The following is a 110,869-nucleotide window of genomic DNA, read 5'->3' as shown; positions in this document are numbered from 1 at the left end:
AGAGAATACCAAGGCGCTTGAGAGAACTCGGGTGAAGGAACTAGGCAAAATGGCACCGTAACTTCGGGAGAAGGTGCGCCGGTGAGGGTGAAGTATTTACTACGTAAGCCCATGCCGGTCGAAGATACCAGGCCGCTGCGACTGTTTATTAAAAACACAGCACTCTGCAAACACGAAAGTGGACGTATAGGGTGTGACGCCTGCCCGGTGCCGGAAGGTTAATTGATGGGGTTAGCGCAAGCGAAGCTCTTGATCGAAGCCCCGGTAAACGGCGGCCGTAACTATAACGGTCCTAAGGTAGCGAAATTCCTTGTCGGGTAAGTTCCGACCTGCACGAATGGCGTAACGATGGCGGCGCTGTCTCCACCCGAGACTCAGTGAAATTGAAATCGCTGTGAAGATGCAGTGTATCCGCGGCTAGACGGAAAGACCCCGTGAACCTTTACTATAGCTTTGCACTGGACTTTGAGCTTGCTTGTGTAGGATAGGTGGGAGGCTTTGAAGTGGGGACGCCAGTTCTCATGGAGCCATCCTTGAAATACCACCCTGGCAACCTTGAGGTTCTAACTCTGGTCCGTTATCCGGATCGAGGACAGTGTATGGTGGGTAGTTTGACTGGGGCGGTCTCCTCCCAAAGAGTAACGGAGGAGTACGAAGGTGCGCTCAGACCGGTCGGAAATCGGTCGTAGAGTATAAAGGCAAAAGCGCGCTTGACTGCGAGACAGACACGTCGAGCAGGTACGAAAGTAGGTCTTAGTGATCCGGTGGTTCTGTATGGAAGGGCCATCGCTCAACGGATAAAAGGTACTCCGGGGATAACAGGCTGATACCGCCCAAGAGTTCATATCGACGGCGGTGTTTGGCACCTCGATGTCGGCTCATCACATCCTGGGGCTGAAGCCGGTCCCAAGGGTATGGCTGTTCGCCATTTAAAGTGGTACGCGAGCTGGGTTTAGAACGTCGTGAGACAGTTCGGTCCCTATCTGCCGTGGACGTTTGAGATTTGAGAGGGGCTGACCTTAGTACGAGAGGACCGGGTTGGACGAACCTCTGGTGTTCCGGTTGTCACGCCAGTGGCATTGCCGGGTAGCTATGTTCGGAAAAGATAACCGCTGAAAGCATCTAAGCGGGAAACTTGCCTCAAGATGAGATCTCACTGGAGCCTTGAGCTCCCTAAAGGGCCGTCGAAGACTACGACGTTGATAGGTTGGGTGTGTAAGCGCTGTGAGGCGTTGAGCTAACCAATACTAATTGCCCGTGAGGCTTGACCATATAACACCCAAACAATCTGCCCTCAAAGCAGAGGGTGTCGATGGTGAAGTCGACAGAAAGCCGAAAGTTTGCAAGAACTACAAATTACGAATCACATACCCAATTCGCTGTAGCGGCTAACCCCGAGACAGCAACAAATTGCTTGACGACCATAGAGCGTTGGAACCACCTGATCCCATCCCGAACTCAGTAGTGAAACGACGCATCGCCGATGGTAGTGTGGTGCTTCACCATGTGAGAGTAGGTCATCGTCAAGCTCCTATACGAAACCCCAGATCGCCTAGCGGTCTGGGGTTTCTTCTTTGTGGCAAAGAAAACAACGAGTGCGTGGGGCGTGTGCTGCGCGCATCGCCAAGGACGACGACAGGTCGGTGCGCACGGCGCACCCTACGGAAATCGTGCAGCAACGAAAAGGCCACCGTCAGGTTCCTTGAGGATCAATCGCCGGGGGAGCGCTGGCGATGGGGTTGGCTACGAAGTATTTGTGCCTGAGGCTTAACGGCCAATCGAATCTTGTCGCCTTGCTTTGACGAATCACAGCTTGTCAGGACGTTGTCATCTGTTCCGATGACATCGATTGATAAGTCCTGATCCTTGCGATCCCACTCAGGCGTAGCGAGCACCAAGGCATTCTCTTATGCGTCAATCGAGTCGTATCACTTTCCGTTCCACCTTCCGCATCAAGATCAGTGACCGTGAGAGCGACACGTTGATCGGTTATGCCGGCGATCTGTCTGAATGCGGGATGAAGTTGCTCGGCGACACGCTCGTCGAACCCGGTAGCGAACTCAAGTTGCGCATACGGATGCGTGACCGTGAAGGAGAAATGCGCCAGGTCGATGTGGACATGGCCTGTCAGTGGTCGCAGGAGAATATCCGTACAGGCTTCTTTGAAGCCGGGCTGTCGTTGCTTGGCGAGTCGTCGCAGTACGTGGAGCTGGTCGAAGGCATGCGCAACAAGCGTAAGACGCAGGCATGAAAAAGGCGCCGATCAGGCGCCTTTGTCAAAAGCTTACGAAAAGCCTCGAGGGATTTAGCCCAGTGTGCCGAGGATATTTACCCCGACCCTGTCGGGGATCTCGTTCTGCGACAGCACGTGCAGGCCAGGGCTGAATACTCGCGCATAGCGCGCCAATAGCGGCCGCAGCTGCGGCATGACGGTGAGGATCGGCGGGTGGCCATCCTTGCGCAGCTTCTCTTTCACCACCGGCATGGTGTTCTGCAGCTGGTTGAGCAAGCTGGGCTCGACCGGAATGTTGTCCAGGCTTACCGGGCCAGCCTGTTGAGCGATGGCCAAGGCATTGAGCAACGTGTTCTCCAGCGCATTTTCGAGGATGAACACGGAGAGCTCCTGGCGCTCCCCGGCGATCATGCCGACGATGCTGCGGCGCAGGGCATAGCGCACATCGGAGGCCAGCAACACCGGATCCTTGGTCGACTCGCCTGCTTCGAGCAGGGTGGTGGCAATGGTCACGATATCCTTCAGCGGTACCTGCTCTTGCAGCAGTTGTCGGTAGACACGGTGCTGTTGGGTGTAGCTGAGCTGGTTCTTCAGGCTTTCCGCCAGCTTCGGTGCCTGTACCTGCAGGCGTTGCATCAGGTGGTCGACGTCATCGTGTTTGAATACGTCAGGCAGGTGTTCGCGAATGACCTTGTTCAGGTGCGTGGCGATGACACTGGCACAGTCGATGACCTGATAGCCGAGGTTGAGCGCGCGCGATTTGTCTTCGGGCTGAATCCACACCACCTGCATGCGATACGCCGGGTCTACACCCAGAATGCCATCGATCTCGCCGTACAGCTCCGGTGAAGGGATGGCCATCATGCGATCGGCATGCAATTCGGCGCCATCGATCTTCTCGCCATTGATATGAATGCTGTACTGCGATGCCTTCAGGCGCAGGCTGTCGCGGATGTGCACTTCTGGCAGGAGAAAGCCCAGGCTCTCCGATAGTGTCTGGCGCACGCCGCGTACGCGTTGGGTCAGGGGGGCGCCGGCAGCTTCGTTGACCAGGCCGACCAGCTTGTAGCCAAGCGATACCGAGAGGCGCTCGACCAGCGGGATGTCTTCCCAGGCCAGGTTCTGCACGCGCTCCTGTTCCATCGCCTTACCCAGCGCCTGTACCTGTTCCAGGCTGGCGGCTTCGTCTGGTGGCGCGTTGCGTGAGACGGCCCACCCGATCAGTGCGGCAAGGGCCGCGAAGCTGGTGAAGGCCAGGTGCGGCATACCCGGTACCAGCGCGAGTACCACCAGGATGCCGGCGACGGTGTAGAGCAGTGAGGGCGAGCCGAGCATCTGCCGGTGCACCTGCTGGGTGATCTCGGCTGACTCGTTGACCCGGGTGACGATGATCGCCGCGGCGGTCGCCAGCAGCAGGGCGGGAATCTGCGCGACCAGGCCGTCGCCGATGGTCAGCAGGGCGTACTGACGGAAGGCATCGCCAGCACTCATGTCGTGAGCGAACACGCCGATGGCGAAGCCGCCGAACATGCTCACCAGCAGGATCAGAATGCCGGCGATGGCATCACCGCGGACGAACTTCGAGGCACCGTCCATCGCACCGTAGAAGTCGGCTTCCTTGGCCACTTCCTGGCGACGCTGCTTGGCTTCCTCGGGGCCGATCAGGCCGGCGTTGAGGTCGGCGTCGATGGCCATCTGCTTGCCGGGCAGGGCGTCCAGGGTAAAGCGTGCACTGACCTCGGAGATGCGCTCGCCACCCTTGGTGATGACGATGAAGTTGACGATCATCAGGATCACGAACACCACTATGCCGACGATGAAGTTGCCGCCGATGACCACTTCACCGAAGGCCTCGATCACCTTGCCTGCGGCCCCGGTGCCGGTATGGCCTTCGAGCAGCACCACGCGGGTCGAGGCGACATTCAGGCACAGGCGCAGCAGGGTGGTGATGAGGATCACCGTGGGAAACAGGGAGAAGTCCAGCGGGCTCTTGGCCGAGATGCTGACCAGCAGGATCAGCACCGCCAGGCTGATGTTGAAGGTGAAGAGGATGTCCAGCACCAACGGCGGCAGCGGCAGGATGACCATCGCCAGTACCGAGAGGATCAGGATCGGGATGCCGATACGACCGCTGCGGAAGGTGGGCGCGAGTTGCTGCAATAGGTTCATGAATCAGCCCCTGTTGGCCAAGCTTTCGGGAATCGGGAGGTTGCTCGCCAGTTGTGGCTTGCTTCTGCGGCCCTGGCGCCAGGCCTTGAGCTGCAGGATGTAGGTCAGCACGTGGGCCACCGCGGTATAGAGCGGTGCCGGTATCTGCTGGTTGACCTGGGTGGTGAAGTAGATGGCGCGAGCCAGTGGCGGTGCTTCCACCACTTCGAGGTCATGCTTGGCTGCCATCTGCTTCATGTACAACGCGGTCTCGTCGACACCTTTGGCCAGCACGAATGGCGCCTGGGCCTTCTTCGGGTCGTACTTCAGCGCCACGGCGAAATGCACCGGGTTGACGATGACCACGTCGGCATTCTTGATCACCTTGCTGATCTGTCGTTGCAGCATCTGCCGCTGCAATTGCTTGATGCGCGCCTTGACCTCGGGGCGGCCTTCCTGGTTCTTGTGCTCTTCCTTGCGCTCCTGCTTGGTCATGCGCATTTTCTTGAGGAAGAAGAAGCGCTGCAGCGGAATGTCGATGAAGGAGAACACCACGAAGATCAGCAGCAGGATCAGGGTGAGGTCGAACATCAGGTTCAGCGCACTGGCGATGGCTTCGAGCACGCTGCTGCGTTGCAGGGCGATCAGATCGGGCAGGGCCGAGCGCACCAGGAAATAGCCGGCGCCGAGCAGTACCACGACCTTGAGGATCGACTTGAGCAGCTCGCTCCAGTTCTGTGCGGAGAAGATGCGCCCGATGCCGGTGATGGGATTGAGCTTGCTCAGCTTGGGGCTGAAGTTCTTCGAGGAGAACACCCAGCCACCGGGAATCAGCGACAGCACTACCACCAGCACCGAGGTCAGCAGCAGTGGTGCCAGCAGCTTGATGAACACCAGCATGTTGTAGCCAAGCAGGGTGTCGAGGTCGTCCAGGCCGATTTCGCTGTGGCCGAACTGAATGTAGGACAGGCGGAAGCTGTCGTTCAGGCCTTCCAGGAACAGCCCGGCGCTGTACTTGAGGATGAACAGCGTGGCGAGCAGCGAAATGGTGGTCGACAGATCCTTCGAGCGCGCGACCTGGCCATCGTCCTTGCTCTTCTTGAGCTTCTGGGCAGAGGCCTCTTCGGTCTTTTCCTGGGCGCTGTTCTGCTCAGACATTCTGGCCCTCCCGCAGGATCACACCGATGCCGTTGAGCAGGTCGCGGGTCAGGCGCAGGTAGCTTTCCGGCAGATCCGGCAGGGTCAGGTAAACGCACAGCAGGCCCATGAGGATGCTGATGGGGAAACCCAGGGAGAACAGGTTCATCGCCGGTGAAATGCGGTTGAGCAGGCCGAAGCAGAACTGCACCAGGGTCAGGCAGAACACCACGGGCAGGGTGACCAGCACGGCGGCGGCCAGTACCCAGGCGAAGGCATGGACGAAGCTTTCCGCGCCGACGTAATGCAGGCCACTGCCGACCGGCCAGAACAGGAAGCTCTGATACAGCACGCTGACGGTGACCAGATGGCCGTCGATGGCGAAGAACATCAGCACCAGCAGGATGAAATACAGCTGGTAGAGAATGGATGACGATGACACGCCGTTCACCGGGTCGTTGTAGCGCGCCATGCTCATGCCCATCTGCGTCGAGATCACCTCGCCGACCAGCATGAAAATGGTGAACACCAACTGCAGGGTGAGCCCCAGCAGTACGCCGAAGGCCACCTGTTCGAGCGCGGTGAGCAGGCCCTTGAGCGACAGTGGATCGATCTCCGGCATGTCCGGCAGGGCTGCACCGAGGGCGATGGTCAGCGCCAGGGCGAGCAGGATGCGCACCCGCACCGACACCGCGCGATGGTTGAACAGTGGCGCCATGCTGAACAGTGCGAGGATGCGACAGAACGGCCACCAGTAGACCTGCAGGCTGGCAAGGTAGCGGGTGGCGTCGAACAGCGGCTCGGGCATAGGGTCAACCCACCAGGTGCCCGGCCTGCCGGAAGGTCTCGATGAACAGGTCGCTGAGCGTGCGCAGAATCCAGTGGCCGGCGAAGATCAGCATGCCCAGGGTGATCAGCAGGCGCGGCAGGAAGCTGAGCATCTGCTCGTTGATCTGCGTGGCGGCCTGGAAGATGCTCACCAGCAAGCCGCCGAGCAGGCTCGGCACCACCAGCACGCAAACGATGATGCCGGTGACGTAGACAGCATGGGCCACCAGCTCGGCGGCGTGTTCGGGCGTGAGCATCGCGAAGGCCTCGCTAATACGGCTGGATACTGGTGGTGAGGGTGCCGACCAGCAGTGTCCAGCCGTCCACCAGCACGAACACCATCAGCTTGAACGGCAGCGAGATCATCATCGGCGACAGCATCATCATGCCCATCGCCATCAGCACGCTGGCCACCACCAGGTCGATCACCAAGAACGGCACGAAGATCATGAAACCGAGCTGGAAGGCGGTCTTCAATTCACTGAGCACGAAGGCAGGCAGCAGCAGGGAGAAGTCCAGCTTGGCCAGATCGTCGGGCAGCTCCTCGCCGGCCAGGGTGACCATGGTCTCCAGCGAGTTCTTGCTGGTCTGCGCGAGCATGAACTGGCTGATGATGCGCTTACCCTCGCCGAGGCCCTGTTCGAGGCTGATCTGATCGGCTTCGAACGGCACGTAGGCCTGGGTGTAGACCTCTTGCCAGACCGGGCGCATCACCAGCAGGGTGAGACACAGGGCAATGCCGATGAGGATCGGGTTGGGTGGGCTCTGCTGCAGGCCGATGGCCTGGCGCAGGATGGCCAGGACGATAATGAAGCGGGTGAAGCAGGTCATCATCATCAACATGGCCGGGAGAAAGCCCAGCAGGGTCATCATCAGCAGAATCTGCAGTTTGACGCTGAGGGTCTGGCCGTCTTCGGTGTCGTTGAAGTTGAACAGGGTGATGTCGCCGCCAGCCGCCTGGGCCAGCAGCGGACAGCACAGCGCCGCCAGCAGCAGGGCCGTGTGCAGCAGACGGCGCAGGGTCATGCGCCGATTCCGCTGAGACCGGTGCCGGACAGCTCGACGATGCGCAGGCCGTAGTTGCCGTTCATCACCACCACCTCGGCCTTGGCGAACAGGGCACCGTTGACCTTCACGTCCAGCGGCTCGCCGGCCAGCTTGTCGAGCACGATCACGCTGCCGGAGTCGACGTCCATCAGCTCCTTGAGGGATATCTCGGTGGAGGCGACTTCCAGGGTGACGTTGACCGGAATCTTGCCGAAGAAGCTCAGATCCTGATGCGGTTGCGCCATGGGCGCTTCGCTGATCACCGACTCGTTCAGCGGTTCATCGCTGGAAAGACCGGCATCGTTGATCAGGCTGTCGAAATCGTTATCGGAAATGGAGCTGCTCATGGGGTCTTCACGCTCTCTAGAGATGTCAGAAACAGGGAGCCTTCTTCTTCGAAGATGACGCCGCGAAACAGCTTCTGCTGGTTGATCTGCACGTCGCAGCGCTCCGTCAGGCGCATGCTGAGGATGTCGCCGGGACGCAGGGCGAGCACCTGCGACAGCGGCATCTGCAGACTGGCGACCACACAGTCCAGGCGCACCGGAAGCTGGCGGATCTGATTCAGCGAACTGCCGACTGGCGCGCTGGGCGGTGGGCTGGTCAGGCGGCTGGTCAGCTCATCGACCAGTTGCGTATCCAGGTAGATGAAGATCGAGGCCTGGCTACCGGTGATGTGACTGGTGAAATGGAATTCGGCCACGTATTCCCAGACCGCCTCGTCATAGGCGTTGTCGTGCGGTTCCAGCTTGCCGAAGGTGCTGCCGGCGAGAATCGAGCGGGCGAACAGCTGAGTGACGTCCACTCCCAGGCGGTTGCGCATGCGCTGTTCTGAGGTGCTGATCGGTGGCGCTTCGTGGTTCGGCAGGCAAGTGCCGCCGTAGTAGCACTCGAGTGCTTCGGTCAGCAGCGAGCGATCCATGGAAAAACCGACCTTGCCGAATGGCGAGCGATAGACGCATTCGGCTTCCTGCTGCACCTGTTCGTGTACATCGACCTTGAGCAACTCGAGATTGATTCGGTAGTTGCGCAGAAAGTAGTCGCTGATGATCCGCGGGTACTTGTTGGAGAGCTCGCGAATGTAGTGCGGAATCTTGTGGTAATGCCGGCCAAGTTTCTGCGGTTTCAACCGGGTCAGACTGTCGGCGGGCACGCCATGATGGACTTTTTTAATGCCAGTCATGTTGTGGGCTGTATTCCTGGTTGTAACTGCACGGGCGCCACAGTGGAGGCGGCGGACGTTGCAGACGACTTGAAAGATGCCGACGGGCCGCTGTGAGAGAAGACGGCCATGGCGCCAAGAAGCATCCCGGCACAGCGCTGCAGGCCAGTGATGACGAGGGGGAGTCTAGGGGGCGAGGGGGCGGGAAATTAAATCAATAGATATCAAATGCTGTTTTTGATAGCGGCTGGCTAGCATTGATAGCAATTAACGCTAAGTAATTCGGCGGAATTCTGTGCGCTTGTTAACGTTCGCGGCGTGATCCATTGCAACTATATGAAGCACGCACTCAGTCACCGCCGTATTGACTGACAAGGGCGGCGGAAAGTTTCAAAAGATTAAGGGGCCGAGTGAAAAAAATCTGTCATCTAGTTGGCAGTTTGGAACTCCGGATCGATTAGGCCAGCTGGCAGATAAAGACAACGGATGATTGACCTTGAAGCATTCAACTCAATCGGTAAGTTACGCCTGCAACGCACTGTTCACTGAGCAGTTCGGGCAGCGCCATATTGTCGTGGTCGGTCAGGCCGATGCGGCCAGCGAGCGCTTGCTCACCGGCGGGCTGCAGCGCCAGGGTTTCCAGGTGCAGCGCTTTGCCAGTTGCCTGGAGCTCGACCCCGCCGTGCTGACCGATGCCAGTCTGGTACTGGTGTTCGTCAGCAGCCTGGCCGGCAACACCCTTTATGCGCAGGTCGGCGCGATTCTGCGTCAGGCCGGCCGCGCGGGTGTGGTGCCAGTGGTGGAGTACGCTGATCAGGAGAAGGCCGCCGCTCTGCTCGAGCTGGGTTGCGTCGATTATCTGCTGGCGCCGTTCAGTGAAGCCCAGCTCAATGCCCTGCTGCGCCGCCAGGAGTCGGCCAGTACCGGCGAGGAAGCCTTCGTGTCCTGCTCGCAGGCAGGGCGTCGCCTGTTGGCCATGGCTCAGCGCGTTGCCATGACCCGTGCGCCGATCCTGATCACTGGTGAAACGGGGACTGGCAAGGAGCTGATGGCGCGCTATATCCATCGTTTTTCCGCCCAGGACGACGCGCCCTTTATCGCGGTGAACTGCGCGGCGATTCCTGAGCAGATGCTCGAGTCCATTCTTTTTGGCCACGAGAAGGGCGCCTTCACCGGTGCCGTCAATGCCCAACCGGGCAAGTTCGAACTGGCCAACGGCGGCACGCTGCTGCTCGATGAAATCGGTGAGTTGCCGCTGGGGCTGCAGGCCAAGCTGTTGCGCGTGCTGCAGGAGCAGTGCGTCGAACGCCTGGGCGGACGCAAGGAGATCGCCCTGGACGTGCGCATCATCGCTGCCACCAACCGCGACCTGCAGCAGGAAGTGGCCGAGGGCCGTTTCCGCGCCGACCTGATGTTCCGTCTCGATGTGCTGCCGCTGCACATCAGCCCGCTGCGCGAGCGCAAGGATGACGTACTGCCGCTGGCACGTCGCTTCATTCGCCAGTACGCCGCGCAGGACGCCCGCCACGAACTGCTCACCGAAGATGCCTGCCGCGCGCTGCTGGCTTACGACTGGCCGGGCAACGTGCGCGAGCTGGAGAACTGCCTGCAACGTGCGCTGATTCTGCGCAACGGCCTGTATATCCAGGCGCAGGATCTGGGCCTGGCGTTGCCACAGGGCGCTCCGGTCGAGGTTGTGCCGCGCTTGCAGCCGCAAGTCCTCGAGGGCGGCAAGGCGGCTCTGCGCGCCAGTGGCAAGTGGGCCGAGTACCAGCACGTGATCGACACCATCCGCCGTTTCGGCGGGCACAAGACCAAGGCAGCCGAGAGCCTGGGGATGACCCCTCGCGCATTGCGCTACCGACTCAACGCCATGCGCGAGCAGGGCGTGCAGATTCCCGTCTAAGAACCGGCCAGGAGCCATAGCGATGAACTCGATCACCCAGGTGCAGCAGGATCTGCTGGGCCGCATGGAACAACTCAAGGGTTTGAGCGACGCGACCGTGATCAAGCCGGCGCAGGCGTTTGCCGCGCAACCTGGCGAGGCCGGTTTCGCCAGCGCGTTCAACGACGTGGTGCGCGCGGTCGATACCCAGCAGCACAGCTCGAGTGCCGCGATGGCTGCGGTGGACAGTGGGCAGAGCGACGACCTGGTAGGCGCGATGATCGAGAGCCAGAAGGCCAGTGTCTCGTTCAGCGCCCTGATGCAGGTGCGTAACAAGCTGGCCTCGGCCTTCGACGACATCATGAAGATGCCGCTGTAAGCGGATCGGGGGCCTGACGCGTGCTGCAGACCATCAAAAGCAAGCTGCCTGAAGGTAGCCTGAAGCTCGATCCACGCATGACCCTGCTCGGCCTGGCGGTATTCGCCGCGCTGCTGGCGGTCGGCGTGGTCTTCTACCTCTGGCGGGATCAGGGCTCTTTCCGTCCATTGTACGGCACCGGCGAGGCTTATCCAGCCGCTGAGGTGATGCAGGTGCTCGACAGTGATGCCATCGCCTATCGCCTGCATCCGCAAAGCGGTCAGGTGCTGGTGCGCGACGATCAGCTTGGCCGCGCGCGCATGTTGCTGGCGGCCAAGGGCGTGCAGGTCAAGGTGCCGGCTGGCTACGAGTTGTTCGACAAGGATGAGCCGTTGGGCACCAGCCAGTTCGTCCAGGATGTGCGCCTCAAGCGCAGCCTGGAGGGCGAGTTGGCGCGCACGGTGATGGCACTCAAAGGCGTCGAGGGCGCCCGCGTGCACCTGGCGCTGCAGGAAAGCAGCTCGTTCGTGGTGGGCAAGCGCGAACCGGGCAAGGCTTCGGTGATGTTGCAACTGGCGCCCGGCTACAAGATGGCGCCGGAGCAGGTCAGCGCCATCGTCAACCTGGTGGCCGGTAGCGTGCCGCAGCTGGATGCGAGCAACGTACAGGTGGTCGACCAGTATGGTGCGTTGCTGTCGCGTGGCCTCGATGCCTGGGGCGGGCCCGCGCAGAACTGGCAGGTGGTCGACGATTATCAGAACAAGGCCGTGGCCAATGCCGAGGCCGTACTGGCGCCGATCCTTGGCGGTGGCAATTACCGCATCAGCGTGTCCGCCGATATCGATTTCAGCCAGAAGGAAGAGACCTTCCAGGCATACGGCGAGAGCCCGCGCCTGCGCAACGAAGTGCTGCGTGACGAGAGCGTGCTCGACCAGCTCGCCCTGGGTGTGCCGGGCTCGCTGGCCAACCGTCCACCTGCGCCGGCTCCCACTGCGCCACCGGCCGACCAGGCCCAGGCAGGCGCTCAGGGGGACAACGCCAACCAGGCGGCGACCTCGCTGCGCAAGGAATCCAACCGTCAGCTGGATTACGACCAGAGCATCACCCACGTCAAACATGCCCCTTTCAGCCTGCGTCAGCAGAGCATCGCCGTGGTACTCAACGCGGCCGTGGCACCGGAAGGCGGTTGGACGCCCGAAGCGCGCGCCGAGATGGAGGCGATGATCAAGAGTGCGGTGGGCTTCAACCAGGCACGTGGTGACCTGCTGACGCTCAGCGTGTTTCCGTTCACCGCCGATGGCCTGACCGAGGCTGGCGGCGATCTGCTGCCCTGGTGGGAAAACCCCAAGGTGCATGACCTGGCCAAGCTCGCTGTGTTCGCCCTGATCAGCCTGCTGCTGCTGTTGATGGTGGTGCGTCCGGCGATCCGCAGCCTGAGCCAGCGTAGTCAGGCGACGCCGCCGCCAGTAGAGGGCGATGCGCAGCTTGCGCTGCACGCCGAGCGTGCTGCCGAGCGCCTGCTGGCGCGGGTTGGGGACGATCACCCGGGGGCCACGGTGCTCGGCGAACTGAGCCCGCTGTCGGAAATCCGCCTACCGGCGCCAGGCTCGGGCCTGGAGCTACAGATCGAACACCTGCAGATGCTGGCCAAGAACGATCCCGAGCGCGTCTCGGAAGTCATCAAGCAATGGATAGGGCGCAATGAACGAGACCTCAACCCAGCCTGACGGCCGTGGCGGCTCCACCGCCAAGGAAATGCGCATGCGTGTGCAGAAGCGCTCGCTGAGCTCGTCCGAGCAGGCGGCCATTCTGATGTTGAGCATGGGCGACGAGATTTCCGCCGGAGTGCTCAAGCACTTCTCGCGCGAGGAAATCGTCTCCATCAGTCAGGCGATGGCGCGTCTGTCCAACGTCAAGCAGCCGATGGTCTCCGACGTCATCGGTCGCTTCTTCGAGGACTACAAGGAGCAGAGCAGCATCAAGGGCGCCTCGCGCGGTTACCTCGACGGCATGCTCAGCAAGGCGTTGGGCGGTGAAATCACCCGCTCGCTGCTCGACAGCATCTATGGCGAGGAAATCCGCGCCAAGATGGCCAAGATGGAATGGCTCGATCCCAAGCAGTTCGCTGCGCTGATCGCCAAGGAGCATGCGCAGATGCAGGCGGTGTTCCTCGCCTTCCTGCCGCCAGGCATGGCCAGCGAAGTGCTCGAGTGCATGCCGGCCGAGCGCCAGGATGAGCTGCTCTATCGCATCGCCAACCTCAGCGAGGTCAACAGCGACGTCATCTCCGAACTGGAGCAGTTGATCGAGCGCAGCCTGGCGGTGCTCAGCACCCAGGGCTCGCAGGTACGCGGGGTGAAGCAGGCGGCGGACATCATGAACCGCTTCAAGGGCGACCGGAACCAGATGTTCGAGCTGCTGCGTGCGCACGACGATCAACTGGTCGAGCGCATCGAAGATGAAATGTACGACTTCTTCATCCTCTCGCGGCAGAACCAGGACGTGCTGCAGAGCCTGCTCGAAGCCATCCCGCTGGAAGAATGGGTGGTCGCCCTCAAGGGGGCTGAGGCCGAGCTGGTGCGCGCTATCCAGAGCGCCATGCCGAAGCGTCAGGCGCAGCAGATGGAGTCGATCAATCGGCGCCAGGGCCCGGTACCGCTGAGCCGCATCGAGCAGGTACGTAAGGACATCATGGCGGTGGTACGCGAGATGTCGGCCAACGGTGAATTGCAGGTACAGCTGTTCCGCGAACAGACGGTGGAATGACATGACGACCAAGCTGCTCAAGGGTGATGCCCGGCAATGGCGCGCCTACCGCTTCCCGCCTCGTAGCATGCCGGCCGGCACGGACTGGAGCGCCGACCCGGCCGGATTGCAGCGGGCCATGGCCGATGGCTTCCAGCAAGGCATCGAGAAGGGCTATCAGGACGGTCTGTTGCAGGGCGAGGAAGCCGGGCGCCAGGCCGGCTTCGACCAGGGCCGTGGCGAAGGTCTGCGCCAGGGCCGCGAGGAAGGCCGCAGCGAAGGACGCCGTGAGTTCGAGCTGGCCGCGCAGCCGTTGCAGCAGATCAGCGAGCGCGTCGAGCAGTACCTTGGCGAGCTGGAGCACAAGCGCCGCCAGGAGCTGCTGGAGCTGGTGAAGAAGGTCTCGCAGCAGGTCATCCGCTGTGAGCTGACGCTGCATCCCACGCAACTGCTGGCGCTGGTCGAGGAGGCGCTGACCAGCATGCCGGGCGAGCCGGATGACGTGCAGGTGCTGCTCAGCCCCGAGGAATACGCACGTATCAAGGCGGTGGCACCGGAGCGCGCCGCCAACTGGAAGTTGGTGGCCGACGAGCGTCTGGCGTTGGGCGAATGCCGGGTGATCACGCCGCAGGCCGAGGCCGATGTCGGTTGCCAGCAGCGTCTCGATGCCTGTATCGACACCCTGGCCGAACACCTGCATCTGACCGAGGCCTGAGCCTGAATGCTGGATTACAAACTCGACGAAGCGCTGCGCTCACTGGATGGCGTGCAACTGGCCAAGGTGGCCGGGCGTCTGGTACGGGTGTCCGGCATGCTCCTGGAAAGCCTTGGCTGCCAGCGCAGCACTGGTCAGCGCTGTCGTGTCGAGCAGGCCGACGGCAGTCTGCTCGACGCCCAGGTCGTCGGTTTCAATCGTGATATCACCTACCTGATGCCATTCAAGAAGCCGGTGGGCCTGGCGGCCGGTTCACGAGTATTTCCCGCCAAGGACGAGGCGGTGCTGCAGATCGACGAGTCCTGGCTGGGGCGGGTGGTCAACGGCCTTGGCGAGCCGCTGGACGAACGCGGCAAGCTGTCCGGCCGCGACCCGCTGCCGGTCGAGCTGCCCACGGTCAACCCGCTCAAGCGCCGCCCGGTCGAGGCGGCGCTGGACGTCGGTGTACGCGCCATCAATGGCCTGCTGACCCTCGGCAAGGGCCAGCGTGTCGGCCTGTTCGCCGGCAGCGGCGTGGGCAAGAGCGTGCTGCTGGGGATGATCACCCGGCAGACCAAGGCCGACGTGGTGGTGGTCGGGCTGATCGGCGAGCGGGGCCGCGAAGTGCAGGAGTTCATCCTTCACTCGCTTGGCGAGGAAGGGCTGCGCAAGGCCGTGGTGGTGGTGGCGCCGGCCAACGAATCGCCGCTGATGCGCCTGAAGGCCACCGAGTTGTGCCACAGCATCGCCGCCTATTTCCGTGACCAGGGCCAGGACGTGCTGCTGCTGGTCGATTCGCTGACCCGCTACGCCATGGCCCAGCGTGAGATCGCCCTGGCGCTGGGCGAGCCGCCGGCCACCAAGGGCTATCCGCCTTCGGTGTTCGGCATGCTGCCGGAGCTGGTGGAGAGTGCTGGTAACGGCGAAAGCGGCAGTGGCAGCCTCAGTGCCATTTACACCGTGCTGGCCGAGGGCGATGACCATCAGGATCCCATCGTCGATTGCGCGCGCGCCATCCTCGACGGTCATATCGTCTTGTCGCGGCGCCTGGCCGATGTCGGCCACTACCCGGCCATCGACATCTCCGCGTCGGTCAGCCGCTGCATGAGCCAGGTCGGCGAAGCCCCACACCTGGCCGCCGGCCGCCAGTTCAAGGAGTTCTACAGCACCTACGAGAAGATCAAGGAGCTGATCCCGCTGGGCGGCTATACACCGGGCATGGACGCCAAGACCGACCGCGCCGTGCAACTGGCGCCCAGCCTCGAACGCTTCCTGCGCCAGGAGGTTGGTGCCAGCGCCGAACTCGGTGCCAGCATCGCCACCCTGCAGAGCATCATCAAATGAAAGAGCAAATAGAAGTCCTCGGCCGCCTGGCCAGCCTGCGTGGCAACCGCGTACAGCAGATGCTCGGCCGGGTCAGCTACCAGCAGAACCTGTGTCAGCGCTATCGCAACAACATCGCCGGGCTCAGCCGCCTGTGCGGTTTCACCGTACCGATGACCACACCGTTGCAGCGCGACAATCAGCAGCGCTACAAGGCCACGCTGTACAAGATGGTCGAATTGCAGCGTCGTGAGCTGGCGCTGGCCGAGGAAAACCTGGCGCGCATTCAGCGCGAGTTGCTCGCGGCGATGCGCAGCGAGAAGGTCATCACCCAGTTTCTCGAAGGCAAGATGGGCGAATGGCAGGAGCTGCTTGCCCGTCAGGAACAGAAGATTCAGGATGGCCTGGCCGCACAGGCCTGGTGGCGAGCGCAGGTGGGCTAGGCGGCTAAAGGAAATGGATACGTAGGGTGCGCCGTGCAAATCGGCAGTTAGGCCAGGCGGCAGGTTTTTTCCGCATGGGATTTAAGTACTGGCCTGGGGCGGTCGCTTATTGGCCATAACACCACGAGTTGGATTCGAATCATGGAAATCAGCAGGCATCTCAAGCCCAGCCTCAACCTGCCCAGCGACGCCCCGGCGCAGGTACAGAGCGCGCGTCCGCAGCCGCATGCCGGTACTGCGCGTAGCGCCGCCAGCGACGAACCGCGTCTGGAGCAACTGCAGTCGACCCTGCGCAGCCTGCCCGAAGTCGACCTGGACAAGGTCGCGACGCTCAAGGCTGCGCTGGCCCGTGGCGAGTTGATCAGCGATCCGCAGGCCCTGGCCGGCAGCATGCTGACCTACCACAGCGGAAGCGATGCGTGACCACGGCACGTGAGCAACAGCTGCTCCAGGTGATCGAGCAGGATTTGCAGCAGGACTGCGCCGGCTACCTGGCACTGCGTGGTTTCATGCAGGAGCTGTATCAGCAGTTGCTACGCCGTGACAGCCAGCAGATCGACCTGCTCAACGAGCAGATCGTGCCCCTGGTCGATCAGGCCCGCGTTCGCGCCGAACGGCGCAGCAAGGTGCTGGCTGCCTTTCAGCTTGGCAGCGGCCACAGCGCCATGGAAAAACTGCTGCAGCGCTTCCCCCAGGCCCAGCGTGATCATCTCCAGCTCACCTGGCAGCAGCTCGGCCAGCTGGCCGGTCAGTGCAAGCGCCTCAACGAGCGCAACGGCAAACTGCTGGCCATGCATCACGAGATTCTCGAGCAATTGCTCGGCGAGCCAGGCTCTGCCCAGCTCTACGCCCCGCAGCCGTACTGACCCGCCGGGTGCCCTGATCCAATCCAGCGGTTGCGCCGTGCTAGACTCGCGCGCTTTCGATCTGTGGTGATTTCTGCCGTGCCCCACGCTGCTCTCGCTCATCCACCCCGCTGGCTGACCTGTGCCCAGTTGCATCCGCAACCGGCTGCCGACGTGCGCGAGTGGTTGTTCAACGAGGATTCGCTGACCCGTCGATTGACCGCGTTGTCCCAGGACGGTTTTTCCGTCACGCCGCTGGTCGAAGGCTGGCAGCGCCTGCGCAGCGACGAGTGCGCCGCGCTCGGTGTCGCCGATGGCAGCCAGGGCTGGGTGCGCGAGGTGTACCTGCGTGGTCATGGCCAGCCCTGGGTATTCGCCCGTAGCGTTGCCGCGCGCAGTGCGTTGGAAGGCTCCGGGTTGAATCTGGCGGAGCTGGGCAGCCGTTCGCTGGGCGAGCTGTTGTTCAGCGACCGCGCTTTCGACCGTGGAGAGCTGCAGGTCTGTCGTTACCCTGCCGCCTGGCTGCCGGCCGAGGTACGTGAGGAGCGCCTGTGGGGCCGGCGTTCGTGCTTTAGCCGCGGCGCTCTCGGTGTACTGGTGGCCGAGGTATTTTTGCCGGACTTCTGGTTGGCGGCGGGTATCGAGGTGTAGGGTGCGCAGGTTATACCTGCTGCCTGTTGGGGCATGGTGTACTGCTTCGCGACGACTGCATGGATGCAGGAGGTAGGGCGACGCAGGAAGCCAAAGCCGAGTACGCCCTACGCCCTACGCGTTGAAGCGCTTGCGGCGGTGAGCATCGCCGCTAAAGCGCCTCCCACACCTGCTTCCTCGTATAATCCGCGCAATCTGCACGGAGACGCTTCGATGTACACCCGCCTGCTGCAATCGACCACCCGCCTGCACCCGCGCGCCTGGGATTTCATCCAGCTGATGCGGCTGGACAAACCCATCGGCATTTACCTGCTGCTCTGGCCGACGCTGTGGGCACTATGGGTGGCGGCCGAGGGTGTGCCGAGTGTGAAGAACCTGTTCATCTTCGTCGTTGGCGTGATTCTGATGCGTGCCGCCGGTTGCGTGATCAACGACTACGCCGACCGTAACTTCGACGGTCACGTCAGCCGTACCCAGTTACGACCGCTGGCCAGTGGCAAGGTCAAGCCGCGCGAGGCGCTGGTGCTGTTCGCCGTGCTGGTGGCGATGAGCTTCGTGCTGGTGTTGTTCACCAACGCCACCACCATCTGGCTGTCGTTTGGTGGCCTGGCCCTGGCTGCCTGCTACCCCTTCATGAAGCGCTACACCTTCTACCCGCAGGTGGTGCTCGGGGCAGCGTTCTCCTGGGGCATGCCGATGGCCTTCACGGCCGAAACCGGCAGCCTGCCGCCCGAAGCCTGGCTGCTGTACATCGCCAACCTGCTGTGGACGGTGGCCTACGACACCTACTACGCCATGGCCGACCGTGAGGACGACCTGAAGATCGGGGTGAAATCCACGGCCATCCTGTTCGGCGATGCCGACCGCCTGATCATCGCCATCCTGCAGGGCCTGACGTTGCTGTGCCTGCTGCTGGCTGGCGCACGCTTCGAGCTGGGGCTGTACTTCAACCTCGGCCTGTTGGTTGCAGTGGCCTGCTTCGCCTGGGAGTTCCACGTGACCCGCCGGCGTGAGCCGATGGTGTGCTTCAACGCCTTCCTGCATAACCACTGGGCAGGATTGGCGATATTCGTCGGCATCGTGCTGGATTACGCCCTGCGTGGTTAATCTTTGCCCTACGAACTCGTCGGGCTAGTATCGAACCTTATTTATCTGGCCATGTGAGACAAGGCAGTCCATGACCCAAACGCCGCCGCTCAACCAGAACCCCGAACAACTAGCCCGCGACCGTATCGACGCGCAATTGCGTCAGGCTGGCTGGGTGGTTCAGGCCAAGAACAAGATCAACCTCCATGCCGCCCTTGGCGTGGCCGTACGTGAGTACGCCACCAGTGTTGGCCCGGCCGATTACCTGTTGTTCGTCGACGGTAAGCCCGCCGGAGTGATCGAGGCCAAGCGCGAGGAAGCCGGGCATAGCATCAGCGCGGTCGAGGAGCAGACCCAGGGCTATGCCAACGCCCAACTGAAGTGGATCAAGGCCAGCGAGCCGCTGCGTTTTCTCTACGAAAGCACCGGCGTGATCACCCGTTTTACCGATAGCGCAGACCCCAAGCCGCGCTCACGGGAAGTGTTCAATTTCCATAGGCCGCAAACGCTGCAGGAGTGGCTGAGCCAACCAGCCTCCCTGCGCGCCCGCCTGCAAGCCATGCCAGCGCTCAATCCGCACAAGCTTCCCGCCAGCGAGCTGCGCCTGCGTGATTGCCAGGAAGTGGCGATCACCAAACTGGAAGACTCCTTCCGCGCCGCCCGCCCACGAGCGCTGATCCAGATGGCCACCGGTGCCGGCAAGACCTACACCGCCATCACCGCCATCTACCGCCTGCTCAAGCATGCCGGGGCCAAGCGCATCCTGTTTCTGGTCGATACGAAAAACCTGGGCGAACAGGCCGAGCAGGAAATGCTCAGCTACCTGCCCATCGACGACAACCGCAAGTTCACCGAGCTGTACCCGGTGCAGCGGCTCAAGTCAGCCTACATCGCCAGTGATAGCGCGGTGTGCATCAGCACCATCCAGCGTTTGTACGCCACGCTCAAGGGCGAGGAACTGGACGACAGCGTGGAGGAGCTCAACCCGGCTGAGCAACTGACCAAGCCCAAGGCGCCGCTACCCGTGGTGTACAACGAGAAGATCGCGCCGGAGTTCTTCGACTTCATCTTCATCGACGAATGCCACCGCTCCATCTACAACCTCTGGCAGCAGGTGCTCGACTACTTCGACGCCAGCCTGATAGGCCTGACCGCCACGCCGGATAACCGCACCTACGGCTTCTTCCACAAGAACGTGGTCAGCGACTACAGCCACGAAAAAGCCGTGGCCGATGGCGTCAACGTCGGTAACGAGGTGTACCTGATCGAAACCGCCGTGACCCAGAAAGGCGGCGTCCTGACTGCCGAGCAGCAGGTTGAACGGCGTGAACGCCTGACCCGCAAGAAGCGCTGGGAACAGCAGGACGAAGACGAGGCCTACAGCGGCAAACAGCTCGACCGCGATATCGTCAATCCGGATCAGATTCGCACCGTGATTCGCACCTTCCGCGACAAGCTGCCGGAAATCTTCCCTGGCCGTATCGATGCCGATGGCAACTACCAGGTGCCCAAGACCCTGATCTTCGCCAAGACCGACAGCCACGCCGACGACATCATCCATTGCGTGCGCGAGGAGTTCGGCGAGGGCAACGCCTTCTGCAAAAAGATCACCTACCGCGCCGGCAAGGACAGCACCGACCTCGATGGCAACGTCATCGAAAAAGGCGAAGACCCCAAGGATCTGCTCGCTCAGTTCCGCAACGCCTACTACCCACGCATCGCCGTCACCGTGGACATGATCGCCACCGGCACGGACGTAAAAGCGCTGGAATGCCTGCTGTTCATGCGCGACGTCAAAAGCCGCAACTACTTCGAGCAGATGAAAGGTCGTGGCACCCGCACCCTGGACAAGGACGACCTGCAGAAGGTCTCCTCGGCGGCCAGCACGGGCAAGACGCACTACGTGATCGTCGACGCCATCGGCGTCAGCAAATCCCTGAAAACCGCCAGCCAGCCGTTGATCACCAAGCCCGGCGTACCGCTCAAGGATCTGGCCATGGGCGTGATGATGGGTGCCAGCGACAGTGACAGCGTCAGCTCCCTGGCCGGTCGCCTGGCGCGGCTGAACAAACAGCTGGAGCCCGCCGAGCACAAGAAGCTCGAAGCCCTGAGCGGCGGCGTGCCGCTGGGGCAGATCGTCAGTCGGCTGTTCAATGCCATCGACGCCGACCTGGTGGAAATCCGCGCCCTGCAACTGGCCGGCCAGCCGGCCGGTAGCGACCCCGGCGAGGCCATGCGTGACCAGGCCCAGGCCGAGCTGGTGAAAGACGTGGCCAAGCTGTTCAACGGCGAACTGATCGACTTGATCGACCGCATCCGCCGCGACAAGGAACAGAAGATCGACCACGAGACGTTGGATCGTGTGCTCAACGTTGGTTGGCAAAGCGATAGCGCCGAACAGGCACAAACGCTTAGCGAGGATTTCGCCGCTTACCTGCGCGAGCACCAGGACGAAATCGACGCCCTGAGCATCTACTTCAGCCAGCCGCAGCGCCGCCGCGAAGTCACCTACGAGCAGATCCGTGCCCTGCTCGATCGCCTGACCGCCGACAAACCACAACTGGCGCCGCTGCATGTATGGCAAGCCTATGTCCGTCTGGACGAAGTGAGCGGGCAGAACCCACTCAACGAGCTGACTGCTCTGGTTGCACTGATACGCCGCGTCTGCGGCCTGGACACCAAGGTCACCCCCTTCGAAGACACGGTCAACCGCAACTTCAAGCAGTGGATCTTCAAGCGCCACGCTGGCGGCGGCGAGAAATTCAACGAGGCGCAGATGCACTGGCTGCAGATGATCCGCGATCATATCGCCACCTCCATCCATATCGACCGCGATGCGTTAGACTTCGCGCCCTTTAACCGCCATGGCGGGCTGGGCGGTTTCTACGAGCAGTTTGGCGCGCAGTACGAAGCGGTGATGGATGAGATTAATGAGGCGTTGGTGGCGTGATGGCAATACTCGATCTGTTTGAAAACCAAGACATGCCACACAACTGGAAGAAAATATCACTCGCCGAGTTCCGCAAGAAAAACAGCGAGACAATAGAGCCTGCAAAGTTTGCCGAAGAAATATTTGAGCTATATAGCGTCCCAAGCCTGGAAACTGGCAAGCCAGAGATAGTCAAAGGAAATGAAATAGGTTCCAACAAACAAGTTGTCCACGCGCGCGACGTCTTGCTCTCCAAGATCAACCCGAGACTTAATAGATCCTGGCTGGTACAAAACTTCACAAGCCACCCTGCTATCGCCAGTACAGAATGGATTGTATTTGAAAGGAATCCAGCAATCCTAAGTGACTTTCTTCGCTATTTTCTGACACAGGTTTTAATCCGTGATTTTTTGGCACACAACGCATCAGGAGTTGGCGGGTCTTTAACCCGAGTAAAACCAGCCGTTGTTGACGGGATCAGCTTTGGACTTCCACCGCTGGCCGAACAACAACGCATCGTCACTAAAATCGAAGAGCTGTTCTCCGAACTGGATAAGGGCGTGGAAAACCTGCGCACCGCCCAGCAGCAGCTCAAGGTCTACCGCCAAGCCCTGCTCAAACATGCCTTCGAAGGCAAGCTGACCGCCGACTGGCGCGCGCAAAACCCGGGCAAACTGGAATCCGCTGACGCCCTGCTGGCGCGTATCCAGCAAGAGCGCGAAGCCCGCTACCAGCAGCAGTTGCAGGGGTGGGAAGCCAATGGCAGGCCCGGCAGCAGACCTAAAACGCCGAAAGAGTTACCACCATTAACCGCTGAGGAATTGGCGAAATTGCCGGAGCTGCCCGCGGGATGGGGGTGGTTCAACCTTGCGCAACTCTTATCTGAAGATTTATGCAATGGGAAGTCCGTAAAAGATCGTGTCGACGGTTTCCCAGTGTTGCGCCTGCACGCACTAAATAATGGAAGTATTGATCTCTCATTCACCAAGCAAGGCGACTGGAGCGAAGAGGAAGCCCGGCCATACTTCGTCAAGGAAAATGATTTTCTTGTTTCTCGAGGGAATGGCAGCAAGCATTTGGTAGGGCGTGGTGGTTTCGCGCATTATAGTACTACAACAGCTAATCACGTCGCCTTTCCCGATACGATGATCAGGGTTCGAGTTTGCCAAGAAAATATTGATAGACTCTACTTTGGATATTGCTGGGACTCATCTTTAGTTAGAAACCAAATTGAAAAATCCGCTAGAACAACCGCGGGAATTTACAAAATCAACCAGGGATTGATGGAACGCTTTTTGATACCCATCCCCTGCATTGAAGAGCAAACATTAATTTCGAGTCTCCTCAGTGAGAAGCTTTCTCTTATTGACCAACTCGAACAAACCATCACCCACTCCCTGCAACAAGCCGACGCCCTGCGCCAATCCATTCTGAGAAAAGCCTTTTCTGGCCAACTGGTGCCGCAAGATCCGAACGACGAGCCGGCCAGCGTGCTGCTGGAGCGTATCCGTGCCGAGCGTGCCGCCCAGCCCACGGCACGTGGGCGCAAGGCCAAGGCATCGGCATGACCCCGGAGCATCTGGCACGCCTGCTGCGCGATGGCGAAGGCCTGACGGTCGAGTTCAAACGTGCCCGTGAGGCGCTAAACCGTGATGTGTACGAGACCATCTGCGCCTTTCTCAACCAGCGCGGCGGCACCCTGGTACTGGGCGCGGCGGACGATGGCCGTGTGACCGGTATCGCGCCCGAAGCGGTGGCGCAAATCCGCAAAGATCTGGTCAACACCCTGTACAACGAGCAGAAAATCAACCCACCGATGCAGCTGGTGCCCGAGCAACTGGAGCTGGACGGGCAGATCCTGCTGGTGCTCAGCGTGCCGGAAAGCTCCCAGGTACACAGCTGCAACAACCGGGTATTCAGCCGCAACGAGGATGGTGACTTCGATATCACCGGCCATTCGCAACTGCTCGGCGAGCTGTATCTGCGCAAGCAGCTCAGTTACAGCGAGAACCGCATCTTCCCCTTTATCCACCTGGACGACCTGCGCAGCGATCTGATCGAACGCGTGCGCCACAACGTGCGCCTGCAACGCAGCGGTCACCCCTGGGCCGAGCTGGGCGATCTGGAGCTGCTGAAAAGCGCACGGCTGTATCAGCGCGACTACCAGACCGGCGCGGAAGGCATCTCCATGGCCGGCGCGTTGCTATTTGGCCGCGACGAAGTGGTGCTGGGCGTGGTGCCGCATCACCGTACCGACGCCATCCTGCGGGTGAACGACCTCGACCGTTACGACGACCGCGACGATATCCGCACCAACCTGCTGGAAAGCTACGAGCGGCTGATGGCCTTCATCAGCAAGCACGTTGCCGACCCCTTCTACTTGGAGGGCAATCAGCGTGTCAGCCTGCGCGAGCGGATCTTCCGTGAGGTGGTGGCCAACCTGCTGATCCACCGCGAATACCTCAACCCGTTCCCGGCCAAGCTGATTATCCAGCGCGACCGGGTGACCACCGAGAACAGCAACAACCCGCACGGCATGGGGCTGCTGCGCCCGGACGACTTCGCGCCGTCGCCGAAGAACCCGGCCATTGCCCGGGTGTTCCGCGAAATGCAGTGGGCCGAGGAGCTGGGCTCCGGGGTGCGCAACCTGTTCAAGTACGCCCGCGCCTTTGGCGGCCAGGATCCGATCCTCAGTGAGGAACCCATCTTCCGCGTGACGCTGATGCTGCCGCAGTACGCCGCAGGCTCTGCGCCGCAGCGCGGGGCAGAGTCAGGGGCAGAGTCAGGGGCAGAGTCAGGGGCAGAGTCAGGGGCAGAGTCGCAGGAGCAGCGCCTGTTGGCCGTTCTTTCCGCCGGGCCGCTGAGCAAGGCCGAACTGGCCAGCCGGCTCGGCCTACCTGCCGTCAGCGGCGCGCTGAACCGCACGGTGCGCCGCCTGCTCGCCGCCGCATTGATCGAATACACCCTGCCGGACAAACCCAACAGCCGGCTGCAACACTATCGCCTGACCCCCGCCGGGCAGGCCCGTCTGAATCAGCAGGATCCTACGTTATGAGCCCCGTTACTAATGCCATCGTCTCCAAGGTCTGGAGCTTCTGTACCACCCTGCGCGATGACGGGGTTGGCTATGGCGACTATCTGGAACAGCTGACCTATCTGATCTTCCTGAAGATGGCCGACGAGTATCGCCAGCCGCCCTATGGTCGCGATATCGGCATTCCCACCGGCTGCGATTGGCAGAGCCTGAAGAGCAAGCGTGGGGCGGAGCTGGACGTGCAGTACGTCAAGACACTGCGGGTGCTGGGCGGCAAGCCGGGCATCCTCGGGCAGATTTTCACCAAGGCGCAGAACAAGATTCAGGATCCGGCCAAGCTCAGTCGCCTGGTGGAGATGATCGACGGCACCAAGTGGGTGACCTTGGGCGCCGATGTCAAAGGCGACATCTACGAAGGCCTGCTGGAGAAAAACGCCGAGGACACCAAATCCGGCGCTGGCCAGTACTTCACCCCGCGCGCGTTGATCCGCGCCATGGTCGAGTGCCTGCGCCCGCAGCCGAACAAGACCATCGCTGATCCGGCCTGCGGCACGGGTGGCTTCTTCCTCGCCGCCTACGATTTTCTGGAGGCCAGCAAGACGCTGGACAAGGGCCAGAAGGACTTTCTCAAGAACCAGACCTTTTTCGGCAACGAGATCGTCGCCAGCACCCGTCGCCTGTGCCTGATGAACATGCTGCTGCACAACATCGGCGAGATCGATGGCGACAGCCATATTTCGCCCAACGACGCGCTGATTGCCGACGATGGTCAGCGTTTCGACTATGTGCTAGCCAATCCGCCGTTCGGCAAGAAAAGCTCGATGAGCTTCACCAACGCCGAAGGTGAGCAGGAAAAGGACGACCTGACCTACAACCGCCAGGACTTCTGGACGACCACGTCGAACAAGCAACTGAACTTCGTCCAGCACATCCGCAGCATGCTCAAGAGCACCGGCCGCGCAGCAGTGGTGGTACCGGACAACGTGCTGTTCGAGGGCGGCGCTGGTGAAATCGTGCGCAAACGTCTGCTGGAAACCACCGAGCTGCACAGCATCCTGCGCTTGCCCACCGGCATCTTCTACGCCCAGGGCGTGAAGGCTAACGTGCTGTTCTTCGACAACCAGCCGGCGAGCAAGACGCCGTGGACGAAGGAGGTTTGGTTCTATGACTACCGCACCAATATTCATCACACGCTGAAGAAAAAGCCGCTGCGCTTCGAAGACCTGCAGGACTTCATCACCCGCTATAACCCGGAAAACCGCCACAACCGCCAGGAAACCTGGCACGAGACCGACAACCCCGAGGGCCGCTGGCGCAAGTACAGCCTTGAGCAGATTCTCGCTCGCGACAAGACCAGCCTGGATATCTTCTGGCTCAAGGACAAATCCCTGGCTGATCTGGATAACCTGCCAGAGCCGGACGAGCTGGCCGAAGAGATCATCGAGAACATCGAAGCGGGGCTGGCAAGCTTCCGTGAGGTGTTGGCTGGTCTGAGCCGCTGAGCCTTTGCCGCGCGTCTGTCATATCGCTGCAATAATTCCGTTATCTAATGCGGCGCACGACAGCTAAATGAACAGAGGCGCAGGCCCATGGTTGGCAAGAACATCCTGATCGTCGACGACGAAGCTCCGATCCGCGAGATGATTGCGGTGGCCTTGGAAATGGCCGGGTACGAGTGCCTGGAAGCGGAGAACACCCAGCAGGCCCATGCCGTGATCGTGGATCGCAAGCCCGATCTGATCTTGCTCGACTGGATGCTGCCTGGCACCAGCGGCATCGAACTGGCGCGCCGCCTCAAGCGCGATGAGCTGACCAGCGATATCCCGATCATCATGCTCACCGCCAAGGGCGAAGAGGACAACAAGATCCAGGGGCTGGAAGTCGGTGCCGACGACTACATCACCAAGCCGTTCTCGCCGCGCGAACTGGTGGCGCGCCTGAAGGCCGTGCTGCGTCGTGCCGGCCCCAGCGACAGCGAGGCGCCGATCGAGGTCGGTGGCCTGTTGCTCGACCCGGTCAGCCATCGCGTCACCATCGACGGCAAGCCGGCCGAGATGGGGCCGACCGAATACCGCCTGCTGCAATTCTTCATGACCCACCAGGAGCGCGCCTATACCCGTGGCCAGTTGCTCGACCAGGTCTGGGGCGGCAATGTCTATGTCGAGGAACGTACGGTTGATGTGCACATCCGCCGTCTGCGCAAGGCGTTGGGTGATGCCTACGAAAATCTGGTGCAAACCGTACGCGGCACTGGGTATCGTTTCTCCACCAAAGGTTGATCGCTGGCGCGGCGTTTCTGCGCACTCACTCTTCTTACAAGGATGCGCTGCATCGTGAACCAAGACTGGCGTGGCGCCGTTGTGCGCCGTCTGCTGCTGTTGATCGGTGCCTGCCTGCTGCTCGGCTTCGTGACCGGTGAATACGGCTGGGCCTTGGCCATCGGCCTGGCTGTCCATCTTGGCTGGACGCTCAGTCAACTGTTGCGCTTGCACAAATGGTTGCGCGAGCATCGGCCGGATGAGCCGCCACCAGACGGCTACGGGCTATGGGGCGAGGTGTTCGACAGCATCTACCACCTGCAGCGACGCAATCAGAAGGCCCGCGGACGTCTGCAGGCCGTCATCGACCGGGTGCAGGAGTCGACCGCGGCGCTCAAGGATGCCGTGGTGATGCTCGACAGCCAGGGCAACCTGGAGTGGTGGAACCGTGCGGCGGAAACTCTGCTCGGGCTGAAAACGCCGCAGGACAGCGGCCAGCCGATTGCCAACCTGGTTCGCGATCCGCGCTTCAAGGATTACTTCGAGCGTGGCAATTATGCCGATGCCCTGGAAATTCCTTCGCCAGTCAGCGATCGCCGCCGGTTGCAGGTGCACATCACCCAGTACGGCAATCGCGAGCACCTGTTGCTGGTGCGTGACGTCACACGGCTCCATCAGCTGGAGCAGATGCGCAAGGACTTCGTCGCCAACGTCTCCCACGAGCTGCGTACGCCGTTGACGGTGATCTCCGGCTACCTGGAGACGCTGCTGGACAACGTCGAGGCGGTCAACCCGCGCTGGTTGCGACCGCTGCAGCAGATGCAGCAGCAAGGCGCGCGTATGCAGACCCTGCTCAACGACCTGCTGCTGCTGGCCAAGCTGGAAGCGACCGACTATCCCTCGGACAACCAGCCGGTCGCAGTCGATTTGATGCTGCTGTCGATCAAGAACGATGCTCAGGCGCTGTCCGCTGCCCAGGATCATCGCATCACTCTGGAAGCGGATTCGCATCTCAAGCTCAAAGGCAGCGAGGCGGAGCTGCGCAGCGCCTTCTCCAACCTGGTGTTCAATGCGGTGAAATACACCCCGGCTGGCGGCGAGATCCACATCCGCTGGTGGGGCAACGAGGAGGGGGCGCACCTGTCGGTGCAGGACAGCGGAATTGGCATCGAAGCCAAGCACCTGCCGCGCCTGACCGAGCGTTTCTACCGCGTCGATTCCAGCCGCGCCAGCAACACTGGCGGCACCGGATTGGGGCTGGCCATCGTCAAGCACGTCCTGCTGCGCCACCGTGGCCATCTGGGGATCGTCAGCGAGTTGGGGCGCGGCAGTACCTTCACCTGCCATTTCGCTCCGGCCCAGGTAGTTCAGCGCGCTCGTTGAGAACCTCCGCAAAGTTTGCTGTGCGTCGGCCCTGCTGCGTTAAAAACAGTCTGGAGTGCCTGCCCGGTCGGAAGCCGCTTGCGGCTAGCGCGCTTCAGCGCGGCCCGAAGGGCGAGCGAAGCGAGTACTGCGCATTTACAGCTCGTAAAGTCGAACGCGACTCCGACCGTTCCTCGCCTGTTTGATTCGCTGGCGCTCTCCCTTCGGGCCAGCCTTCGGCTGTTACTCCCGTTGGTCGTTGCGCCTTGCATGGCTCTAGCTCGCGAAACTTTGAGCAGGTTCTGCCTGCTTGCAATCGTGGCGCGCAGCCCCCAACCTTAGTCGGTCATTGGCTATCTCACACGTTCATGGAACCCTCCACGAGTCTTTCCGCTTCCGTCTTTTGGGCCGATATCGGCCTCATGCTGTTCGCCCTTTTTTTGGTACTGCTCAACGGCTTCTTCGTGGCCGCGGAGTTCGCCATCGTTCGTCTGCGCGCCACCAAGGTCGATGGCCTGGCCGAGGCACATGGCTGGCGTGGGCGCATCCTGCGTACCGTGCACAATCAGATGGACGCCTACCTGTCCGCCTGCCAGCTGGGCATCACCCTGGCGTCTCTGGGCCTTGGCTGGGTGGGTGAACCGGCTTTCGCCGAACTGCTCACGCCGCTGCTCGCGGCCATCGGCATCGAATCGCCGAAGCTGATCCATGGCATCGCCTTCTTCACCGCGTTCTCGATCATCTCCTACCTGCACATCGTCATCGGCGAGCTGGCGCCCAAGTCCTGGGCGATCCGTAAGCCCGAGCTGCTGTCGCTGTGGACGGCTGTGCCGCTATACGCTTTCTACTGGCTGATGTACCCGGCGATCTTCGTGCTCAACGCCAGTGCCAATGCCATCTTGCGTATCGCCGGTCAAGGCGAGCCAGGGCCGCACCATGAGCACCATTACAGCCGTGAAGAACTGAAGCTGATCCTGCATTCCAGCCGCGCCAGCGCCGACAACGATCAGGACATGCGCGTGCTGGCTTCGGCCGTGGAACTGAGCGAGCTGGAGGTGGTGGACTGGGCCAATTCCCGCGAGGATCTGGTGTTTCTGGAGCTCAATGCCAGCCTCGACGAAGTGTTCGCCGTCTTCCGTCGACACAAGTACAGCCGCTACCCGATCTTCGACGAGAGCATCGGTGAGTTCGTCGGCGTCTTGCATATCAAGGATCTGCTGCTGCACCTGTCACTGCTGGAGATGCTGCCCTCGGCGATCAAGCTCGGCGAGCTCATGCATCCGCTGGAACGGGTCAACCGGCACATGCCGTTGACCCAGCTGCTCGAACAGTTCCGCCAGGGCGGCTCGCACTTCGCTCTGGTCGAAGAGGCCGATGGCAAGGTGATCGGCTACCTGACCATGGAAGACGTGCTCGAAGCCCTGGTCGGCGATATTCAGGACGAGCACCGCAAGGCCGAGCGCGGCATTCTTGCGTATCAGCCAGGCAAGCTGCTGGTACGCGGCGATACGCCACTGGCGAAGATCGAGCGTCTGCTCGGTATCGATCTCGACCACATCGAGGCCGAAACGCTGGCGGGGCTGATCTATGAGAGCCTCAAGCGTATGCCTGAGGAAGATGAGGTGCTGGAAACCGATGGCTTGCGCATCATCGTCAAGAAGATGAAAGGGCCGAAGGTCGTCCTGGCCAAGGTGCTCAAGATCACCTGATGAGTCCGCTGCAGCCGGCCGAACTCGCAACGAGTCGGCCGCTGTGCACGCCCGTGGCGTGAGATGACCAGTCGGTCAGCATTTCCTCTTCCAGCACAGGGCCATTCAGCCTTCGTTCAGTTTCGAGACCGCTCATCGGTTTTACCGAATCGCGCGGGGTAGACGCAGTCTAGGAACCTGCGTCGCACCATTTTGGTGAACGGCGTTATCCACCCCCAATTGCCAAGGATAAAGCCATGCAACTGACCAGAATAATCCCAAAAACCACTCTCGCCCTGTGCCTGGCGGGCGCTTCCCAAGCCTATGCAGACTCGGTCACCGACCCGATCTCGACGTTCGGTGTGATCGCTTCGCACAACCAGTACAAGCTGACCGTGGACGACGAGAGCGACAAGGAACGTCTCAATCAGGGCGGTCTGTTCTACCACTTCGGCAACAAGCTGACGGGGCAGGAAGGTTTCATCTATCAGGCTGGTATCGAGGGCCAGTACCGTGACAAGGACGATGTGGAGTACAAGTCCGCGCGCGCCGACATCGATCTCGGTCTGCGTGCCGCGCTGAGCACCAACAACTACGTCGACGTGATCATCGGTGGCGGCTACGACTGGGGGCGCATCGAGCAGGATGACGTCGGCCCCTTCGACAGCAACGTCAAGCTGACCAGCAAATCGCCGTTCGCCAAGGCCGGGCTCGGTTACAACTACCTGACCCCGGATTACACGCTGCGCCTTGAGGTGGGCGCGCGCTATTCGATCAACTCCGAAGCGCGTCTGAAGATCGACGGTGACAGCGACTCGGTCGATCTGAAAGACAAGGTCAACCCTTATGGCGAGCTGACCGTGCTGTGGAACAAGGGCATCAACAACCTGCCGATCAGCACCAGCCTGTACTACACCCAGACGCGTTATGAACTCGACAGCAACAGTGCCATCGCCGAGCGCAGCAAGCTCAAGCAGGAGCAAGTAGGCCTGCGCGTTGGTCTGGCGTTCTAAGAGCGTGTTCAAAGTCTGCTGCGCGTCGGCCATGCAGTGTTGAAATCAAGCTCAGAATGCTCATTTACAGCTCGTAAACTGCGCTTCTTCGCTCGATTTCGCCTTGCCTGGCTCTAGCTCGCGAGCCTTTGAACAGGCTCTAAGCGCCTCGTAGACCGCCTGGTTCACCAGGCGGTTTGCCCTTGTCGATAGCCCCGCCAATTCCCTCTTTCCCCAACCTCCGACTGGCCGACTGAACGTCATCTGGCCAGCGCTTGCCCGATCCAGTAGGGTGTCATCCCGCCATCTCGGGAGGCGGCCTGTGGGCCGTCGTATCGTTTTTCATTGCGAGGAAAGAGCGCATGAGTGCACCTGTCGTGATCATCGGTACCGGCTTGGCCGGTTACAACCTGGCCAAGGAGTGGCGCAAGCTCGACACCCAGACGCCTCTGCTGCTGATCACCGCCGATGATGGACGCTCTTATTCCAAGCCAATGCTTTCCACCGGCTTCGGCAAGAACAAGGACGCCGATGGTCTGGCCATGGCCGAGGCTGGCGCCATGGCCGAGCAGCTCAATGCAGAGATTCGCACCCACACCCGTATCACCGGCATTGACCCCGGCCACAAGCGTCTGTGGATCGGTGAGGAAGCCGTGGTCTACCGCGATCTGGTACTGGCCTGGGGCGCAGAGCCCATCCGTGTGCCGGTGGAAGGCGATGCCCAGGACGCGATCTTCCCGATCAACGACCTGGAGGACTACGCCCGCTTCCGTGCTGCTGCGGCTGGCAAACGTCGGGTGCTGATCCTCGGTGCCGGCCTGATCGGCTGCGAATTCGCCAATGACCTGACCGCCGGCGGTTACCAGGTCGAAGTGCTGGCGCCTTGCGAGCAGGTGATGCCTGGCCTGCTGCATCCGGCCGCTGCCGCCGCCGTGCAGAGCGGTCTTGAAGGTCTCGGTGTGCGCTTCCATCTGGGCCCCGTGCTGGCCAACCTCAACCATCATGGCGATGCCCTGCAGGCCCTGCTTTCCGATGGCAGCCTGGTCGAGTGCGACGCCGTGGTCTCGGCCGTTGGCCTGCGCCCGCGTATCGACCTGGCCGCTGCTGCCGGGCTCGACGTCAACCGCGGCGTGATGGTCGATCGTGAGCTGCGCACGTCCCACGCCAATATCTATGCGCTGGGCGACTGTGCCGAGGTCGATGGTCTCAATCTGCTCTACGTGATGCCGCTGATGACGTGCGCCCGGGCCCTGGCCAAGACCTTGGCCGGTGAGCCCACTGCCGTGAGCTACGGGCCAATGCCGGTTACGGTGAAGACGCCGGTTTGTCCGTTGGTGGTATCGCCGCCGCCGCGTGGCAGTCAGGGGGAGTGGACGGTCGAGGGTTCTGCTGGCGACATCAAGGCGCTCTGCCGTGACGCTTCCGGCGCGCTGCTGGGCTATGCCCTGACCGGTACGGCCGTGCAGGAGAAACTGGCCCTGAACAAGGAATTACCGCCCCTGCTGGCATGATTGCCTGCCGTTCTGTCGGATACGCCACGAAATTGCCTGGTTAAACTGTCGGACGAGACTGGCGCAGTACGATGCGGCATGCCATTCTCCCTTGGGTCTGCCGCAGCGCAGAGCTGTTGCGGCGCCTTGGGCGCTGTTCTGGAAGAACAGCACGGACACAACAACAAAAAACCGTCAAAGAGGCATCTATGCGTAAACCGGAACTCGCCGCCGCCATCGCCGAAAAGGCTGATCTGACCAAGGATCAAGCCAATCGTGTACTCAACGCCGTACTGGAAGAAATCACCGGTGCACTGAACCGCAAGGACAGTGTGACCCTGGTGGGCTTCGGTACTTTCGTCCAGCGCCATCGCGGCGCCCGTACTGGCAAGAACCCGCAAACCGGTCAACCGGTGAAGATCAAGGCCAGCAACACCGTCGCCTTCAAACCGGGCAAGTCCCTGAAAGACGCGGTCAACTGAGCCCGTTGCCCGGAGCCGTTCGGCTCCGGGCTTCCCCCACATCGGAGCTGCTTGTCTGTTGTAGGCTGCGTTGTGCGCACAGACGCAAATCGGTGCTTCCATCAGATGCATACGGCGCACCCTACGTCGCCACTCCTTGCAGCCGTGCTTTGGACGGGCTGTAGTCTTGCAAGAAAACCACTACAATGCGCGGCCATCATCTTCGATCACGAGGGCCTGTGCATGAAATTCCGTTTTCTTCTGTGGATGCTGGGCCGTCTGATGGCCAAGGCTAGCCGTGAAAACCCTGCGTTTCGTCAGCAGCTCGAAGGCCGTGACATGGTGTTCCAGCTGCACACCCTCGACGGTAAGGTCGCCCGTCATTTCATCGTCTCGGGCCAGCGTGTCAGCAGCAAGCGCGGTGTGGCCAGCGAGCCGGCGTTCGCCATTGGCTTCAAGGATGCAGCTTACGGCTTTGCCACCATGACCGCGAAGAACAAGCAATTGGCCTTCATGCAGGGCATCCAGAACAAGGACATCCAGATCCAGGGCAACCCGGCGCTGGTCATGTGGTTCCAGGGGCTGACCAAGTACCTGATGCCGAAGAAGAAGGCCGAAGCGCCGAAAAAGGCCGCCTGATTCGCCTGTGAGCGTGGCACGACTGGCCGCCACGCCTCGCTTTGGTTAGGCTCCCCACACGTTCTTGTGGAAAGCTCGGCCATGCGTCTTTTCCTGTTGTCCCTCTTATCGCTGCTGGCGGCCGCCTCGGTGCGTGCCGAGCCCGCAGAGCCGAAAGCCCTGTTGCCGTTATTCGAGCTCGCCGGAATTCATCTGCTCTGCGAGCAGAGCCTGCCGCTGCTGCAGCGCGGCCAGGAGGAGGCTGAGCAGAAGCGCCTTGCCCAGCTATTTGCAGGTGAAGCGTTTTGTCTGGATCTGGCCAGGCGCGTGGGCGCACGCTTCGAGGCCGAACAGCTGGCGGAAATACGTGAGCGTCTCGACAGCCCGCTGGCGCAGCGTTTTACCTCTGCCGAGCGCGCGGTAGGTGAACAACCCGAGGGGCTGGCCGAATATCGTCAGCGTTTGAGCGAGCAGCCGCCCCGTGGCGTGCGCCTGGAGCTGGTCAAGCGCCTCGACGCAGCGGCGCAAACCACGGCGTTGGCCAGCCTGCTGCGTTACGAAGTGGGCAAGACTCAAGCGCTGCTGGCGTTGAGGGCGCGGGGTGAGAACCTCGACGAGGCCGAGTTGCAGGCCCGCACGCAGGAGCAGGCGCGAGCCATACGTGAGTCCAGCGCGCAGGCAGTCGAGTCCTTCATGTTGTATGCCTACAGGCAATTGCCCAGCGACCAACTGGCCGAGTACGCCGCGCTGTACGAGCATGCCAGTGTCAACCAACTGCTCAGCGCCAGTATCGAGGCCGTGCCGCAGCTGTTCGGCGAGCGCCGCGAGCAACTGCGCAAAGCAGCGAGCAAACCATAGGGCGGATAGGAACGCCTACCTAGCGTCAGCCATCCAACCGCGTACTGCTTCGCGTACGGATCGCCGCCCGGTACGCCCTACGATGCGATGGCTGTATGGATGCCAGTCGTAGGGCGGGTGCAACCCGCCATTTAGCCCGCCTGGTCGTTCAGTGTGGGTGCTGGAACTGTGCGGCCAGCTCGCGCAGGGCGACTTCGGCGCTAAGCACCTTGTTCACCGCGTCTTCGGCCTTTTCCCGGCTCAGGCCCAGGGCTTCGAACAGTTCATCGTCGATCTCGCCCTGTGGGCCGGCGGCGCCGATGCCACGATTGCGTAGCAGGCTGACCGCCAGGCACACCAGGTTGGGGAAGGCGGCGTTGTCGCCGGCATAACTCGGATCCTGCTGGAAGCGCAGGGCGCTGGACAGTTCTTCGGGCATATCCCAGTGACGCATCAGCCAGGCACCGATCTGTTCGCGCGTGATGCCCAGCAGGTGCTGTTCGATGTGGCTGTGCGACAGGTGCGAGTTGACCTCGAGATGGCGGCAGATCAGCGAGAAGTGCGGTGGGAAGACGTGCGCCAGCACCAGATAGCCGAAGTTGTGCAGCAGGCCGGCGAGATAGGTGAGGCCCGCCTCTGGGCGCTGTGCGCGCGGCATGGCACGGGTCAGGCCTTCGATCACGGCGGCTGTGTAGATCGCTTGCTGCCAGTAGGGGGTGGCGTGCTGGGGCTGATCCTTCGGCAGGCTCAGGGTCTTGCCCAGGGCCAGGCCAAGGGCCAGGTTGATCACCAGATCGAAGCCCAGCACGCGGACGATGGCATCTTCCACCGAGCGAATCTTGCCGGGCGCGGCGTAGTAGGGCGAGGCCGCCCAACTGACCACCTGCGCGGCCAATGCCGGGTCGGTTTCCACCACACCGGTGATGTCGTCCACCGTGGCATTGGGGTCGACGCGTAGCTTGATGATCTTCTGCGCGGTTTCCGGCAGTGGCGGAATCTCGATGGTTTCTTCCAGGCGCTGCTGGATGCGGCGCGCAGTGAAGGCCTGTACCGCCTGGGTGATTTCCGCGCGGTCGTCATCGGGGCGGTCGAGGTTCAGGCGGATGGCGCTGACCGGTTCGCCGAAGCGCGCGGCGCTGGCTTTGCTCAGCAAGCCCTTGAAGGCCTCGGTAGGAATCTCCAGCAGAACGCCCGGCTGGCCTGACTCGATCAGCAGCTTTGGCACTTGCAGCAGGCGTTCTTCATACAGGCAGGGCGAGCTGGTCAGGGGTGGCAGGCCTGGCAGGGCGGCCAGGTTGTGCTTGCCGAGCATGCGTTCGAGGCGCTCCGGCTTGACCGCGGTGAGCTGACGCCCGGTGAGTTCTGCCAGGCGCGACAGATCCAGCAGGTGGCTGCGTGGGTAGAGCACCAGCAGGGCGCCGACAGCATCATCCACCAGCACGGCTTGCAGGCGCGTCTCGTTCGGCAGGCCCGGTCGCTCCGCGCGTACCTGGTAGGGCACGGCGAGTTTCTCCAGCAGTTGCACGATCACGGCAGGGGCCTGCGGGTTGTCGTTGGGGGCGAGGGCGGCTTCAGTCATATCGGTATCCGGCGTTGGCGCATCTGTTTCGGAGTATAACCAGCGGGCAGTTGCGCAAAGGTTCGTGGCGGCAGTTGTCCTGTGACCAGGTTCACACTTGACCGTATTGCTGGCCGTGACGCAACCAGCGTTCCAATAATGGAGCCACATGTTGTGGCCAATGTTCCAAAAGTGCCTGCGCTGCATCGCGAACGGCGGGTAGCAGATCGGCGTCGCGCATCAGATCCGCCACCTTGAACTGCAGCAGACCGGTCTGCCGGGTGCCGAGCATTTCGCCCGGGCCACGCAGTTCCAGATCCTTCTCGGCGATGACGAAACCATCGGTGGTCTCACGCATGATCGCCAGGCGTTCTCGCCCCAGTTGCGACAGCGGCGCGTGGTAGAGCAGCACGCAATGGCTGGCTGCACTGCCCCGGCCGACACGTCCGCGTAGCTGGTGCAACTGCGCCAGGCCAAGGCGCTCGGGGTTCTCGATGATCATCAGGCTGGCGTTGGGCACGTCAACGCCGACTTCGATCACCGTGGTGGCCACCAGCAATTGCAGATGGCCTTGCTTGAATTCGTCCATCACCGCGGCTTTTTCGGCCGGCTTCATGCGTCCGTGAATCAGACCGACGCGCAGCTCGCCGAGTGCCGCCGAGAGCTCCTCGAAGCTGGTTTCCGCTGCCTGGCAGGTGAGCTCTTCGGATTCTTCGATCAAGGTGCACACCCAGTAGGCCTGGCGGCCCTGCTGGCAGGCATTGCGCACGCGCTCGACCACCTCATCGCGGCGGCTGTCGGCGATCACCAGGGTGTTCACCGGCGTACGGCCGGGTGGCAGCTCGTCGAGGATCGAGGTATCCAGGTCGGCGTAGGCGCTCATCGCCAGGGTGCGCGGGATGGGCGTGGCGGTCATGATCAACTGGTGCGGGCAGAGGCGGCCGTCGATGCCCTTCTGGCGCAGAGCCAGGCGCTGCTGGACGCCGAAGCGGTGCTGCTCGTCGATGATCACCAGCGCCAGGCGCTTGAATTTCACCTCGTCCTGAAACAGCGCATGGGTGCCGACCACCATCGGGCAGCCGCCAGCGATCTGTTCCAAGGCCGCCGAGCGCGCTTTGCCCTTGAGCTTGCCGGCCAGCCAGGCGACGTCCAGGCCGAGTGGCGCCAGCCATTTGCTGAAGTTGAGGAAATGCTGCTCGGCGAGGATTTCAGTCGGTGCCATCAAAGCCACCTGATAACCCGCTTCCAGTGCCTGCAGGGCGGCCAGGGCGGCGACCACCGTCTTGCCGGCGCCGACGTCGCCTTGTACCAGGCGCAGCATGGGTTCGCTTTGCGCCAGGTCGTAGGCGATCTCGGCACCGACCCGTTGCTGCGCACCAGTGGGGGCGAAGCCAAGGTTCTGCAGATACAGCTGCGGCAGTTTCTTGGCCGCAGGCAGGGCTGGGGCCTGCTGCCGGCGTACCTGCTCACGCAGGCGTTGCAGGGACAACTGGTGCGTCAGCAGTTCTTCGAAAGCCAGACGATGCTGGGCCCAGTGGCGGCCTTCGGCGAGCTCTTCGACATCGGCATCCGGCGGTGGCCGATGCAGGTAGCGGATCGCTTCGTCCAGTGGGGCCAGGCGATAGTCGCGGGCCAGCTCACTTGGCAGCCAGTCCGGCAGGCTATGGGGCCCGAGGCGCGCCAACGCCTGCTGGCTGAGTTGGCGCAGGCGCTGCTGGGTCAGCCCTTCGGTGGTCGGATAGATGGGCGTCAGACTCTGCTCCACCGGTGCCGGTTCGTCGCCACTCTGTGCGCGGTATTCCGGGTGGTAGATTTCCAGGCCCGTGGCGCCAGGGCGTATTTCGCCATAACAGCGCAGCGCCGTGCCGCGTTTGAGGCCTTCCTTCTGCGCCTGACTGAAGTGGAAGAAACGCAGGCTCAGCGTGCCGCTGCCATCCTGCAGGCGCACCAGCAGGCTGCGGCGCCGGCCCATGACCACGTCGGCACCAGCAACGATACCTTCGACCACTGCATCCTGGCCCGGACGCAGGGCGCCGATGGGGGTGATGCGGGTGCGATCCTGGTAGCGCAGCGGCAGGTGAAAGAGAACGTCCTGCAGGCTTTCCAGGCCGACCTTGGCCAGTTTTTCCGCCAGCGCCGCCCCCACGCCCTTGAGCGTGGTAACGGGAACGTTGGCCAGTTCGGTCACGCCTGTTCTCAGGCGCTCTTGGCCTGGGGACGGGCCACCGAGCATAAGCGAATGGAGTCGGCCAGCACCTCGATGGCGTTGGGCCGCGGGAAGCTGGCGCGCCAGGCGATGGCCACGGTGCGGAAGGGCACCGGTGCGCTGAGCGGACGGACTTCGATCACGCCGGGTGCGTAGTGGTGGCTGTCCACCGCCGAGAACGGCAGGATCGACACGCCCAGGCCGGAAGCGACCATGTGGCGGATGGTTTCCAGCGAGCTGGACTCCACCGTGGTGTGCTTGCCGTGGTCGTCGCCGCCCTTGCGCAGGGTCGGGCAGGCTTCCAGCACCTGGTCGCGGAAGCAGTGGCCTTCGCCGAGCAGCAGCAGGCTCTTGTCGTTGAGCAGCTTGGTATCGATGGTTTCCATCGCCGCCCAGGGGTGGCCGGCTGGCAGCAGGGCGTAGAAGGGCTCGTCGTACAGCGGCTTGGTCAGGACATCGGCCTCCTGGAACGGCAGGGCGATGATGATGGCGTCCAACTCACCGGTACGCAGCTTGTCGCGCAGGATATGGGTGAAGTTTTCCTCGATGTACAGCGGCATGTCCGGTGCGACCCGGTGCAACTGCGGAATCAGGTGCGGGAACAGGTAGGGGCCAACGGTGTAGATGGCGCCGATCTTCAGCGGTGCGGCCAGCTGGTTCTTGCCGGCCTGGGCCAGCTCACGGATGCCCTGAGCCTGCTCCAGCACCTTCTGCGCCTGGGTGACGATGCCCTCGCCGACCGGGGTCAGGCGTACCGCGCTCTTGCTGCGTTCGAAGATCAGTACGCCAAGCTCGTCTTCCAGCTTCTTCACGCCGACGGACAGGGTCGGCTGGCTGACGTGACAGCGTTCGGCGGCGCGGCCGAAATGCTGCTCCTGGGCAAGGGTGACGATGTAACGCAGTTCGGTGAGGGTCATAGTCTTTTTCCATTGAACTGCCACAAGCATAGCGGGTGTAGTCAATGGAACCAAGCGCCCGCGGCTCTGCACCGAGGGCACTTGTTTTCAGCGTTGTTCCAGCGAGTAGACAAAAGGCGCGACGATTTCCAGCGTGCCATTCTTCAGCAACTCGGCTGGTGGCTTGGGCAGCGGTTGGGCGCGGCGGATGGTCTGCAGCGTGGCGCGATCCAGCGATGCGCTGCCGGTCTTGCCCACCAGCTCGTAGGACAACACCATGCCGTTGCCGTCGATCACGAAGCGCAGCCGATTGGTGCCCTTCAGGCCACGGCGCCGTGCATCCTCCGGGTAGCGCTTGTAGCGCGCCAGATGATTGAACAACTCGCTCTGCCAGGTGCGCTCGGCGGCGCTGGGAACACTGGGCGCGGCCAGTTGCGGTGCAGCCGGCTTGTTCTCGCTGGGCGTTTCATTGGCCGGGGCGACGCTTTCCTTGACGCTCTCGGTTTCCTGCGGCTTGGGCGGAACCGGCTCAGGCGGTTTCGGCTTGGGGGGCTGAGGTTTGGGCTGCGGCTTGGGTTTGGGCGGCAGGGCGATCTTCGCCTTGGGCGCTTCGGCCAGCTTGGGCAGCGGCTCCGGTTCCGGCTGCACCTGCGGCGGCGGCGGAGGTGCCGGGGCAGGCGCCGGTGCTGGCAGCGGCTCCAGTTCGATCATCATGGCGGCGGGCGGCAGTTCCAGCGGTTCTGCCTTGACCGTCCAGTACATCGCCCAGAGTCCGATCGCCACATGCAGGCCGAGGATCACCAGCAGACTGATGCCCCAGCCGGACAACTTGCGTACGTTGGCCATCAGTTACCGACCGTCTCCAGACCTACCAGGCCGACTTTCAGATAGCCCGCGCTGCGCAGGGCATCCATCACTTCCATCAGACGGCCGTACTCGACCTTCTTGTCGCCACGGACGAAGATGGTCTTGTCCTTGTCGGACTGGGTCAGCTTGTCCAGGGTGGCGCCGAGCTGTTCGTCGCTGATCGCGTCGTTGTCCAGGTACAGACTGAGGTCTTCCTTGATGCTGACGTAGATCGGCTTGTCCGGGCGCGGTGCGGGCTTGGCGGTGGAGGCGGGCAGGTCCACCTTGATGTCCACCGTTGCCAGTGGTGCGGCGACCATGAAGATGATCAGCAGCACCAGCATCACGTCGATGAAGGGCGTGACGTTGATCTCGTGGCTTTCCTGCAGCTCATCGCTATCGTGCAGATGGATGCCCATGACTTACCCCACCTTGACCATGTGCGGAGCCTGACGCTCAGAGGGCAGGTGGTCGAGGTCACGGCTGACCAGCAGCAGTACCTGGGCCGAAGCGTCCGCTACCTGCGCCTTGTAGCCGGCAATGGAGCGGGCGAAGACGTTGTAGATGACCACGGCCGGAATTGCCGCGACCAGACCCAGGGCGGTGGCCAGCAGGGCTTCGGCGATGCCGGGAGCGACGACAGCGAGGTTGGTGGTCTGCGATTTGGCGATGCCGATGAAGCTGTTCATGATGCCCCAAACGGTGCCGAACAGACCGACGAAGGGCGCGGTAGAGCCGATGGTGGCGAGCACGCCGGTACCCTGGCTCATCTGCCGGCCGCTGGCAGCGACCAGGCGCTCGAGGCGGAAGCTGACGCGCTCCTTGAGGCCGTCGGCTTCACGCACGCTGCCGGTCAGTTTCACTTCTTCGAGGGCGTCCTGCACCAGGCGATGGGAAATGCACGCTTCGCCATCCATGCTGTTGCCGGCATCCTTGAGCGTACGCGCGGCCTTCAGCACCGGCATCTCGCGACGCAGGCGACGCTTGGCGGCGAGCAGTTCGATGCTTTTGGCCAGCCAGATGGTCCAGGTCAGAACCGAGGCCAGCAGCAGGCCGATCATGACCGACTTCACCACCACGTCGGCACTCTGATACATACCCCACGGCGACAGGTCATGGCCGGCCAGGGCTTCGCTCATTTCGGCTTCTTCGAGTGCCGTCTCGGGCAGCGCTGGGGCGATTTCGGTCTGCTCCGCCGGGGTAACGGTGGCGTTGCTGCTGGCCTCGCTGGTGGTCGGCGGCGTGGCGGTAGCGGTGGGGGGGGCTTCATCGGCGACTGCGGAAGTGGCCAGGGTCAGACCGAGCAGCAGGGTGGCCAGCAGGCGCAGGGGAGAGACATCGCGGATTACGGACTTCATGAGACGGTCCTGAGATAGAGGGAAATGTGCCGGTAGGGCGATGCGAGTGCATCACCCTGATAACTGTTGAGATTCATTATTGTTTGAGAATGTAACATATAACTATTTTTCGCGTCACGCCGCTAATCCGATCCCTCTTGTCGCCGTGGTTGGCGATAATCGCGTCGTGCCCTTTGCTGAGTCTTTCCGGAGCCTTCGATGACAGTCTCTCCCACACTTCTGGTCGCCGGTTGCGGCGATGTTGGTAGCCGCCTTGCCCTGCAGATGCATCGACTGGGTTGGACAGTGCACGGCCTGCGCCGTAATACCAGCGCCTTGCCTGAAGGGATTCTGCCGCTGGCTGGCGATCTGCAGGCCGATGCCTGTCCGGCAGCCTGGCCTGTGGGGGCGGTGGATTATGTGGTTTACGCCGCCGCTGCGACGCAGCATGACGAGGCCGGTTATCGGGCGGCATACGTCGAGGGATTGCAGCGTGTACTGGGCTGGCTGGCGCAGCACGGGCAGCGCCCGAAGCGCCTGTTGTTCACTTCCAGTAGCGGCGTTTATGGCCAGCAGGAGGGTGAATGGATCGACGAAGACTCGCCTGCCGAAGCGCAGAGCTATTCGGCGGTCATCATGCGTGAGGCTGAGCGTGTGGCTCTGGACAGTGGCTTACCGGCAACCACGGTGCGCCTGACCGGCCTCTATGGCCCAGGGCGCGAGTGGTTGCTGGGGCAGGTGCGGGGAGGCTACCGGGTCAGCGAGGCGCCGCCACTCTATGGCAACCGCATCCACGTCGATGATGCCGCCGGCTTGCTTGCAGCCCTGCTGCAGGCTGACGCACGAGGCGAGACCCTGGCCGACTGCTATCTGGGCGTGGACGACGAGCCGGCGCCACTGCACGAGGTGGTGGGCTGGCTGCGTGGGCAGTTGGGCGTCACGCACTGGAGTGACGAGCAGCGCGTTCGTCGCGCCGGCAGCAAGCGTTGCCGCAACGCCCGCGCCCGTGCGCTGGGCTGGGCGCCGCAGTATCCCAGTTACCGTGAAGGCTACGCGGCGATCCTGGCGGATCGCTGAGCCGCTGCCGAGATGGATGCCAATCGCCTTCTGGCCAAGCCTTGGTTGCCGGGAATCGAGCTGTTCCACGCCGACTTTTCCGGCCAGCCGTTCGGGCGTCACAGTCACGATGCATTTGCCGTTGGGGCGATCGTGCAGGGTGTGGGTGGCTACCAGTGCCGCGGTCAGCGCCACGCGTTGCCAGCGGGAACCCTCTCGCTGATGAATCCCGAGGAGCCGCACACCGGGCACGCCGAGTCGCCACGGCTGATCTACCGCATGCTCTACGTCGAGGAGTCGCGGTTGCCTGCTCTGCTTGGGCGCAAGAGCCTGCCCAGTGGCTTTCGCACGCTCAACCCCCACGATGACGGGCGCGTGGCGGCGGGATTGGCGCGTCTGGCCGGTCAGTTCGAAGGGGGCGATGCGCTGGCGCTGGAGAGTGAACTGCTGGCACTGCTGGAACTGGTGTTCGTGCGTCACGGCGGCTTGCGCGAGGCACGTCCAACGGCGCGTGACGGCGGTGCCACGGCCCAGCTGCGCGACTACCTGGAGGCGCATTACGCCGAGGCCGTCAGCCTGGAGCATCTGGCCGCTCTGGTACAGCGTCACCCGCGCCATCTGATCGAGGCCTTCCGCCGCGCCTATGGCGTGCCGCCGCACACCTATCTGCTGCAATGCCGGGTACGTGAAGCCAAGCGCAGGCTGTTGGAGGGGCGAGCCCTCACCGAGGTGGCGCTGGATCTGGGGTTCTACGACCAGGCGCATTTCAGTGGCGTATTTCGCCGCTTCACCGGCGTCACGCCGGGGCGTTTCCGCACCTTGGCCCAGGGGTGAGACCGCAGTGCTGCAGGACGAAATCGCGGCGTTGCTCCAGGCTGTCCGGTGGCACGTCGATGAGCTGATAGCCGAAGTCCGCATAGACCTCCCGCATCACCTCGGCGGTTCGCTCGGCCTCGGTAGCATCCTGGCGACGCTCGGCATCATTGCAGTAGATCTGCGGCCAGTGCGGCAGCAGGAACACCTGCGGTTGGTAACGTAGCTGGCGTGCCGCTAGCAGCAGGTGGCGGGCTACCGGCAGGCCGCTCAGGCGCAGGTAGCCGATCACGTCCACCAGGCCGCGATCGAAGAATACCGGCCCCCTCAGCGCCAGTGCCTGACGATGGGCACGCAGTTCCCAGGCCAGCATCAGTTCGGCGAACAGCAGCGGTTCTCGCCAGGGCAGGCCATGGCCGTCGATGATCTGTTGATCGCGGATGATTGCCCGCCCGGCTTCTTCGACGACGTTGTGACCGGTTTGCGCCAACGCCGCCAGCAAACTGCTTTTGCCGCTGCCGGGGCCGCCGGTCAGTACATGGAATGGCGGAAGTTGCATCACTGGTACCTCTGAGTTTTTTCCAATACACCGGCTCCCGCCTTGCCGACACTGCCTCCGCCAAACGGAGGTGTCATGTTCGCGTTGTTTCTGCTGGTGGCCGGTACCCATTTCGCAGCCCTGCTCTCGCCGGGGCCGGATTTCTTCCTGTTGATTCGCACTGCACTGGCCAAGGGGCGGCGTCAGGCGGATGGCTGTGCCTGGGGCATCGCCCTGGCCAATCTGCTGAGCATGTTGCTGGTGCTGTTCGTGCTGGGCTTGTTGCCGGGCGAAGGCGGCTGGCTGTGGCGTGGAGTGCAGGCGCTTGGCGGGTTTTACTTCGTCTGGATCGGCGCGCAGGCGCTGGCCTCCCGGCGCGATCTGGCGCTGCCGCAGGGCGATCAGGTTCTGCTGGGAAGCCGGTGGCGGGGGTTACGCCAGGGTGTGCTGGCCAGCAGCCTCAATCCCAAGCTGCCGCTGTTCTATGCAGGGCTGTTCGGCGTGTTGCGTGAGGCGGCGATGCCGGGCTGGGGATTGGGGCTGGTGATGGCGTGGATGACCCTGGTGGTGCTGTTCTGGGATCTGGCCCTGGTGCGCCTGCTCGATCAGCCGCGCTGGCGCACCTGGCTGCAGCATCGGGTGCGCTGGCTGGATCGTGGCTGTGGTGCGTTGCTACTGATCCTGGGCTTGTGGCTGTTGCTCGGCGTCTGGTGAGCCTTGTCAGGCTCGTCTCAACGACGTTTCAGCAACCAGCGCTGAGGGCCGGGTTGATATTGGGGCATCTCGTCGAACTGAGCGCGATTCTGCGCTTCGAAGATACGCAGCTGGTTGCCCTCATGGATGAACAGCCAGGGTTGGCCTTGATCGCCCAGCTGCAGCCACAGGCTGTCATGCTCACCGCTCATGGCGGCGCAGTCGCCGGCCAGGCACAGCGCATAGCGTTCGGCGCCCGGTAGGCCCTGCACCTCGCCAGTGGGGACGAAGCGCACCAGGCCGCCCTGGCCGAGACCTTCTTCGATCAGCCAGTCACCGCCCAGGTAACTGCGGTACAGCGCCTGTTCGAAGCTGCTGCCCAGCGGCAACTTCTCGCCTGTCTGGGGCACGCGGACGAATTGCTGCTCAGGCCAGTAATCGCTGGCAACCTGGGTCAGCTTTGCGCCTTGCAGTTGCAACTGCTCCTTGTAGTCGCCGTAGAAGGTGACTTGCCAGCGACCCTCGTCGAGCGCTTGCAGGCGCCCTTCGGCCAGCTCGAAGCCGTTGCTGTAGTCGGCCTGCTGGCGCTGCGGATCGACCTGCCACTCCAAGTTCGGCCCATAGGCGGTCAGTGCTTCGCGCAGGCGACCGCTTTCGACAGCGGCATCGATGGCTGCCTGGTTGATCCAGGTGCCGCTCGGGTCATTGTTCGGCGTGCTGGCGCAGCCAGTGAGCAGGGCGCCGCATAGCAGCAGGGGAAGCAGACGCATGGCGATCTCCATGCTGGAGGAGGGAGAGCGGGGCAGTGCCCCGCCCGAACGGCTTACTCGATGACCAGGATGGCGTCCATTTCCACCTGCGCGCCACGCGGCAGGGCGGCAACGCCGATGGCAGCACGAGCCGGATAGGGCTGTTCGAAGTAGCGGCCCATGACCTCGTTGACCTTGGCGAAGTGCGAGAGGTCGGTGAGGAAGATGTTCAGCTTAACGATGTCCTTGAACGAACCGCCGGCGGCTTCTGCCACGGCCTTGAGGTTTTCGAACACCTGCACGGTCTGGGCTTCGAAACCCTCGACCAGCTCCATGCTCACCGGATCCAGCGGAATTTGACCGGACATGTAGACGGTGTTGCCGGCCTTGATCGCCTGGGAGTAGGTGCCGATGGCGGCGGGGGCCTTGTCGCTGGTGATGACGGTCTTGCTCATGAATCGCTCCTTGTGAGAACTGACTGGGTCGAGCACCCAGCCTACAGGCTACAAATAGGGGAATTGTGTCAGGCGCGTACTCGGGTGATACGCATCACGCCCTTGAGGGCGCGCAGTTTCTTGATCACGCGAGCCAGGTGCACGCGGTCATGTACGCTGACCACTAACTGCACCACGCTGATACGGCCGTCGCGTTCGTCCATGCTGATCTTCTCGATGTTGCCATCGGCGGCATTGACGCTGCTGGCCAGCAGCGCGATCAGGCCGCGCTGGTGTTCAAGCTCGACGCGCAGTTCGACGTTGAATTCGCCGGTAACGTCCTTGGCCCAGTTGAGCTGGATGCATTTTTCCGGGTTGTGGCGGATGTCGACGATGTTCCGGCAGCTTTCCATGTGCACCACCATGCCCTTGCCAGCGGACAGGTAGCCGACAATGGGGTCGCCCGGGATCGGCGTGCAGCACTTGGCGTAGCTCATCACCAGGCCTTCGGTGCCGCGAATCGCCAGCGGCCCTTCGCTGCTTGGCAGAGCATCGTCGCCGCTCTCGGCCAGCAGGCGGCGAGCCACGACGTAGGCCATGCGATTGCCCAGGCCGATGTCTTCGAGCAGATCCTCGATGACCTCCTGGCGGTATTCGCCCAGCACCGTTTGAATACGCTCGGGGGAAATCTTTTCCAGGTGCGTGTCGAAGCTGGCCAATACCTTGTTCAGCAGGCGTTCGCCGAGGTTGATGGATTCGGAGCGGCGTTGCTGCTTGAGGGCGTGGCGGATGTGCGTGCGCGCCTTGCCGGTAACCACGAAATTGAGCCAGGCCGGATTGGGACGGGCCCCCGGTGCGGTGACGATTTCCACGGTCGAGCCGCTTTCCAGGGCCTGCGACAGTGGCGCCAGGCGGCGGTTGATGCGGCAGGCGATGCAGGTGTTGCCGACGTCGGTGTGCACCGCGTAGGCGAAGTCGACCGCGGTGGAGCCTTTGGGCAGCTCCATGATGCGGCCCTTGGGCGTGAACACGTAGACCTCGTCCGGGAACAGGTCGATCTTCACGCTCTCGATGAATTCCAGCGAGTTGCCGGCGCGTTGCTGCAGTTCCAGCACACCCTTGACCCATTGGCGCGCGCGGGCGTGGTTGCCCTTCGGTACTTCGTCCTCGTTGGATTTGTACAGCCAGTGCGCGGCGATACCGTTGTTGGCCATCTCTTCCATTTCGCGGGTGCGGATCTGGATCTCGATGGGCACGCCGTGCATGCCGAACAGCGTGGTGTGCAGCGACTGGTAGCCGTTGGCCTTGGGAATCGCGATGTAATCCTTGAAGCGCCCGGGCAGTGGCTTGTACAGGTTGTGCACGGCGCCGAGTACGCGGTAGCAGGTGTCGACCTTGTCGACGATGATGCGGAAGGCGTAGACGTCCATGATCTCGTTGAACGCCTTACGTTTGCCGCGCATCTTCTGGTAGATGCTGTAGAGGTGTTTCTCGCGACCGATCACTTCGCCTTCCATGCCCTCGCGTTGCAGGCACATCTGGATCGATTCTTCGATCTTGGCGACGATTTCCTTGCGGTTGCCCCGAGCGCGGCGCACAGCGGCGCGAATGCGCTCGGAGCGCATCGGGTGCATGGCCTTGAAGCCCAGGTCTTCGAACTCCACGCGCATGTTGTGCATGCCCAGCCGGTTGGCGATGGGGGCGTAGATTTCCAGGGTTTCCTTAGCGATGCGCCGGCTCTTCTCGTGCGGCATGGCATCGAGGGTGCGCATGTTGTGCAGGCGGTCGGCGAGCTTGACCAGGATCACGCGGATGTCGCGGGCCATGGCCATGGCCATCTTCTGGAAGTTCTCGGCCTGCGCCTCGGCCTTGGTCTCGAAGTTCATCTGGGTCAGTTTGCTGACCCCGTCGACCAGTTCGGCCACGGTTTCGCCGAACTGCGCGTTGAGCGCTTCCTTGGCGATGCCGGTGTCTTCGATGACGTCGTGCAGCATGGCGGCCATCAGGCTCTGATGATCCATGTGCATTTCGGCGAGGATGCTGGCCACCGCCAGCGGATGGGTCACGTAGGCTTCGCCACTGCGGCGGCGTTGGCCATCGTGCGCCTGTTCGGCGTAGAAGTAGGCTCGGCGAACTAGGTTGACCTGGTCATGGCCGAGGTAGGCCGAAAGTCGGTCGGCGAGAGCGTCTATGCCAGCCATGGGAGACTCTCCCGTTGGCAGCTGTGGCCCTGCGCCGTGCGACTTCGACCCGGCATCATCGACTTACAGAGGCTCGTTGGCCTCTTCCTCGAAGGCAGCGAACAGCGGTTCTTCTTCGACGATGTCTTCCTGGGCGACGACTTCATAGTCCACCAGGCCAGCGGCGATTTCGCGCAGGGCTACTACGGTGGGCTTGTCGTTTTCCCAAGCCACTTTCGGCTCTTTGCCGCCGGTGGCCAGCTGGCGCGAACGCTTGGTCGCGAGCATGACCAGTTCGAAGCGGTTATCAACGTTGTCCAGGCAATCTTCGACGGTAACGCGAGCCATGGTGTTCCTCGTAACTTGTGCGGATAAGCTTGGCCCGAGCGGGCGAGCGGACTGAATAGTCTAAAAAATCACCAGCGACAATGGAAGCGCTGTTTTACGCCAGCAGTTCGCTGAGCAGGCCGGCATGGCGCTGCTGTTGCTGAGTTTGCGACAACTGGTTGCTGCGGAAGATCGCCTTCAGGTCGCTCAGGGCATGGTTGAAGTCGTCGTTGATCACCAGGTAGTCGTACTCGACGTAGTGGCTCATTTCGCTGACCGCTTCGCGCATGCGCCGCTCGATGATCTCGCCGCTGTCCTGGCCGCGGTTGGTCAGGCGGTGGCGCAGCGCCTCCTGGGTCGGCGGCAGGATGAAGATCGATTTGGCCTGTGGCATCAGCTTGCGCACCTGCTGCGCGCCTTGCCAGTCGATCTCGAGGATCAGGTCGAAGCCTTCGGTCAGGGTCTGCTCGAGCCACTTCTGCGAGGTGCCATAGAGGTTGTCGAAGACCTGAGCGTGCTCAAGGAATTCGCTGCGTTCGAGCATGGCGTTGAACTGCGCATGATCGACGAAGTGGTAGTTGACCCCATCCACTTCGCCCGGGCGCATGGCGCGGGTGGTATGCGAGACCGAGACGCGAATCTGCGGCTCGCTGTCGATCAGGGCTTTGACCAGGCTGGTCTTGCCGGCGCCGGAGGGTGCGGAAACGATATAGAGGGTGCCGGTCGTGGTGGCCATGAAAACGATCCTGGAAAAGCGGTGGACGAAAGATAGCAGCCGTCTGGCTGGCATTACTCGATATTCTGAACCTGCTCGCGCATCTGCTCGATCAACACTTTCAGGTTGACGGCAGCCTGCGTGCTACGTGGGTCGAAGGCCTTGGAGCCGAGGGTGTTGGCTTCGCGGTTGAGTTCCTGCATCAGGAAGTCCAGGCGTCGACCGGCGGCGCCGCCGGCCTTGAGCACGCGACGCACTTCGCTGACGTGAGTGCTGAGGCGATCCAGCTCTTCGGCCACGTCGCTCTTCTGCGCGAGCAGAACCAGCTCTTGCTCCAGGCGTTGCGGATCGAGTTCGGCCTGCATTTCAGCGAAGCGGGTCTCGATCTTCTGGCGCTGGCCAGCGAGCATCTGCGGCACCAGCTCGCGCAGGGCGGCGACTTCGTCGAGGATGCTGTCCAGTCGCTCATTGAGCAGTTTGGCCAGCTCGGCGCCTTCACGGGCGCGGCCTGCCTTGAGTTCGCCCAGTGCCTGGTCGAACAGCTGCAGAGCGGCGGCGTTGAGTGCCTGCGGGTCGGCCGAGTCGGCCACCAGCACGCCAGGCCAGGCCAGCACTTCCAGCGGGTTGAGCGGCGCGGGCTGTTGAATCAGTGCGGCGACCTGTTCGGCAGCGGCGATCACCTGGCGAGCGCGCTCGTTGTCGACCTGCAATTGCTTGCCGGCGCTCTCTTCAGCGAAGCGCAGGGTGCATTCCACCTTGCCGCGCGACAGGCCCTGGCGCAACGCTTCGCGTACGGCGCCTTCGAGATCGCGAAAGGCTTCCGGCAGGCGCAGGTGCGGCTCCAGGTAGCGATGATTGACCGAGCGCAGTTCCCAGCTCAGGGTGCCGTGGGCGGTTGCCTGCTCGTTGCGGGCAAAGGCCGTCATGCTGTGAACCATGGGATACCTCGCGGAAGTCGGCTCGAAAAACGCAGGATTGTAGCGCAGTGAGCCGACCCTACCCAATTCGTCATGTCGCCGCAGTCGCCCGGCCTCTATAATGCGCACTGTTTTCACTTAATGAAGTAGGTATCGCTCGATGAAACGTCCCAGTGGCCGCGCCGCCGATCAGTTGCGCTCGATTCGCATCACCCGCAACTACACCAAGCACGCCGAGGGCTCTGTGCTCGTGGAGTTCGGCGATACCAAGGTGATCTGCACCGTCAGCGTCGAGTCCGGCGTACCGCGTTTTCTCAAGGGGCAGGGTCAAGGCTGGCTGACTGCCGAGTACGGCATGTTGCCGCGCGCCACCGGCGAGCGTAACCAGCGCGAAGCCAGCCGTGGCAAGCAGGGTGGCCGTACCCTGGAGATCCAGCGTCTGATCGGCCGTTCGCTGCGCGCGGCACTGGACATGAGCAAGCTGGGCGAGAACACCCTGTACGTCGACTGCGACGTGATCCAGGCCGATGGCGGTACCCGTACTGCGTCGATCACTGGCGCCATGGTGGCGCTGATCGATGCGCTGAAAGTGCTGAAGAAGCGTGGTGCGCTGAAAGGCGAGCCGCTCAAGCAGATGATCGCGGCGGTTTCGGTCGGTATCTATCAGGGGCAACCCGTGCTGGATCTGGATTACCTGGAAGACTCTGCGGCCGAGACCGACCTCAATGTGGTCATGACCAACGCCGGTGGCTTCATCGAAGTGCAGGGCACCGCCGAAGGCGCACCATTCCAGCCCGAGGAATTCAACGCCATGCTGGCGCTGGCGCAGAAGGGCATGAACGAGATTTTCGAGTTGCAGCAAGTGGCTCTCAAAGACTGAGCGTAGAGGATGATCGATCAGCAATTGACTCCATTGCCTGAGCCGGCTGCTCGGCGTTGGGCCATGTTTTGCCACTATTCGGCATTCTTTTGGTTTCTCGCACCGATGATCGGAAACGTGCTGGGGCCGCTGATTGTCTGGCAGTTGAAGAAGGATCTTGATCCCTTTGTTGACGAGCAGGGCAAAGAGGCACTGAACTTCCAGATTACTGTAAGCCTGGCTCTGATGGTCTGCGGCTTGTTGGCCTGGGTGCTGATTGGCTTTCCTTTGATGCTACTTGTTTGTGCGGTGGCATTAGTGCTGACCATCATCGCCGGTATCAAGGCCAATGAAGGGCAGAACTATCGCTACCCATTCAGTTGGCGGCTGGTGAAGTAGGACGTGTACATCGAGAGGGCCTACGGCCCTCTGATCTGAACAGGGAAGGTGAAAGACAATGAATGTACGGGTTCTGCTCGCCGCGTTGCTGTGCATGGCCATTGGCGGATGCGGCGAGGCCACGGGTGGCCTTGCCGAGCAGGCGCAGTTGCAGGTGCTGAGGGTCGAGGCCGAGCGCCTGCACGATGATGGGCAGTCCGAGCAGGCGATCGCCAAGTTCGAGAAGCTGGTGGCGAGCCCGGCGGCGAGCGATGCGCAGAAGGCCTATGCCTTGCGCTATATCTCGCTGGGTTACTACGAGTTGGGCGACTACCCGCGTTCCGGTGAATACGCCGCCAAGGCTGCAGCGTTCTATCCCGAGGGCTCCTACGACTATCTGGTGAACATGGCGGATGCCGAGCTGATGTTGGGCAAGGTGCCTGAGGCGGTGGTGCGGCTGGAGCAGGCGATCGCCCTGGCACCGCGCAATCTGGCGGCCAACAATGTACTGGGGCTGGTTTATCTCGGGGATAACGGCGAGCAGTACGTCGACTACCGCAAGGCGCTGATCTACAACCAGGCCGCCTACGAGATCGAACCGGGGCGCATCACCGAGATCGTCCTCGTGCGTAACCTGCTTGCCTTGCAGGAGTACGAGCAGGCCAGAACCCATCTGCTCGACTTGAGCCAGCGTTACGCCGATGACGAACATGTGCAGCACCTGCTGGCGCAAGCGGAGGCGGGCTTGGCTCAGGCGCAAGAGTGACGCGGCGGATACAGAAAAGCCGGCGAAATGCCGGCTTTTTCATGGGTGTCGATCAGACGCTGAGAATCCAGTCGTAGTCGACGATCAGCGGCGCATGCTGGGAGAAGCGCGGCTGGCGTGGCAGACGTGCGCTGCGCACGCTACGGCGCATGCCGGGGGTGAGCAACTGGTAGTCGAAGCGGTAACCCAGGTTGAGCATTTCCGCCTGCTCGCTATCCGGCCACCAACTGAACTGGTCGCCTTCACGGCTGACTTCGCGCAGGGCATCGACATAACCCATGTTGCCGACCACCTCATCCATCCAGGCGCGTTCAGGCGCCAGGAATCCGGGCGATTGCTGGCAGTCTCGCCAGTTCTTCACGTCCAGCTTCTGGTGCGCTACGTGCAGCGAGCCGCAGTAGATGTACTCGCGACGCTTGCGGCGTTGCTTGTCCAGATAATGGGTGAAGTCGTCCATGAACTTGAATTTCTGATTCAAGCTCTCGTCGCCGTCCCGGCCGGATGGCAGGAGCAGACTGGCAATACTTACCTTGTCGAAATCGGCCTGCAGGTAGCGCCCGTAGCGGTCGGCCATTTCAAAGCCGAGGCTGCTGATTACCGCCTTGGGTTGCAACCGCGAGTAAAGTGCCACGCCGCCTTGGCTGGGTACTTCTGCATCGCATGCATAGAGGAAATAGCCATCCAGTTGGAAGGCTTGGTCGTCCAGTTCAAAGGCGGAGGCGCGGGTGTCCTGCAGGCAGATCACGTCGGCATTCTGGGCTTGTAACCAACTGAGCAAACCTCGCTCGGCCGCAGCCTGAATACCATTCACGTTCACACTGATGATCCGCATAAATGGCCCCCAAAAACACATGCATGTATGATACCCGAGCTCACCTCAATTAGCTAAATCCGTGCCGCCCGAGACTTTTCATGCAAGCGTACCAGCGTGATTTCATCCGTTTTGCCATCGAGCGCGGGGTTCTGCGTTTCGGCCAGTTCACCCTCAAGTCCGGGCGTACCAGCCCCTACTTCTTCAATGCCGGCCTGTTCGACAGCGGTCTGGCACTGGCGCAACTGGGTCGCTTCTATGCGGCCGCCATCGTCGATAGCGGCATCGACTTCGACGTGCTGTTCGGCCCGGCCTACAAAGGCATTCCGCTGGCGGCGACCACTGCGGTGGCACTGGCCGAGCATCATCAGCGTGATCTGCCCTGGTGCTTCAACCGCAAGGAAGCCAAGGATCATGGCGAAGGGGGCACCCTGGTCGGTGCGCCGCTCAAGGGCCGTGTGCTGATCGTCGATGATGTGATCACTGCTGGCACCGCGATTCGTGAGGTCATGCAGATCATCCAGGGCCAGGGCGCCCAGGCTGCCGGTACACTGATCGCGCTGAATCGCCAGGAACGTGGTCAGGGCGAGCTTTCCGCCATCCAGGAAGTCGAGCGCGATTTCGGCATGCCGGTAGTGAGCATCGTGTCACTCGAACAGGTACTGGAATATCTGGCAGGTGATGCTGAACTGAAGCAATATCTTCCGGCTGTCGAAGCCTATCGCGCCGAGTACGGAATCTAGCCCTAGCACAAGGTAGTCCTATGCCTGCACCGCTCCTGACCCGCTGTACGCTGCTATGTAGCCTGCTGCTGCCGTTGTCTGGAGTGGCTGCCGAGTTGTATCGCTACGTCGACGACAAGGGCGTGACGGTGCTCAGTCGGCAGGGTGTGCCGCCCGAGTTCATCGGCAAGGGTTACGAGGTGCTCAACGATCAGGGCCGTGTAGTGCGAGTGATTCCGCCGGCTCCGACGCCGGAAGAGTTTGCCCGCATGCAGGCGGACAAGGCCCGTGCCAGCAGCGATGCCCAGTTGCTGCGTTTGTACACCAATCTCGATGATGTCGACCGTGCTCGCGAGCGCAAGCTGGCCGAGCTCGACAGTGTCACCAGCGTGGCTCGCGGCAATCTGCAGTCGGTGCGTACTCAGCAGGCCAACCTGCAGAGCCAGGCCGCGGATCATGAACGGGCCGGGCGTCAGGTGCCGGAACCGCTGCTGGTGCAGATCAACAACCTCAAGGAAGAGCAGCAGCGTCTGCTGCGTGATATCGCCCGCTACAAGGAGGCGCGTACCCAGGCCGAGGCTGGCTTCGCCGCTGACCGGGCGCGTCTGGCCGAGTTGTTCGGTGGGCCTCGAAACCAGCCATGAGCGTTTACCGTCTCAACTCTGCGGCTGAGTCTTCTCGAAACTCTCGATCTTTTCCCTGAGCCACTGCGGCAGCGGTGCGCTGCTGCGTGTCGCGCCGTCGGCATGTACATAGACGATTTCACCGCTGGTCAGCAGTTCACCATCGCGCCATATGCCCAGAGCGAAGGTCAGGCTGGAACGGCCCAGGCGGGCGCTGCGGATGCCGATCTGCAACTGATCGTCGAAGCGTGCCGGGGCGCGGTATTCGAGCAGGGTGCGGATGGCGAAGAAGTCACCGCCGTCCTGCGCCAGATCCGCCGGGTAGGCAACGCCCAAGGCTCTGAAGTATTCGGTGATGGCGACGTCGGCGTAGGTCAGGTAGTGGCCGTTGAAGACGATGCTCTGCGGATCGACCTCGGCCCAGCGCACGCGCAAGGCGTGAAAGAAGGTGAACTGACTGGCTTCGGGGAGGCTGCTCATGGGCGTTCCTTTATGAAGGTTGCCTGGCGAGCGTGCTGGTCGGGTGGGATTACGGCAAGTTCGAGTCGCCACATGGATGTGGGGAGATAAGCGGGCTCGATGGCTGTGTAGGGTGCGCCGTGCGCACCGCCGTATGGCGGGCCATCACAGGTTTGTGGACGTCTTCTGGGATTGAGGGGATCGCGAGGCGGCCGCTTTACCCTCTCCCGCCCTTTGGGCACCCTCTCCCGCAAGCGGGAGAGGGTCATCAGAAAGCCGCGTTAGCGGCTTGCTTTTAAGAGCGCTTGCGGTTGGTGATCAGGGTGCCGACACCGCTGTCGGTGAATATTTCCAGCAGCACCGCATTGGGTACGCGACCGTCGACGATGTGGGCGCTGTTGACGCCACCCTGCACGGCTTCCAGCGCGCAGCGGATCTTCGGCAGCATGCCGCCGTAGATGGTGCCGTCGGCGATCAGCGCATCGACCTGCTCGGTGGTCAGGCCGGTGAGCACTTCACCCTGCTTGTCCATCAGGCCGGCGATGTTGGTCAGCAGCATCAGCTTCTCGGCTTTCAGCGCCTCGGCGACCTTGCCGGCCACCAGGTCGGCGTTGATGTTGTAGGACTCGCCATCCTGGCCGACGCCGATAGGGGCGATGACCGGGATGAAGTTGCCCTTGACCAGCATGTTCAGCAGCTCGGTATTGACCCCGGTGACCTCGCCGACATGACCGATGTCGATGATTTCCGGCTGGGTCATCTCCGGCGTCTGGCGGCTGACCTTGAGTTTCTTCGCGCGGATCAGCCCGGCGTCCTTGCCGGTCAGGCCAATGGCGCTGCCGCCGTGCTGGTTGATCAGGTTGACGATGCTCTTGTTGACCTGGCCGCCGAGCACCATTTCCACCACGTCCATGGTGGCGGTGTCGGTGACGCGCATGCCGTCGATGAAGTGGCTCTCGATGGACAGGCGCTTGAGCAGATCACCGATCTGCGGGCCGCCGCCATGCACCACTACCGGGTTGATGCCGACCGCCTTCATCAACACGATGTCGCGAGCGAAACCCTGCTTGAGTTCCTCGCTCTCCATGGCGTTGCCGCCGTACTTGATCACCAGGGTCTTGCCGACGAAGCGGCGGATATAGGGCAGGGCTTCGGACAATACCTTGGCAACCTGGGCGGCGGCGTCACGCTCGAGGGTCATGCAGGGGCTCCTGGAACAAATCGATCAAAAGGGGAGTGACAGGTCGGGTGCGACCTTGAGCAACTGGGCGCGGAACACATCCTGGATGCGCTCCAGCTCTTCCTGGGTGTCGGCCTCGAAACGCAGCACCAGTACCGGCGTGGTGTTGGAGGCGCGGATCAGGCCCCAGCCTTTGGGGTAATCGACGCGCACACCGTCGATGCTGGTGATATTCGCTTCGCCCCATTGGCCTTCGCGTTGCAGGCGCTCGATCATGCCGAACTTGGTCTGCTCGGTGACCTTGATGTTGATTTCTGGCGTGGAGATGTCGCTCGGGAAGGCGCTGAACACTTGCTCGGCGTTGCGTTTTTCGAGGCTGAGGATTTCCAGCAGGCGAGCGGCGCTGTAGATACCGTCATCGAAGCCGTACCAGCGCTCCTTGAAGAAGATGTGGCCGCTCATTTCGCCGGCCAGCAGTGCGCCGGTTTCCTTCATCTTCTTCTTGATCAGCGAGTGACCGGTTTTCCACATCACCGGACGGCCACCATAGCCGCTGATCAGTGGGGTCAGGCGACGGGTGCATTTGACGTCGAAGATGATGTCCGCGCCCGGATTGCGCGAGACCACGTCCTTGGCGAACAGCATCAGCAGGCGATCCGGGTAGACGATGGTGCCGGTGTTGGTCACCACGCCGACGCGGTCGCCGTCGCCGTCGAAGGCCAGGCCGAGGTCGGCGTTCTCGGCTTTGACGCGGGCGATCAGGTCGACCAGGTTCTCCGGCTTGCCCGGATCCGGGTGGTGGTTGGGGAAGGTGCCGTCGACTTCGCAGAACAGCGGGATGACGCTGCAGCCCAGGGCCTCGATCAACTGCGGGGCGATCACGCCAGCGGCGCCGTTGCCGCAGTCGACCACCACGCGCAGCGGCTTGGCCAGGGCGATGTCGTCACGGATGGTCTTGAAGTAGCGCTGCAGGACATCGACCTGTTGCACGCTGCCGACGCCGCTGGCCAGGTCGTTGTTGTCCAGGCGGGTTTTCAGCGCGAGGATCTGCTCGTTGGCCAGGGTGTCGCCAGCGATGATGATCTTGAAACCGTTGTAGTCCGGTGGGTTGTGGCTGCCGGTGAGCATCACGGCCGAGCGGCCTTCCAGCACGTTGGCAGCGAAGTAGACGACCGGAGTCGGCACCATGCCGATATCGGTGACTTCGCAGCCGCAGTCGAGTAGGCCTTGCACCAGTTGCTGCAGCAGCTCGGGGCCGGACAGGCGGCCGTCACGGCCGACGATGACCTTGGGCTCGCCCTGGGCCAGGCTCTGCGAGCCGATGGCGCGGCCGATCCAGTAGGCGTATTCGGCGGTCAGGGTGTCGCCGACCACGCCACGGATGTCGTAGGCGCGGAAGATGTCGGCGGGAAGTTTCGGGGCGCTTTGGCTATTGCTCATTGCGGGGCTCTGCTCCAGTCCCAGGAGATCCTGGTCTTCATCGAGAATGTCGATATCGAGGATATCGGTGTCCTGGAACAGCGGGTCGACCAGCTCGGCGGGCTTGGTTGCGGGCTGAGCGGTGGGAGCCGCAACTGTTCCTTTAGCGGGGGTACTGCTGCCTTCACTGCTGCGGCGCGGCAAACGGGCCAGGCTCTGGGCCAGGGCATCGAGGGCCGGTACGCTGAGGCTGAAGGCTTTGACGCTCTTGCCCGCAGAGAGTTCTTTGAGCATTTGTCCGAGTTGTTTGGCATCGCCATTGACCCGGCGCTGCAGGGCGCCTTGCAGCAGGATCAGGCCGATCACTGCGCCACCCAGGGCGAGCAGCGCAGCGAGGCCAAGCATCACGGGCGGTATGCCACCTTGCGTCAGGCCTGGACCGGCGGTGAAGTTGATCTTCCAGTGCGGGTTGCCTGTGGAGAAGGTTTGCGCGTTGCCTTCGCCGGCCTGGCCACGTTGCAGGAGCACCTGCGCTGGCGTGTTGGCAAACTGCTGCACCAGTTGCACCTGGCCGTACTCGGCCGGCAACGGCGGTAGGGCCGCCAACAGGCGTTGCAGGTCGACTGCCAGCAGCAGGGTGCCTTGGGCTGGTTGGTTCTCACCCATGCGCAGTGCCACGGCGCTATAGGCCAGCCAACGCTGGCCGACCCGGTAGGCTTCGACGGCTGGGGGTTGACCGCTCTCGGCGCGGCGCAGCATGTCCAGACCGGCGAAGTTCATCGGTGCGGCGCGGGTGGTGTTCTGTACCGCTTCGCCACGGCGGTTGAGGTGGGCGTCGATCACGCCATCCCAGTAACCGAGGCGACGTTCGGCTTCGCTGACCTGCAAGGCATCGCCACTTTGCAGTGCCTGCAGCAGCTCGGGGTTGCGCGTGGCGACGAGGCTGTCGGCCTGCAGTTGTTTGAGCGCCTGTTGTACGGCCGCGGCCTGGCTGCTGCCGATGGCCTGTACCAGCTCGCTCTGACGAGCCTGCTCGGCACTGCCCTGGACGAACCAGAGCAAGGCGCCGCCCGCTCCCGCTCCAATCAAGGCGGCGAGCAAGCCAGGAAGCAGCGGGCCAAGTGAAGGCTTGGCGGCCTTGCTCTTGGTCTCTGGCGCGAGGCTGGCAGGGGTGTCGACTTCCTTGGCGTTACGCTTGAAGAGTTTCACGCAGGTGCTCCTCGGCGGGTCGTCCTGTGGGCTAAGAATCAGTGGCTACCGGAGTGGCCGAAGCCGCCAGCACCACGTTGGGTCTCGTCGAACTGCTCGACCAGCTCGAAGTGCGCCTGTACCACCGGCACCAATACCAACTGTGCGATGCGCTCGCCGACGGCGATGGTGAAGGGCGTCTGGCCCCGGTTCCAGCATGACACCATCAGTTCGCCCTGGTAGTCCGAGTCGATCAGGCCGACCAGGTTGCCGAGGACGATGCCGTGTTTGTGGCCCAGGCCCGAGCGCGGCAGGATCAACGCGGCCAGGCCGGGGTCGCCGATGTAGATCGACAGGCCAGTCGGGATCAGTACCGTCTGGCCCGGTTCGAGGACGATCTCCTCCTTGAGCATGGCGCGCAGGTCGAGGCCGGCCGAACCGGGCGTGGCGTATTGCGGCAGCGGAAATTCCTGGCCGAGGCGGGGGTCGAGGATCTTGGCTTGCAGAGCGTGCATGGTCAGTTCTTGTTCAGTCGTTCGGCGATAAGGGTGATCAACTGGCGGGCAATCTTGCCCTTGCTGGTCTGGGCAAAGCTGGTTTGCTGCAGGCCACGGTCGATCACGGTGATGGCGTTCTCTTCACTATTGAAGCCGATGCTGGGGTTGGCCACATCATTGGCGACGATCAGATCGAGATTTTTGTCGCGCAGCTTGCGCGAAGCGTATTCGAGCAGGTTCTCGGTCTCGGCGGCGAAGCCCACACTGAACGGGCGATCCTCGCGACCGGCGATGGTGGCGAGAATATCCGGGTTGCGCACCATTTGCAGGAGCATGCCCTCACCACTGCTGGGGTCTTTCTTCAATTTGTGTTGCGCGACCACTTCCGGGCGGTAGTCGGCCACAGCCGCTGCCGCGATCAGTACGTCGCAGGGCATCGCTGCTTCGCAGGCGGCGAGCATGTCGCGGGCGCTGACCACATCGATGCGATCAACCCGATCCGGGGTCGGCAGATGCACCGGGCCACTGACCAGAGTGACCTTGGCGCCGGCTTCGGCGGCGGCCTCGGCCAGGGCGAAACCCATCTTCCCGGAGCTGTGGTTGGTGATGTAGCGCACCGGGTCGATGTTTTCCTGAGTCGGGCCGGCGGTAATCAGGATATGCAGGCCGTCCAGCGCCTGGCGCTGGAAGCAATCGGCGGCCAGGTGTGCCAGGTCGTTGGGTTCGAGCATGCGGCCGAGGCCGATGTCGCCACAGGCCTGGCTGCCGGATGCCGGGCCGAAGAGGCGCATGCCGCGCTGCTGCAACAGTTCCAGATTGGCTTGCGTGGCCTCATCGCGCCACATCGCCTGGTTCATGGCTGGCGCCAGGGCGATGGGCGCGTCGGAGGCCAGTACCAGAGTGGTCAGCAGGTCGTTGGCCACACCCTGGGCCAGACGCGCGATCAGGTCGGCGGTGGCGGGGGCGATCAGGATCAGGTCAGCCCAGCGTGCCAGCTCGATATGGCCCATCGCCGCTTCGGCGGCCGGGTCGAGCAGGTCGAGATGCACGGGGTGGCCGGAAAGCGCCTGCAGGGTCAGCGGGGTGATGAATTCGCGTCCGCCCTGGGTCATCACCACACGGACTTCGGCGCCTTGATCCTTGAGTCGGCGAACCAGTTCGGCGCTCTTGTAGGCAGCAATACCGCCCCCGACGCCGACGATGATGCGTTTGCGATACAGCCGCTGCATAGGCCTGCCTTTTATATACCGGTGGATGTGCGCCACGTGACCAACGCCTCCCCAGGCCGGCCCCGTGTAAAAAGATGGGCTACGATAGCACAGCGCCCGCAGCGGATCAGCGGGCGTATGGCTCGACATGGAGGTGGCGCATGAGCATTCGTGATTGGCCCGCGGCGGAGCGTCCGCGGGAGAAACTGCTGGAGCAAGGTGCGGCGTCGCTGACCGATGCCGAGTTGCTAGCGATCTTCCTGCGTACCGGGGTTACCGGCAAGAGCGCAGTGGATCTGGCGCGGCATCTGTTGAGTGAATTCGGCAGCCTGCGAACCCTACTGGAGGCGGATCTGGCTGGCTTCAGCCAGCACCTGGGCCTGGGGCCAGCCAAATATGCGCAATTGCAGGCGGTGCTGGAGATGTCGCGACGGCATCTGGCCGAGCGCCTGCGCCGTGATTCGGCGCTGGAAAGCCCGCAGGCGGTGCGTGACTACCTCAAGGCGCAGCTGCGTCACGAGCCGCACGAGGTATTCGGTTGCCTGTTTATGGATGCCAAGCATCGCGTGCTGGCCTTCGAGGTGCTGTTTCGCGGCAGCATCGACAGTGCCAGCGTTTATCCGCGGCAGGTGGTCAAGCGTTCGCTGGCCAACAATGCCGCTGCCGTCATCCTTACCCACAACCACCCATCGGGCGTGTCGGAGCCCAGCCAGGCCGACCGCGTGCTGACCCAGCGGCTCAAGGATGCGCTGGCGTTGGTGGAGGTGCGCGTGCTCGATCACTTCATCGTCGGTGATGGTGAGCCGCTGTCCATGGCCGAGCTGGGCTGGATGTAGGGCGGAGTCATTCGACCCTGGCCCTGATGCCATTCAGCATGCGCCGACGGATCAATCCGCTGGCCGGGCGGATTGCCAACCAGTAGGGTGTGAACGCCAGGCGGCTGGCGCGATCCGGACAATGCACGCGGGTCTCCGTGATCAGGCGCGTATGGCCGCTGCTTGCCGGCTCGCAGCGAAAGCTCAGCAGCAGTCTGGCCACGCCTGGTTCGCGAAATGTGCGGAACGCCTCGCCATCAGTGCAGGGCAGCAGGCCGAAGTCGCTGCGCCAGAAGCGGCCGATCAAACCGTAGGCCGCCTGGTCGGCATCGCGTGCCAACAGGCTGAATGAGTGCATGCCGAATCTGGGCGTGTTCTGCAGGTCGTTACGCAGCCCCAGCTTGAGCGCCAGGCGGGCCGGTGCCTCACGCAGTTGCAGGCAGCGACGGATCAGCGGGTCATCCTCGGCGTCCAGCGTAACGACGGCTTCGAGAATGGCGCCCGGCGTTGCGCCGATGTCCAACTGATGGCGCTCGCTGAACTGATACTCGGGCAGCAGCCGCGCGGCGATGCTCAGAATGTCACCCGGGAGAAGTCCTGCCGACCGAACGGGCTGACCTTGTAGCCCTGCACCTTCTCGCTGAGCAGCGCGAAGGCGGTGGGGTGGGCCAGCGGTAGCCACAATGCCTGTTCCTGAATGATCTTCTGCGCCTGTTGATACAGGCGGCTGCGCTCGTTCTGGTCGCTGCTGGCCTTGCCGTCGGCGATCAGTTTGTCCAGCGTTTCATCGCAGTAACGGGCGAAGTTGAGGCCGGACTCCACCGACGCGCAAGAGAATTGCGGCGTGAGGAAGTTGTCCGGGTCGCCATTGTCGCCAGCCCAGCCCATGAACAGCAGGTCGTGCTCGCCGGCCTTGGCGCGACGGATCAGCTCGCCCCACTCGATCACGCGGATTTCCGCATCGACGCCGATCTTCGCCAGGTCGGCTTGCAGCAGTTGTGCGCCAAGGTTGGGGTTGGGGTTGAGCAGGCTGCCGGACGGCCGTGTCCAGAGGGTGGTCTTGAAACCGTCGGCCAGGCCTGCTTCGGCAAGCAGGGTGCGGGCTTTTGCAGGGTCATGGGCATAGCCCGGCAGATCCTTGGCGTAGCTCCAGGTATTGGCCGGGTAGGGGCCTTGCGCCGGCTCGGCGCTGCCCTCGAACACGGCCTTGACGTAGCTGGCCTTGTCGAAGGCCAGGTTGATCGCCTGGCGTACCTGCGGTTTGTCGAGCGGCGCATGCTGGCTGTTGATGCCGACGAAGGCCGTCATGAAGGCGGCGGTCTGCGCGCTCTTGAGCTTGGTGTCGCCAGCGATGGCTTGCACATCCTGCGGTTTAGGCGACAGGGCGATCTGGCATTCGCCGCGGCGCAGGCGCTGCAGGCGTACGTTGCTGTCCGGGGTAATGGCGAAGATCACCCGATCCACGCCTGGTTTGCCAGCGAAGTAGTCCGGGTTGGCGCGGTAGCGCACCGCGGCGTCCTTCTGATAACGCTCGAAGACGAACGGGCCGCTGCCCACTGGCGCACTGTTGAGCTTCTGCGGCGTGCCTGCGGCGAGCAACTGGGCGGCGTACTCGGCTGGATAGATGGAGGCGAAGCCCATGCTCAGGGTGGCGAGGAAGGTGGCGTCGCGGCGGGTCAGGGTGATGCGCACGCTGTGTGCATCCGGTGCTTCGATCTTGGCGATCAGGCTCGGCCACTGCATCGACTGGGCATGGGGGTAACCGCTGGCGGCGACCTGGTGCCAGGGGTGTTGCGGGTCGAGCATGCGTTGGAAGCTGAACAGCACGTCCTCGGCGGCCAGCTTGCGGCTGGGCTTGAAGTCGGCGCTCTGGTGGAACGGCACGTCGTCACGCAGCTGGAAGTCGTAGACCAGGCCATCTTCGGAGACCGACCAACTGCTCGCCAGGCTTGGCAACAGCTTGCCCTGTTCGGCATCGAACTCCACCAGGCGATTCATCAGCATGTCGGCCGAGGCATTGGTGGTGGTCAGCGAGTTGTACTGCACCACGTCGAAGCCCTCGGGGCTGGCTTCGGTGCAGACACTGAGGGTGGCAGCCTGGGCCAGAATCGGGGTGCACAAGAGAGTGGCGAGTAGCAGGCGCATGAAGAGCTCCTTATATCCGGGGGCCGGTACGCCGGCGGCAAGCCTCTAACCCTAGTCGATTTGGTTGGCGCTGAATACGGGGGGGCAGGCGACGAGCGGTCGATTCTCGTGGGCGGCCTCAAGCCTTGGGCTCAGGCGAGTCTGCGGTTTCGCCCGTGTGTTTTATCCTGCGCTTTCCCTTGTTGCACCCAGGGCTTTCTGGTATAAAGCAGCGCTCTTTTCTAGGGGCCCGGTTCTTGTGCTTTGTAGTGCGCCCGGTAAGACCCTCGAGAAACGCGGCGCCGAGCGCCAATGACATTGAGTTTAAGCGGCCAACCCATGCCGGGTTGGGCATGTGGTTTTAGAGGGCTGAGGCATGTCGAGAGTCTGTCAAGTTACCGGTAAGGGTCCGGTAACCGGGAACAATATTTCCCACGCAAACAACAAAACCCGTCGTCGTTTCCTGCCGAACCTGCAGCACCATCGCTTCTGGGTCGAGTCCGAGAAGCGCTTCGTGCGTCTGCGCGTATCTGCCAAAGGCATGCGCGTTATCGACAAGCGTGGCATCGACGTAGTGCTGGCTGAGCTGCGCGCTCGCGGCGAAAAGGTTTAAGGAGAGAGTCATGCGTGAACTGATCCGTTTGGTGTCCAGCGCCGGTACCGGCCACTTCTACACCACCGACAAGAACAAGCGCACCACCCCCGACAAGATCGAAATCAAGAAATTCGATCCGGTCGTACGTAAGCACGTGATGTACAAGGAAGCCAAGATCAAGTAATTGATCGGCTGCCTGTCGAAGAAGCCCGCCCTCACCGGCGGGCTTTTTTGTGCCTGGTATCCTGGATAACCCGCCGCTGAGCAGCGGCAGGAGCCGCTCTCTGGTCAACTGACGCCGAGCAACTTCTTGCGCAGTTTTTCCGCATAAGCTGACGTGGTGCAAAGCCTCGGTTTAGACTGCGGCGTTGCCATGGAACTGACTCATCCCTCAGGTTTGCATTGAATGCGGGCGCATGCGGGTTCGGGCACCATTTTTCGTCGTTCGCCCAGAGGCACGCATGACCGCTTCAGCTCACTCCGTGGAAGTCCTGATCGCCGAAGCCGATCCCTGGACGGCCAATCTGCTTCAGCAACTGGTGCTGGATATACGCGGCGACGCCCGCGTACTGCGGGTCAGCGATGGCCAGGCGGCACTGGCACGCTGCAAGCGGCGCCTGCCTGATCTGGTGATCGCCGATGGTGAGTTGCCGGGGCTCGACGGCGTCGAGTTGTTGCGCCAGTTGCGTCGTCACCCGCGAACGCCGGCGCTGCCTTTCGTCCTGATCAGTGGGCGCCTCGATGCCCGCAGCGTGCGTGCGGCCCGGCCGCTGGCGCCCAGTGCCTACCTGGCCAAGCCCTTCAATGCCGAAAGTCTGCGCCAGCGTTTGCGTGGCCTGTTGCCGTCGGCTGACGAGACGGTGCAGGCGCGTCCGGCCCTGCTGCTCAGCGAGCTACGCGACTTTCTCGATACGGTGCGCGAGGAGGGGCAGGGCGCGCCGTTGCTCAGCGATGTGCGCAACGCCGTCAGCCAGGGTTTGCAGACAGGCGAGCAGGATCTGGGCGAGCTGGAGGCGGTATTCGGCAGTGACCCGCAGATCACCGCGCTGCTGATCGCCGCTGCCAGTAGTGCCGCGCAGCATCAGGGCATGCCTTGCCAGACACTGGCTCAGGCATTGCCGCGCCTGGGTGTGGCACGCACGCTCAACCTGGTGCTGGGCCTGGCATTGCAGCGTAATGCCCAACTGCGCGACCCGCGACTGGCGGAGTTGGCCGCGCACACCTGGCAGCGGGCACGGCGCAGCGCCGAACTGGCGCGCTGGCTGGCCGTCGAGCTGAAGCTGGACGCCGAGCTCTGCTACACCGCCGGCCTGCTGCACAACCTGGGGGAGCTGGCGCTGCTGCGCAGCCTGCAGGACTGGCAGGAGGCCGGGGGTGAACTCAGTAACGAGCAGATCGACGATGCCATGCTGCGCCGCTCGGCGAGTTTCGGTTCGGCGCTGCGTATTCGCTGGCGCCTGCCCTTCGGTCTGCGTGAGTTGATCGCGGCGTTCTACGGATTGGGCAGCGGCGTGTTCTCACGCGAAGCGTTGGTGCTCAACCTCAGTGGCCTGCTGCTGGCACTGCCGAACAACGAGTCGGCGGCCAGCCTCGTCGAGGCGCGCTGCGTCCGAATGTTAAGGCTCGACCCAGGTTTGCTGGAGCGCGTGCCGGTAGAGCTCTATCAGGCTTCCTGAGTGTCGTGGCGGCGTGCGTCGTCGGCCAGCTGCCGCAGGGGTTGCGGACGGCCGACGAAGTAACCCTGGGCGTAGTCGATACCGAGGCGGCGCAGGCAGTCCAGGCTGGCCTGGGTTTCGACGAACTCGGCGACGGTCAGCAGGCCGAGCTGCCCGGCGATCTGTCGCATCGAGCCGACCATGGCCTGGTTGATCGGGTCGTTTTCGATGCCGCTGATGAAGCTGCCGTCGATCTTCAGGATGTCCAGCGGCAGATGACGCAGGTAAGCGTAAGAGGCGAAGCCGCTGCCAAAATCATCCAGTGCGACCTTCAGCCCCTTGCTGCGCAACTCTTCGATCCATTTTGCAGAGACGCCCAGCTCGCCGAGGGCGACCATTTCCGTGACCTCGATGCACAGTTTGCTGGGCGGCAGACCATGGCGCTGCAGTTCGTCCTGCAGCAGGCGATGGAAGCTGCAGTCGAGCAATGACTTGGCGCTGAGGTTGACGTTGACCTGGGCCAGTTGCGCCAGATGGCGGGGGTTGGCGGCCAGCCAGGCGCACAGGTTCTGGATCACCCAGCGGTCGATGGCACCGAGGAAATCGTAGCGCGCTGCGGCGTCGAGGAATTGCGCCGGGCTGATCCAGTCGCCGCTCTGTGGGTCACGGTAGCGCAGTAGGACTTCGTAGTGCAGGCCGCTTGGGTCACTTTGCAGGGCCTGCACCGGCTGGAAGAACAGCTCGAAATGGCCGCGTTCGGTGGCTTCGCGCAGGCGGGTGATCCACTGCAGCTGGCGCTGATGTTCGAGCAGTGCGCCGTCGGCCGGATTGAACTGCTGCACGCGGTTGCGGCCCTGGTGCTTGGCCAGCTGGCTGGCGCTGTTGGCCCAGTTCAGCGCGGTTTCCCAGTCGCGCACGCCGGAGCTGAGGGCGAGCAGGCCGATACTGGCGTGCAGGCGGAACGGCCGGCCTTGCCAGGTGAAGACGAATTGTTCGACTGCACGGCGAAATTGCTCGGCCTGGTTCAGTGCGGCCTCGTCGTCGACTTCACGCAGCAGGATGGCGAATTCGTCGCCGCCGACACGCGCCAGCTCGGCATGGCGTGGCAACTGGTGGCTGAGCTGGCTCGCCAGCTGGCGCAGCAGTTGATCCCCTGCGGAATGGCCGCACAGGTCGTTGACCTGTTTGAAGCGATCCAGGCCCAGATGCAGCAGATGGCTGAAGCGCTGCTTGCTCGTGCCATTCAGGGTCTCAGACAGCAGCCTTTCCAGTTCGCGACGGTTGAGCAGGCCGGTCAGCGCATCATGGGCAGCCAGATGCTGCAGACGTTCTTCCAGCGCCCGGCGTTCGCTGAGGTCGACCACGATGCCTTCGATGCAGTCCTGCAGCGGTCGTGTGTGCAGCGACAGATAGATCCAGTGCGCACGTTGTTGCAGGTCGTACAGCTGGCACTCGCAGCTGACGGCGCCGTTCTCGGCGTCGAGTTGATGCAGGAGGGTGCTCCATTGCTGCTCGCCGAGCAGGCGCTGCAATGGCAGGCCGTGGAGATCGGCCACGGGCGCATCGCCACCGAGCAGGCGCTCCAGGCTCGGGTTGGCTTCCAGCAGGCTGCCATCACGCCGGCAGCGGAAGATGCCTTCACCGCTGTGGCGAAACAGCGCCTGGTACTGCTCCAGATTGTCGATGGCCTGTTCCTGGCTGCTCAGCAGCACGCGCCGCACGCGCTCCAGCTGTTTGTCGAGCAGGGCGCCGAACAGCAGCATGCTCAACGCCGGCAGGTAGGCGTACAGTGCATAGAACCCCGACGGCAGCGGAATTACCCCGGCACGGCTCAGCGGCACCAAGAGCATCAGCACCAGGGCGGCGCTCCAGCACAGCAGATAACCAGGGGCGTAGGGCCGACGCTGGTAGACGCCCAGTGCCATCAACAGCAACTGGTAGAGGCCGGTCGCCAGGGTCAGCAGATTCAGTATCTGGTAGGCGGCGGGATGTTCGACCAGCAAGCCGCCCACGCTGACCAGCAGGGTGGCGGCGAACAGCGCGTCGCGTAGCCAGCGCAGGCGCCCCAGATGCAGGTTGAGGGCGCTGGCGATGAACAGCGAACTGAAGATCATCATCCCGGCCGTTGGCAGGTTGACCAGCAGCTTGGGCAGCGCCGGCCACTCTGGCCAGAGCAGCCCGGCCAGGCTGTACAGGCTGGCGTTGTACAGCGCCACGCACAGCGCGGTAAGGCTGAAGTAGGCCAGCTGCGGTTCGCGCAGGGTGCTGTACTTGACCAGATAGAACAGCGCCAGGGCCAGCAGCACGCCGATCAGCAGGCCGCTCTGCAGCCAGCTGTGGGCGATCAGTTGCTGGCCCTGCTGCGCGCCGACCAGTTGCAGGGGCAGGTTGATCGCCGAGTCGCTTTGCACACGCAGCAGCAGGCTGTAAGGCCCCTCGCCCAGGCGCGGCAGGTTGAGCAGGAACTGTGGATAAGGTTCGCCGCGCTCGCTGAAGGGGCGTTGCGCGCCGCTGTAAAGAGGGCCGAGCGGCGTGTCGCCGTCGAACAGCCAGACTTCCAGATCGTCGAGAAAAGTCTGGCCGATGATCAACTGCAGGCGCTCGGCAGGCGGTGTCTGGAGGCGTAGCACCAGCCACCAGGCGCTACGTGAATAGCCGATACGTGCGGTGCCTTGAATGGCGTGGCCTTCGCTGGCGATGCGTTGCAGCACTTCGCTGGCGGTCAACTGGGTGCTTGGATCTTCCAGCAGCAGGCTGTGCTCGATGCTCACCGGGCTGGCCAGATCGGCGGCGCTGAGCTGCAGCAACGGCAGCGCATCACTGGCCCGTGCCGTCAGGGCAAAGACCAGGCAGAGTAGAGCGATCAGTGAGCGAAGCGGTTGAACCATCCAGGGCGGCCTCATGGCTACTGCGAGGGCGCCGAAGTCCGGTGACGCGGGAGCGGTCGGGCGCTAGTGAATTCTAGCCGACTACTGGCGCGATGATTGCGCTGCGGGTCTCATCCGCCAGGATGGTGCGACGAATGACCGGTCGCAGGCGTTCTGCTGCCGTTGCCGCGACGCTTGATGCGCCACGGCAGTGGAGCGTCGCTCAGGCGGTCTGGGTGCGTTCGTCTGATTGCGCCTGCTGGCGGCGTGTCCAGCGGTTGGCACGAGTGAAGGTACCGAAGTCGTTGAAGCGCACGCCCATTTCGCGCATCACCCGATGGGCGAAGGGCACGGTCAGCTGGCGAATGTAGAAGGGCTCCTTGACCACGAAGTGGTGGATCGCATGGCTGCTGCCGAAGTTGAAGCAGAAAGCCTGCAATGGCCACAGCCACCAGGGATTGAGCACCTGGGTCTGCTGGATCACGTTGCCCGGCTCGACATCGCCGTAATAATGCATGTTGGAGCTGACGAAGTGCAGGCAGAAGGTGCGCAGCACGTTGGGGCCGACCAGCACCACCACGGCGATGTTCACCACCTGCATGGTCGCCAGCGTACCGGCCGACCAGTTGATGGGGGCACCCAGGGCCGCGCTGGCCCAGTCCAGCAGGTGAAAGCCGAGAAACAGGTACCAGGTCGCCCAGTTGAGCAGCCCCAGTGGTGCATAGACCTTCAGCGTGCGGCTGAGGATCATCCGTCGATGCGCCGGATTCTTCGCCCGCAACCAGCGGATGAAGGAGCTCATCATGTTGTCGCCGACCATCAGCAGGCGGGCGAAGCCCCAGGGCTCGCCATTGGTGATGGCGCGCTCTTCCATGTCGGCTTCGCTGCCGGAAACCTTGTGGTGGTTGAGGTGCAGGTGACGGCGCACCCAGGGGTTGATGGTGCTCGGCCGCGCCAGCCACACCAGCGCCATCATCAGGTTGTGCGGCAGGGCTCGCTTGCGGAAATACATCGAGTGGATCAGGTCGTGCTCCAGCTCGTGGGTCAGCGAGGCGAAGAAGGCATTGAGCAGCAGGCACGCCCACCAGGGCATATGGCCGCCGATATACAACGCTGCCGAGCCGATCATGCCGCATAGGGCCAAGGCCAGGATGCCGGCGCCGAGCGCGTCCTGATGCTGCAGGATCGGATAGCGCTGGCGCAGGGCGTTGCCGTGCGCCATCACCTGTTCGCGGATATAAGCGGCGCGTTGCTGGTCATTAAGGCTTGCGGGGGAGGGGGACATGCCGACATCCTCTTGTTCTCGGGCTGTGACTTCACTGTGCCGTGACGAACGTCTGATTGCCCGACCCTGCACGCCAACCTGCCTACCGGATACGCCAATCTGCATGACTGCCGAACCTTCCACCCTGGCCAGCTGGACGCGCGCGCTGCGCAAACAGCTCGATGCGCTCGGCCTGGACAGTGCTGCGCTATGTCGTGAAGCGGGCCTCGATCCGGCGCTGCTCGACGACCCCAACGCGCGTTGCCCGCTGTCGGTGACCACCCGTCTGTGGCAATTGGCGGTGGCCGCCAGCGGCGATCCGGCGCTGGGGTTGAAGACCTCGCAGTTCGTCAGCCCGACCACTTTCCATGCCCTGGGCTATGCGCTGATCGCCAGCAGCAGCCTGCGCGAGATGTTCGAGCGCATCGTGCGTTATCACCGGGTGGTCAGCGATGTGCTGGAACTGGAGCTGCGCCAGCTCGATGACGTCTACGAGTTCCGTTTTCGTGTGCCGCCAGGCAGCCCGCCACCGGCCCCCGAGGCGCTGGATGCCTTCGCCGCGATCTACGTGCGTAGCTGCCGCAATCGTCTGAATCGTGATTTCTCACCGCTGCTGGTGCGCCTGCAACGGCCTTTGCCGGCTGATCCCGAGCCCTGGCAAGCAGTGTTTCGCGCGCCACTGGAATTTGCCGCCGACGAGAGCCTGCTGCGCTTTCCCCGCGCGGCGTTCGAGCAGCGCCTGGATGATGGCAACCCCGAGCTGGCCGAGCACAACGAGACCGTGCTCAAACGCAGCCTGGAACAGTTGCAGGCGGCCAGTTGCAGCGAGCGGGTGCGCCGCTGCCTGGAGGCGCAGTTGCCCGACGGCGAGCCCTCCGCCGAGCGTATTGCCCAGACCTTGCACCTGAGTCTGCGCAGCCTGCAGCGTCATCTGGCCGAGGAGGGCACCAGCTATGAGGCGCTGCTCGGCGATACGCGCCACGCCTTGGCACTACGGCACATGCGCGACCCGCGCTGTTCGATCAGTGAAATTGCCTATCTGCTCGGCTTCAGCGACAGCAGCAGCTTTGGCCGAGCCTTCAAACGTTGGACCGGCCAGACGCCGAGCCAGTACCGCGATGGACTGAAAAACGCATGATCCAGTACGACCTGCTGCTGGCCGGAGCCGGCCATGCCCACCTTGGTGTATTGCGCCGCTGGGCGCTGGTGGAACGCCCGCCGGGCCGTATCGGCCTGCTCAGCCCCGGCCCGGAGGCCTGGTATGCGGGCATGCTGCCGGGGCTGATCAGTGGCCGGTTCAGTGCTGCCGACTGCCGGGTGGAGCTGCAGGCGCTGTGCCGGGCGGCGAAGGTGGAACTCATCGAAGGGCAGATCGCTTCGCTCGATGCCGACACGCGCTGCGTGCAGCTCAGCGATGGGCGTGGCTTGCAAGGCGAGTGGCTGTCGCTCAATGTCGGCGCCGGCATGGCGATTCCACCGCAGCAGGGCAATGCCATGCAGGTGCTCGCGGCGCGGCCGATCGAGGCGCTGCTCGCAGGCTGGCAGCAATGGCAGGCCGAGCCGCGACGTATGGCGATTCTCGGCGGTGGCGCCGGTGGCGTGGAGCTGGCCCTGGCGCTGGCTGACAAGGTACCGGCGCTGGCGCTGTTCTGCGGTGGTTCGCTGCTCGATGGCCTGGCACCTGGGCTGCGCCTGCGTGCGCTTGGTCACTTGCGCCAGCGTGGCGTGCAGGTGCGCGAGCACTGCCCGATCGGGCGCATCGAGGACGACTGGTTGCTCAGCGGCGATGAGCCGGTCTGGCGTGGCCGGCGGTTGCTGCTGGCCAGTGGCGCGCGCCCCTGGCTCTGGCTGACGGCCAGCCAACTGGCCAAGGACGCAGCCGGTTTCGTCGCCATTCGCCCGACTCTGCAATGCGAGTCGCATGCGCAGATCTTCGCCGTCGGCGATTGCGCCAGCCTCGATGGCATGCGCCGTAGTGGTCGCTTCGCCGTGCGGCAGGCCCCGGTGCTCGCCGCCAATCTCCATGCCGCGTTGCACAATCGGCCGCTGCAACATTACCGGGCGCAGTGGCAGAGCCTGGCGCTGTTGGCCACCGGTGATGGCGGGGCGTTGCTCGGCTGGCATGACTGGAGTGCCGGCGGGCAACTCTACGGCCGTTGCAAGGACTGGCTGGACAGGCGCTTCGTCAAACGCCATCGCGTGGTGGGGTAGACCCGTCTAAATTCATGGCAGTGTGCTACCAAAGTTTTATGGTGCTGGTGCTTCCGAGCTGCTCGAATCCCGGTCATCGTGCCCGGTCTGCATACGCTTATTTTTCGTCGGGCCTGTCGAACACGTAGCCTGCTGCCCAGGTTGCGTGGGATATTCAAGGAGAGAACCCGCCGTGACCCCGTCCGCCTACAGCGCCTCGCCGCGCACCAGAACAAGAACTCTGAGGTCGGTCATGCAAGCTGCCTTTATCCGTTCGCCGATCGCTTTCGTATTGCATGCCGTTGGCCTTGCCGGGCTGATGCTCGTCTACCAGCAGATGCAGTTGCCGCTCTACGTGAGCGTGCCGTCCTATCTGTTGCTGGCGTTATGGCCCTGGCTGGGGCCCTGGCAGCGCCGTGACGAGCCGGTGCAGGCGTCCCAGCAGAAAGCGAGCGGCGACTTCGTCGAACTCAGTCGCGGACTGTCGCGGCATACCTGCCACAACGCGCTGTCCGCGGCCAAGGTCGCCCATGCGGTCAAGCACCTGGCCGAGCGCCTGCAATCGCAACTGGCGGCCGTGCAGCAGGTCAGCCAGGCCGCCGAGGCCATCACCCATACCGAGCAGGACAGTGCCGCGCGCGCCGAGCACACTCTGGCCGCTGCGCAACATGTGCGCGAGGCCAGCGCCAACGGCCAGGCTGAGCTCACCCAGGCCATCGAACGCATGCAGCAACTCAGTGCGCAGACCCTGGCCAGCCGCGAGCTGATCGATGGCCTGGGCAGCCGTACCGAGCAGATCGAGCAGGTCACCCAGGTCATCCAGTCCATTGCCAGCCAGACCAACCTGCTGGCGCTCAACGCGGCCATCGAAGCCGCCCGTGCCGGGGAGATGGGCCGAGGCTTTGCCGTGGTCGCCGACGAGGTGCGCAACCTCGCCGCGCGTACTGCCAGTGCTACCGGGGAAGTCAGCCAGATGGTCGCCGACATCCGCCAGCAGAGCGCCGCGGTGGTCGCCCATATCCAGCGACAGAGCGTCGAGCTGGAGCAGGCTGCGCAGCAGATCGAAACGGCCGGCAGTCGTTTGCATGGCATCGCCGACCAGGCCGAGGAAGTCGAACAGCAGGTGGCGCAGATCAGCGCCGGCACGGCGGACAACCACCAGCGCCTGGCCAGCCTCTCGGCCGCCGCCCTGCAACTGCAGGACGACGTGCAGGGCAGCGAGGGGCAGACGCGGCAACTGGCCGATGCGGCCGAGCACCTGGTGGGCCAGGCCGAGACGGTCAGTGAGCAGCTCGCCGAAGTGGGCCTGGACGACTACCACCAGCGCGCCTATGACCTGGCCCGCGAAGGCGCCGCCGCCATCGCCGCGCAATTCGAGCAGGATCTGCAGAGCGGACGCATCAGCCTCGATGACCTGTTCGATCGCCGTTACCAGCCGATTGCCGGCACCCAGCCGCAGAAGTACCGCACGCGCTTCGATCAGTATGCCGACCAGGTGCTGCCGGCCTTGCAGGAGCCGCTGCTCAAACGCCATGAAGGGCTGGTGTTCGCCATTTCCACCACGCCGGAAGGCTATGTGCCGACTCACAACGCCGCGTTCAACCACCCGCCCAGTGGTGACCCGGCCGTCGATGCCACCCGCAGCCGCGGCAAGCGCCTGTTCAATGACCGCACCGGCATCCGTTGTGGCAGCCACAAGCAGGCGCTGCTGCTGCAGACCTACATGCGCGATACCGGCGAGCTGATGCATGACCTGTCGGTACCGATCATGGTGCAGGGCAAGCACTGGGGTGGTTTGCGCCTGGGCTACCGGCCGGAGCCTTGAGTTGTTTGCGTTCTGCTGAGCGCCGCTTGAAAGCTGGTGCGCATGGCGCACCCTACGGCCTGGCCTGAGCCATGGCTAAGCGTGAGGGTGGATTGTTTAGTCTGCGTATAACCAAGCGTATGAAAAACCCGATTTAACGCACGTCAAGCCCTGTGCGACGCTGCCAAACCATGATCTCCCTGGCCTGCCAAGTCCATGTTCCGCTGTACCGCGCTCCTGCGCGGAGGCGCTTGTTGGAGCGGTTAAACCCGCTGCTGACGATCATCCTCGCCTTCTGGGCGCTGTGGCATTGCCGCCACGCTCGCCCGCCGGACGCCGTCCCCGCCCGCTGAATACCGATGGCTGCGCCATGCCCGCAGCCGCTGCTATCACCTTGTCTGCCTGTGCAACCTGTTCAAGAATCGAACGGGCCGTGCGGACACCGAGCGCCCAACTGGCGCAAGCGAGCGCAACATGACGACTTTCGCCCCCGTGCAGGAAGCTCAGGACTTCCTGACGAATAATCCCGATATCGAGCTGATCGAGCTGTTCATCCTCGACGCCAATGGCGTGCCGCGCGGCAAGCTGCTGCACCGCGAAGAGCTGCTGGCGCTGTACCAGAGCGGCCGGCCGCTGCCGAGCACTATGCTCGGCCTGTCCATTCAGGGCGAGGATGTCGAGGACTCCGGTCTGGTCTGGGAGGTGGGCGACATCGATTGCCGCGCCTACCCGCTGCCCGGCAGCCTGGTACGCCTGCCATGGCGGCAGATGCCCACCGCTGCCGTGCAGGTGTCGATGCACCCGACCGAAGGCCTGCCGGCCACGCCGGCCGATCCGCGCCAGTTGCTGATCCGGGTGATCGAGCAACTTGAGGCCGAGGGTTATTACCCGGTGATGGCCTGCGAGCTGGAGTTTTACCTGCTCGACCAGAAGCGTGATGCCGAGGGTCGCCCGCAGCCGGCGCTGGACGCTGATGGCGGCCGCCCACGGCAGACCCAGGTCTACGGTCTGCGTGAACTGGAGCAGATCGAGCCGTTCCTGCGCGATCTCTATGCCGCCTGCAAGGCGCAGGGCATTCCCGCGCGCACGGCGATTTCCGAATACGCCCCCGGCCAGGTGGAAATCACCCTGGAGCACGGCCCGGTGCTGGCGGCGATGGATCAGGCGGTGCGCTACAAGCGCCTGGTCAAAGGTGTGGCGCACCGCCACGGCATGCAGGCCTGCTTCATGGCCAAGCCGTTCGATCACCTGGCTGGCACTGGCATGCACATGCACGTCAGCCTGGCCGATGCACAGGGCAACAACCTCTTCGCCAGCGAGGATCCGGCCGGCACGCCGCTGCTGCGCGAGGCCGTAGGCGGCATGCTCGCCAGCCTGCTCGACTCGCTGCTGCTGTTCTGCCCCAACGCCAACTCCTACCGGCGCTTCCAGGCCAACAGTTACGCGCCGCTGGCGCCGACCTGGGGCGTGGATAACCGTACCGTCAGCCTGCGCGTACCGGGTGGGCCCGCCAATACCCGGCATGTCGAGCATCGTATCTGTGGCGCCGATGCCAACCCCTATCTCGCCGCGGCGGCGATTCTTGCCGGGATTCACCGTGGCATTCGTGATCACCTCGATCCCGGTGCGCCGATCGAGGGCAATGGTTACGCCCAGGCCAAGGAGCGCCTGCCCACCGAGTGGTCGGCGGCGATCCATGCGCTGGAGCGCTCCGACTGGGCGCGTGATGCCTTTGGCGCCGACTTCCTCAAGGTCTTTCTCGCGGTCAAGCGCGCTGAGTATCGCCAGTTCATGGGCGAAGTCGGCGAGCAGGATTGGCGCTGGTACCTGAGCAACGCCTGAGGGCATGAATTGAAAAGCTCGCGGCTAAAGCCGCTCCTACGAAGCGTGCACCCCATGTAGGAGCGGCTTCAGCCGCGAATTCTCCGGATTTACTGGTGCGCACGGCGCACCCTACGGCGGTGCCGCCGCTACAAGGATTTTGCAATGAACGCGATCAATCAACCCGTCAAACCCGCCGCTGAGCGCGCGCCGTCGTACTACTCGGCCTCGCTCAACTTCGAGAGCGATTACCCGACGCTGCAAGGCAGCGTGACCGTCGACGTGGCCATCATCGGCGGCGGTTTCACCGGCATCGCCACGGCCGTGGAGCTGGCCGAGCGCGGCCTCAAGGTCGCCGTGGTGGAAACCAACAAGGTCGGTTGGGGTGCCAGCGGGCGCAACGGCGGCCAGGTCACCGGCAGCCTCTCCGGCGACGAGGCCATGCGCAAGCAGATGCGCAACACGCTGGGCGATGAAGTGGATGACTTCATCTGGCACCTGCGCTGGCGCGGCCACGAAATCATCAAGAACCGCGTGGCCAAGTACGGCATCGACTGCGACCTCAAACACGGCCACCTGCACACGGCGATGAAAGCCAGCCATATGGACGAGCTCAAGGCGACCTACGACGAAGCGCTGCGCCGTGGCATGGGTGACGAGGTCACCCTGCTCGACGCTGCTGGTGTGCGTGCACAACTGGGCAGTGACCTGTACTGCGGTGCGCTGAAGAACACCCGCAACATGCACCTGCACCCGCTCAACCTGTGCCTCGGCGAGGCCAAGGCTGCCGAGAGCCTGGGCGCGCTGATCTTCGAACACTCCGAGGTGCTGGATATCGTTCACGGTCCGCGTCCGGCGGTGGTCACCACGGGCGGGCGTATTGAGGCCAAGCAGGTGCTGCTGGCCGGCGATGTCTACCACAAGCTGGAGCGGCGCAAGCTCAAGGGCATGATCTTCCCGGCCATGGGCGGCATCGTCACCACCGCGCCGCTGGGCGCCGAGCTGATCGAGGCGATCAACCCCTATGATCTGGCGGTGTACGACTGCCGTTTCGTGCTCGACTACTACCGCCTCACCGGCGATGGCCGCCTGCTGTTCGGCGGTGGCGCCAACTACTCCGGGCGCGACTCACGCGACATCGCCGGCGAGCTGCGCCCGTGCATCGAGCGCACCTTCCCGCAGCTCAAGGGCGTGCAGATCGACTTCCAGTGGAGCTGCGCCATGGGCATCGTGATGAACCGCATCCCGCAGTTGGGCAAGCTCTCGTCCAACGTCTGGTACTGCCAGGGCTACTCCGGCCACGGGGTGGCGACCACGCACATCATGGGCGAGATCATGGCCAAGGCCATCACTGGCGACCTGGAGCAGTACGACACCTTCGCCGCCTGCAAACACATCAAGGTGCCGCTCGGCGACCAGCTCGGCAACCCGATGCTGGCGGCGGGCATGTGGTACTACCAGATGCTGGAGAGGTTGCGCTGAGAGTCGCGCATCAGGCCATATCGCTCTGGCTGAACTCCTCGGCGAGGAAGTCGATCAGGGTGCGTACCGACGGCAGCAGGCCGCGCCGCGAGGGGAAGATGGCGTGGACGATGCCGCACTTGGGTGCCCAGCCTGGCAGCATCTCCACCAGGCTGCCGGCGGCCAGGTCGTCGCGCACCGCCACGCGCGGCAGGTGGACGATGCCGACACCCGCCAGCGCACCGTCGCGCAGGGCGCGCAGGTCATCGGTGATCATCCGTGGCCGGTGCGTGATCACCTGCTTGCCATCGTCCGGGCCGAGCAGCTCCCACTGGTATTCGCGTTGCGCGCCGCCCCAGTGCAGGCTCGGCAGGCGGCCCAGTTCCTCGGGGTGAAAATCCTGCGGTAGCGCGGCCAGCAGATCCGGGTGGCCGACCAGGCACTGGGTACTGGCGGCGAGCACCTTCATCACCATGTCGGTGTTTTCCAGCGGCGGGAAACGCACCCGCAGGGCCACGTCGAAGCCTTCGTGGAGCAGATCCACGCGGCGGTTGGTGCTTTCGATATACAGCTCCACCAGCGGGTACTTGAGCATGTAGCGGGTCAGCATCGGCCCGACCCAGGAATTGAGCAGCGTCGTCGGGCAGGCCAGGCGCACCAGGCCGCGCGGCTCGGCACGGTTGCGCTCGATCACTTCCGCCGCGCCTTCGGCCTCCACGCGCATGGCAAGGCAGCGCTGGTAATACTCCTGACCGATCTCGGTGAGTGACAGGTGCCGGCTGGTGCGGTGCAGCAGGCGCACGCCGAGGCGCTCCTCGAGCTCGGCGATGCGCCGGCTGAGCTTGGACTTGGGCATGTCCAGCGCGCGCCCCGCCGCAGCGAAACCGCCATGCTCCACCACCTGGGTGAAGTAGTAGAGGCTGTTGAGGTCTTCCATTGATCGTTCTCCAAATAGAACGCTAGAGGCAATTTTCGCAGTCTAGTCGCTTGAAGGTCTCGAATTTAATCTTTCTTCCATGCAGTGACGCACTGCTGAACGAAACCCAACGCACCGCATCGCCGGTCACCATTGAGAACAATTCGAGGACTTCACCATGACCAACGCCACCTACAACCGCCTGGACAAAGACAACGCCGTCGTACTGCTGGTCGACCACCAGGCCGGTCTGCTGTCCCTGGTTCGTGACATCGAGCCGGACAAGTTCAAGAACAACGTGCTGGCCCTGGCTGACCTCGCCAAGTTCTTCAACCTGCCGACCATCCTCACCACCAGCTTCGAAACCGGCCCCAACGGCCCGCTGGTTCCCGAACTGAAAGAGATGTTCCCTGACGCGCCGTACATCGCCCGCCCTGGCCAGATCAACGCCTGGGATAACGAAGACTTCGTCAAGGCGATCAAGGCCACCGGCAAGAAGCAACTGATCATCGCCGGTGTGGTCACCGAGGTGTGCGTGGCGTTCCCGGCCCTGTCGGCCATCGAGGAAGGCTTCGACGTGTTCGTGGTGACCGATGCCTCGGGCACCTTCAACCAGATCACCCGTGACTCCGCCTGGAGCCGCATGACCCAGGCCGGCGCACAGCTGATGAACTGGTTCGCCGTGGCCTGCGAGCTGCACCGCGACTGGCGCAACGACGTCGAAGGCCTGGCCAAGATCTGCTCGGATCACATCCCGGACTACCGCAACCTGATTACCAGCTACAGCGCGCTGACCGCCGGCAAGTGATCCTCGGCTGAAACGCAACCGGAGCCTGCATGCAGGCTCCGGTTTCGTCTGTCCAGCTCATCCGCCGCGCTGCGCCTGCAGGAACAAGGCAAACAGCTCCGACTGCGACTTGATCCCCAGCTTGCTGTAGACGTGCTTGCGGTGCACCTTCACGGTCTCCGCCGAGATGGCCAGCTTGCGCGCCACTTCCTTGCTGGAGTGGCCACTGAGCATCAGCCGCACCACTTCCAGTTCGCGCCCGGTCAGTGCCGTTTCCAGTTGCCGGGCCATCTGTTCCAGGCGCTCCTGCCAGGGCGGCGGTGCGCTGGGTTCGCCGGGCTCCGGTTCGAAGGCCAGGCGTTGGCGCATCAGCGCGGTGACCCAGGGCTGCACCAGGCTGAGCAGGGCGATCTGTTCCGGGCGGAAGGCCTGGCGCGAGCCCAGCGACAGGCACAGGGTGCGCTCGCCGGGCAACGGCAGGTTGATCTGTACCTCGTCGGCCACCACGTTGAGGCTGAAGTAACGACGGAAGTAGTCGGTCTGCTCGAAGCATTCCGGGGCCACGTCGGCCAGGCGCACTAGACCGTCGCGGCGACCTTCGCGGCTGGCGATGTAGAAGGGGTCGAGCAGGTACAGGCCGCGCAGGTAGTCCTGGAACAGCAGGTCGGGCTCGCCGTCGTCGCCGGCGCATTCGGCCAGCACCTGCGGTCGCCCCTCGCTGAAGATCAGCGCCACCCAGCTGTCGTGCGCCACGTACTGCCCCAGCGTGCGCACCAGGGCGCGCCAGAAGTGCGAGCTGGGCAGGGCGTCGATGAGTTCGCCTACGCTGCGGTGAAAGGCGATGTCGTGCAAGGTCATGGTCATGCCTCTACCCCCCGGGGGTTACCCCACGTGCGTGATTTCGCCCGGGCGACCCTGTCTCCATACTCGAACCCTGGCGGATGGCTGTCGGCATTCTGGGTAGCCGCCGCGCGCCGTGCAACAACAAGAATCGGAGCCCTGTCATGCAAGTCGAACTCGTCCAGCTCGCTGGCCGCGATGGCGATACCGCCCACAACCTCGCCGCCGCGCTGCAGGCCATCGCCGGTTGCGCCGCCGATACCCGCCTGGTGGTATTCCCGGAAACCTACCTGACCGGCTTCCCCACCGCCGAGAACATCGCCGCCCTGGCCGAGCCGCTGGATGGCCCGAGCCTGCAGGCGATCCGCCGCGCCGCCCGCAAACGCAACCTGGCCGTGGCCATCGGTATCGCCGAGAACGACAACGGCCGCTTCTACAACACCACGGTGCTGCTCGACGGCGACGAGCTCGTGCTCAAGTACCGCAAGACCCACCTGTGGGCATCGGATCGTGGTGTGTTCGAGCCGGGCGACCGTTACGCCACGGCGCTGCTCGATGACGTGCGCGTCGGCCTGCTGGTGTGCTTCGACATCGAATTCCCGGAAAGCGCCCGCGCCCTGGGCGAGCTGGGTGCCGAGCTGCTGATCGTCACCAACGGCAACATGGATCCCTACGGACCGACCCATCGCACCGCGATCATGGCGCGGGCCATGGAGAACCAGGCCTATGCGGTGATGACCAATCGCGTCGGCGAGGGCGACGACGGCCTGGTGTTCGCCGGCGGCAGCGCGGTGGTCGACCCCTCCGGCAATCTACTGCTGGAGGCCGGACGTGAGCCATGCCGGCAGACCATCGTGCTGGACTTCCAGCGCCTGGCCGAGGCGCGTCGCGATTACCGCTACCTGGATGAGCGACGCATGCCGATGCCCGGCCAGCGTGTCGAGCACGACAGTGGTTTGCGTGAGCTGCTGATCCCCTGACTTTTCTCAGAACCTGTTCACGATCTCGCGAGCTAGAGCCATACAAGGCAAAAACAGGCGAGGACGCGGAGTTTACGAGCTGTAAATGAGCAGTCCGAGCCTGTTTTTAACGCAGTAAGGCCGACGCGCAGCAGATCGTGAACAGGTTCTTATAGACGGGCGCCATCGATGCGCCCGCTGCGGCCCTGCCGCGCGTTTTTTGCCGACTTCGGCTCTGCCATAACAATTTAAAAAACGGGAGTAGCAAGTAATGGCTCGTCTGCAACGATCCCTCTCACTGGGGGCGGTGGTGCTCTTCGGCATCGCCTACATGACACCCATCATCGTTCTTGGCACCTTCGGCATCCTCGCCGAGATCAGCCGTGGTGCGGTGCCCGCGACCTATGTCGCCGCCTCGCTGGCGATGCTCTTCACCGCCCTCAGTTACGCACGTATGGCCGCGTTGTTCCCGGTGGCCGGCTCTGCCTACAGCTACGTGCGCCGTAGCATCAACGATCACCTGGGCTTTATCGCCGGCTGGTCGGTGCTGCTCGACTACCTGTTCCTGCCCATGGCCATCTGGCTGATCGGCGCGGCCTATCTGCACTCGGCCTTCCCCGAGGTGCCGCAGGCGCTGTGGGTGCTGACCTTCATCCTGGTCACCAGTGTGATCAACGTGATCGGTCTGCGCCTGGCCAAGGGCATCAACGGCGTGCTGATGCTGGTGCAGTTCCTCGTGCTGCTGGCCTTCGTGGCACTCTGCGTGCACTACGTATTGGGCGATGCCAGCAAACCGCTGTGGTCGCTTGAGCCCTTCATCGGTGAGGGCATGAACCTGTCGCTGATCATGGCTGGTGCGGCAGTGGCCTGCTACTCCTTCCTCGGCTTCGATGCGGTCAGCACCCTGACCGAAGAAACCCATGAGCCGCAGCGCACCATCCCGCGAGCGATCCTGCTGATCACCCTGATCGGCGGCCTGATCTTCGTGGTCACTGCCTACTTCGTGCAGCTGGCGCACCCGTCCACCGTGTTCGAAAGCAGCGATGCGGCGGCCTACGAGATCGCCCGCAACATCGGCGGCGATGTGTTCGTGTCGTTCTTCCTCATCGGCCTGATCGTTGGCCAGTTCACCTCGGGCCTGTCGGCCCAGGCCAGTGCCTCACGTCTGATGTTTGCCATGGGCCGTGACGGCGTGCTGCCGCGTGCCCTGCTCGGCACCCTGAGCCCGCGTTTCGGTACACCGGTGGGCGCTATCGTGGTGTGCGCAGTGGTGGCCTTGCTGGCGCTGAAGCTGGACGTCACCACCTCGACCTCCTTCATCAACTTCGGCGCCTTTTTAGCCTTCAGCCTGGTCAACCTGGCGGTGATCGTGCACTTCACTCGCCAGCCACAGGCGCGCGGGGCGTTGCAGGTGCTGCGCTACCTGCTGTGCCCGCTGATAGGCTTGCTGGCGACGCTGTGGCTGATGGTCAGCCTGGATCGTCTGGCGATCATGCTCGGCTGCGCCTGGCTGGTGATCGGTGGCCTGTACCTGGCTTGGCTCACCGGAGGCTTCCGTCGCCGTCCGCCGGAGTTGCACTTCGATCCGGATGCCTGAGTAGTGGTGCCGTCGCCGGGCCGGATTCGCGCTCGGCGACGAAGGTCACAGGCCCAGAGCCATCGGCATTGAGCTGCAGGATGCGCTTGGGCCGGCCCTGATCGTCGAAGAACACCTGGCCGAGCCCGGCGCCGTTCCACAGGCGTTCGCCGGAGCGGCTACGGTCGGGAATCAGCGGCGCGACGCGCATGCGCCGGCGTTTGGTCAGCCAGTTGAGTGGCGACCAGGGCGCATAGAGCCAGCGGTTGAGGCGGTCGAACCAGTCCAGCAGCTCGGCCGGGAATTCGTTCTTGATGCCGCTGCTGGTGATCTGCCAGATGGTCGGGCTGGCGCGACGGTGGCGGATGCTCACGCGGTAGACGAAGGAGTAGTGGACGTCGCCGGAAAGGATGACGAAGTCCCTCGGCGTACGTGAGTGGCGGAAGATGTTCAGCATCACGCTCGCCGCGCCGCGATGGGCCATCCAGTTCTCCGCGTCGACCATTAGTGGGTGGCCGGCGAGGGTGAAGAGTTTCTGGATACCTTCGATCAGCTTCACGCCGAACATCGGCGCTGGCGAGACGATGATGCAACTGGGGTGATCGAGGAGCGCCTGCTGGAATTCGCACAACGCCTCCCAATCCATCAGCCCCGAGGGCTTGGACAGGTGCCCCTCGCTGCGCCAGCGCCGCGTGCGGGTATCGAGCACCAACAAGGCCGGCGTGGTGGGCAGCACGTAGTGCCAGTGCTCGAAGTGCAGCAGGGTGTCGAGCAGTTCGTCCTGTGCCTTGGCATGCAGGTGGTTGTCCTGTCGTTCCTTTAACAGCTTGGAGCAGGCTTGTAGCGGCTCCTCGAATGCATCCGGATGGTTGCCCCAGCCCTGACACAACAGGTAGGCGAGCAGGGCGTTGCCGATGATGCGCTTGGAGAAGGGGTGGCCGTAGGCGGTCTCTTCCCAGCGTGCGGAGAGGTTCCAGTCATCGGTGACGTCGTGGTCGTCGAAGATCATCAGCGTCGGCAAGTGCGCGAGTACGCGGGCAACCTGGCCGAGGTTCTGGCGGAAAGCGTCGATGCGCTGGCGCTCGTCGGCGTAGCGTTGCTGCTGTTCTTCGTTCAGCGGCGGCTGGCTTTCCTCGATCAACGTCCAGGGTACCGGCGACCAGACCAGCAGGTACATGGCGATCATTTCGGCGAAGGTCACCAGGTGGTTGTCGGCGCTGCTGCTGGTGAAGATGGGTTTCTCCACGCCGCCGAAGAACTTGTCGCGCAGGGTCTGGTTACTTTTGAGCGCCGGCAGCAGATCGGCGCGCTGGTAGTAGCCGACCGGGTTGGCGTAGAGCGCCTGGCTGTCCTCGACCACGGCGCCTTCGAGCCACTCGTCGAACAGACCGAGGCGGGCGATCAACTGGTGGATGGCGCAGAGCATCGGCCCGGCAACGTCGTCGACGTAGACCTGGTCGCCGCTCATCAGCAGCAGGGCCGGGCGCTGTGCGGGATCGGCCTGTTCGGCCAGCAGGCGGTCGGCGCAGAGCAGGCCGTCGGCCGCCGCATGATGCGGTTTGCGGCAGGAGCCATGGAGCAACTGGTCGACCCGTGAGCGCAGGACGAAGTCGGCGTGTTCGGCGCCGTCGTAGAGCAGGTGCGGTGCCCAGTCGGCCAGGTTGCGTGCGACGTTGTCCTCGACGATCTGCAGGTCATAGGCGATGCGCACGTCCTGCGGCAGGGTCTGCTCCAGCGGCAGGTCGATCAGGTGCAGCACAGCATGGCGCCCCAGCGGCAGGCGCTGGCAGTGTTCATCGAGGCTCAGGCGGCGTTGCGCTTCGCCCTCGGCTTGCAGCCACAGCTGCAGGTTCAGTTCGCGACTGGCCACCAACCACAGCACCAGGCGGCCGGGCTCCAGGCGCCGCAGCAGCGGGCCGGCGAGTACGTCGGGCAACGGGGAGCGAGGGCTATCGGACATCGCAGCGGTACTACCTGAAGGAAACGGGACAGGCCTTGGACAGTGGCAGGACGCCAGCTGTTCCTGAGTGGCTTCAACCTGGCGTGAAGGCCTGCTCGATACCCTGCGAATATGTGGTTCAGGCGCGATTGGTGATCTGCAACAGATTGCCTTCCGCGTCCGTGCCGTCGCAGAAGCACAGCGACTCGGCGCTGCCGTGCAACTTGCCCATCTGGACGCCAAGGCCGATCAGGCGTTCCCGCTCGGCGGCAACCTCGGGTGTATGGAAGCAGAGTTTGATCGATGCGCCAGGTGTGCGCGTGCCCTTGTGAAAGCCTATACGGGTGCTGGGCGAGCCAGGGAGCCCGACATCCACGAAGGTGCCCTCGGTTGCCAGGATTTGCAGGCCGAAGGCGCTGCAGTAGAAGTCTGCAAGCGCTCGCGGTCGAGGGCTGAACAGGATCACGCGGTTCAAGTTCATGGAAGGGCTACCGGAGGTTGGCCTGAAAAGTGGCAGCAGTATCGCGCACAGCTCGATGCGTCGAAAACAGTGCTCAGCTCTCCGCTGCCTTGCGCAGGCGTGCCCGGTCGAGGATCTCGATCTCGCCGTAGGTCAGGCGCACGATGCCCTGGGCTTCCAGCTCCTTGAGGATCTGGTTGGTGGTCTGGCGTGACAGCGAGAGCATCAACGCGAGTTGTTCCTGGGCCAGGTGCAGCACCTGGCGCGGCTCGCCTTCGCCGTAGTTCTCGGCGATCAGCAGCAGGCGCCGGGCCAGGCGTGGAGCGGCTGGTAGCAGGCTCATCTCCTCAAGGGCGATGAAGGCCATGCGCAGTTTCTGGCTCATCAGCAGGGCAAAGTCGCGCCAGTGCTGCGGCTGACGTTCGAGCAGGGCGAGCAGCTCGGCCTGCGGCAGCAGCAGCAGGGTGCTGGCGCTCTCGGCGAAGGCGTCGTGGGTACGCGGCAAACCGTCGAACAGCGAGATTTCGCCAAACCAGTAGGGCGGCTCGACCAGGATCAGCAACGCTTCCTTGCCGGTTTCGCTGACCGCGCCAACGCGCACTGCCCCTTCGATCACCGCATACAGTCCACTGGGTTTATCGCCGCGGCGGAACAGACGCTGACCAGCATCGAATTGCTGTACCTGGGCCATGTCCAGCAGGGCCTGTTGCAGTTCGTTCGGCAGCCCGGCGAACCAGTGGCCCTGGCGCAGTGCAATGAGAAAAGGGGAGGAATCGGGCATTACAGCTCCTGGCGGTGATGAAGGCTGCATGGCGATCCCTGCCATTGTCGGCTAGCTGACAGAGCGGCGGCCGGGCTCGGGGTGATGATGGCCTGGCCTATTTCCGCACATGAGGACGATAACAATGAAAACCCTCGTCGATCACCTGGCGCAGTATGCCGCCTACCATCGCGACCGGCGCAATATCGCCAGTCATTTCATCGGCATCCCGATGATCGTGCTGGCCGTTGCCGTGCTGCTGTCGCGGCCGGGTTTCGAGGTCGCTGGTCTGTGGCTGGCGCCGGCTACGCTGACGGCTCTGGCGGCGGCGGTGTTCTACCTGCGCCTGGACACCCGTTTCGGTCTGCTGATGACCGCGTTGCTGGGTCTGTGCCTGTGGGCTGGCACCGTGCTGGCGGTCGCCTCCACTGCGCTCTGGCTGACGGCAGGTATCGGCCTGTTCGTGGTGGGCTGGATCATCCAGTTCGTCGGTCACTACTACGAGGGCCGCAAGCCGGCATTTGTCGACGACGTCATGGGGCTGATCGTCGGCCCGCTGTTCGTGGTCGCCGAACTGGCTTTCCTGCTTGGCCTGCGCAAGGAGGTCGAGCATGCCGTGGTGGAAATCGCCGGCCCGACCTGCATTCGCGAGAAGAAAGCGCTGGCTTGATGCTGGCCAGCCAGGCGGTAGGGTGCGCCATGCACACCGAAACCCTGGCGTGTGTCACCGATGCGCGCGGCGCACCCTATGGTGTGCCGCTGCTTTCTCGTTTTAGCCGCGACGACTAGAACATCGCCATCCACTGCGTGGTCAGCGAGCGTGCGTGGCGATCCACGGTGATGGGGGCGAACGGGCGGCCGGAGACGCTCGCCAGGGTATTGCTCTGGCTGTTCATGTCCGCCAGCGCCGTGCGCAGGTAGCTCCAGCGGGTCTGCAGCCGCGTCACCTGCGGATCGGCCTTTTCATCCAGTGCATTGAGCTCGTTGTCGATGGCCGGCAGCAGCAGGCGCTCGTCCTGGCCGAGGTAGGTGTCGGGTTGTTCGCGGGCGATCTCGAAGGTGCCCAGGTAGGAGCGGCTGAGGTACTGCACGCTCAGGTATTCGATCTTGGCGGCCAGTTCACTCGGTTGTTCGCCTGCCGGCAGTGCCCGTGCGGCGCTGAGAAAGTCGCGCAGGGCGCGGCTGAGGTCTTCCGGGAAGCGCCAGGGTACGTTGTCGTCGCCGGGGCCATAGGAAACACCGTTACGCAGTTGGGTAACGAGTGCCTGGTGAGCGCTGGTGAGCTCGGCGCTACCTTGTGGCAGGCTCTGCATGGCGCCGGCCAGAGCGGTCAGATCCGCTTCCAGGCGTTGTTGATGGGCTTTCTGAAAACCCTCGCCACGTAACAGCATGAGGCTGCTGGTGGCTCGGCTGGCGTGAATCTGGATTTGTTCCTGGGGGCTGACGGCCTCGGCATAGGCCAGCGGTGAAAGCCCGACGAAGAGCCCTAGCATCCAGAGAAAAGCATGACGCAACAGTGCTTTACAGCGCATCCGGGGTGCTCCTTGTTATTGTTGTGAGCAGTCAGGGAATAGGCGCAACGATGACGCAGGGCCAAGACTACTGCGTCGTTGAGTCTGGGGCATGACCCGAAAGAGTGATTTCGTCGGAAATCGCCGCCGTTCAGCGCATCCTGCGCCACCTGGCATTCATCTGCTGGACGCGTCATCCCGCCTCGTTGGCGGGATAGGGCGGTTGAACGGCTCTACGACTGCTCTGCTGTTTTCGCCAGGGCGCGCAGGTAGTCGGTGCTGAAGGTGTCGGCCGGGAAGAAGGTTTCCAACGCCAGTTCGGCGAGCGTCACGTCATTGGGCGTGCCGAATACGGTGGTGGTGCTGATCAGGCTCAGTACGCCGCTTTCGGTCTGCAGCAGCACCGGCATCAGCACGGCTTCGCTGACCGGTTCGCTCGGCGCGTCCGGCGCCGGGTAGCCGCGCAGTTCCTCCAGCAATTCATGCAGGCCGGCGTCGCCGCTGATTTCCGCATCGCGCTGCAGGCGCATCAGCAGGTGCGCGCGCCATTGCCCCAGGTTGATGATGCGTGGCGCCAGGCCCTCCGGATGCAGTGACAGGCGCAGCACGTTGAGCGGTGGGCCGAGGAGAAAGTCCGGTACGCCGGCGAGAAAGGGGCCGACCGAGGCATTGGCCGCCAGCAGGTTCCACTGCCGGTCGATGGCCAGCGCCGGGTAGGGTTCGTGAGCCTTGAGCAACTGCTCGATGGCCTGGCGTGCGGTGCTCAACGCCTGATCCGTCAGTTCGTGCTGGCTGTACAACGGCGCGTAGCCGGCGGCGCCGAGCAGGCGATTGCGTTCGCGCAGGGGGATTTCCAGTTGCTCGGCCAGGTGCAGCAGCATCTCCCGGCTGGGATGGGAGCGGCCGGTCTCGACGAAACTCAGGTGGCGTGTGGAAATCTCGGCCTCGCAGGCGAGGTCGAGCTGGCTCAGGCGGCGCCGCTGGCGCCATTGGCGCAACAGGGCGCCGGCGGTCTGGGAGTTGGTATTCATGGCTTGCACGATAGTGCAGTGAGGTCATCGCGGCCATTACCTGGCAGGTAATCGACGTGCTTTGGCGTGGCACGGATTCTAGAAACACGCACCAATCCCGGTGCCTTTCTGGAGAAACCTCATGAGCCACGTGCAACCTTCCCCGCTGCTGCGTAACGCCCTGCTGGCCGACGGTCTGTTGGGCATCTCCACCGGCCTGCTGCTGGTACTGGGCGCCAATTGGCTGGCCGGCTTCCTTGAACTGCCGCGCCTGCTGCTGATGGCCAGCGCACTGATCCTGCTGCCACTGGGCGGCCTGCTGTTCTGGCTGTCACGGCAGTCGCAATTGCACCGTCAGGCGGTGTGGGCGGTGATCAGTCTGAATACGCTGTGGGTGATCGAGAGTGGGCTGTCGCTGCTGCTTGGCTGGATCGAGCCGAACCTGTTCGGCTACGTCTTCATCATTGGTCAGGCGGTGGTGGTGGCGCTGCTCGCCGAACTGCAGTGGTTCGGTTTGCGCCAGTCGCGTGCGCTTGCGGTATGAGGGGAAACGCCAGGTCGGCCCGGAGCTGGGTGACAGCTCCGGGCAACCGGGTGATCAGCTGGCCGGGTTGGCGACCGGCTTGCCACCCTTGGGCTTGAAGTACAGGGTGGTGCCACGGCCCAGGTTGTTCAGGCTCAGGTGATCCTTGGCCACTTCGGCCTCGATCAGCTCGTCCTGGCCTTCGACCTTCAGGGTGATACGGGTGATCGCGCCGAGCAGGCGGATATCACGCACCTCGCCAGCCTTGTGCTCCGGGCTCGGCTCGCTGGACAGATCGACCTCGTGCGGACGGAACAACACGTGGTGATCGTTACCCACGTACAGGCGGTTGGCGTCACCGAGGAAGTGGTAGACGAAGTCGCTGGCCGGGTTCTCGTAGACTTCGGCCGGGGTGCCGATCTGCTCGATCACGCCCTTGTTCATCACCACGATGCGGTCGGCCACTTCCATGGCTTCTTCCTGGTCGTGGGTCACGAACACGCTGGTCAGGTGCACTTCATCGTGCAGGCGTGCCAGCCAGCGGCGCAGCTCCTTGCGCACCTTGGCGTCGAGGGCGCCGAAGGGCTCGTCGAGCAGCAATACTTTCGGCTCCACCGCCAGGGCGCGAGCCAGGGCGATACGTTGGCGCTGGCCACCGGAGAGCTGCTCCGGGTAGCGGTCGCCGAGCCAGTCGAGCTGCACCAGGTTGAGCAGCTCGTGCACCTTCTGCTTGATCACATCTTCGCTCGGGCGCTCGCGCTTGGGTTTCATGCGCAGGCCGAAGGCGACGTTGTCGAACACCGTCATGTGGCGGAACAGCGCGTAGTGCTGGAACACGAAGCCGACGTTGCGATCACGCACGTCGTGGTCGGAAACGTCTTCGCCGTGGAAACCGATGGTGCCGCTGTCCGGGGTTTCCAGGCCGGCGATGATGCGCAGCAGGGTGGTCTTGCCGCAGCCGGACGGGCCGAGCAGGGCGACCAGTTCGCCACTCTGGATGCTCAGGTTGATCTCGTTCAGCGCCTTGAACTGGCCGAACTGCTTGTTGACGCCTTTTACTTCGATACTCATGGCTAATGCCTCTGCTAGTTCTGTGGGCCGGGCCGCATTGCTGCGGCGCAACGGCTGTCAGTCATCTCGGTTGGCTTGCAACTGGCGGCTCAGACGCGCCTCGCTCCATTGGCGAAGCAGCAACACGACCAGGGCCATGACGAGCAGCAGGATCGCCACGCTGAAGGCAGCGACGATGTTGTACTCGTTATAGAGAATCTCGATGTGCAGCGGCAGCGTGTTGGTGTAACCGCGGATATGCCCGGAAACCACCGATACTGCGCCGAATTCGCCCATCGCTCGCGCGGTGCACAGCACCACGCCGTAAATCAGCGCCCATTTTACGTTAGGCAGCGTGACATGCCAGAACATCTGCCAGCCATTGGCGCCGAGCAGACGTGCAGCCTCTTCCTCGGTGGTGCCCTGTTCCTCCATCAGTGGGATCAGCTCGCGAGCGACGAAGGGGAAGGTGACGAAGATGGTCGCCAGGACGATGCCTGGTACGGCGTAGACGATCTGCAGGTTGTGGCTGTCGAGATAAGGCGCGAGATAGCTCTGCGAGCCGAACAGCAGCACGTAGATCAGACCCGCGACCACTGGCGACACCGAGAACGGCATGTCGATCAGGGTGATCAGAATGCTCTTGCCGCGGAACTCGAACTTGGTCACTGCCCAGGCGGCGGCAACGCCGAAGACCAGGTTCAGTGGCACCGAGATGGCGGTGGCGAGCAGGGTCAGCTTGAGTGCGGAGATGGCGTCCGGCTCGCTGATCGCCTGCCAGAAGAACTCCAGGCCACGGCTAAGGCCCTGGCTGAGCACCATGTACAGCGGCAGCAGCAGGATCACCGCGAACACCGCCCAGGCGACGACGATCAGGGCGATGGCGCCGGGGGAGCGACTGGCCGGACGCGCAGCCGCGTTCTTGCCGAGGGTTGCAAGGCTCATGACAGGCTCCTCAGAGTTGCGGCTGGATGCGGCGCTGCAGGATGTTGATCAGCAGCAGCAGGATGAACGAGACCACGAGCATGATCACGCCGATGGCGGTGGCGCCCGGGTAGTCGTACTGATCCAGCTTGGAGACGATCAGCAGCGGCAGGATCTCGGTCTTCAGCGGGATGTTGCCGGCGATGAACACCACCGAGCCGTACTCGCCGACACCACGGGCGAAGGCCAGGGCGAAGCCGGTCAGCCAGGCTGGCAGCAGGCTCGGCAGCAGCACGTGGCGGAATACCTGCAGCGGCTTGGCGCCCAGGCAGGCGGCAGCTTCCTCGACTTCCTTGGGGATATCGGCCAGCACCGGTTGCAACGTGCGCACCACGAACGGCAGGGTGACGAACACCAGCGCCAGGGTGATGCCCAGCGGGGTATAGGCGATCTTGAACGGGAACAGCGAACCGATCAGGCCGTTGGGTGCGTACAGCGCGGTCAGCGCGATACCTGCGACGGCGGTAGGCAGGGCGAACGGCATGTCGACCATGGCGTCGATGATGCGCCGGCCGGGAAAGGTGTAGCGTACCAGTACCCAGGCGATGATGGTGCCGAGAATGCCGTTGAGTACGGCCGCTGCAAGGGCGGTGCCGAACGAGAGTTTCAGCGAGAACTGCAACTGGCGGTTATTGAGCAGTGCCCACCATTGTTCACTGGTCAACTGGAAAGAGAAGAGGAACATCGCACCCAACGGGATCAGCACGATCAACGCCAGGTAAGTGAGGGTGTAGCCCAGAGTCAGCCCGAAGCCGGGTATGACCGAGGAAGTTCGACGAGACATAAGGTGTCCTTTGGCTCAGGTCCGCGATAAGAGCCTGTTAAAAGTCTGCTGCGCGTCGGCCATGCTGCGTTGGAACTGGATTCAGGCTGCTCATTTACCCGCGCCTTCACCCAGTTCCGCCTTGTCTGGCTCTAGCTCGCAAGCCTTTTAGCAGGCTCTAAACAAGGCTCTCCATCCCGGAGGATGGAGAGCCCGAGCGATCAAACCGGTATCACTGGTTGATCTTGGTGAAGATCTGATCGAACACTGCGCCGTCGCCGAAGTACTTCGGCTGGGCTTCTTTCCAGCCGCCGAAATCCTTGTCGATGGTGACCAGCTTCAGATCCTGGAACTGATCCTTGAACTCGGCTGCAACGGTGGCGTTACGTGGGCGGTAGAAGTGCTTGGCGGCGATACGCTGGCCTTCTTCGCTGTACAGGTGCTCCAGATAGGCTTCGGCTACGGCGCGGGTGCCTTTGCGATCGACGTTGGCATCGACCACGGCGACCGGTGGCTCGGCGAGGATCGACAGCGACGGGGTGACGATCTCTAGCTGATCGCCGCCTTCTTCGGCCAGCGACAGGTAGGCCTCGTTTTCCCAGGCCAGCAGCACGTCACCCAGGCCACGCTGAACGAAGCTGATGGTCGAGCCGCGTGCGCCGGTATCGAGTACCGGAGCGTGACGGTACAGCTCGGTCACGAACTCCAGGGCTTTCTCTTCGCTGCCGAACTTCTCGCGGGCATAGGCCCAGGCCGCGAGGAAGTTCCAGCGAGCGCCGCCGGAGGTTTTCGGGTTCGGGGTGATGACTTCCACGCCATCTTTGACCAGGTCATCCCAGTCCTTGATGCCTTTCGGGTTGCCTTTGCGCACCAGGAACACGATGGTCGAGGTGTAAGGGGTGCTGTTGTCGGCCAGGCGCGACTGCCAGTTCGGATCGATCAGCTGCTGGTTGAGGTTGATCGCGTCGATGTCGCCGGACAGGGCCAGGGTCACCACATCAGCGCGCAAGCCGTCGATCACTGCGCGGGCTTGCTTGCCCGAGCCACCGTGGGACTGCTGGATGCTGATGGCAGGGTTGCCCTTGGACTGCCAGAACTTGTTGAAGGCAGCGTTGTACTCGACGTACAGCTCGCGGGTCGGGTCGTAGGACACATTGAGCAGGGTCTGTGCGGCGGCCGGGCCGGCGATCAGGGTGCTGGCCAGCGCGGCCAGGGCGAAACGACGAATGGACATGGTGCAGCTCCTAACTGGCTAAATTCTTGTGTTGGCGTATTGGGTGTCAGGTGAGGCGAACTTTTTCGAGCCCTCTGGTTGTCCAGTCGGGCTGCATCATGTGTCAGCTGTTCTTGGTGCTCGGTTGTTGCAGGCGAATCTTTTCCTTGCGCTCGATCTGTACGACCTGGCCGTTGTGCACGGTGATTTCCACCGAGCCAAATTTCAGGCCATTCAGGGCGGTCTGGATCTCGCGCAGGATGCTGGCTTCATCCTGACCTTCGAGGTTTCTCAGCGTCGCAGTCATTTCCAGGCTCCTTATGAATAGGTCGCCACGGCGGCGGGATGGATTACCGACGCTGGCGTGGAGCGGATAGTAGAGAGACCGAAATATTCTTAAAAATACTGTTTAAGAACATTTATATGGTTTTTTGGAATATATGGGTGGGTCTGCTGCCACTGATATGTGGAATAAGCAAATAAGTTCTTATTCTTTTTCGAATTCATTCCTGCTGCCTAGACTGTCGTCATTCGATTCATGGAGGTGCCGTCATGGGCAGCGAAGCAATCCGTTATCTGATTCTGCCGGGCTGGCAGGGCTCGCCCGAGGAGCACTGGCAAAGTCATTGGCAGCGCAGCCTGCCCAATAGCGCGCGGGTCGAGCAGGCCGACTGGCTCAACCCCGAGCGAGGTGACTGGGTTGCCGAGCTGAACCGTGCGGTGGCGGCTGACCCGCGCCCTGCGATTCTCATCGCTCACAGCCTTGGTTGCGTCACCGTGGCGCACTGGGCCGCGCAGGCGCCAGTCGATTTGCTGCGCTGTGTACGCGGTGCTCTGCTGGTTGCACCGGCCGATGTCGAGCGCCCGGGTTGCCCTGAGCCGCTGCAGAATTTCGCGCCGATCCCACGTGATCTGTTGCCGTTCCCCAGCCTGCTGGTGGGTTCCGATAACGATTCCGCCGCCAGTGCCCTGCGTGCCATGGAGCTGGCACGTGCCTGGGGCAGCGAAGCGGCGATTCTGACCGGTGCCGGGCATATCAACGTCAAGTCCGGGCACCGTTATTGGGAGCAGGGCTTCGGTTACCTCTATCGCCTGCAAGGGCGGATAGAACAGCAGGCGCGGTTGCGCGCCTGATCCGGCTTTTACAGCGCCGACTATTTCCAGGGCGGGATCGGGCCAGGCAGCCACCCGCTCTTTTTTATGGCCGCCATCCATGGCGGCCACCCTTCGGGCCGTTGTGGGGCAACTTAAAAATTGCTCCAGGCAATGTTTTATTCGTGAGCAGGCTGCGTGTTGAAGAGCAGCGGCTATGGAGCTGGACGTCATGGACTTTTCACAACACTTTCCAGCGCCGCTGACTTTTGCCGACTCGGACAAGAGTCCGCTGAGCATCCGGGCCAAGGCGCTGGTCTTCGTCGACGAGCGTTCGCGCCAGTTGCGCGAGCGTGCCGAGGTGCTGGCGGGCAATGGCCTGCCGTTGCTGATCCTCGGTGAGACCGGTACGGGCAAGGAGTTGCTGGCGCGTTATATCCATCGTCACAGCGAGCGCGGTGGGTTGTTCGTGGCGGTTAGTTGCGCGGCGATCAGTCCGCAGTGGGGCGAGGCGGAATTGTTCGGCCACGCGGCCGGCGCCCATGTCGGATCCGGTAGCAGTCGTGCCGGCTGGTTCGGTTCGGCCAATGGCGGCACGCTCTATCTGGACGAGATCGCCGACCTCTCGCGGCCACTGCAGAGCAAGCTGCTCAGTGCACTGGAAACCCGCGAGGTCTATCGCGTTGGCGCCAGCCAGGCGCTGCCCGTGGACGTGCGCCTGGTGGCGGCGAGCAGTATCGACCTGTCCCGGGCGGTAGCCGCCGGCACCTTCGATGAGCGTTTGTACGCCTACCTGTGCGACGGCCAGTTGCTGTTCCCGGCATTGCGTCAGCGGGTCGGCGATATCCTGCCGCTGGCCGAATACTTTCTGGGCATTCATGCCTTGCGCCTGGGTCTGGCCATCCCGTCGATCAGCGCGGCAGCGCAGGCCGTGCTGGAAGCACACCGCTGGCCAGGAAATACCCGCGAGCTGGAGAACGTCATCCACTTCGCCCTGCTGCTGGCAGGCGAAAGTGAGATCGAGCCCGAGCATCTGGAATTGCCAGGCGTCGCGTAACCTGAGTCACTTGAGCCCCGGGTTTCATCCGGGCTACGAGTCATCTGTAGGGTGCGCTGCGCGCACCGGCTATCCCTCGCTCGAACAGATGTACGCTCCGGTGCGCGCGGCGCACCCTAAGGGTTTCGTGAGTGTCCGGACTTCATCGGTGTTACGAGCGCCGTAGGGCGGACTCAGGAGCCTAGGCGAACAGTCCGCCAGTTTGGCGTCGCAGGCCAGGGGCGCGGCGCACTGCTTCGCGAACGGAACACCGCGCTGCGCACCCTACGGGGTGTGCCGGCTCTTGCGTAGGGTGCGCCATGCGCACCAAGGGTTCCGGAGGTACGCAGTTAGGCATTACGGAGCCAGCAGCGATACCGACTTGATCTGCGCCCAGATCGCCTGGCCGGCATGAATGCCCAACTGGTCGAACGAGTAGCGGGTGATCCGTGCCAGCAAACGCTGATCACCGATGCACAGGGTCAGCAGCACTTGCGCATCGAGCACTTGCCAGCTTTCCACCCTTGCCGGTAGCAGGTTGAGCAGGCTGCTGCCTTCGGCGCGATTGAGCCCCAGACTGACGTCGCGCGCCTTGATCTTCACCCGCACTGCCTGTCCGTCCGGTACCGCCGTATGCGGCAGACGCAGGCGTGCGTCGCTGCCTGGCAGCTGAAGCTCCAGCAGGCCGTAGGTGGCGTCGTGGCCGCAGACCTGGCCGTCGATCACCGCCTCGGCATCGTCTTCGCTGGCGAAGGGCAGGTCGGCGCGCAGCAGGGTTTCCTTGAGCGGGCCGCTGGCGCGCACCTGACCTTCGTCGAGCAGCACCAGGTGATCGGCCAGCCGCGCCACTTCGTCCGGCGCGTGGCTGACGTAGAGCACGGGGATATCCAGTTCCTCGTGCAGGCGTTGCAGGTAGGGCAGTACTTCCTGCTTGCGCTTGAGGTCGAGCGAGGCCAGTGGCTCGTCCATCAGCAGCAGGCGTGGGCTGGTGACCAGCGCGCGGGCGATGCCGACACGCTGGCGTTCGCCGCCGGACAGCGCTGAGGGCATGCGTTCGAGCAGGTGGCCGATGCCCAGTAGCTCCAGCGCCTGATCCAGCGCCACCTTGCGCTGCGCCGCCGAGATGCGTTTCTGCCCGTACTGCAGGTTGCCGCGCACGCTCAGGTGCGGGAACAGGTTGGCGTCCTGGAATACGTAGCCGATGGCGCGCTGGTGCGCCGGCAGGAAGAAGCCTTGCGTGCTGTCCTGCCAGAGTTCGCCAGCCACTTGCAGATAGCCCTGCTGCGGGCGATCCAGCCCGGCGAAGCAGCGCAGGCAGCTGGTCTTGCCCGAACCGGAATGACCGAACAACGCGCTGACGCCGCGTCCGGGCAGGTCGAGGTCGACATCCAGGCGAAAGCCCGCATGCTGCACCAGAAAGCGCGCGCGAATACGGCCGTCATCCACCACTGCAGGGATCGAAGGTTTACCGAATCCGAACATCACCAGGCCCTCACCTTGCCGCTACGGCCGCTGTACAGCGCGAGCAGCACGAGGAAGGAGAACAGCACCATGCCACCGGCCAGCCAGTGTGCCTGGGCATACTCCATGGCCTCGACGTGGTTGTAGATCTGCACCGACACTACCTGGGTCTTGCCGGGGATATTGCCGCCAATCATCAGTACCACGCCGAACTCGCCAATGGTATGGGCGAAGGCGAGGATCGCCGCGGTGACGAAGCCGGGTCGCGCCAGCGGCAGCACCACGCTGAAGAAGGCATCCCAGGGGTTGGCGCGCAAGGTGGCGGCAGCCTCCAGCGGGCCGCGGCCGATGGCCTCGAAGGCGTTCTGCAGCGGCTGTACGACGAAGGGCAGGGAATAGAAGATCGAACCGATCACCAGGCCGGTGAAGGTAAAGGTGAAGGTGCCGAGCCCGAGGCTCTGCGTCAGCTGGCCGAAGAAACCGTTCGGGCCCATGCTGACCAGCAGGTAGAAACCGATCACCGTCGGCGGCAGCACCAGCGGTAGCGCCACCACTGCGCCGACCGGGCGTTTGAGCCAGGAGTCGGTGCGCGCCAGCCACAAGGCAATAGGTGTACCGATGATCAGCAGCAGCACGGTGGTCAGCGAGGCCAATTCCAGGGTCAGCAGGATGGCATCGAGGTCGTTCTTGGACAGCGGCATGGGCGGGTTCCGGTGGCACGCGTAGCCCGGATGCAATCCGGGACATTTTCAGGCTGATGGCTACGGCAGTTTATAGCCGAACGACTCGATCACCTTGGCTGCTTCCGGGCCTTTCAGGTACTCGACCAGCGCGGTGGCGGCCGGGTTGTTCGCACCCGGTTTGAGGATCAGCGCATCCTGCCTGATCGGGTCGTACATCGCCTCCGGCACGATCCAGGCCGAGCCGCTGCTGAGCTTGCCATCCTGGTACACCTGCGACAGTGCGACGAAGCCCAGTTCGGCATTGCCGGTGGAGACGAACTGGTGTGCCTGGGTGATGTTCTGGCCTTCCACCAGCTTGCCCTTGACCGCCTCGCTCAGCCCCAGCTTGTCCAGCACCTGGGTCGCGGCCAGGCCATAGGGCGCGGCCTTCGGGTTGGCGATGGACAGGTGCTTGAATTGTCCGGCTTTCAAAGCCGCGTCCGTGCCGTCGAGGTAGCCTGCATCGGCCGACCACAACACTAGGCTGCCGATGGCGTAGGTGAAGCGCGAGCCGGGCACGCTGTCGCCTTCTTTCTCCAGCTTGGTCGGTGTGGTGTCGTCGGCGCTGAAGAACACATCGAACGGCGCGCCGTTCTTGATTTGCGCATAGAACTGCCCGGTGGCGCCGAAGGAGGCCACCAGCCTGTGCCCGGTGGCTTTCTCGAACGCCGGGGCGATGGCCTGCATCGGTGCGGTGAAGTTGGCGGCGACCGCGACCTTGACCTCGTCGGCCATGGCGCCGCTGGTGAAGATCAGACCGAGGGCGAACAGGCTACGCTTGAGCGGCTTGAGCATGGGGATTCCTTGTCGTTATCGGATGTTGGCTCGACCCTGGCGTCAGGTCTGAATGCGGCAATCCTACCTCGTTATGTTTTTTTGTATATAGCGCTATCGAGGCCTGTTTCCGTGCACGATCTTCGTGCGCGGCGGCGGGTGCCTGCACCGTCAGTGCCTGCGGGCAGTTTTTCCATTGCCAGCAACTACAAAAAACATAATTTCGCGAATCCCCCGCTCTGAACAGAATGCCCGCAACGAGCCGCCACGGCGGATTCAGTCACGAGCAGAATCAGAGCAGGCAACCATGACCGACCTGAAGCAATCCGCCTTCCCATCACCCGCCGGCCGGGTTCCCGCAACACTGGAGATCGACACCCTGGTGGTCGGCGCAGGCCAGGCCGGCGTTGCCATGAGCGAGCACCTGGGCAAGCTCGGCGTGCCGCATCTGGTGCTGGAGAAGAGCCGCATCGCCGAGGCCTGGCGCACGGTGCGCTGGGATTCGCTGGTGACCAACGGGCCGGTCTGGCACGACCGCTTCCCCGGTCTGGAATTTCCCGATCTTGGCCCGGATGACTTCGCCCACAAGGATCAGGTGGCCGACTACTTCGAGGCTTACGCGCAGATGATCGACGCGCCGATCCGCACCGGCGTCGAGGTCAAGCAGGTGGTACGCGCGCCTGGCCGCGCCGGCTTCATCGTGGAAACCTCCGAGGGCACCCTCCACGCCAACCGCGTGGTCGCCGCCACCGGCCCGTTCCAGCGCCCGGTGATCCCGGCCATCGCTCCGCAGGACGAAAGCCTGCTGCAGATCCACTCGGCGAATTACCGCAACCCGCAGCAATTGCCCGAGGGCGCGGTGCTGGTGGTCGGCGCCGGTTCCTCCGGCGTGCAGATCGCTGACGAGCTGAACCGCGCCGGGCGCCAGGTGTATCTCTCGGTCGGCGCCCACGACCGGCCGCCGCGCAGCTACCGTGGGCGCGATTTCGTCTGGTGGCTCGGCGTGCTCGGCCTGTGGGATCTGGAAACCGTGCAGCCGGGCAAGGAGCACGTGACCATCGCCGTCAGCGGTGCTCATGGCGGGCGCACCATCGATTTTCGTGAGCTGGCCGCGCAGGGCATCACCCTGGTCGGCCTGACCCGAGCCTTCGAGGCTGGCGTGGCGCGGTTCGCCGATGACCTGGCGGAGAACCTGGCGCGCGGTGACGAGAACTACCTGTCGCTGCTCGATGCCGCCGATGCCTATGTCGAACGCAACGGCCTCGATCTGCCTGAAGAGCCCGAGGCGCGCCGCCGCTTCCCTGAGCCGGCGTGCGTCCGCGAGCCGCTGCAAAGCCTCGACCTGGCCGCCGCTGGCGTCACCTCGATCATCTGGGCCACCGGCTACGCCACGGACTTCAGCTGGCTGCAGGTCGATGCCTTCGACGCCAACGGCAAGCCCAAACACCAGCGCGGCGTCTCCAGCGAGCCGGGGGTGTATTTCGTCGGCCTGCCCTGGCTGTCGCGCCGTGGCTCCACCTTCATCTGGGGCGTGTGGCACGACGCCCGCCACATCGCCGACCACATCGCCACCCAGCGCAAGTACACCGCCTACCGCGACGCCGCCCAGCGCGAAGCCGCGACCCTCGAATCCAGCGCTGGCAAAGTCAGCCTCACCGGAGTCCGCTGATGCCTACTCATACCCGCATCCGCATGTTCAACACCAAGGACACCTACCCCAACCAGTCCCTGGACAACGACCTGTGCCAGGCCGTGCGCGCCGGCAACACCGTGTACGTGCGCGGCCAGGTCGGCACCGACTTCGACGGCAACCTGGTCGGCCTCGGTGACCCGCAGGCGCAGACCGAGCAGGCGATGAAGAACCTCAAGCAACTGCTGGAAGAAGCCGGCAGCGACCTCTCGCACATCGTCAAGACCACCACCTACATCATCGACCCGCGCTATCGCGAGCCGGTGTACAAGGAGGTCGGCAAATGGCTCAAGGGCGTGTTCCCGATCTCCACCGGGCTGGTGGTCTCGGCGCTCGGCCAGCCGCAATGGCTGATGGAGATCGACGTGATCGCCGTGATTCCCGATGACTGGCCGAGCGCCGGGGGCCAGGCATGACCTTCTCCATCGTCGGCCGCTGCCCGGAAACCGGGCACCTCGGCATCGCCATCAGCTCCTCCAGCATCGCCGTCGGCGCCCGCTGCCCCTGGCTGCGTGCCGGGGTCGGTGCGGTGTCGACGCAGAACATCACCCTGCCGGCGCTTGGCCCGCAGATTCTCGACCGCCTGGAGGCCGGCGAGGCGCCGGCCAGCGCGCTGGAGCAGGCGCTGGCGCGCAATGGCTACGGCCAGTACCGCCAGGTGACGGTGATCGACAGCCACGGCGCCAGCGCGCACTTTTCCGGCAGCGAAGCCCTCGGCGTGCACCATGCGCGCGCCGGCGAGCAATGCGTGGCGGCCGGCAACCTGCTGGCTTCCACGGCGGTGATCGACGCAATGGTCGAGGCCTTCGAGCAGGCTGACGGCGGCCTGCCGGATCGTCTGCTGGCGGCCATGCACGCGGCAATGGCGGCCGGTGGCGAGGCCGGGCCGGTGCATTCGGCGGCGCTGTCGGTGGTCGGCGATCTTATCTGGCCGGTGGTCGACCTGCGTGTCGACTGGGCCGAGCACGATCCCATCGGCGAGCTGGATAAACTCTGGCGCGCCTACGAGCCGCAACTGCACGATTACATCACCCGCGCCCTCGATCCCACCGCCGCGCCGAGTTACGGCGTGCCGGGCGACGAGTAGGGGGGACGACCTGTGGGAGGGGCTTTAGCCGCGACTTGGCGCGTACCCGTCGTCGCCGCTGAAGCGCCTCCCACAGGGTCATCGATCAACCTTTCACCGGTAACCGCCCATGCCCACCAGCCGCGACCTGCTCGCCGACCTGATCGCCTTCGACACCACCAGCCGCGAATCCAACCTGGCGCTGATCGATTACGTGCGTGCCTATCTGGCCGGGCTTGGCATCGACAGCGAGCTGCTGTTCAACGCCGAACGCAGCAAGGCCAACCTCTATGCGCGTATCGGCCCGGCCGGGGCGGGCGGGGTGATGCTCTCCGGGCACAGTGACGTGGTGCCGGTCGACGGCCAGGCCTGGACGCTGCCAGCCTTCGCCCTGAGCGAGCGCGACGGCCGCCTGTACGGGCGTGGTACGGCGGACATGAAGGGCTTCATCGCCTGCGTGCTGGCGGCCGTGCCGGCATTTATGGAGCGACCGCTGCGCCTACCGCTGCACATCGCCATTTCCTACGACGAGGAGGTCGGCTGCCTCGGCGTGCGCAGCCTGGTCGAGCGCCTGCGCGCCAGCCCCGAGCGCCCGGCCATCTGCCTGATCGGCGAGCCCAGCGAGATGCGTCCGGTGCTTGGCCACAAGGGCAAGCTGGCGATGCGCTGTGAAGTACATGGCGCTGCCTGCCATTCGGCCTATGCGCCGCAGGGGGTGAATGCCATCGAGTACGCGGCGAAGCTGATCGGCCGCCTCGGTGAGATCGGTGAACGCCTGGCCGCGCCCGAGCACCATGACGGCCGCTTCGATCCGCCCTACTCCACGGTGCAGACCGGCCTGATCCAGGGCGGCCGTGCCTTGAATATCGTGCCCGCCGAATGCCGCTTCGACTTCGAGATGCGCGCGCTGCCGGCCGACGATCCGCAGCAGGTCGCCGCCGAGCTGCGCGACTACGCCGAGCGTGAGCTGCTGCCGCGCATGCGTGCGGTGAGCGCGGCCAGCGACATTCGCTTCAGCGAGCTGTCCAGCTATCCCGGCCTGCTTACCGACGCTGCCAGCGAGGCGGCGCGGTTGCTGGCGCTGATCGCCGAGCGCGAGGACTTCACCACCGTCGCCTTCGGCACCGAAGGCGGTCTGTTCGACGAGGCCGGCGTGGCCACCGTGGTCTGCGGCCCCGGCAGCATGGAGCAGGGGCACAAGCCGGACGAGTTCGTCAGTCTCGATCAACTGGCCCGCTGTGACGCCATGCTGGCGCGTCTGGCCGGCTGGATGCGAGTAGAACCCTGACCTGGGCCGGTGAGGCATAATCCGCGTCTTCCAGACTGTGTGAAAACTACTGCGCTCGGCCATGCTGCGTTAAAAAAACGGCTCAAAATGCTCATTTACAGCTCGTAAACTGCGCTTTTTCGCCGTTTTTTGCCTTGTCTGACCTTCGCTCGCTACGTTTTCACACGGTCTGCTTCAGGGCGCTATGCCCACTGCCAACAAGGAACAGGGACGAATGAAGAACATCGATCGGGTGCTGCTTGGCTTGGGTGTATTCATACCGTTCTGGCTGCTCTTTGGCGTGTTGCTGACAGCGCTGGCCTATCCCGGCTACAGCCACCTCGATCAGGCGATGAGCCAACTGGGTGCACAGGGCTCGCCCACTCAGGGCTTCTCTGCCTGGGTTAACAATCTGCCCCTGGGCGTGTTCTTCGTTCTGTTTGCCGTGGGGGTGATGCGCCAGGTGCGTGGCTCGCGGCTGGCGCTGTTCAGTGCCGGGCTGATCCTCATCCACGGCCTGGCCAGTTTCGCCACCGGTTACTTCGCCTGCGATCAGGGGTGCGCGCCGGAGCAGCCGTCCTTCTCGCAGCAGATGCACAATCTGGCCGGGCTGGTGATGTTTCTCTCGCTGACTCTGGCCAGCCTGCTCTGGGGTTTCCTGAGCAAGCGCCTGCTGGGCTCACGCGGCTTCGGCCTGTTTTCCATCGCCTGTACCCTGCTGGCCGTGGCCACTGTGGTGCTGATGGCCCAGGCCGTCGAGACCGGGTATTCGTTCGGCCTTTACCAGCGCATCAACTATGGTATTTCGGTGTTCTGGGTCGCGGGCCTGGCGCTGATGCTGTCACGAGGCCGTTGCGAACAACTCAGGTTCGGTAGCGTTTGATATGTTCCCAGCGTGAGGCAGGTACGCTTCCTTGTCGTAGCAAAGTCTTGCCTCACTCAATACCGGAAGGTGAACCATGCAGGAAATGATCGCGCTCGTGGGTATCGTGGTGGCACTGGGACTGGGCGCTGCCAGCCCCGGGCCGAGCTTCGTGATGGTCGCCAGAGAGGCGGTGGCGATCTCGCGCCTCAATGCGTTGGCGGCTGCACTGGGCATGGGCCTGGGCGGGCTGCTGTTCGCCACGGCGGCGCTGCTCGGACTGCAGGCGTTGTTCCAGGCCGTGCCGCTGGCTTACCTGCTGCTCAAGGTGCTCGGCGGCCTCTACCTGGCCTACCTGGGCTACCGCATATTTCGTGGTGCGCGCGAGCCCCTGGCGCTCGCGGTCACGGACGAAGCGCCGCGCCGCCCGCTGCGGCAATCCTTCCTGCTGGGGTTGAGCACTCAGGTCAGCAACCCGAAGACCGCCATCGTCTATGCCAGCGTGTTCGCGTCCTTTCTCCCGGGAGCCGTGTCCTGGACATTGGCGCTGGGCTTGCTGCTGAGCGTATTCCTGGTCGAGTTCGGCTGGTACGCCATCGTTGCCACGCTGCTCTCGGCCAGCGCCTCACGCCGGGCCTACCTGCGCTGCAAGGGGTGGGTCGACCGGCTGGCGGGGGCGATCATGGTGGGCCTTGGCATTCGTCTTATCGCTGGCGCCGCCAGGCCCTAGCTGCGGTACAGCTTGAGGCTCTCGACCCGCGCCCGGTAGGCGCCGAGGCGCTCCTTGAGCTGATCCTTGTGGTCGCTGGCCACGCAGTGCAGCAGCACGTTCAGAGCGCTGGTCAGGCCGCCGGTGGATTCGAGGATCAAGCCGGTCTTGGTCTTCATGGTGACGATGTATGGCGTGTCGATATGTTTGGCGATGCCGTATTCGTCGGTGAACACCACCAGGTCGGTGTTCTGCTTCAGGCAGTTGTTGGCGAAGGCGATGCCGGCATCGGCGTAGGGTGCGATGTCGATGAGGATCACGCAACAGCGCTGGTTGTGGCTGTCCAGCCACTGGCCGAGTACGCCGCTGTAGAGGTCGAGAAACTCCACGCCCGAGCGCACCAGCGCCAGGCGGTTGGCGAAGTCCTCGGCCAGCCCGCGAATGGTCTGGAAGCCACAGACGAACACACGCTCGGCATCCCCCACACGCGCCACGATGTCGCGCCAGTGCTGGCTGCCGAGTAGTTCGGCGAAGGCGCGCAGGGCTTCGACTTCCTCGTTGAGGTGGGCCACCAGGTCTTCCGGTTGTTCTACCCGCTCGATCAGCGCCGGGTTGAGCAACGACTGCACGCGCACTTCGTCGCGCAGCTCGTCTTTCAGGCTCTTCAGGCCCTTGTAGCCGAGCCGGCGCAGAAAGCGGCTGACCGTGTTGGGGCTGACCCCGCTCTTGGCTGCCAGGCTGGCACCGTTCTCGAAAGCGAGGGTTTCCAGGTTGGCCTGGATGTAGACCCACAGGGTGCGCTCGGCCGGCGTCAGCTTGCCTTCCAGGTGTTGCATCTTGCCATCGAGCATGTCCGATTCCCCTGCCATGCCAAATCGTTCTGACATTTAAATGTCAGAGTATTGATCTTTGGAAGAAATATATTCTACTCTGCAACCGTAACGCAAAGAGATGTCGATTGGCCGTTACCCGGGTGAAGAAAGCCACCAGAGTCTTTCCGCTCCGCAGTCGACGCTCGCGCTTCCTGCCGCAACAAGCAAATGTCGCGCCCTGCGCGGCCACAACAGTGGAGAACAGGAACATGCCCATACTGCGTCATCTCGCCCTGTGCGTCGCGCTTGGCAGCGGCCTCGTCACCGGCGCCGCCCAGGCCGCCGAAGAACTGCGCCTGTACAACTGGGGCGACTACATCAACCCCGAGGTGCTGACCCGTTTCACCGCCGAGACCGGCATCAAGGTGTCGCTCGACACCTACGGCAGCAACGAAGAGATGCTGGCCAAGCTGCAGGCCGGCGCCAAAGGCTACGACATCGTCTTCCCTTCGGTGCACATGCACGACACCATGGCCGCCCTCGGCCTGCTGGAGAAGACCGACATCAACCAGGATGCCGCCTTCGCCAACATCGACCCCGCCTTCCTGCGTTCGAAATCCGACCCCAAGGGCGAGTACTGCATGCCCTACGCCTGGGGTAGCGTGGGCATCTTCTACAACAAGAACAAGGTCTCCAAGCCGATCGAGAGCTGGGACGATTTCTTCGCCGAGGCCAAGGCCGGCAAGAAGGTGATCATGCTCGACGACATGCGCGAAACCCTCGGCGTCGGCCTGATCAAGGACGGCAAGTCGGTCAACAGCACCGACCCGGCCGAGCTCAAGCAGGCCGCCGACTGGCTGATCGAACGCAAGCCGCTGATCTCTGCATTCACTTACGACAGTGTGCCGATGGTGCAGTCCGGCGACGCCGCCGCCGCGCACTATTTCGTTGGCGCCATGATGTACGTGAAGCAAGACCCGCAGAACCTCGCCTACGTCATCCCCAAGGAAGGCGCGACCATGTACCAGGAGGACATGTGCGTCCTCAAGAGCGCGCCGAACAAGGCCAACGCCAAGCGCTTCATGAGCTTCTTCCTGCAGCCGGAGATCGCCGCGCTGAACACCGCGCAGCAGATGAACGGCACGCCGAACAAGGAAGCGCTGAAACTGCTGCCGGCCGAGCTGCGTGACAACCCGCAGGTCAACCCGCCGGCCGATGTCATGGCCAAGCTGCAGATCTTCCAGGATCTGGGCAAGGGCCTGAAGCAGTACGACCGGGTGTGGACGCGGGTGCGTACCGCCAACTGAGTCAGCCTGTGTAGTTAGGTCGCGGCTGAAGCCCCTCCCACAAGTCATGCAATCTGTGGGCAGGGCTCCAGCCGCGACCGCTCCAATATTCAGTGGAGTCCTCCATGACCGCTTTCACCAAAACTGCGCCGGTGGTCGAGATCCGTGGCGCGGTGAAGCACTACCGTGCGCCGGAAGGGCACCTGGTGCGTGCCCTCGACGGCCTCGACCTGGCTGTCGGCAGCAATGAATTCGTCACCCTGCTGGGGCCGTCCGGCTGCGGCAAGACCACGTTGCTGCGCACCATCAGCGGCTTCGAGCAACTCGATGGCGGCGAGCTGCTGATCCAGGGCCAGCCGATGAACCACGTGCCGCCGCACCGCCGGCCGGTGCACACGGTGTTCCAGAGCTACGCGCTGTTCCCGCACATGAGCATCGGTGACAACGTCGGCTACGCGCTGGACGTGCGTGGCGTCGGCAAGGCAGAGAAGCGCCAGCGTGTTGGCGAAGCACTGGAAATGGTTGGCCTGGCCGGCATGGAGCGGCGCAAGCCCGGCCAGCTCTCCGGTGGCCAGCAGCAGCGCGTGGCGCTGGCCCGCGCCATCGTCGACCGCCCGGCGCTGCTGCTGCTCGACGAACCGCTGTCGGCTCTCGACCGCCAGTTGCGCCAGGCCATGCAGCGCGAGCTGAAGAACCTGCAGCACGAACTGGGCATCGCCTTCGTCTTCGTCACCCACGACCAGGAAGAAGCGCTGACCATGAGCGACCGCATCGTCGTGCTCAATGGCGGCCATATCCAGCAGATCGGCGCCCCGGCAGAAATCTACCACCGCCCGGCCAACGCCTTCGTCGCCGGTTTTATCGGCGAGAGCAACCTGCTCGACGTGCACGTCGGTTCGGTCAACGACGGCATCGCCTACCTGCTCGACAGCCAGGGCGATCTGTTGCAGGCGCGCCACCCCGGCCTGCGCGTTGGCCAGTACGCCCAGCTCATGCTGCGCCCCGAGCAGTTCCACCTGCAGTGCCCCGGCGAAGGCTTCGCCGCGCTGGAAGGGCGCCTGGAGCAGTTGCTGTTCATCGGCAAGGACTTCGAATTGCTGCTGCGCACCAGCCACGGCCGCCTGGTCAAGGCGGTGCTGCGTGACGCCGCGCAACAAGGCCTGCAGCGCTTGCGCAGCGGCGACAGCGTGCAGCTCTGGTACGGCCTGGAGGCCGCGCACCTGATCCCCGGAGGTGCCTGATGCGAATGCGCGAGCGCCTGCGCCTGGTCGGCCTGCTGACCCCGGTGACGCTGATCATCGGCGTATTCTTCCTGGCCCCGCTGGCCATCATGGCGGTGTACAGCCTGCTCGAGCCGGGGCTCTACGGCGGCGTCGAGTGGAGCTTCTACCCGGACAACTTCGGCCGCGTGCTGGGCTGGGCCGATGGCACCAATGAGGAGTTCGATCCGGTCTACCTGGAAATCATCCTGCGCTCGTTCAAGCTGGCCGGGCTGACCGTGCTGGCGACCCTGGCGCTGTGTTACCCGGCGGCCTTCTGGGTGGCGCGGCAGCCGGAGCGGATGCGCAACTTCTGCCTGTTCCTGATCACCCTGCCGTTCTTCACCAGCCTGATCGTGCGCCTCTACGCCTGGCTGCTGATCCTGCGCCCCAGCGGGGTGATCAACACCACGCTGCTGGCGCTGGGCATCCACAACCCGGTGGAGCTGATCTACACCGAGACCGCGGTGCTGATCGGCATGACCTACATCTTCATCCCGTTCATGTTCATGCCCGTCTATGCCAGCGTCGAGAAGCTCGACAAGCGCCTGCTGGAAGCCTCGGCCGACCTCGGCGCGAGCCGCTGGCAGAGCTTCTGGAAGGTGATCTTCCCGCTCACCCTGCCGGGCATCGCCGCCGGCTCGATCATCGTGTTCATCCCCAGCCTGGGTAACTTCATCGTGCCGTCACTGCTCGGCGGTGCGCGCGTGTTGATGATCGGCAGCCTGGTCGAGCAGCAGTTCCTCGCCGCTCGCAACTGGCCGTTCGGCGCCGCCCTGGCGATGCTGCTGATGGCCGCGGTGCTGGTGTGCCTGGTGCTCTACGTGCTGGCGCAAGGGCGCAACAGCGCACAGGAGGCCAGCCGATGAACGCCCTGCTCGCCAACCTTGGGCGCCGTCTGCTGGGCGGCTACAGCCTGGCCTTCTTCGTCTTCCTGTACCTGCCGATCGGCCTGATCGTCGCTTACTCGTTCAACAGCAACCCGATCAACATGATGATCTGGGACGGTTTCAGCCTGGACTGGTATCGCTCGCTGTTCGGCCTGTCCACCAGCCTCAGCGAGAACGCCCTGTACGTCGAGTCCACCGACCAGTTGCTGGCCGCGCTGCGCACCAGCCTGGTGGTGGCGTTGACCACCACGGCGATCTCTACGGTGATCGGCACGCTCACCGCGCTGGCACTGGCGCGCTATCGTTTCCGTCTGCAGAAGTTCTACCGAGTGCTGCTGTTCATGCCAATGCTGATGCCCGATATCGTGCTCGGCATCGCCCTGCTGATCTTCTTCGTCGGTGTCGGCATGCCGCTGGGCAAGGGCTCGATCATCATCGGTCACTGCACCTTCCTGATCAGCTACGTGTTCCTGATCGTCAGCGCACGCCTGGCCGGCATGGACACGCGCCTGGAAGAGGCTTCGGCCGATCTCGGCGCCTCGCCGTGGACGACCTTCCGCCGCGTGACCCTGCCGCAGATCCTGCCCGGCGTGGTCGGTGGCGCGCTGCTGGCGTTCATCATCTCGATGGACGATCTGGTGATCACCTACTTCATCGCTGGTGTGGACTCCACCACGCTGCCGGTTTTCATCTACGGCATGATCCGCCGCGGCATCAAGCCGGAGATCAACGCCATCGCCACCCTGCTGCTGATTGCCTCGCTGCTGATCGCCGCCCTCGGCCTGTACCTGCGCAACCGCAAGCCCGCCACTTCCCAGGATGACTCCCATGGCTAAACCTCGCGCCCGCGAACTCGGCCTGCCGCTGCCCGGCACTCCCGGCCCCTACAACGCCATCACCGACGTGCCCGGCGTGCTGGTCGGCTACCGCACCCTCGATGGCGTGGCCGACAACGGCCGGCGCATCCAGACCGGCGTCACAGCCATCCTGCCGCGCGGCCGCGACAGCGAACCGCAGCCGGTGTGGGCGGGCTTCCATGCGCTCAACGGCAATGGCGAGATGACCGGCACGCACTGGATCGAACACGGCGGCTACTTCGTCGGCCCGCTGTGCATTACCAACTCGCACAGCGTCGGCATCGTCCACCACGCCGCCGCGCGCTGGACGATCCAGCAGTACGCCGACGCCTGGCAGCGCGAGCACCTGTGGGCCATGCCGGTGGTGGCCGAGACTTATGACGGAGTGATCAACGACATCAACGGCCAGCATGTCAGCGAAGCCGATGCACTGGCTGCACTGGATGCCGCAAAGGGTGGGGCCATTGCCGAGGGCAACGTCGGCGGCGGCAACGGCATGATCTGCTACGGCTTCAAGGGCGGCACCGGTACGGCGTCGCGGATTGTCGAGGTCGATGGGCAGAGCTACACCCTTGGCGCCCTGGTGCAGGCCAACCATGGCCAGCGTGCCTGGCTCAAGGTCTGTGGCGTGCCGGTCGGCGAGCGCCTGGAAGATGAACTGCCGGCTGGCCTGGAGCGTGAGCGTGGCTCGATCATCGTCATCCTCGCCACCGATGCGCCGCTGCTGCCGCACCAGCTCAAGCGCCTGGCGCAGCGCGCCGGCCTCGGCATCGCCCTGGCCGGTACGCCGGGTGGCAACAACTCCGGCGACATCTTCCTGGCCTTCAGCGTGGCCAACCCACGGCCCTTGCCGCAGGTGTCGCCAACGCGGCTGAACCTCGACTACCTCAACGACGAGTGTTTCGACGCGCTCTACCTGGCCGCCGTGCAGGCCACCGACGAGGCAGTGCTCAATGCCATGCTGGCGGCCGAGGACTCGCCGATGCAGAAGCCCGAAGGCCTGTGCCGCGCCATCGATGGCGAGCGCTTGCGCGAACTGGTGGTCAGGTAGGGTGCGCCATGCGCACCGCGTGATCGAAGATTCGTAGACCCGATGCAAGTCGGGGACTCGGTATCGCCTGCCCCCGGATTTCATCCGGGCTACGTGAAGCTGGTCACCGGGTAGGGTGCGCTGTGCGCACCACCGGTTGCTGGCGTGATGCTGGAAAAGAATGGCGTGTGGATTTTTCGCCGTGTTTATATCCCTGCTTCATCGAAACCACTCGCAAGAAAGGACACCCATGGTCACCTGCTACCTGCGCTATATCGTCGATCCCTACAAACTCAAGGAATTCGAGCACTACGCCAAGCTGTGGATTCCGCTGGTAGCGCGCTTCGGCGGCACGCATCACGGTTACTTCCTGCCATCCGAGGGCGCCAACGACGTGGCCCTGGCACTGTTCAGCTTCCCCAGCCTGGCCGACTACGAGCGCTACCGTCAGGACTCGTTCGCCGATGCCGAGTGCCAGGCGGCGTTCAAATATGCCGAAGAGACGCGCTGCATCCTCAGCTACGAGCGCAGCTTCTTCCGGCCCGTATTCGAGTAGCGAGCAGGACTGTCTCGGACGGGCCTTTGCCGCCCTTGCAGGATTGGCAGCTGAACTAGACTTACAACTCCCTCCCTCACAGCCAGATAGCAGCGCATGAACATTCGTCAGAAGATGATCGCCAGCGGCGTACTGAGTGTGGCCGTCGCTGCGGGCCTGGGTGCGGTGGGTTTCTGGGGCCAGACCCAGCTCAATGGCGCGTTGGCGCAGAACGAGCTGAGCGTCACGGCGCTGCGCAACCACCTGGAAGGCGACATGATGCACGACGCGTTGCGCGCCGACGTACTGGCCGCCTTCAGCGTCGAGGCGGGCGACGCAGCGGCAGCCGAGCAGGTACGCAAGGATCTGCGCGAGCATGCCGACTGGTTCAAGCGTGCTCTGACGGCCAACGCCCAGTTGCCGCTACCTGCCGACATCCAGCAGGCCATTGCCCAGTCGCAACCGGCGCTCACTGCCTACATCGCCGAAGCCGAGCAGATCACCGAAGCGGCCCTGCGTGACGCGCAGGCCGCCAAGGCGGGAATGCCTGCGTTCATGCAGCGTTTCAGCGAGCTGGAAGCCAAGAACGAGGCGCTCAGCAGCCTGATTGAAGAGCAGGTGAGTGCTGCTCACCAGAGTGGTCAGACTGCCGTAAGCCAGGCCTCGATCTACCTGATCACCGGCATCGTGCTGGTCAGCCTGCTGCTCGGCCTGATCACCTGGAGCCTGATGCGCAGCGTGCTGGGGCCGCTGCAACGTTCCGTCGACGCCGCCCGCGCCATCGCCAGCGGCAACCTGCGCGGTCGCATCGACGTGGATCGACAGGACGAGGCCGGCCACTTGCTGCAGGCGCTGGCCGAGATGCAGGGCAATCTCGGCCGCATGATCAGCAGCATCAACCAGCACAGCGAGCAGTTGCAGCACACCGCGCGCACGCTGACCGGCACGGCCCAGCGCATTCTGCAGGACTCCACCCAGCAGGCGGACAGCGCCACGAGCATGGCCGCGGCCATGGAGCAGATGATCCAGAACATCGCCCAGGTGTCCACGCACGCTCATGACGCCAAAGGCATTTCCGCCCATTCCGGGCAACTGGCCGACAGCGGCGGCCAGGTCATACTTGGCGTGGTCGACGGCATGAACCGTATCGCCGAAGCGGTCACCTCGTCGTCCGAGACGATCACCGAGTTGGGGCGTTCATCCGAGGAAATCCATTCGATCATCCAGGTCATCAAGAGCATCGCCGAACAGACCAATCTGCTCGCCCTCAATGCCGCGATCGAGGCTGCACGCGCGGGGGAGGCCGGGCGTGGTTTCGCCGTGGTCGCCGACGAGGTGCGCAACCTGGCGGCCCGCACCGCGCACTCGACCCAGGAAATCACCGACATGATCGGGCGCATCCGCAGCAACACCCACCTGGCGGTGGACAGCATGCAGGCCGGCGTGACGCGGGTGAACGATGGTGTGGCCCTGGCGCACCAGGCCGGCGATTCGATCAATGAAATACGCGATGGCGCGCAACGCGCCGCCCAGGTGGTGGAGGAGATTTCCCACACCATCGGCGAGCAGAGCAACGCCAGCAGTGAGGTGGCGCAGCGTGTCGAGCAGATCGCGCAGATGGCTCAGCACAACGCCCAGGCGGTGAACGAACTGGCGCATTCGGCGGAGGAACTGGAGCGGGTGGCGCAGGGCATGCGCAACGCCGTCATGCAGTTCCAGGTCTGACGCACTGGTTCAGGCGGATTCCGCCAGCCGCTTCTCGCCCAGTTCCGCCTTGCAGTAATCGACGAACAACTGCGCCGGCTTGGTCAGTTGCGCGCGCTTGAGCCAGGCGGCGACCAGGCCGGAGCCGGTGACGTCCTCGGTGATGTTCACGCACACCACCTGCTTGCCGTCGTAGGTGGTGTTGCAGTGCGGGCGGGTGACCAGCACCGAGAAGCCGAAGCCCTGGCCGACCATACCGCGCACCATCTCGATGGAGGGCGAGCTGAACACGATGTTCGGC

General features: G+C 63.5%; 108 protein-coding genes, 2 rRNA genes and 1 pseudogene (2 of these 111 running past the window's edge). 64 read left to right on the top strand and 47 right to left on the bottom strand.

The window, feature by feature from the left end; all coding sequences use genetic code 11:
• The 3 genes from HS968_RS24985 to HS968_RS24975 all read left to right on the top strand — a co-directional run.
• A 23S ribosomal RNA gene (locus HS968_RS24985) occupies positions 1–1,272 on the top strand (it extends 1,623 nt beyond the left edge of the window).
• Between the two features lie 141 nt (positions 1,273–1,413).
• A 5S ribosomal RNA gene (rrf, locus tag HS968_RS24980) occupies positions 1,414–1,529 on the top strand.
• A gap of 380 nt (positions 1,530–1,909) precedes the next feature.
• Positions 1,910–2,251, top strand: coding sequence for a PilZ domain-containing protein (locus tag HS968_RS24975; protein ID WP_119693952.1), 342 nt, complete (start codon positions 1,910–1,912; stop codon positions 2,249–2,251).
• A 54-nt stretch (positions 2,252–2,305) separates the two neighbouring features.
• Here HS968_RS24975 and flhA read toward each other — a convergent pair whose 3' ends face one another.
• The 7 genes from flhA to HS968_RS24940 are packed head-to-tail and all read right to left on the bottom strand — an operon-like array spanning position 2,306 to position 8,576.
• Entirely contained in the window at positions 2,306–4,402 is a 2,097-nt protein-coding gene (gene flhA, locus HS968_RS24970) for a flagellar biosynthesis protein FlhA (protein ID WP_182369177.1), read from the bottom strand.
• Between the two features lie 3 nt (positions 4,403–4,405).
• Entirely contained in the window at positions 4,406–5,539 is a 1,134-nt protein-coding gene (gene flhB / locus HS968_RS24965; RefSeq protein ID WP_179623049.1) for a flagellar biosynthesis protein FlhB, read from the bottom strand.
• Positions 5,532–6,326: a flagellar biosynthetic protein FliR gene (gene fliR / locus HS968_RS24960; protein WP_119693955.1), complete on the bottom strand. Its 795-nt coding sequence runs from the start codon at positions 6,324–6,326 to the stop codon at positions 5,532–5,534. Before fliR ends, flhB begins: the two co-directional genes overlap by 8 nt.
• A 4-nt stretch (positions 6,327–6,330) precedes the next feature.
• A complete protein-coding gene (locus HS968_RS24955; protein WP_106738171.1) occupies positions 6,331–6,603 on the bottom strand; it encodes a flagellar biosynthetic protein FliQ in 273 nt (90 codons plus the stop codon).
• Between the two features lie 13 nt (positions 6,604–6,616).
• Positions 6,617–7,372, bottom strand: a complete 756-nt coding sequence (gene fliP, locus HS968_RS24950; RefSeq protein WP_119693956.1) for a flagellar type III secretion system pore protein FliP — start codon at positions 7,370–7,372, stop codon at positions 6,617–6,619.
• Positions 7,369–7,740 carry a flagellar motor switch protein FliN gene (gene fliN, locus HS968_RS24945; protein ID WP_119693957.1) on the bottom strand — a complete coding sequence of 124 codons (372 nt, stop codon included), beginning with the start codon at positions 7,738–7,740 and terminating at the stop codon, positions 7,369–7,371. Before fliN ends, fliP begins: the two co-directional genes overlap by 4 nt.
• Positions 7,737–8,576, bottom strand: a complete 840-nt coding sequence (locus HS968_RS24940; protein ID WP_182369175.1) for a FliM/FliN family flagellar motor switch protein — start codon at positions 8,574–8,576, stop codon at positions 7,737–7,739. The genes fliN and HS968_RS24940 overlap by 4 nt, the downstream gene beginning before the upstream one ends.
• 475 nt (positions 8,577–9,051) lie before the next feature.
• Here HS968_RS24940 and HS968_RS24935 point away from each other — a divergent pair, with 475 nt between their 5' ends.
• From HS968_RS24935 to HS968_RS24825, 23 genes are all read left to right on the top strand, one after another.
• On the top strand, positions 9,052–10,461 hold the full coding sequence (locus HS968_RS24935) for a sigma-54 dependent transcriptional regulator (RefSeq protein WP_119693958.1): 1,410 nt from the start codon (positions 9,052–9,054) through the stop codon (positions 10,459–10,461).
• Positions 10,462–10,483: 22 nt separating this feature from the next.
• A complete protein-coding gene (gene fliE, locus HS968_RS24930; protein ID WP_119693959.1) occupies positions 10,484–10,819 on the top strand; it encodes a flagellar hook-basal body complex protein FliE in 336 nt (111 codons plus the stop codon).
• 20 nt (positions 10,820–10,839) lie between these two features.
• Positions 10,840–12,525, top strand: a complete 1,686-nt coding sequence (fliF, locus tag HS968_RS24925) for a flagellar basal-body MS-ring/collar protein FliF (RefSeq protein ID WP_182369173.1) — start codon at positions 10,840–10,842, stop codon at positions 12,523–12,525.
• Positions 12,500–13,564, top strand: a complete 1,065-nt coding sequence (locus HS968_RS24920; RefSeq protein WP_182369171.1) for a FliG C-terminal domain-containing protein — start codon at positions 12,500–12,502, stop codon at positions 13,562–13,564. The genes fliF and HS968_RS24920 overlap by 26 nt, the downstream gene beginning before the upstream one ends.
• A gap of 1 nt (position 13,565) precedes the next feature.
• Positions 13,566–14,258, top strand: a complete 693-nt coding sequence (gene fliH, locus HS968_RS24915) for a flagellar assembly protein FliH (RefSeq protein WP_119693962.1) — start codon at positions 13,566–13,568, stop codon at positions 14,256–14,258.
• Between the two features lie 6 nt (positions 14,259–14,264).
• Positions 14,265–15,581: a flagellar protein export ATPase FliI gene (gene fliI, locus HS968_RS24910; RefSeq protein ID WP_182369169.1), complete on the top strand. Its 1,317-nt coding sequence runs from the start codon at positions 14,265–14,267 to the stop codon at positions 15,579–15,581.
• The gene (locus HS968_RS24905) at positions 15,578–16,003 is read left to right on the top strand and encodes a flagellar FliJ family protein (protein ID WP_106738181.1); all 426 of its coding nucleotides are present in this window, start codon (positions 15,578–15,580) and stop codon (positions 16,001–16,003) included. The genes fliI and HS968_RS24905 overlap by 4 nt, the downstream gene beginning before the upstream one ends.
• Positions 16,004–16,144: 141 nt before the next feature.
• Positions 16,145–16,426 (top strand): flagellar biosynthesis anti-sigma factor FlgM, encoded by a 282-nt coding sequence (gene flgM, locus HS968_RS24900; RefSeq protein WP_119693965.1) that lies wholly within the window; start codon positions 16,145–16,147, stop codon positions 16,424–16,426.
• Complete coding sequence (gene flgN, locus HS968_RS24895) at positions 16,423–16,869, top strand: flagellar export chaperone FlgN (RefSeq protein WP_106738183.1); 447 nt, start codon at positions 16,423–16,425, stop codon at positions 16,867–16,869. Before flgM ends, flgN begins: the two co-directional genes overlap by 4 nt.
• 78 nt (positions 16,870–16,947) lie before the next feature.
• Positions 16,948–17,499 (top strand): chorismate--pyruvate lyase family protein, encoded by a 552-nt coding sequence (locus HS968_RS24890; RefSeq protein WP_182369167.1) that lies wholly within the window; start codon positions 16,948–16,950, stop codon positions 17,497–17,499.
• 213 nt (positions 17,500–17,712) lie between these two features.
• Positions 17,713–18,606, top strand: a complete 894-nt coding sequence (gene ubiA / locus HS968_RS24885) for a 4-hydroxybenzoate octaprenyltransferase (RefSeq protein ID WP_182369165.1) — start codon at positions 17,713–17,715, stop codon at positions 18,604–18,606.
• 70 nt (positions 18,607–18,676) lie between these two features.
• Positions 18,677–21,535, top strand: a complete 2,859-nt coding sequence (locus tag HS968_RS24880; RefSeq protein WP_182369163.1) for a type I restriction endonuclease subunit R — start codon at positions 18,677–18,679, stop codon at positions 21,533–21,535.
• Positions 21,535–23,082 (top strand): restriction endonuclease subunit S, encoded by a 1,548-nt coding sequence (locus HS968_RS24875; RefSeq protein ID WP_182369162.1) that lies wholly within the window; start codon positions 21,535–21,537, stop codon positions 23,080–23,082. Before HS968_RS24880 ends, HS968_RS24875 begins: the two co-directional genes overlap by 1 nt.
• Positions 23,079–24,569, top strand: a complete 1,491-nt coding sequence (locus tag HS968_RS24870) for an RNA-binding domain-containing protein (RefSeq protein ID WP_182369161.1) — start codon at positions 23,079–23,081, stop codon at positions 24,567–24,569. The genes HS968_RS24875 and HS968_RS24870 overlap by 4 nt, the downstream gene beginning before the upstream one ends.
• Complete coding sequence (locus tag HS968_RS24865; protein ID WP_182369160.1) at positions 24,566–26,050, top strand: class I SAM-dependent DNA methyltransferase; 1,485 nt, start codon at positions 24,566–24,568, stop codon at positions 26,048–26,050. Before HS968_RS24870 ends, HS968_RS24865 begins: the two co-directional genes overlap by 4 nt.
• An 87-nt stretch (positions 26,051–26,137) precedes the next feature.
• The gene (phoB, locus tag HS968_RS24860; protein WP_106738185.1) at positions 26,138–26,827 is read left to right on the top strand and encodes a phosphate regulon transcriptional regulator PhoB; all 690 of its coding nucleotides are present in this window, start codon (positions 26,138–26,140) and stop codon (positions 26,825–26,827) included.
• A 42-nt stretch (positions 26,828–26,869) separates the two neighbouring features.
• Positions 26,870–28,189 carry a phosphate regulon sensor histidine kinase PhoR gene (gene phoR / locus HS968_RS24855; protein ID WP_182369159.1) on the top strand — a complete coding sequence of 440 codons (1,320 nt, stop codon included), beginning with the start codon at positions 26,870–26,872 and terminating at the stop codon, positions 28,187–28,189.
• Between the two features lie 347 nt (positions 28,190–28,536).
• A complete protein-coding gene (locus tag HS968_RS24850) occupies positions 28,537–29,877 on the top strand; it encodes a hemolysin family protein (protein WP_182369158.1) in 1,341 nt (446 codons plus the stop codon).
• Between the two features lie 236 nt (positions 29,878–30,113).
• The gene (locus HS968_RS24845; protein ID WP_179623036.1) at positions 30,114–30,869 is read left to right on the top strand and encodes an outer membrane beta-barrel protein; all 756 of its coding nucleotides are present in this window, start codon (positions 30,114–30,116) and stop codon (positions 30,867–30,869) included.
• Between the two features lie 341 nt (positions 30,870–31,210).
• Positions 31,211–32,359: an NAD(P)/FAD-dependent oxidoreductase gene (locus HS968_RS24840; RefSeq protein ID WP_182369157.1), complete on the top strand. Its 1,149-nt coding sequence runs from the start codon at positions 31,211–31,213 to the stop codon at positions 32,357–32,359.
• 188 nt (positions 32,360–32,547) lie between these two features.
• Positions 32,548–32,820, top strand: a complete 273-nt coding sequence (locus HS968_RS24835) for an HU family DNA-binding protein (RefSeq protein ID WP_003242571.1) — start codon at positions 32,548–32,550, stop codon at positions 32,818–32,820.
• A 222-nt stretch (positions 32,821–33,042) separates the two neighbouring features.
• Positions 33,043–33,438, top strand: a complete 396-nt coding sequence (locus HS968_RS24830) for a helicase (RefSeq protein WP_179623034.1) — start codon at positions 33,043–33,045, stop codon at positions 33,436–33,438.
• Between the two features lie 81 nt (positions 33,439–33,519).
• Entirely contained in the window at positions 33,520–34,275 is a 756-nt protein-coding gene (locus tag HS968_RS24825; RefSeq protein ID WP_182369156.1) for a hypothetical protein, read from the top strand.
• A gap of 148 nt (positions 34,276–34,423) precedes the next feature.
• Here HS968_RS24825 and HS968_RS24820 read toward each other — a convergent pair whose 3' ends face one another.
• The 6 genes from HS968_RS24820 to exbB form a co-directional block, all read right to left on the bottom strand.
• Positions 34,424–35,833, bottom strand: coding sequence for an aminoacyl-tRNA deacylase and HDOD domain-containing protein (locus tag HS968_RS24820; protein WP_182369155.1), 1,410 nt, complete (start codon positions 35,831–35,833; stop codon positions 34,424–34,426).
• Between the two features lie 91 nt (positions 35,834–35,924).
• Entirely contained in the window at positions 35,925–38,000 is a 2,076-nt protein-coding gene (recG, locus tag HS968_RS24815; RefSeq protein WP_182369154.1) for an ATP-dependent DNA helicase RecG, read from the bottom strand.
• 8 nt (positions 38,001–38,008) lie between these two features.
• Entirely contained in the window at positions 38,009–38,935 is a 927-nt protein-coding gene (locus tag HS968_RS24810; RefSeq protein WP_119693975.1) for a hydrogen peroxide-inducible genes activator, read from the bottom strand.
• 87 nt (positions 38,936–39,022) lie between these two features.
• Entirely contained in the window at positions 39,023–39,760 is a 738-nt protein-coding gene (locus HS968_RS24805) for an energy transducer TonB (RefSeq protein WP_106738195.1), read from the bottom strand.
• The gene (gene exbD / locus HS968_RS24800) at positions 39,760–40,179 is read right to left on the bottom strand and encodes a TonB system transport protein ExbD (RefSeq protein ID WP_106738196.1); all 420 of its coding nucleotides are present in this window, start codon (positions 40,177–40,179) and stop codon (positions 39,760–39,762) included. Before exbD ends, HS968_RS24805 begins: the two co-directional genes overlap by 1 nt.
• A gap of 3 nt (positions 40,180–40,182) precedes the next feature.
• On the bottom strand, positions 40,183–41,118 hold the full coding sequence (gene exbB, locus HS968_RS24795; protein WP_182369153.1) for a tonB-system energizer ExbB: 936 nt from the start codon (positions 41,116–41,118) through the stop codon (positions 40,183–40,185).
• Between the two features lie 198 nt (positions 41,119–41,316).
• On the opposite strand from exbB, the gene HS968_RS24790 reads away from it, so the two are divergent.
• Both HS968_RS24790 and HS968_RS24785 read left to right on the top strand, forming a co-directional pair.
• Positions 41,317–42,174: an NAD-dependent epimerase/dehydratase family protein gene (locus tag HS968_RS24790; protein WP_182369152.1), complete on the top strand. Its 858-nt coding sequence runs from the start codon at positions 41,317–41,319 to the stop codon at positions 42,172–42,174.
• A 12-nt stretch (positions 42,175–42,186) separates the two neighbouring features.
• Positions 42,187–42,987, top strand: coding sequence for a helix-turn-helix domain-containing protein (locus HS968_RS24785; RefSeq protein ID WP_182369151.1), 801 nt, complete (start codon positions 42,187–42,189; stop codon positions 42,985–42,987).
• Here HS968_RS24785 and HS968_RS24780 read toward each other — a convergent pair.
• Positions 42,950–43,525, bottom strand: a complete 576-nt coding sequence (locus HS968_RS24780) for an AAA family ATPase (protein WP_182369150.1) — start codon at positions 43,523–43,525, stop codon at positions 42,950–42,952. The two genes, HS968_RS24785 and HS968_RS24780, sit on opposite strands and share 38 nt — an antisense overlap.
• Before the next feature lie 75 nt (positions 43,526–43,600).
• Between HS968_RS24780 and HS968_RS24775 the strand changes: the two genes are divergently transcribed.
• Positions 43,601–44,218 carry a LysE family translocator gene (locus HS968_RS24775; protein ID WP_182369148.1) on the top strand — a complete coding sequence of 206 codons (618 nt, stop codon included), beginning with the start codon at positions 43,601–43,603 and terminating at the stop codon, positions 44,216–44,218.
• A gap of 17 nt (positions 44,219–44,235) precedes the next feature.
• Here the strand turns inward: HS968_RS24775 and HS968_RS24770 are convergent, their stop codons facing one another.
• From HS968_RS24770 to HS968_RS24745, 6 genes are all read right to left on the bottom strand, one after another.
• Positions 44,236–44,967 (bottom strand): hypothetical protein, encoded by a 732-nt coding sequence (locus tag HS968_RS24770; protein ID WP_182369146.1) that lies wholly within the window; start codon positions 44,965–44,967, stop codon positions 44,236–44,238.
• A 53-nt stretch (positions 44,968–45,020) separates the two neighbouring features.
• Positions 45,021–45,401 (bottom strand): RidA family protein, encoded by a 381-nt coding sequence (locus tag HS968_RS24765; protein WP_013717760.1) that lies wholly within the window; start codon positions 45,399–45,401, stop codon positions 45,021–45,023.
• A 68-nt stretch (positions 45,402–45,469) separates the two neighbouring features.
• Positions 45,470–47,581, bottom strand: a complete 2,112-nt coding sequence (spoT, locus tag HS968_RS24760; protein ID WP_119693981.1) for a bifunctional GTP diphosphokinase/guanosine-3',5'-bis pyrophosphate 3'-pyrophosphohydrolase — start codon at positions 47,579–47,581, stop codon at positions 45,470–45,472.
• 63 nt (positions 47,582–47,644) lie between these two features.
• Complete coding sequence (gene rpoZ, locus HS968_RS24755) at positions 47,645–47,908, bottom strand: DNA-directed RNA polymerase subunit omega (protein WP_003242550.1); 264 nt, start codon at positions 47,906–47,908, stop codon at positions 47,645–47,647.
• 94 nt (positions 47,909–48,002) lie between these two features.
• The gene (gmk, locus tag HS968_RS24750; RefSeq protein ID WP_182369144.1) at positions 48,003–48,623 is read right to left on the bottom strand and encodes a guanylate kinase; all 621 of its coding nucleotides are present in this window, start codon (positions 48,621–48,623) and stop codon (positions 48,003–48,005) included.
• A 53-nt stretch (positions 48,624–48,676) separates the two neighbouring features.
• Entirely contained in the window at positions 48,677–49,540 is an 864-nt protein-coding gene (locus tag HS968_RS24745) for a YicC/YloC family endoribonuclease (RefSeq protein WP_182369141.1), read from the bottom strand.
• A 139-nt stretch (positions 49,541–49,679) separates the two neighbouring features.
• Here HS968_RS24745 and rph point away from each other — a divergent pair, with 139 nt between their 5' ends.
• From rph to HS968_RS24730, 3 genes are read left to right on the top strand one after another with little or no spacing between them, the layout of a single operon-like run.
• Positions 49,680–50,399, top strand: coding sequence for a ribonuclease PH (gene rph / locus HS968_RS24740; protein ID WP_182369139.1), 720 nt, complete (start codon positions 49,680–49,682; stop codon positions 50,397–50,399).
• Positions 50,400–50,408: 9 nt separating this feature from the next.
• Positions 50,409–50,777: a DUF4870 domain-containing protein gene (locus HS968_RS24735; RefSeq protein ID WP_182369137.1), complete on the top strand. Its 369-nt coding sequence runs from the start codon at positions 50,409–50,411 to the stop codon at positions 50,775–50,777.
• A 58-nt stretch (positions 50,778–50,835) separates the two neighbouring features.
• Positions 50,836–51,522 (top strand): tetratricopeptide repeat protein, encoded by a 687-nt coding sequence (locus HS968_RS24730; protein WP_182369135.1) that lies wholly within the window; start codon positions 50,836–50,838, stop codon positions 51,520–51,522.
• Positions 51,523–51,574: 52 nt separating this feature from the next.
• On the opposite strand, the gene HS968_RS24725 is transcribed toward HS968_RS24730, so the two are convergent.
• Complete coding sequence (locus HS968_RS24725; protein WP_182369133.1) at positions 51,575–52,354, bottom strand: exodeoxyribonuclease III; 780 nt, start codon at positions 52,352–52,354, stop codon at positions 51,575–51,577.
• 80 nt (positions 52,355–52,434) lie between these two features.
• Here HS968_RS24725 and pyrE point away from each other — a divergent pair, with 80 nt between their 5' ends.
• The gene (gene pyrE / locus HS968_RS24720; protein WP_013717752.1) at positions 52,435–53,076 is read left to right on the top strand and encodes an orotate phosphoribosyltransferase; all 642 of its coding nucleotides are present in this window, start codon (positions 52,435–52,437) and stop codon (positions 53,074–53,076) included.
• 20 nt (positions 53,077–53,096) lie between these two features.
• Entirely contained in the window at positions 53,097–53,699 is a 603-nt protein-coding gene (locus tag HS968_RS24715) for a DUF4124 domain-containing protein (protein ID WP_182369131.1), read from the top strand.
• 12 nt (positions 53,700–53,711) lie between these two features.
• On the opposite strand, the gene HS968_RS24710 is transcribed toward HS968_RS24715, so the two are convergent.
• The 5 genes from HS968_RS24710 to coaBC form a co-directional block, all read right to left on the bottom strand.
• Positions 53,712–54,158, bottom strand: a complete 447-nt coding sequence (locus HS968_RS24710; RefSeq protein ID WP_182369129.1) for an acyl-CoA thioesterase — start codon at positions 54,156–54,158, stop codon at positions 53,712–53,714.
• A gap of 274 nt (positions 54,159–54,432) precedes the next feature.
• Positions 54,433–55,338, bottom strand: a complete 906-nt coding sequence (gene argB, locus HS968_RS24705; RefSeq protein ID WP_179623022.1) for an acetylglutamate kinase — start codon at positions 55,336–55,338, stop codon at positions 54,433–54,435.
• A 24-nt stretch (positions 55,339–55,362) separates the two neighbouring features.
• On the bottom strand, positions 55,363–56,757 hold the full coding sequence (gene algC / locus HS968_RS26285; RefSeq protein WP_202884221.1) for a phosphomannomutase/phosphoglucomutase: 1,395 nt from the start codon (positions 56,755–56,757) through the stop codon (positions 55,363–55,365).
• 1,226 nt (positions 56,758–57,983) lie between these two features.
• The gene (dut, locus tag HS968_RS24695) at positions 57,984–58,439 is read right to left on the bottom strand and encodes a dUTP diphosphatase (protein WP_182369125.1); all 456 of its coding nucleotides are present in this window, start codon (positions 58,437–58,439) and stop codon (positions 57,984–57,986) included.
• 2 nt (positions 58,440–58,441) lie between these two features.
• Positions 58,442–59,650: a bifunctional phosphopantothenoylcysteine decarboxylase/phosphopantothenate--cysteine ligase CoaBC gene (gene coaBC, locus HS968_RS24690; protein ID WP_182369123.1), complete on the bottom strand. Its 1,209-nt coding sequence runs from the start codon at positions 59,648–59,650 to the stop codon at positions 58,442–58,444.
• A gap of 140 nt (positions 59,651–59,790) precedes the next feature.
• Here coaBC and radC point away from each other — a divergent pair, with 140 nt between their 5' ends.
• The gene (radC, locus tag HS968_RS24685; protein WP_119693990.1) at positions 59,791–60,465 is read left to right on the top strand and encodes a RadC family protein; all 675 of its coding nucleotides are present in this window, start codon (positions 59,791–59,793) and stop codon (positions 60,463–60,465) included.
• A 7-nt stretch (positions 60,466–60,472) separates the two neighbouring features.
• Here the strand turns inward: radC and HS968_RS24680 are convergent, their stop codons facing one another.
• Both HS968_RS24680 and HS968_RS24675 read right to left on the bottom strand, forming a co-directional pair.
• The gene (locus tag HS968_RS24680) at positions 60,473–60,967 is read right to left on the bottom strand and encodes a hypothetical protein (protein ID WP_238338879.1); all 495 of its coding nucleotides are present in this window, start codon (positions 60,965–60,967) and stop codon (positions 60,473–60,475) included.
• A 50-nt stretch (positions 60,968–61,017) separates the two neighbouring features.
• Entirely contained in the window at positions 61,018–62,589 is a 1,572-nt protein-coding gene (locus tag HS968_RS24675; protein ID WP_182369121.1) for an ABC transporter substrate-binding protein, read from the bottom strand.
• A gap of 355 nt (positions 62,590–62,944) precedes the next feature.
• On the opposite strand from HS968_RS24675, the gene rpmB reads away from it, so the two are divergent.
• The 3 genes from rpmB (at position 62,945) to HS968_RS24660 (ending at position 64,839) form a co-directional block, all read left to right on the top strand.
• Positions 62,945–63,181, top strand: a complete 237-nt coding sequence (rpmB, locus tag HS968_RS24670) for a 50S ribosomal protein L28 (RefSeq protein ID WP_003242523.1) — start codon at positions 62,945–62,947, stop codon at positions 63,179–63,181.
• A gap of 10 nt (positions 63,182–63,191) precedes the next feature.
• Positions 63,192–63,347 (top strand): 50S ribosomal protein L33, encoded by a 156-nt coding sequence (rpmG, locus tag HS968_RS24665; protein WP_003464575.1) that lies wholly within the window; start codon positions 63,192–63,194, stop codon positions 63,345–63,347.
• A gap of 277 nt (positions 63,348–63,624) precedes the next feature.
• Positions 63,625–64,839 carry an HDOD domain-containing protein gene (locus tag HS968_RS24660; RefSeq protein ID WP_119693992.1) on the top strand — a complete coding sequence of 405 codons (1,215 nt, stop codon included), beginning with the start codon at positions 63,625–63,627 and terminating at the stop codon, positions 64,837–64,839.
• Here the strand turns inward: HS968_RS24660 and HS968_RS24655 are convergent.
• Both HS968_RS24655 and HS968_RS24650 read right to left on the bottom strand, forming a co-directional pair.
• Complete coding sequence (locus HS968_RS24655; RefSeq protein WP_182369119.1) at positions 64,827–67,706, bottom strand: EAL domain-containing protein; 2,880 nt, start codon at positions 67,704–67,706, stop codon at positions 64,827–64,829. The two genes, HS968_RS24660 and HS968_RS24655, sit on opposite strands and share 13 nt — an antisense overlap.
• A gap of 202 nt (positions 67,707–67,908) precedes the next feature.
• Positions 67,909–68,970, bottom strand: a complete 1,062-nt coding sequence (locus tag HS968_RS24650) for a fatty acid desaturase (protein WP_182369117.1) — start codon at positions 68,968–68,970, stop codon at positions 67,909–67,911.
• A gap of 103 nt (positions 68,971–69,073) precedes the next feature.
• On the opposite strand from HS968_RS24650, the gene HS968_RS24645 reads away from it, so the two are divergent.
• The 5 genes from HS968_RS24645 to HS968_RS24625 all read left to right on the top strand — a co-directional run bounded on the left by HS968_RS24645 (position 69,074) and on the right by HS968_RS24625 (position 76,246).
• Positions 69,074–70,087: an AraC family transcriptional regulator gene (locus HS968_RS24645; protein WP_182369115.1), complete on the top strand. Its 1,014-nt coding sequence runs from the start codon at positions 69,074–69,076 to the stop codon at positions 70,085–70,087.
• A complete protein-coding gene (locus HS968_RS24640; protein ID WP_182369113.1) occupies positions 70,084–71,160 on the top strand; it encodes an FAD-dependent oxidoreductase in 1,077 nt (358 codons plus the stop codon). Before HS968_RS24645 ends, HS968_RS24640 begins: the two co-directional genes overlap by 4 nt.
• A gap of 232 nt (positions 71,161–71,392) precedes the next feature.
• Positions 71,393–72,964, top strand: a complete 1,572-nt coding sequence (locus tag HS968_RS24635; RefSeq protein ID WP_182369111.1) for a methyl-accepting chemotaxis protein — start codon at positions 71,393–71,395, stop codon at positions 72,962–72,964.
• Between the two features lie 453 nt (positions 72,965–73,417).
• Entirely contained in the window at positions 73,418–74,785 is a 1,368-nt protein-coding gene (locus HS968_RS24630; RefSeq protein ID WP_179623012.1) for a glutamine synthetase family protein, read from the top strand.
• 144 nt (positions 74,786–74,929) lie between these two features.
• The gene (locus HS968_RS24625) at positions 74,930–76,246 is read left to right on the top strand and encodes an NAD(P)/FAD-dependent oxidoreductase (protein WP_182369110.1); all 1,317 of its coding nucleotides are present in this window, start codon (positions 74,930–74,932) and stop codon (positions 76,244–76,246) included.
• Positions 76,247–76,256: 10 nt separating this feature from the next.
• Here the strand turns inward: HS968_RS24625 and HS968_RS24620 are convergent, their stop codons facing one another.
• On the bottom strand, positions 76,257–77,162 hold the full coding sequence (locus HS968_RS24620; RefSeq protein WP_182369108.1) for a LysR substrate-binding domain-containing protein: 906 nt from the start codon (positions 77,160–77,162) through the stop codon (positions 76,257–76,259).
• A gap of 157 nt (positions 77,163–77,319) precedes the next feature.
• Here HS968_RS24620 and ycaC point away from each other — a divergent pair, with 157 nt between their 5' ends.
• Positions 77,320–77,949 carry an isochorismate family cysteine hydrolase YcaC gene (gene ycaC, locus HS968_RS24615; protein WP_013717727.1) on the top strand — a complete coding sequence of 210 codons (630 nt, stop codon included), beginning with the start codon at positions 77,320–77,322 and terminating at the stop codon, positions 77,947–77,949.
• 57 nt (positions 77,950–78,006) lie between these two features.
• On the opposite strand, the gene HS968_RS24610 is transcribed toward ycaC, so the two are convergent.
• Entirely contained in the window at positions 78,007–78,792 is a 786-nt protein-coding gene (locus tag HS968_RS24610; protein ID WP_182369106.1) for a helix-turn-helix transcriptional regulator, read from the bottom strand.
• A 140-nt stretch (positions 78,793–78,932) separates the two neighbouring features.
• Between HS968_RS24610 and HS968_RS24605 the strand changes: the two genes are divergently transcribed.
• Positions 78,933–79,748: a carbon-nitrogen hydrolase family protein gene (locus HS968_RS24605; RefSeq protein ID WP_182369104.1), complete on the top strand. Its 816-nt coding sequence runs from the start codon at positions 78,933–78,935 to the stop codon at positions 79,746–79,748.
• A gap of 250 nt (positions 79,749–79,998) precedes the next feature.
• A complete protein-coding gene (locus HS968_RS24600) occupies positions 79,999–81,324 on the top strand; it encodes an APC family permease (RefSeq protein ID WP_119694002.1) in 1,326 nt (441 codons plus the stop codon).
• On the opposite strand, the gene HS968_RS24595 is transcribed toward HS968_RS24600, so the two are convergent.
• From HS968_RS24595 to HS968_RS24585, 3 genes are all read right to left on the bottom strand, one after another.
• Positions 81,269–83,263, bottom strand: coding sequence for a metallophosphoesterase family protein (locus HS968_RS24595; protein WP_119694003.1), 1,995 nt, complete (start codon positions 83,261–83,263; stop codon positions 81,269–81,271). The genes HS968_RS24600 and HS968_RS24595 overlap by 56 nt on opposite strands.
• A 118-nt stretch (positions 83,264–83,381) precedes the next feature.
• A complete protein-coding gene (locus tag HS968_RS24590) occupies positions 83,382–83,723 on the bottom strand; it encodes a VOC family protein (RefSeq protein ID WP_119694004.1) in 342 nt (113 codons plus the stop codon).
• Between the two features lie 73 nt (positions 83,724–83,796).
• On the bottom strand, positions 83,797–84,483 hold the full coding sequence (locus HS968_RS24585) for a Crp/Fnr family transcriptional regulator (protein WP_119694005.1): 687 nt from the start codon (positions 84,481–84,483) through the stop codon (positions 83,797–83,799).
• 124 nt (positions 84,484–84,607) lie between these two features.
• Here HS968_RS24585 and HS968_RS24580 point away from each other — a divergent pair, with 124 nt between their 5' ends.
• Positions 84,608–85,132 carry an Mpo1 family 2-hydroxy fatty acid dioxygenase gene (locus HS968_RS24580; protein ID WP_119694006.1) on the top strand — a complete coding sequence of 175 codons (525 nt, stop codon included), beginning with the start codon at positions 84,608–84,610 and terminating at the stop codon, positions 85,130–85,132.
• 115 nt (positions 85,133–85,247) lie between these two features.
• Here HS968_RS24580 and HS968_RS24575 read toward each other — a convergent pair whose 3' ends face one another.
• The gene (locus tag HS968_RS24575) at positions 85,248–85,994 is read right to left on the bottom strand and encodes a hypothetical protein (RefSeq protein ID WP_119694007.1); all 747 of its coding nucleotides are present in this window, start codon (positions 85,992–85,994) and stop codon (positions 85,248–85,250) included.
• A gap of 212 nt (positions 85,995–86,206) precedes the next feature.
• On the bottom strand, positions 86,207–87,004 hold the full coding sequence (locus tag HS968_RS24570; protein WP_119694008.1) for an MmyB family transcriptional regulator: 798 nt from the start codon (positions 87,002–87,004) through the stop codon (positions 86,207–86,209).
• Positions 87,005–87,125: 121 nt separating this feature from the next.
• Between HS968_RS24570 and HS968_RS24565 the strand changes: the two genes are divergently transcribed.
• Positions 87,126–87,527 (top strand): hypothetical protein, encoded by a 402-nt coding sequence (locus HS968_RS24565; RefSeq protein ID WP_119694009.1) that lies wholly within the window; start codon positions 87,126–87,128, stop codon positions 87,525–87,527.
• A 54-nt stretch (positions 87,528–87,581) separates the two neighbouring features.
• Here HS968_RS24565 and HS968_RS24560 read toward each other — a convergent pair whose 3' ends face one another.
• From HS968_RS24560 to oscA, 5 genes are all read right to left on the bottom strand, one after another.
• Complete coding sequence (locus HS968_RS24560; protein ID WP_119694010.1) at positions 87,582–88,577, bottom strand: sulfate/molybdate ABC transporter ATP-binding protein; 996 nt, start codon at positions 88,575–88,577, stop codon at positions 87,582–87,584.
• Between the two features lie 57 nt (positions 88,578–88,634).
• Positions 88,635–89,501 carry a sulfate ABC transporter permease subunit CysW gene (gene cysW, locus HS968_RS24555; protein WP_182369102.1) on the bottom strand — a complete coding sequence of 289 codons (867 nt, stop codon included), beginning with the start codon at positions 89,499–89,501 and terminating at the stop codon, positions 88,635–88,637.
• Positions 89,502–89,511: 10 nt separating this feature from the next.
• Entirely contained in the window at positions 89,512–90,324 is an 813-nt protein-coding gene (gene cysT, locus HS968_RS24550; protein WP_099526692.1) for a sulfate ABC transporter permease subunit CysT, read from the bottom strand.
• Between the two features lie 211 nt (positions 90,325–90,535).
• Complete coding sequence (locus HS968_RS24545) at positions 90,536–91,537, bottom strand: sulfate ABC transporter substrate-binding protein (protein WP_119694013.1); 1,002 nt, start codon at positions 91,535–91,537, stop codon at positions 90,536–90,538.
• 103 nt (positions 91,538–91,640) lie between these two features.
• The gene (gene oscA / locus HS968_RS24540; protein ID WP_119694014.1) at positions 91,641–91,823 is read right to left on the bottom strand and encodes a sulfur starvation response protein OscA; all 183 of its coding nucleotides are present in this window, start codon (positions 91,821–91,823) and stop codon (positions 91,641–91,643) included.
• Positions 91,824–92,068: 245 nt separating this feature from the next.
• Between oscA and HS968_RS24535 the strand changes: the two genes are divergently transcribed.
• Positions 92,069–92,650 carry an RBBP9/YdeN family alpha/beta hydrolase gene (locus HS968_RS24535; protein ID WP_119694015.1) on the top strand — a complete coding sequence of 194 codons (582 nt, stop codon included), beginning with the start codon at positions 92,069–92,071 and terminating at the stop codon, positions 92,648–92,650.
• A 190-nt stretch (positions 92,651–92,840) separates the two neighbouring features.
• Complete coding sequence (locus HS968_RS24530; RefSeq protein WP_182369100.1) at positions 92,841–93,665, top strand: sigma 54-interacting transcriptional regulator; 825 nt, start codon at positions 92,841–92,843, stop codon at positions 93,663–93,665.
• A 336-nt stretch (positions 93,666–94,001) separates the two neighbouring features.
• Here HS968_RS24530 and modC read toward each other — a convergent pair whose 3' ends face one another.
• From modC to modA, 3 genes are read right to left on the bottom strand one after another with little or no spacing between them, the layout of a single operon-like run.
• Positions 94,002–95,126 carry a molybdenum ABC transporter ATP-binding protein gene (modC, locus tag HS968_RS24525; RefSeq protein WP_182371681.1) on the bottom strand — a complete coding sequence of 375 codons (1,125 nt, stop codon included), beginning with the start codon at positions 95,124–95,126 and terminating at the stop codon, positions 94,002–94,004.
• The gene (gene modB / locus HS968_RS24520) at positions 95,126–95,806 is read right to left on the bottom strand and encodes a molybdate ABC transporter permease subunit (protein ID WP_119694016.1); all 681 of its coding nucleotides are present in this window, start codon (positions 95,804–95,806) and stop codon (positions 95,126–95,128) included. Before modB ends, modC begins: the two co-directional genes overlap by 1 nt.
• A gap of 60 nt (positions 95,807–95,866) precedes the next feature.
• A complete protein-coding gene (modA, locus tag HS968_RS24515; protein WP_182369098.1) occupies positions 95,867–96,622 on the bottom strand; it encodes a molybdate ABC transporter substrate-binding protein in 756 nt (251 codons plus the stop codon).
• Positions 96,623–96,908: 286 nt separating this feature from the next.
• Here modA and HS968_RS24510 point away from each other — a divergent pair, with 286 nt between their 5' ends.
• From HS968_RS24510 to HS968_RS24485, 6 genes are all read left to right on the top strand, one after another.
• Positions 96,909–98,270 (top strand): flavin-containing monooxygenase, encoded by a 1,362-nt coding sequence (locus tag HS968_RS24510; protein ID WP_182369096.1) that lies wholly within the window; start codon positions 96,909–96,911, stop codon positions 98,268–98,270.
• Complete coding sequence (locus HS968_RS24505) at positions 98,270–98,707, top strand: RidA family protein (protein ID WP_106738245.1); 438 nt, start codon at positions 98,270–98,272, stop codon at positions 98,705–98,707. Before HS968_RS24510 ends, HS968_RS24505 begins: the two co-directional genes overlap by 1 nt.
• Entirely contained in the window at positions 98,704–99,378 is a 675-nt protein-coding gene (locus HS968_RS24500; protein WP_119694019.1) for a DUF1028 domain-containing protein, read from the top strand. Before HS968_RS24505 ends, HS968_RS24500 begins: the two co-directional genes overlap by 4 nt.
• 109 nt (positions 99,379–99,487) lie before the next feature.
• Entirely contained in the window at positions 99,488–100,645 is a 1,158-nt protein-coding gene (argE, locus tag HS968_RS24495; protein WP_182369094.1) for an acetylornithine deacetylase, read from the top strand.
• A gap of 214 nt (positions 100,646–100,859) precedes the next feature.
• On the top strand, positions 100,860–101,507 hold the full coding sequence (locus HS968_RS24490; protein WP_182369092.1) for a DUF998 domain-containing protein: 648 nt from the start codon (positions 100,860–100,862) through the stop codon (positions 101,505–101,507).
• Between the two features lie 76 nt (positions 101,508–101,583).
• Positions 101,584–102,216 (top strand): LysE family translocator, encoded by a 633-nt coding sequence (locus HS968_RS24485; RefSeq protein ID WP_182369089.1) that lies wholly within the window; start codon positions 101,584–101,586, stop codon positions 102,214–102,216.
• Here the strand turns inward: HS968_RS24485 and HS968_RS24480 are convergent.
• Positions 102,213–103,064, bottom strand: a complete 852-nt coding sequence (locus HS968_RS24480) for a MurR/RpiR family transcriptional regulator (protein ID WP_238338878.1) — start codon at positions 103,062–103,064, stop codon at positions 102,213–102,215. The two genes, HS968_RS24485 and HS968_RS24480, sit on opposite strands and share 4 nt — an antisense overlap.
• Before the next feature lie 212 nt (positions 103,065–103,276).
• On the opposite strand from HS968_RS24480, the gene HS968_RS24475 reads away from it, so the two are divergent.
• From HS968_RS24475 to HS968_RS26850, 8 genes and pseudogenes are all read left to right on the top strand, one after another.
• Positions 103,277–104,314 (top strand): polyamine ABC transporter substrate-binding protein, encoded by a 1,038-nt coding sequence (locus tag HS968_RS24475; RefSeq protein WP_182369087.1) that lies wholly within the window; start codon positions 103,277–103,279, stop codon positions 104,312–104,314.
• Positions 104,315–104,418: 104 nt separating this feature from the next.
• On the top strand, positions 104,419–105,534 hold the full coding sequence (locus HS968_RS24470; RefSeq protein ID WP_182369085.1) for an ABC transporter ATP-binding protein: 1,116 nt from the start codon (positions 104,419–104,421) through the stop codon (positions 105,532–105,534).
• Complete coding sequence (locus HS968_RS24465) at positions 105,534–106,421, top strand: ABC transporter permease (RefSeq protein WP_182369083.1); 888 nt, start codon at positions 105,534–105,536, stop codon at positions 106,419–106,421. Before HS968_RS24470 ends, HS968_RS24465 begins: the two co-directional genes overlap by 1 nt.
• Complete coding sequence (locus tag HS968_RS24460) at positions 106,418–107,278, top strand: ABC transporter permease (RefSeq protein WP_182369081.1); 861 nt, start codon at positions 106,418–106,420, stop codon at positions 107,276–107,278. The genes HS968_RS24465 and HS968_RS24460 overlap by 4 nt, the downstream gene beginning before the upstream one ends.
• Complete coding sequence (locus HS968_RS24455) at positions 107,271–108,350, top strand: DmpA family aminopeptidase (protein ID WP_182369079.1); 1,080 nt, start codon at positions 107,271–107,273, stop codon at positions 108,348–108,350. The genes HS968_RS24460 and HS968_RS24455 overlap by 8 nt, the downstream gene beginning before the upstream one ends.
• Positions 108,351–108,579: 229 nt before the next feature.
• On the top strand, positions 108,580–108,885 hold the full coding sequence (locus tag HS968_RS24450; RefSeq protein WP_182369077.1) for an NIPSNAP family protein: 306 nt from the start codon (positions 108,580–108,582) through the stop codon (positions 108,883–108,885).
• 96 nt (positions 108,886–108,981) lie between these two features.
• A pseudogene (locus tag HS968_RS26855) lies at positions 108,982–109,680 on the top strand (methyl-accepting chemotaxis protein); the annotation flags it as partial.
• A gap of 45 nt (positions 109,681–109,725) precedes the next feature.
• Entirely contained in the window at positions 109,726–110,589 is an 864-nt protein-coding gene (locus HS968_RS26850) for a methyl-accepting chemotaxis protein (protein ID WP_407681670.1), read from the top strand.
• A gap of 9 nt (positions 110,590–110,598) precedes the next feature.
• Here HS968_RS26850 and HS968_RS24440 read toward each other — a convergent pair whose 3' ends face one another.
• Positions 110,599–110,869, bottom strand: the final stretch of a protein-coding gene (locus tag HS968_RS24440) for a LysR family transcriptional regulator (RefSeq protein ID WP_119694035.1). The gene runs 653 nt beyond the window's last position; 271 of the gene's 924 nt are visible here — the last part of the coding sequence; its start codon lies beyond the right edge, outside the window; the stop codon is at positions 110,599–110,601.

The organism is Pseudomonas berkeleyensis, from assembly GCF_014109765.1.
Lineage (GTDB): Bacteria > Pseudomonadota > Gammaproteobacteria > Pseudomonadales > Pseudomonadaceae > Aquipseudomonas > Aquipseudomonas berkeleyensis.
Note: the sequence above shows the minus strand (reverse complement) of the source record. Positions and strands in the feature narration are given on the sequence as shown.

Bases quoted from the DNA above. Each gene is read 5' to 3' on its own strand.
- fliH (WP_119693962.1), top strand. From the start codon at position 13,566: ATGACGACCAAGCTGCTCAAGGGTGATGCCCGGCAATGGCGCGCCTAC.
- HS968_RS24625 (WP_182369110.1), top strand. From the start codon at position 74,930: ATGAACGCGATCAATCAACCCGTCAAACCCGCCGCTGAGCGCGCGCCG.
- HS968_RS24810 (WP_119693975.1), bottom strand. From the start codon at position 38,935: ATGACCCTCACCGAACTGCGTTACATCGTCACCCTTGCCCAGGAGCAG.
- HS968_RS24585 (WP_119694005.1), bottom strand. From the start codon at position 84,483: ATGCCCGATTCCTCCCCTTTTCTCATTGCACTGCGCCAGGGCCACTGG.
- HS968_RS24865 (WP_182369160.1), top strand. From the start codon at position 24,566: ATGAGCCCCGTTACTAATGCCATCGTCTCCAAGGTCTGGAGCTTCTGT.
- HS968_RS24485 (WP_182369089.1), top strand. From the start codon at position 101,584: ATGCAGGAAATGATCGCGCTCGTGGGTATCGTGGTGGCACTGGGACTG.
- cysW (WP_182369102.1), bottom strand. From the start codon at position 89,501: ATGAGCCTTGCAACCCTCGGCAAGAACGCGGCTGCGCGTCCGGCCAGT.
- HS968_RS24620 (WP_182369108.1), bottom strand. From the start codon at position 77,162: ATGGAAGACCTCAACAGCCTCTACTACTTCACCCAGGTGGTGGAGCAT.
- algC (WP_202884221.1), bottom strand. From the start codon at position 56,757: ATGAGCAATAGCCAAAGCGCCCCGAAACTTCCCGCCGACATCTTCCGC.
- radC (WP_119693990.1), top strand. From the start codon at position 59,791: ATGAGCATTCGTGATTGGCCCGCGGCGGAGCGTCCGCGGGAGAAACTG.
- HS968_RS24820 (WP_182369155.1), bottom strand. From the start codon at position 35,833: ATGACTGAAGCCGCCCTCGCCCCCAACGACAACCCGCAGGCCCCTGCC.
- flgM (WP_119693965.1), top strand. From the start codon at position 16,145: ATGGAAATCAGCAGGCATCTCAAGCCCAGCCTCAACCTGCCCAGCGAC.
- exbB (WP_182369153.1), bottom strand. From the start codon at position 41,118: ATGAAGTCCGTAATCCGCGATGTCTCTCCCCTGCGCCTGCTGGCCACC.
- HS968_RS24825 (WP_182369156.1), top strand. From the start codon at position 33,520: ATGCGTCTTTTCCTGTTGTCCCTCTTATCGCTGCTGGCGGCCGCCTCG.
- fliP (WP_119693956.1), bottom strand. From the start codon at position 7,372: ATGACCCTGCGCCGTCTGCTGCACACGGCCCTGCTGCTGGCGGCGCTG.
- HS968_RS24955 (WP_106738171.1), bottom strand. From the start codon at position 6,603: ATGCTCACGCCCGAACACGCCGCCGAGCTGGTGGCCCATGCTGTCTAC.
- HS968_RS24565 (WP_119694009.1), top strand. From the start codon at position 87,126: ATGAGCCACGTGCAACCTTCCCCGCTGCTGCGTAACGCCCTGCTGGCC.
- HS968_RS24655 (WP_182369119.1), bottom strand. From the start codon at position 67,706: ATGGTTCAACCGCTTCGCTCACTGATCGCTCTACTCTGCCTGGTCTTT.
- HS968_RS24570 (WP_119694008.1), bottom strand. From the start codon at position 87,004: ATGAATACCAACTCCCAGACCGCCGGCGCCCTGTTGCGCCAATGGCGC.
- HS968_RS24470 (WP_182369085.1), top strand. From the start codon at position 104,419: ATGACCGCTTTCACCAAAACTGCGCCGGTGGTCGAGATCCGTGGCGCG.
- pyrE (WP_013717752.1), top strand. From the start codon at position 52,435: ATGCAAGCGTACCAGCGTGATTTCATCCGTTTTGCCATCGAGCGCGGG.
- HS968_RS24780 (WP_182369150.1), bottom strand. From the start codon at position 43,525: ATGCAACTTCCGCCATTCCATGTACTGACCGGCGGCCCCGGCAGCGGC.
- HS968_RS24735 (WP_182369137.1), top strand. From the start codon at position 50,409: ATGATCGATCAGCAATTGACTCCATTGCCTGAGCCGGCTGCTCGGCGT.
- HS968_RS24610 (WP_182369106.1), bottom strand. From the start codon at position 78,792: ATGACCATGACCTTGCACGACATCGCCTTTCACCGCAGCGTAGGCGAA.
- HS968_RS24465 (WP_182369083.1), top strand. From the start codon at position 105,534: ATGCGAATGCGCGAGCGCCTGCGCCTGGTCGGCCTGCTGACCCCGGTG.
- HS968_RS24635 (WP_182369111.1), top strand. From the start codon at position 71,393: ATGCAAGCTGCCTTTATCCGTTCGCCGATCGCTTTCGTATTGCATGCC.
- modC (WP_182371681.1), bottom strand. From the start codon at position 95,126: ATGTTCGGATTCGGTAAACCTTCGATCCCTGCAGTGGTGGATGACGGC.
- fliI (WP_182369169.1), top strand. From the start codon at position 14,265: ATGCTGGATTACAAACTCGACGAAGCGCTGCGCTCACTGGATGGCGTG.
- spoT (WP_119693981.1), bottom strand. From the start codon at position 47,581: ATGGCTGGCATAGACGCTCTCGCCGACCGACTTTCGGCCTACCTCGGC.
- HS968_RS24785 (WP_182369151.1), top strand. From the start codon at position 42,187: ATGGATGCCAATCGCCTTCTGGCCAAGCCTTGGTTGCCGGGAATCGAG.
- ubiA (WP_182369165.1), top strand. From the start codon at position 17,713: ATGTACACCCGCCTGCTGCAATCGACCACCCGCCTGCACCCGCGCGCC.
- HS968_RS24710 (WP_182369129.1), bottom strand. From the start codon at position 54,158: ATGAGCAGCCTCCCCGAAGCCAGTCAGTTCACCTTCTTTCACGCCTTG.
- HS968_RS24835 (WP_003242571.1), top strand. From the start codon at position 32,548: ATGCGTAAACCGGAACTCGCCGCCGCCATCGCCGAAAAGGCTGATCTG.
- argB (WP_179623022.1), bottom strand. From the start codon at position 55,338: ATGACCCTCGAGCGTGACGCCGCCGCCCAGGTTGCCAAGGTATTGTCC.
- HS968_RS24510 (WP_182369096.1), top strand. From the start codon at position 96,909: ATGACCGACCTGAAGCAATCCGCCTTCCCATCACCCGCCGGCCGGGTT.
- HS968_RS24870 (WP_182369161.1), top strand. From the start codon at position 23,079: ATGACCCCGGAGCATCTGGCACGCCTGCTGCGCGATGGCGAAGGCCTG.
- HS968_RS24490 (WP_182369092.1), top strand. From the start codon at position 100,860: ATGAAGAACATCGATCGGGTGCTGCTTGGCTTGGGTGTATTCATACCG.
- HS968_RS24845 (WP_179623036.1), top strand. From the start codon at position 30,114: ATGCAACTGACCAGAATAATCCCAAAAACCACTCTCGCCCTGTGCCTG.
- HS968_RS24775 (WP_182369148.1), top strand. From the start codon at position 43,601: ATGTTCGCGTTGTTTCTGCTGGTGGCCGGTACCCATTTCGCAGCCCTG.
- HS968_RS24640 (WP_182369113.1), top strand. From the start codon at position 70,084: ATGATCCAGTACGACCTGCTGCTGGCCGGAGCCGGCCATGCCCACCTT.
- HS968_RS24805 (WP_106738195.1), bottom strand. From the start codon at position 39,760: ATGGCCAACGTACGCAAGTTGTCCGGCTGGGGCATCAGTCTGCTGGTG.
- HS968_RS24770 (WP_182369146.1), bottom strand. From the start codon at position 44,967: ATGCGTCTGCTTCCCCTGCTGCTATGCGGCGCCCTGCTCACTGGCTGC.
- HS968_RS24580 (WP_119694006.1), top strand. From the start codon at position 84,608: ATGAAAACCCTCGTCGATCACCTGGCGCAGTATGCCGCCTACCATCGC.
- HS968_RS24645 (WP_182369115.1), top strand. From the start codon at position 69,074: ATGACTGCCGAACCTTCCACCCTGGCCAGCTGGACGCGCGCGCTGCGC.
- phoB (WP_106738185.1), top strand. From the start codon at position 26,138: ATGGTTGGCAAGAACATCCTGATCGTCGACGACGAAGCTCCGATCCGC.
- HS968_RS24630 (WP_179623012.1), top strand. From the start codon at position 73,418: ATGACGACTTTCGCCCCCGTGCAGGAAGCTCAGGACTTCCTGACGAAT.
- gmk (WP_182369144.1), bottom strand. From the start codon at position 48,623: ATGGCCACCACGACCGGCACCCTCTATATCGTTTCCGCACCCTCCGGC.
- HS968_RS24725 (WP_182369133.1), bottom strand. From the start codon at position 52,354: ATGCGGATCATCAGTGTGAACGTGAATGGTATTCAGGCTGCGGCCGAG.
- flhB (WP_179623049.1), bottom strand. From the start codon at position 5,539: ATGTCTGAGCAGAACAGCGCCCAGGAAAAGACCGAAGAGGCCTCTGCC.
- rph (WP_182369139.1), top strand. From the start codon at position 49,680: ATGAAACGTCCCAGTGGCCGCGCCGCCGATCAGTTGCGCTCGATTCGC.
- HS968_RS24595 (WP_119694003.1), bottom strand. From the start codon at position 83,263: ATGTCCGATAGCCCTCGCTCCCCGTTGCCCGACGTACTCGCCGGCCCG.
- HS968_RS24675 (WP_182369121.1), bottom strand. From the start codon at position 62,589: ATGCGCCTGCTACTCGCCACTCTCTTGTGCACCCCGATTCTGGCCCAG.
- HS968_RS24905 (WP_106738181.1), top strand. From the start codon at position 15,578: ATGAAAGAGCAAATAGAAGTCCTCGGCCGCCTGGCCAGCCTGCGTGGC.
- fliN (WP_119693957.1), bottom strand. From the start codon at position 7,740: ATGAGCAGCTCCATTTCCGATAACGATTTCGACAGCCTGATCAACGAT.
- rpoZ (WP_003242550.1), bottom strand. From the start codon at position 47,908: ATGGCTCGCGTTACCGTCGAAGATTGCCTGGACAACGTTGATAACCGC.
- cysT (WP_099526692.1), bottom strand. From the start codon at position 90,324: ATGTCTCGTCGAACTTCCTCGGTCATACCCGGCTTCGGGCTGACTCTG.
- HS968_RS24560 (WP_119694010.1), bottom strand. From the start codon at position 88,577: ATGAGTATCGAAGTAAAAGGCGTCAACAAGCAGTTCGGCCAGTTCAAG.
- HS968_RS24830 (WP_179623034.1), top strand. From the start codon at position 33,043: ATGAAATTCCGTTTTCTTCTGTGGATGCTGGGCCGTCTGATGGCCAAG.
- HS968_RS24790 (WP_182369152.1), top strand. From the start codon at position 41,317: ATGACAGTCTCTCCCACACTTCTGGTCGCCGGTTGCGGCGATGTTGGT.
- modB (WP_119694016.1), bottom strand. From the start codon at position 95,806: ATGCCGCTGTCCAAGAACGACCTCGATGCCATCCTGCTGACCCTGGAA.
- HS968_RS24920 (WP_182369171.1), top strand. From the start codon at position 12,500: ATGAACGAGACCTCAACCCAGCCTGACGGCCGTGGCGGCTCCACCGCC.
- HS968_RS24535 (WP_119694015.1), top strand. From the start codon at position 92,069: ATGGGCAGCGAAGCAATCCGTTATCTGATTCTGCCGGGCTGGCAGGGC.
- HS968_RS24765 (WP_013717760.1), bottom strand. From the start codon at position 45,401: ATGAGCAAGACCGTCATCACCAGCGACAAGGCCCCCGCCGCCATCGGC.
- HS968_RS24505 (WP_106738245.1), top strand. From the start codon at position 98,270: ATGCCTACTCATACCCGCATCCGCATGTTCAACACCAAGGACACCTAC.
- dut (WP_182369125.1), bottom strand. From the start codon at position 58,439: ATGCACGCTCTGCAAGCCAAGATCCTCGACCCCCGCCTCGGCCAGGAA.
- HS968_RS24460 (WP_182369081.1), top strand. From the start codon at position 106,418: ATGAACGCCCTGCTCGCCAACCTTGGGCGCCGTCTGCTGGGCGGCTAC.
- HS968_RS24975 (WP_119693952.1), top strand. From the start codon at position 1,910: ATGCGTCAATCGAGTCGTATCACTTTCCGTTCCACCTTCCGCATCAAG.
- oscA (WP_119694014.1), bottom strand. From the start codon at position 91,823: ATGACTGCGACGCTGAGAAACCTCGAAGGTCAGGATGAAGCCAGCATC.
- HS968_RS24730 (WP_182369135.1), top strand. From the start codon at position 50,836: ATGAATGTACGGGTTCTGCTCGCCGCGTTGCTGTGCATGGCCATTGGC.
- flhA (WP_182369177.1), bottom strand. From the start codon at position 4,402: ATGAACCTATTGCAGCAACTCGCGCCCACCTTCCGCAGCGGTCGTATC.
- HS968_RS24840 (WP_182369157.1), top strand. From the start codon at position 31,211: ATGAGTGCACCTGTCGTGATCATCGGTACCGGCTTGGCCGGTTACAAC.
- HS968_RS24715 (WP_182369131.1), top strand. From the start codon at position 53,097: ATGCCTGCACCGCTCCTGACCCGCTGTACGCTGCTATGTAGCCTGCTG.
- HS968_RS26850 (WP_407681670.1), top strand. From the start codon at position 109,726: ATGCAGGGCAATCTCGGCCGCATGATCAGCAGCATCAACCAGCACAGC.
- phoR (WP_182369159.1), top strand. From the start codon at position 26,870: ATGCGCTGCATCGTGAACCAAGACTGGCGTGGCGCCGTTGTGCGCCGT.
- modA (WP_182369098.1), bottom strand. From the start codon at position 96,622: ATGCTCAAGCCGCTCAAGCGTAGCCTGTTCGCCCTCGGTCTGATCTTC.
- HS968_RS24455 (WP_182369079.1), top strand. From the start codon at position 107,271: ATGGCTAAACCTCGCGCCCGCGAACTCGGCCTGCCGCTGCCCGGCACT.
- HS968_RS24650 (WP_182369117.1), bottom strand. From the start codon at position 68,970: ATGTCCCCCTCCCCCGCAAGCCTTAATGACCAGCAACGCGCCGCTTAT.
- HS968_RS24660 (WP_119693992.1), top strand. From the start codon at position 63,625: ATGACCGCTTCAGCTCACTCCGTGGAAGTCCTGATCGCCGAAGCCGAT.
- HS968_RS24600 (WP_119694002.1), top strand. From the start codon at position 79,999: ATGGCTCGTCTGCAACGATCCCTCTCACTGGGGGCGGTGGTGCTCTTC.
- exbD (WP_106738196.1), bottom strand. From the start codon at position 40,179: ATGGGCATCCATCTGCACGATAGCGATGAGCTGCAGGAAAGCCACGAG.
- HS968_RS24575 (WP_119694007.1), bottom strand. From the start codon at position 85,994: ATGCGCTGTAAAGCACTGTTGCGTCATGCTTTTCTCTGGATGCTAGGG.
- fliE (WP_119693959.1), top strand. From the start codon at position 10,484: ATGAACTCGATCACCCAGGTGCAGCAGGATCTGCTGGGCCGCATGGAA.
- HS968_RS24500 (WP_119694019.1), top strand. From the start codon at position 98,704: ATGACCTTCTCCATCGTCGGCCGCTGCCCGGAAACCGGGCACCTCGGC.
- HS968_RS24745 (WP_182369141.1), bottom strand. From the start codon at position 49,540: ATGGTTCACAGCATGACGGCCTTTGCCCGCAACGAGCAGGCAACCGCC.
- HS968_RS24480 (WP_238338878.1), bottom strand. From the start codon at position 103,064: ATGGCAGGGGAATCGGACATGCTCGATGGCAAGATGCAACACCTGGAA.
- ycaC (WP_013717727.1), top strand. From the start codon at position 77,320: ATGACCAACGCCACCTACAACCGCCTGGACAAAGACAACGCCGTCGTA.
- HS968_RS24590 (WP_119694004.1), bottom strand. From the start codon at position 83,723: ATGAACTTGAACCGCGTGATCCTGTTCAGCCCTCGACCGCGAGCGCTT.
- argE (WP_182369094.1), top strand. From the start codon at position 99,488: ATGCCCACCAGCCGCGACCTGCTCGCCGACCTGATCGCCTTCGACACC.
- HS968_RS24450 (WP_182369077.1), top strand. From the start codon at position 108,580: ATGGTCACCTGCTACCTGCGCTATATCGTCGATCCCTACAAACTCAAG.
- HS968_RS24530 (WP_182369100.1), top strand. From the start codon at position 92,841: ATGGACTTTTCACAACACTTTCCAGCGCCGCTGACTTTTGCCGACTCG.
- HS968_RS24880 (WP_182369163.1), top strand. From the start codon at position 18,677: ATGACCCAAACGCCGCCGCTCAACCAGAACCCCGAACAACTAGCCCGC.
- coaBC (WP_182369123.1), bottom strand. From the start codon at position 59,650: ATGCAGCGGCTGTATCGCAAACGCATCATCGTCGGCGTCGGGGGCGGT.
- HS968_RS24605 (WP_182369104.1), top strand. From the start codon at position 78,933: ATGCAAGTCGAACTCGTCCAGCTCGCTGGCCGCGATGGCGATACCGCC.
- HS968_RS24850 (WP_182369158.1), top strand. From the start codon at position 28,537: ATGGAACCCTCCACGAGTCTTTCCGCTTCCGTCTTTTGGGCCGATATC.
- HS968_RS24875 (WP_182369162.1), top strand. From the start codon at position 21,535: ATGGCAATACTCGATCTGTTTGAAAACCAAGACATGCCACACAACTGG.
- HS968_RS24475 (WP_182369087.1), top strand. From the start codon at position 103,277: ATGCCCATACTGCGTCATCTCGCCCTGTGCGTCGCGCTTGGCAGCGGC.
- rpmG (WP_003464575.1), top strand. From the start codon at position 63,192: ATGCGTGAACTGATCCGTTTGGTGTCCAGCGCCGGTACCGGCCACTTC.
- rpmB (WP_003242523.1), top strand. From the start codon at position 62,945: ATGTCGAGAGTCTGTCAAGTTACCGGTAAGGGTCCGGTAACCGGGAAC.
- HS968_RS24940 (WP_182369175.1), bottom strand. From the start codon at position 8,576: ATGACTGGCATTAAAAAAGTCCATCATGGCGTGCCCGCCGACAGTCTG.
- HS968_RS24545 (WP_119694013.1), bottom strand. From the start codon at position 91,537: ATGTCCATTCGTCGTTTCGCCCTGGCCGCGCTGGCCAGCACCCTGATC.
- fliR (WP_119693955.1), bottom strand. From the start codon at position 6,326: ATGCCCGAGCCGCTGTTCGACGCCACCCGCTACCTTGCCAGCCTGCAG.